Origin of the sequence: Streptomyces hygroscopicus subsp. hygroscopicus, from assembly GCF_030269125.1 — a bacterium.
In the GTDB taxonomy this organism is placed as follows: Bacteria; Actinomycetota; Actinomycetes; order Streptomycetales; family Streptomycetaceae; genus Streptomyces; species Streptomyces hygroscopicus_C.
Map to the genome: position 1 here is coordinate 112075 of NZ_BSSM01000002.1, position 113384 is coordinate 225458.

General features: G+C 71.6%; 103 protein-coding genes, 1 tRNA gene and 3 pseudogenes (2 of these 107 only partly in view). 46 read left to right on the top strand and 61 right to left on the bottom strand.

Going from position 1 to position 113384, the window contains the following annotated elements; translation table 11 throughout:
* The 3 genes in view from QSK45_RS04960 to QSK45_RS04970 are tightly spaced (at most 59 nt apart) and all read right to left on the bottom strand, a layout consistent with a single transcriptional unit that may run on beyond the window.
* On the bottom strand, positions 1–103 hold the start of the coding sequence (locus QSK45_RS04960) for a phage holin family protein (protein ID WP_285554617.1). Its footprint begins 323 nt before the window's first position; the window shows 103 of its 426 coding nt (coding positions 1–103); its start codon is at positions 101–103; its stop codon lies off the left edge, out of view.
* A 59-nt stretch (positions 104–162) separates the two neighbouring features.
* Positions 163–855: a hypothetical protein gene (locus QSK45_RS04965; RefSeq protein ID WP_285553604.1), complete on the bottom strand. Its 693-nt coding sequence runs from the start codon at positions 853–855 to the stop codon at positions 163–165.
* The gene (locus QSK45_RS04970; RefSeq protein ID WP_285553606.1) at positions 852–992 is read right to left on the bottom strand and encodes a hypothetical protein; all 141 of its coding nucleotides are present in this window, start codon (positions 990–992) and stop codon (positions 852–854) included. Before QSK45_RS04970 ends, QSK45_RS04965 begins: the two co-directional genes overlap by 4 nt.
* A gap of 168 nt (positions 993–1160) precedes the next feature.
* On the opposite strand from QSK45_RS04970, the gene dapA reads away from it, so the two are divergent.
* Positions 1161–2060 carry a 4-hydroxy-tetrahydrodipicolinate synthase gene (gene dapA / locus QSK45_RS04975; protein ID WP_285553608.1) on the top strand — a complete coding sequence of 300 codons (900 nt, stop codon included), beginning with the start codon at positions 1161–1163 and terminating at the stop codon, positions 2058–2060.
* A 33-nt stretch (positions 2061–2093) separates the two neighbouring features.
* Complete coding sequence (locus tag QSK45_RS04980) at positions 2094–2603, top strand: HAD domain-containing protein (RefSeq protein ID WP_285553610.1); 510 nt, start codon at positions 2094–2096, stop codon at positions 2601–2603.
* A 49-nt stretch (positions 2604–2652) separates the two neighbouring features.
* Here QSK45_RS04980 and dapD read toward each other — a convergent pair whose 3' ends face one another.
* The 11 genes from dapD to QSK45_RS05035 form a co-directional block, all read right to left on the bottom strand.
* Positions 2653–3639 (bottom strand): 2,3,4,5-tetrahydropyridine-2,6-dicarboxylate N-succinyltransferase, encoded by a 987-nt coding sequence (dapD, locus tag QSK45_RS04985; RefSeq protein WP_285553611.1) that lies wholly within the window; start codon positions 3637–3639, stop codon positions 2653–2655.
* A 69-nt stretch (positions 3640–3708) separates the two neighbouring features.
* Positions 3709–4239 (bottom strand): TetR/AcrR family transcriptional regulator, encoded by a 531-nt coding sequence (locus tag QSK45_RS04990; RefSeq protein WP_285553612.1) that lies wholly within the window; start codon positions 4237–4239, stop codon positions 3709–3711.
* Positions 4239–4562 (bottom strand): DMT family transporter, encoded by a 324-nt coding sequence (locus tag QSK45_RS04995; RefSeq protein ID WP_285553613.1) that lies wholly within the window; start codon positions 4560–4562, stop codon positions 4239–4241. The genes QSK45_RS04990 and QSK45_RS04995 overlap by 1 nt, the downstream gene beginning before the upstream one ends.
* Before the next feature lie 151 nt (positions 4563–4713).
* Positions 4714–5046: a metal-sulfur cluster assembly factor gene (locus tag QSK45_RS05000; protein ID WP_037656710.1), complete on the bottom strand. Its 333-nt coding sequence runs from the start codon at positions 5044–5046 to the stop codon at positions 4714–4716.
* Positions 5043–5510 (bottom strand): Fe-S cluster assembly sulfur transfer protein SufU, encoded by a 468-nt coding sequence (gene sufU, locus QSK45_RS05005; protein ID WP_161182275.1) that lies wholly within the window; start codon positions 5508–5510, stop codon positions 5043–5045. Before sufU ends, QSK45_RS05000 begins: the two co-directional genes overlap by 4 nt.
* Positions 5511–5527: 17 nt before the next feature.
* Positions 5528–6784, bottom strand: a complete 1257-nt coding sequence (locus QSK45_RS05010; RefSeq protein ID WP_285553614.1) for a cysteine desulfurase — start codon at positions 6782–6784, stop codon at positions 5528–5530.
* Positions 6781–7545, bottom strand: coding sequence for a Fe-S cluster assembly ATPase SufC (sufC, locus tag QSK45_RS05015; RefSeq protein WP_285553615.1), 765 nt, complete (start codon positions 7543–7545; stop codon positions 6781–6783). Before sufC ends, QSK45_RS05010 begins: the two co-directional genes overlap by 4 nt.
* Positions 7546–7552: 7 nt before the next feature.
* Positions 7553–7870 carry a non-heme iron oxygenase ferredoxin subunit gene (locus QSK45_RS05020; RefSeq protein ID WP_285553616.1) on the bottom strand — a complete coding sequence of 106 codons (318 nt, stop codon included), beginning with the start codon at positions 7868–7870 and terminating at the stop codon, positions 7553–7555.
* Positions 7867–9051 (bottom strand): Fe-S cluster assembly protein SufD, encoded by a 1185-nt coding sequence (gene sufD / locus QSK45_RS05025; RefSeq protein ID WP_285553617.1) that lies wholly within the window; start codon positions 9049–9051, stop codon positions 7867–7869. The genes QSK45_RS05020 and sufD overlap by 4 nt, the downstream gene beginning before the upstream one ends.
* Positions 9052–9108: 57 nt before the next feature.
* Entirely contained in the window at positions 9109–10530 is a 1422-nt protein-coding gene (gene sufB / locus QSK45_RS05030; protein ID WP_285553618.1) for a Fe-S cluster assembly protein SufB, read from the bottom strand.
* Positions 10527–11261: a helix-turn-helix transcriptional regulator gene (locus tag QSK45_RS05035; RefSeq protein WP_285553619.1), complete on the bottom strand. Its 735-nt coding sequence runs from the start codon at positions 11259–11261 to the stop codon at positions 10527–10529. The genes sufB and QSK45_RS05035 overlap by 4 nt, the downstream gene beginning before the upstream one ends.
* A gap of 182 nt (positions 11262–11443) precedes the next feature.
* On the opposite strand from QSK45_RS05035, the gene QSK45_RS05040 reads away from it, so the two are divergent.
* From QSK45_RS05040 to QSK45_RS05055, 4 genes are read left to right on the top strand one after another with little or no spacing between them, the layout of a single operon-like run.
* Positions 11444–12256 (top strand): AAC(3) family N-acetyltransferase, encoded by an 813-nt coding sequence (locus tag QSK45_RS05040; RefSeq protein ID WP_285553620.1) that lies wholly within the window; start codon positions 11444–11446, stop codon positions 12254–12256.
* 31 nt (positions 12257–12287) lie between these two features.
* Positions 12288–13265, top strand: a complete 978-nt coding sequence (locus tag QSK45_RS05045) for an ABC transporter ATP-binding protein (protein ID WP_490993509.1) — start codon at positions 12288–12290, stop codon at positions 13263–13265.
* Positions 13262–14035: an ABC transporter permease gene (locus QSK45_RS05050; protein WP_285553621.1), complete on the top strand. Its 774-nt coding sequence runs from the start codon at positions 13262–13264 to the stop codon at positions 14033–14035. Before QSK45_RS05045 ends, QSK45_RS05050 begins: the two co-directional genes overlap by 4 nt.
* 59 nt (positions 14036–14094) lie before the next feature.
* On the top strand, positions 14095–15105 hold the full coding sequence (locus QSK45_RS05055; RefSeq protein WP_285553622.1) for a COX15/CtaA family protein: 1011 nt from the start codon (positions 14095–14097) through the stop codon (positions 15103–15105).
* Between the two features lies 1 nt (position 15106).
* Here the strand turns inward: QSK45_RS05055 and QSK45_RS05060 are convergent, their stop codons facing one another.
* The 3 genes from QSK45_RS05060 to QSK45_RS05070 all read right to left on the bottom strand — a co-directional run bounded on the left by QSK45_RS05060 (position 15107) and on the right by QSK45_RS05070 (position 17331).
* Positions 15107–15847: a nucleotidyltransferase domain-containing protein gene (locus QSK45_RS05060; protein ID WP_285553623.1), complete on the bottom strand. Its 741-nt coding sequence runs from the start codon at positions 15845–15847 to the stop codon at positions 15107–15109.
* A 93-nt stretch (positions 15848–15940) separates the two neighbouring features.
* Positions 15941–16261 (bottom strand): hypothetical protein, encoded by a 321-nt coding sequence (locus QSK45_RS05065; RefSeq protein ID WP_285553624.1) that lies wholly within the window; start codon positions 16259–16261, stop codon positions 15941–15943.
* Between the two features lie 113 nt (positions 16262–16374).
* Positions 16375–17331 (bottom strand): heme o synthase, encoded by a 957-nt coding sequence (locus QSK45_RS05070; protein WP_285554622.1) that lies wholly within the window; start codon positions 17329–17331, stop codon positions 16375–16377.
* A 450-nt stretch (positions 17332–17781) separates the two neighbouring features.
* On the opposite strand from QSK45_RS05070, the gene tkt reads away from it, so the two are divergent.
* The 5 genes from tkt to pgl are packed head-to-tail and all read left to right on the top strand — an operon-like array spanning position 17782 to position 24479.
* Positions 17782–19869, top strand: a complete 2088-nt coding sequence (gene tkt, locus QSK45_RS05075) for a transketolase (RefSeq protein WP_285553625.1) — start codon at positions 17782–17784, stop codon at positions 19867–19869.
* 33 nt (positions 19870–19902) lie between these two features.
* Entirely contained in the window at positions 19903–21021 is a 1119-nt protein-coding gene (gene tal, locus QSK45_RS05080; protein WP_285553626.1) for a transaldolase, read from the top strand.
* A 1-nt stretch (position 21022) separates the two neighbouring features.
* Positions 21023–22561, top strand: coding sequence for a glucose-6-phosphate dehydrogenase (zwf, locus tag QSK45_RS05085; RefSeq protein ID WP_285553627.1), 1539 nt, complete (start codon positions 21023–21025; stop codon positions 22559–22561).
* Positions 22558–23700 carry a glucose-6-phosphate dehydrogenase assembly protein OpcA gene (gene opcA, locus QSK45_RS05090; RefSeq protein WP_285553628.1) on the top strand — a complete coding sequence of 381 codons (1143 nt, stop codon included), beginning with the start codon at positions 22558–22560 and terminating at the stop codon, positions 23698–23700. Before zwf ends, opcA begins: the two co-directional genes overlap by 4 nt.
* The gene (gene pgl / locus QSK45_RS05095; protein ID WP_285553629.1) at positions 23697–24479 is read left to right on the top strand and encodes a 6-phosphogluconolactonase; all 783 of its coding nucleotides are present in this window, start codon (positions 23697–23699) and stop codon (positions 24477–24479) included. The genes opcA and pgl overlap by 4 nt, the downstream gene beginning before the upstream one ends.
* 67 nt (positions 24480–24546) lie before the next feature.
* Here the strand turns inward: pgl and QSK45_RS05100 are convergent, their stop codons facing one another.
* The 12 genes from QSK45_RS05100 to uvrC all read right to left on the bottom strand — a co-directional run bounded on the left by QSK45_RS05100 (position 24547) and on the right by uvrC (position 38471).
* Complete coding sequence (locus tag QSK45_RS05100; RefSeq protein WP_285553630.1) at positions 24547–25326, bottom strand: hypothetical protein; 780 nt, start codon at positions 25324–25326, stop codon at positions 24547–24549.
* Positions 25327–25424: 98 nt separating this feature from the next.
* Positions 25425–27077 (bottom strand): glucose-6-phosphate isomerase, encoded by a 1653-nt coding sequence (gene pgi, locus QSK45_RS05105; RefSeq protein ID WP_285553631.1) that lies wholly within the window; start codon positions 27075–27077, stop codon positions 25425–25427.
* Positions 27078–27129: 52 nt separating this feature from the next.
* Positions 27130–28398 (bottom strand): MFS transporter, encoded by a 1269-nt coding sequence (locus QSK45_RS05110; protein WP_285553632.1) that lies wholly within the window; start codon positions 28396–28398, stop codon positions 27130–27132.
* 123 nt (positions 28399–28521) lie between these two features.
* Positions 28522–28857: an RNA polymerase-binding protein RbpA gene (locus QSK45_RS05115; protein ID WP_003957010.1), complete on the bottom strand. Its 336-nt coding sequence runs from the start codon at positions 28855–28857 to the stop codon at positions 28522–28524.
* Positions 28858–29067: 210 nt separating this feature from the next.
* Positions 29068–29304 (bottom strand): preprotein translocase subunit SecG, encoded by a 237-nt coding sequence (gene secG, locus QSK45_RS05120; protein WP_285553660.1) that lies wholly within the window; start codon positions 29302–29304, stop codon positions 29068–29070.
* Positions 29305–29424: 120 nt separating this feature from the next.
* Positions 29425–30201 carry a triose-phosphate isomerase gene (gene tpiA / locus QSK45_RS05125; RefSeq protein WP_285553662.1) on the bottom strand — a complete coding sequence of 259 codons (777 nt, stop codon included), beginning with the start codon at positions 30199–30201 and terminating at the stop codon, positions 29425–29427.
* Positions 30202–30207: 6 nt separating this feature from the next.
* Positions 30208–31419, bottom strand: coding sequence for a phosphoglycerate kinase (locus QSK45_RS05130; RefSeq protein ID WP_285553663.1), 1212 nt, complete (start codon positions 31417–31419; stop codon positions 30208–30210).
* A 145-nt stretch (positions 31420–31564) separates the two neighbouring features.
* Positions 31565–32572 carry a type I glyceraldehyde-3-phosphate dehydrogenase gene (gap, locus tag QSK45_RS05135; protein WP_145491580.1) on the bottom strand — a complete coding sequence of 336 codons (1008 nt, stop codon included), beginning with the start codon at positions 32570–32572 and terminating at the stop codon, positions 31565–31567.
* Positions 32573–33089: 517 nt separating this feature from the next.
* Positions 33090–34079 (bottom strand): DNA-binding protein WhiA, encoded by a 990-nt coding sequence (whiA, locus tag QSK45_RS05140; protein WP_285553668.1) that lies wholly within the window; start codon positions 34077–34079, stop codon positions 33090–33092.
* Complete coding sequence (locus QSK45_RS05145; protein ID WP_285553671.1) at positions 34070–35161, bottom strand: gluconeogenesis factor YvcK family protein; 1092 nt, start codon at positions 35159–35161, stop codon at positions 34070–34072. The genes whiA and QSK45_RS05145 overlap by 10 nt, the downstream gene beginning before the upstream one ends.
* Positions 35158–36171 carry an RNase adapter RapZ gene (gene rapZ / locus QSK45_RS05150; protein WP_285553673.1) on the bottom strand — a complete coding sequence of 338 codons (1014 nt, stop codon included), beginning with the start codon at positions 36169–36171 and terminating at the stop codon, positions 35158–35160. The genes QSK45_RS05145 and rapZ overlap by 4 nt, the downstream gene beginning before the upstream one ends.
* Positions 36168–38471: an excinuclease ABC subunit UvrC gene (gene uvrC / locus QSK45_RS05155; protein WP_285553674.1), complete on the bottom strand. Its 2304-nt coding sequence runs from the start codon at positions 38469–38471 to the stop codon at positions 36168–36170. The genes rapZ and uvrC overlap by 4 nt, the downstream gene beginning before the upstream one ends.
* Positions 38472–38595: 124 nt before the next feature.
* Between uvrC and QSK45_RS05160 the strand changes: the two are divergent.
* Positions 38596–39423 (top strand): annotated as a pseudogene (locus QSK45_RS05160) (hypothetical protein).
* 60 nt (positions 39424–39483) lie between these two features.
* On the opposite strand, the gene QSK45_RS05165 reads toward QSK45_RS05160, so the two are convergent.
* On the bottom strand, positions 39484–39909 hold the full coding sequence (locus QSK45_RS05165; protein WP_285553676.1) for a Rieske (2Fe-2S) protein: 426 nt from the start codon (positions 39907–39909) through the stop codon (positions 39484–39486).
* A 287-nt stretch (positions 39910–40196) separates the two neighbouring features.
* On the opposite strand from QSK45_RS05165, the gene QSK45_RS05170 reads away from it, so the two are divergent.
* Complete coding sequence (locus tag QSK45_RS05170; RefSeq protein WP_285553677.1) at positions 40197–41327, top strand: LacI family DNA-binding transcriptional regulator; 1131 nt, start codon at positions 40197–40199, stop codon at positions 41325–41327.
* A complete protein-coding gene (locus tag QSK45_RS05175; protein ID WP_285553678.1) occupies positions 41324–42235 on the top strand; it encodes a carbohydrate kinase family protein in 912 nt (303 codons plus the stop codon). Before QSK45_RS05170 ends, QSK45_RS05175 begins: the two co-directional genes overlap by 4 nt.
* Positions 42236–42381: 146 nt before the next feature.
* Here QSK45_RS05175 and uvrA read toward each other — a convergent pair whose 3' ends face one another.
* The gene (gene uvrA / locus QSK45_RS05180; RefSeq protein WP_285553680.1) at positions 42382–45411 is read right to left on the bottom strand and encodes an excinuclease ABC subunit UvrA; all 3030 of its coding nucleotides are present in this window, start codon (positions 45409–45411) and stop codon (positions 42382–42384) included.
* 224 nt (positions 45412–45635) lie between these two features.
* On the opposite strand from uvrA, the gene QSK45_RS05185 reads away from it, so the two are divergent.
* The 6 genes from QSK45_RS05185 (at position 45636) to QSK45_RS05210 (ending at position 52937) form a co-directional block, all read left to right on the top strand.
* Positions 45636–46322, top strand: a complete 687-nt coding sequence (locus QSK45_RS05185) for a maleylpyruvate isomerase family mycothiol-dependent enzyme (protein ID WP_285553682.1) — start codon at positions 45636–45638, stop codon at positions 46320–46322.
* Positions 46323–46572: 250 nt separating this feature from the next.
* Positions 46573–47226 (top strand): MBL fold metallo-hydrolase, encoded by a 654-nt coding sequence (locus QSK45_RS05190; RefSeq protein ID WP_285553684.1) that lies wholly within the window; start codon positions 46573–46575, stop codon positions 47224–47226.
* A 447-nt stretch (positions 47227–47673) separates the two neighbouring features.
* Positions 47674–49749 (top strand): fibronectin type III domain-containing protein, encoded by a 2076-nt coding sequence (locus QSK45_RS05195; RefSeq protein ID WP_285553685.1) that lies wholly within the window; start codon positions 47674–47676, stop codon positions 49747–49749.
* 646 nt (positions 49750–50395) lie between these two features.
* The gene (locus QSK45_RS05200; protein WP_285553687.1) at positions 50396–51280 is read left to right on the top strand and encodes an ABC transporter substrate-binding protein; all 885 of its coding nucleotides are present in this window, start codon (positions 50396–50398) and stop codon (positions 51278–51280) included.
* Entirely contained in the window at positions 51277–52188 is a 912-nt protein-coding gene (locus QSK45_RS05205; RefSeq protein WP_285553689.1) for an amino acid ABC transporter permease, read from the top strand. The genes QSK45_RS05200 and QSK45_RS05205 overlap by 4 nt, the downstream gene beginning before the upstream one ends.
* Entirely contained in the window at positions 52185–52937 is a 753-nt protein-coding gene (locus tag QSK45_RS05210) for an amino acid ABC transporter ATP-binding protein (RefSeq protein ID WP_285553690.1), read from the top strand. The genes QSK45_RS05205 and QSK45_RS05210 overlap by 4 nt, the downstream gene beginning before the upstream one ends.
* A gap of 43 nt (positions 52938–52980) precedes the next feature.
* Here the strand turns inward: QSK45_RS05210 and aroQ are convergent, their stop codons facing one another.
* Positions 52981–53454 (bottom strand): type II 3-dehydroquinate dehydratase, encoded by a 474-nt coding sequence (aroQ, locus tag QSK45_RS05215; protein WP_285553691.1) that lies wholly within the window; start codon positions 53452–53454, stop codon positions 52981–52983.
* A 173-nt stretch (positions 53455–53627) separates the two neighbouring features.
* On the opposite strand from aroQ, the gene QSK45_RS05220 reads away from it, so the two are divergent.
* On the top strand, positions 53628–54932 hold the full coding sequence (locus QSK45_RS05220; protein ID WP_285553692.1) for an MFS transporter: 1305 nt from the start codon (positions 53628–53630) through the stop codon (positions 54930–54932).
* A 1-nt stretch (position 54933) separates the two neighbouring features.
* On the opposite strand, the gene QSK45_RS05225 is transcribed toward QSK45_RS05220, so the two are convergent.
* The 6 genes from QSK45_RS05225 to QSK45_RS05250 form a co-directional block, all read right to left on the bottom strand.
* On the bottom strand, positions 54934–56034 hold the full coding sequence (locus QSK45_RS05225) for a calcium:cation antiporter (protein ID WP_285553694.1): 1101 nt from the start codon (positions 56032–56034) through the stop codon (positions 54934–54936).
* Positions 56035–56215: 181 nt separating this feature from the next.
* Positions 56216–57217 carry a TerC family protein gene (locus QSK45_RS05230; RefSeq protein ID WP_285554624.1) on the bottom strand — a complete coding sequence of 334 codons (1002 nt, stop codon included), beginning with the start codon at positions 57215–57217 and terminating at the stop codon, positions 56216–56218.
* Positions 57218–57438: 221 nt separating this feature from the next.
* The gene (locus tag QSK45_RS05235) at positions 57439–59328 is read right to left on the bottom strand and encodes a TerD family protein (RefSeq protein ID WP_285553696.1); all 1890 of its coding nucleotides are present in this window, start codon (positions 59326–59328) and stop codon (positions 57439–57441) included.
* Positions 59329–59383: 55 nt separating this feature from the next.
* Positions 59384–59962 carry a TerD family protein gene (locus QSK45_RS05240; RefSeq protein WP_285553698.1) on the bottom strand — a complete coding sequence of 193 codons (579 nt, stop codon included), beginning with the start codon at positions 59960–59962 and terminating at the stop codon, positions 59384–59386.
* Positions 59963–60118: 156 nt separating this feature from the next.
* Complete coding sequence (gene uvrB / locus QSK45_RS05245) at positions 60119–62275, bottom strand: excinuclease ABC subunit UvrB (RefSeq protein ID WP_285553700.1); 2157 nt, start codon at positions 62273–62275, stop codon at positions 60119–60121.
* A gap of 39 nt (positions 62276–62314) precedes the next feature.
* Complete coding sequence (locus QSK45_RS05250) at positions 62315–63190, bottom strand: MHYT domain-containing protein (protein ID WP_285553702.1); 876 nt, start codon at positions 63188–63190, stop codon at positions 62315–62317.
* Between the two features lie 279 nt (positions 63191–63469).
* Here QSK45_RS05250 and QSK45_RS05255 point away from each other — a divergent pair, with 279 nt between their 5' ends.
* The 4 genes from QSK45_RS05255 to QSK45_RS05270 all read left to right on the top strand — a co-directional run bounded on the left by QSK45_RS05255 (position 63470) and on the right by QSK45_RS05270 (position 66985).
* Positions 63470–64345, top strand: coding sequence for a glycerophosphodiester phosphodiesterase (locus QSK45_RS05255; protein WP_285553703.1), 876 nt, complete (start codon positions 63470–63472; stop codon positions 64343–64345).
* An 87-nt stretch (positions 64346–64432) separates the two neighbouring features.
* Positions 64433–64987 carry a methylated-DNA--[protein]-cysteine S-methyltransferase gene (locus QSK45_RS05260; protein ID WP_285553706.1) on the top strand — a complete coding sequence of 185 codons (555 nt, stop codon included), beginning with the start codon at positions 64433–64435 and terminating at the stop codon, positions 64985–64987.
* Positions 64988–65132: 145 nt separating this feature from the next.
* Positions 65133–66041, top strand: coding sequence for a pseudouridine-5'-phosphate glycosidase (locus tag QSK45_RS05265; RefSeq protein WP_285553708.1), 909 nt, complete (start codon positions 65133–65135; stop codon positions 66039–66041).
* A complete protein-coding gene (locus QSK45_RS05270) occupies positions 66026–66985 on the top strand; it encodes a carbohydrate kinase family protein (RefSeq protein WP_285553710.1) in 960 nt (319 codons plus the stop codon). The genes QSK45_RS05265 and QSK45_RS05270 overlap by 16 nt, the downstream gene beginning before the upstream one ends.
* Before the next feature lie 114 nt (positions 66986–67099).
* Here QSK45_RS05270 and QSK45_RS05275 read toward each other — a convergent pair whose 3' ends face one another.
* Positions 67100–67894, bottom strand: a complete 795-nt coding sequence (locus QSK45_RS05275) for a methyltransferase domain-containing protein (protein WP_285553712.1) — start codon at positions 67892–67894, stop codon at positions 67100–67102.
* A 201-nt stretch (positions 67895–68095) separates the two neighbouring features.
* Here QSK45_RS05275 and corA point away from each other — a divergent pair, with 201 nt between their 5' ends.
* Entirely contained in the window at positions 68096–69226 is a 1131-nt protein-coding gene (gene corA, locus QSK45_RS05280) for a magnesium/cobalt transporter CorA (protein WP_285553714.1), read from the top strand.
* 79 nt (positions 69227–69305) lie between these two features.
* Here corA and QSK45_RS05285 read toward each other — a convergent pair whose 3' ends face one another.
* Both QSK45_RS05285 and QSK45_RS05290 read right to left on the bottom strand, forming a co-directional pair.
* A complete protein-coding gene (locus QSK45_RS05285) occupies positions 69306–69938 on the bottom strand; it encodes a nucleoside/nucleotide kinase family protein (RefSeq protein WP_285553715.1) in 633 nt (210 codons plus the stop codon).
* Between the two features lie 352 nt (positions 69939–70290).
* Positions 70291–70668: a hypothetical protein gene (locus QSK45_RS05290; RefSeq protein WP_285553716.1), complete on the bottom strand. Its 378-nt coding sequence runs from the start codon at positions 70666–70668 to the stop codon at positions 70291–70293.
* A gap of 199 nt (positions 70669–70867) precedes the next feature.
* Between QSK45_RS05290 and QSK45_RS05295 the strand changes: the two genes are divergently transcribed.
* Together QSK45_RS05295 and QSK45_RS05300 are read left to right on the top strand one after the other, a co-directional pair.
* Positions 70868–71563, top strand: a complete 696-nt coding sequence (locus QSK45_RS05295) for a DUF2293 domain-containing protein (protein WP_285553718.1) — start codon at positions 70868–70870, stop codon at positions 71561–71563.
* A 379-nt stretch (positions 71564–71942) separates the two neighbouring features.
* On the top strand, positions 71943–73430 hold the full coding sequence (locus QSK45_RS05300) for a glutamate synthase subunit beta (RefSeq protein ID WP_285553720.1): 1488 nt from the start codon (positions 71943–71945) through the stop codon (positions 73428–73430).
* A gap of 51 nt (positions 73431–73481) precedes the next feature.
* Here QSK45_RS05300 and QSK45_RS05305 read toward each other — a convergent pair whose 3' ends face one another.
* From QSK45_RS05305 to QSK45_RS05315, 3 genes are all read right to left on the bottom strand, one after another.
* Complete coding sequence (locus tag QSK45_RS05305) at positions 73482–74291, bottom strand: SAM-dependent methyltransferase (RefSeq protein WP_285553722.1); 810 nt, start codon at positions 74289–74291, stop codon at positions 73482–73484.
* An 89-nt stretch (positions 74292–74380) separates the two neighbouring features.
* On the bottom strand, positions 74381–74635 hold the full coding sequence (locus tag QSK45_RS05310) for a DUF397 domain-containing protein (protein ID WP_285553724.1): 255 nt from the start codon (positions 74633–74635) through the stop codon (positions 74381–74383).
* A complete protein-coding gene (locus tag QSK45_RS05315) occupies positions 74636–75496 on the bottom strand; it encodes a Sco1979 family transcriptional regulator (protein WP_285553727.1) in 861 nt (286 codons plus the stop codon).
* Between the two features lie 217 nt (positions 75497–75713).
* On the opposite strand from QSK45_RS05315, the pseudogene QSK45_RS05320 reads away from it, so the two are divergent.
* Positions 75714–76313, top strand: a pseudogene (locus QSK45_RS05320) (ATP-binding protein); the annotation flags it as partial.
* Between the two features lie 323 nt (positions 76314–76636).
* Positions 76637–77029: a hypothetical protein gene (locus QSK45_RS05325; protein ID WP_285554626.1), complete on the top strand. Its 393-nt coding sequence runs from the start codon at positions 76637–76639 to the stop codon at positions 77027–77029.
* Between the two features lie 23 nt (positions 77030–77052).
* On the opposite strand, the gene QSK45_RS05330 is transcribed toward QSK45_RS05325, so the two are convergent.
* From QSK45_RS05330 to QSK45_RS05340, 3 genes and pseudogenes are all read right to left on the bottom strand, one after another.
* Positions 77053–77229, bottom strand: coding sequence for a DUF8839 family protein (locus QSK45_RS05330; protein ID WP_285553730.1), 177 nt, complete (start codon positions 77227–77229; stop codon positions 77053–77055).
* Positions 77230–77380: 151 nt separating this feature from the next.
* Positions 77381–77570: pseudogene (locus QSK45_RS05335) on the bottom strand (DUF899 family protein); the annotation flags it as partial.
* Positions 77571–77688: 118 nt separating this feature from the next.
* Positions 77689–78462 carry a nucleotidyltransferase domain-containing protein gene (locus QSK45_RS05340; RefSeq protein ID WP_285553732.1) on the bottom strand — a complete coding sequence of 258 codons (774 nt, stop codon included), beginning with the start codon at positions 78460–78462 and terminating at the stop codon, positions 77689–77691.
* Positions 78463–78602: 140 nt separating this feature from the next.
* Here QSK45_RS05340 and QSK45_RS05345 point away from each other — a divergent pair, with 140 nt between their 5' ends.
* Both QSK45_RS05345 and QSK45_RS05350 read left to right on the top strand, forming a co-directional pair.
* Positions 78603–79112, top strand: a complete 510-nt coding sequence (locus tag QSK45_RS05345; protein ID WP_285553733.1) for a RidA family protein — start codon at positions 78603–78605, stop codon at positions 79110–79112.
* Entirely contained in the window at positions 79109–79561 is a 453-nt protein-coding gene (locus QSK45_RS05350; protein WP_285553735.1) for a GNAT family N-acetyltransferase, read from the top strand. The genes QSK45_RS05345 and QSK45_RS05350 overlap by 4 nt, the downstream gene beginning before the upstream one ends.
* 78 nt (positions 79562–79639) lie before the next feature.
* Here QSK45_RS05350 and QSK45_RS05355 read toward each other — a convergent pair whose 3' ends face one another.
* Positions 79640–80341, bottom strand: coding sequence for a uracil-DNA glycosylase (locus QSK45_RS05355; protein ID WP_285553737.1), 702 nt, complete (start codon positions 80339–80341; stop codon positions 79640–79642).
* A 177-nt stretch (positions 80342–80518) separates the two neighbouring features.
* On the opposite strand from QSK45_RS05355, the gene QSK45_RS05360 reads away from it, so the two are divergent.
* Positions 80519–81091 (top strand): RNA-binding S4 domain-containing protein, encoded by a 573-nt coding sequence (locus tag QSK45_RS05360; protein WP_285553739.1) that lies wholly within the window; start codon positions 80519–80521, stop codon positions 81089–81091.
* A 125-nt stretch (positions 81092–81216) separates the two neighbouring features.
* Here QSK45_RS05360 and QSK45_RS05365 read toward each other — a convergent pair whose 3' ends face one another.
* The gene (locus QSK45_RS05365; RefSeq protein WP_285553741.1) at positions 81217–81912 is read right to left on the bottom strand and encodes a class I SAM-dependent methyltransferase; all 696 of its coding nucleotides are present in this window, start codon (positions 81910–81912) and stop codon (positions 81217–81219) included.
* 211 nt (positions 81913–82123) lie between these two features.
* Between QSK45_RS05365 and QSK45_RS05370 the strand changes: the two genes are divergently transcribed.
* Entirely contained in the window at positions 82124–82462 is a 339-nt protein-coding gene (locus QSK45_RS05370) for a DUF6343 family protein (protein ID WP_285553743.1), read from the top strand.
* A 17-nt stretch (positions 82463–82479) separates the two neighbouring features.
* Here QSK45_RS05370 and QSK45_RS05375 read toward each other — a convergent pair whose 3' ends face one another.
* The 3 genes from QSK45_RS05375 to QSK45_RS05385 form a co-directional block, all read right to left on the bottom strand.
* On the bottom strand, positions 82480–82860 hold the full coding sequence (locus QSK45_RS05375) for a tetratricopeptide repeat protein (protein WP_285553745.1): 381 nt from the start codon (positions 82858–82860) through the stop codon (positions 82480–82482).
* Positions 82861–82909: 49 nt separating this feature from the next.
* A complete protein-coding gene (coaE, locus tag QSK45_RS05380; RefSeq protein ID WP_285553746.1) occupies positions 82910–83536 on the bottom strand; it encodes a dephospho-CoA kinase in 627 nt (208 codons plus the stop codon).
* A gap of 95 nt (positions 83537–83631) precedes the next feature.
* On the bottom strand, positions 83632–84570 hold the full coding sequence (locus tag QSK45_RS05385; protein ID WP_285553748.1) for a PAC2 family protein: 939 nt from the start codon (positions 84568–84570) through the stop codon (positions 83632–83634).
* A 195-nt stretch (positions 84571–84765) separates the two neighbouring features.
* Here QSK45_RS05385 and QSK45_RS05390 point away from each other — a divergent pair, with 195 nt between their 5' ends.
* Positions 84766–85728, top strand: coding sequence for a right-handed parallel beta-helix repeat-containing protein (locus QSK45_RS05390; RefSeq protein WP_285553750.1), 963 nt, complete (start codon positions 84766–84768; stop codon positions 85726–85728).
* A gap of 150 nt (positions 85729–85878) precedes the next feature.
* Here the strand turns inward: QSK45_RS05390 and rpsA are convergent, their stop codons facing one another.
* Complete coding sequence (gene rpsA, locus QSK45_RS05395; RefSeq protein WP_180331553.1) at positions 85879–87369, bottom strand: 30S ribosomal protein S1; 1491 nt, start codon at positions 87367–87369, stop codon at positions 85879–85881.
* 361 nt (positions 87370–87730) lie between these two features.
* Here rpsA and QSK45_RS05400 point away from each other — a divergent pair, with 361 nt between their 5' ends.
* Together QSK45_RS05400 and QSK45_RS05405 are read left to right on the top strand one after the other, a co-directional pair.
* Entirely contained in the window at positions 87731–88576 is an 846-nt protein-coding gene (locus QSK45_RS05400) for a class I SAM-dependent methyltransferase (protein WP_285554627.1), read from the top strand.
* Between the two features lie 85 nt (positions 88577–88661).
* Complete coding sequence (locus tag QSK45_RS05405; protein ID WP_285553754.1) at positions 88662–91358, top strand: ATP-dependent RNA helicase; 2697 nt, start codon at positions 88662–88664, stop codon at positions 91356–91358.
* Positions 91359–91546: 188 nt separating this feature from the next.
* On the opposite strand, the gene QSK45_RS05410 is transcribed toward QSK45_RS05405, so the two are convergent.
* The 4 genes from QSK45_RS05410 to polA form a co-directional block, all read right to left on the bottom strand.
* Entirely contained in the window at positions 91547–91681 is a 135-nt protein-coding gene (locus tag QSK45_RS05410; protein WP_285553755.1) for an SPW_0924 family protein, read from the bottom strand.
* Positions 91682–91839: 158 nt separating this feature from the next.
* Positions 91840–93603, bottom strand: a complete 1764-nt coding sequence (locus QSK45_RS05415; RefSeq protein ID WP_285553757.1) for a lytic transglycosylase domain-containing protein — start codon at positions 93601–93603, stop codon at positions 91840–91842.
* A 295-nt stretch (positions 93604–93898) separates the two neighbouring features.
* Entirely contained in the window at positions 93899–94309 is a 411-nt protein-coding gene (locus tag QSK45_RS05420) for a hypothetical protein (RefSeq protein WP_285553759.1), read from the bottom strand.
* Between the two features lie 256 nt (positions 94310–94565).
* Positions 94566–97292 (bottom strand): DNA polymerase I, encoded by a 2727-nt coding sequence (polA, locus tag QSK45_RS05425; RefSeq protein ID WP_285553760.1) that lies wholly within the window; start codon positions 97290–97292, stop codon positions 94566–94568.
* Positions 97293–98264: 972 nt separating this feature from the next.
* On the opposite strand from polA, the gene QSK45_RS05430 reads away from it, so the two are divergent.
* From QSK45_RS05430 to QSK45_RS05460, 7 genes are all read left to right on the top strand, one after another.
* Positions 98265–100568 carry an FdhF/YdeP family oxidoreductase gene (locus QSK45_RS05430; protein ID WP_285553762.1) on the top strand — a complete coding sequence of 768 codons (2304 nt, stop codon included), beginning with the start codon at positions 98265–98267 and terminating at the stop codon, positions 100566–100568.
* 59 nt (positions 100569–100627) lie between these two features.
* The gene (locus QSK45_RS05435; RefSeq protein WP_285553764.1) at positions 100628–101116 is read left to right on the top strand and encodes a hotdog fold thioesterase; all 489 of its coding nucleotides are present in this window, start codon (positions 100628–100630) and stop codon (positions 101114–101116) included.
* 574 nt (positions 101117–101690) lie between these two features.
* Positions 101691–102914 (top strand): branched-chain amino acid ABC transporter substrate-binding protein, encoded by a 1224-nt coding sequence (locus QSK45_RS05440; RefSeq protein ID WP_285553766.1) that lies wholly within the window; start codon positions 101691–101693, stop codon positions 102912–102914.
* Positions 102915–103022: 108 nt separating this feature from the next.
* The gene (locus QSK45_RS05445) at positions 103023–103952 is read left to right on the top strand and encodes a branched-chain amino acid ABC transporter permease (RefSeq protein ID WP_285553768.1); all 930 of its coding nucleotides are present in this window, start codon (positions 103023–103025) and stop codon (positions 103950–103952) included.
* A gap of 5 nt (positions 103953–103957) precedes the next feature.
* Positions 103958–105730 carry a branched-chain amino acid ABC transporter permease gene (locus tag QSK45_RS05450; RefSeq protein ID WP_285554629.1) on the top strand — a complete coding sequence of 591 codons (1773 nt, stop codon included), beginning with the start codon at positions 103958–103960 and terminating at the stop codon, positions 105728–105730.
* Between the two features lie 6 nt (positions 105731–105736).
* Positions 105737–106663 carry an ABC transporter ATP-binding protein gene (locus QSK45_RS05455; RefSeq protein WP_285553770.1) on the top strand — a complete coding sequence of 309 codons (927 nt, stop codon included), beginning with the start codon at positions 105737–105739 and terminating at the stop codon, positions 106661–106663.
* The gene (locus QSK45_RS05460; RefSeq protein ID WP_285553772.1) at positions 106660–107376 is read left to right on the top strand and encodes an ABC transporter ATP-binding protein; all 717 of its coding nucleotides are present in this window, start codon (positions 106660–106662) and stop codon (positions 107374–107376) included. The genes QSK45_RS05455 and QSK45_RS05460 overlap by 4 nt, the downstream gene beginning before the upstream one ends.
* A gap of 67 nt (positions 107377–107443) precedes the next feature.
* Here the strand turns inward: QSK45_RS05460 and QSK45_RS05465 are convergent, their stop codons facing one another.
* Positions 107444–108097, bottom strand: a complete 654-nt coding sequence (locus tag QSK45_RS05465; RefSeq protein ID WP_285553774.1) for an ANTAR domain-containing response regulator — start codon at positions 108095–108097, stop codon at positions 107444–107446.
* 100 nt (positions 108098–108197) lie between these two features.
* Here QSK45_RS05465 and QSK45_RS05470 point away from each other — a divergent pair.
* Positions 108198–108272, top strand: a tRNA-Leu gene (locus QSK45_RS05470).
* 96 nt (positions 108273–108368) lie between these two features.
* On the opposite strand, the gene pyk is transcribed toward QSK45_RS05470, so the two are convergent.
* The 3 genes from pyk to QSK45_RS05485 all read right to left on the bottom strand — a co-directional run bounded on the left by pyk (position 108369) and on the right by QSK45_RS05485 (position 112756).
* Positions 108369–109808, bottom strand: coding sequence for a pyruvate kinase (gene pyk / locus QSK45_RS05475; RefSeq protein ID WP_285553776.1), 1440 nt, complete (start codon positions 109806–109808; stop codon positions 108369–108371).
* 141 nt (positions 109809–109949) lie between these two features.
* Positions 109950–111401 (bottom strand): lysine N(6)-hydroxylase/L-ornithine N(5)-oxygenase family protein, encoded by a 1452-nt coding sequence (locus tag QSK45_RS05480; RefSeq protein ID WP_285553777.1) that lies wholly within the window; start codon positions 111399–111401, stop codon positions 109950–109952.
* Positions 111398–112756, bottom strand: coding sequence for a pyridoxal phosphate-dependent decarboxylase family protein (locus QSK45_RS05485; RefSeq protein ID WP_285553778.1), 1359 nt, complete (start codon positions 112754–112756; stop codon positions 111398–111400). Before QSK45_RS05485 ends, QSK45_RS05480 begins: the two co-directional genes overlap by 4 nt.
* 165 nt (positions 112757–112921) lie before the next feature.
* Between QSK45_RS05485 and QSK45_RS05490 the strand changes: the two genes are divergently transcribed.
* Positions 112922–113384: the 5' portion of a GNAT family N-acetyltransferase gene (locus tag QSK45_RS05490; RefSeq protein WP_285553779.1), read on the top strand. The gene runs 95 nt beyond the window's last position; 463 of the gene's 558 nt are visible here — the first part of the coding sequence; it begins with the start codon at positions 112922–112924; its stop codon lies off the right edge, out of view.

The following is a 113384-nucleotide window of genomic DNA, read 5'->3' on the forward strand; positions in this document are numbered from 1 at the left end:
GCAGCAGCAAGGAGAGCTGCTCGGTGGCGCGATTGACGAGTTCCCCCGTGGTGGGGTGCCCGTCGAGTGCGGGGCGCGTGTGCGGTCGCGTGTGCGAGGTCATGGTCACGGTGTCCCGCCTCCTCTCTGTACGGAACATCCGGGTACCCGGGCCGGGGAGCGTCAGCCCTTGTCCGCGCTCCCGGTCCCGCGGTCGCCGAGACGCGCGAGCTGCGACTGGAACCAGTCGAGCCGCGCCTGCAACAGGGCGGCCTCGGCGACCAGTTCGGGCACACCCAGCTCCGCGCCCGCCGGTCCGAGGGCCGCCGCGGCCGGGACGCCGCCGTCCGCCCGCACCCGCAGGCCCTCCCCGGCGAGCCGGGCGAACTCGGCGAGGGTGACGGACGTACGGCCGCGCGCGCAGCCCGCGCAGCCGGGGGCGAGGGCACGCCAGCCGGGGCGGCCCCAGCCGGCGTCGGCCAGCAGGGCCGCGGTGGCACCGCAGGCGCAGGGGCCCGCGGTGGCGGTGCGCACCCGCTGCCGGGCGTAGCGGAATCCGCGCTCGAAGCGGATGTAGGTACCGAGCACGGAGACTTCGAGCAGCAGCGCGGTGCGGTGCTCCGCGGTGCAGCGCAGGGCGTCGGCGGCGGCCCGGTCGTGGACGCAGTGGAAACCGCAGTCGCACAGCCGCGCCGGCGGGCGGTGCCTGCGGCCGTAGACGCAGGACGCCTCGGCGAGAACGCCGTACGGAAGCGCGCCGCCGAGCGACACTCCGGTGAACCCCGCCCGGGTGCCGTCCACGGACAGCACCGGGTGGGCGATCTTGTAGCCGGTCGGCGGCTCCGTGGGGCGTTCCGCCGGGAGCCGCAGTCTCATCGGGCGGCCGGGACCTCTTCGCGGGCCGGCTCGGCCGGTGCGGTGCGGGCGGCCTCCACGGGCTGCCGGGTCTCTTCCTCGTGGACCTGCGGCCGCTCCTCGGCGACCCCGGTGGCCAGTGCCTTGCCGAGCTTCATGGTGCCTCCATGGCTGACGTCGGTGATGACCCTTCGCCCATAGTGACCCATGAGGGGCCGAGTTGGACACACGACCTTGCGCCACATCCAAACAGGTAAGCAAACTTACCGATACTCTGAAGAAGAATTAAGTAGAGCTACACCGAAGACCTGCCGACACTTACGGGCATGACGATCACACACAGGTCCTCGCCGTTCGGCCGCACCCTCTGCGCGATGATCACCCCGTTCACCGAGGAGGGGGCGCTGGACCGGGCGGGCGCCCAGGAGCTGGCCGCCCACCTGGTGGCGGAGGGCTGCGACGGCCTGGTCCTCAACGGCACCACGGGCGAGTCGCCGACCACCACGGACACCGAGAAGGCGGAACTGATCACGGCCGTACGGGAGGCGGTCGGCGACCGGGTCCCCCTGATCGCGGGGGTCGGTACCGCCGACACCCGGCACACCACCGAACTGGCCCTCGCGGCGGAGAAGGCGGGCGCCGACGCCGTCCTGGTCGTGGCGCCGTACTACAGCAGGCCGCCCCAGGACGCCCTGGCCGCCCACTTCCACGCCGTCGCCGACGCCGGCGGGCTGCCGGTCCTCCTCTACGACATCCCCGGCCGCACCGGCACCCGCATCGACCCGGAGACGATCCTCCGCCTCGCGGAGCATCCCCGGATCGTGGGGGTCAAGGACTGCTCCTACGACCTCCTGGGCACTCAGAAGGTCCTGGCCCGGACGGACTTGGCCTACTACGCGGGCTGCGACGAACACAACCTCGCCCTCTACGCCGTCGGCGCGGCCGGCTGCATCAGCACCGTCGCCAACGCGGCCCCCCGCCACATCGCCGCCGTCCTCGACGCCTTCGACGCCGCCGACACCGTCCGGGCGGCACGGCTCCAGCTCCGCGCGATCCCCTTGATCGACTCCATGATGTCCGCGGGCCTCCCGGGGACGGTCACCGCGAAGGCCCTCCTGTCCCGACTCGGCCTCCCCGCGGGCCCGGTCCGCGCCCCGCTGCTCCCCGCCTCCCCCGAGGTGACGGCCGGACTGCGGGCGCGGTACGAGGAGCTGACCGGATCCTGATCCCGGCCGGACCGCCTGCCGTACGGTGTCCTCGTGAGCCGCCCCCTGCTGTTCCTGGACGTCGACGGTCCCCTGAACCCGTACGCGGCCCAGCCGGAGCGCCGGCCCGAGGGGTACACCACGGTCCGGGTGCCCCTGCGCTCCCGCCGCCCGCTGCGGGTCTGGCTGAATCCGGCCCACGGCCGCGAACTGTCCTCCCTCGGCTACGAGCTGTGCTGGGCGACGACCTGGATGGCCGAGGCCAACCGCTGGATCGCCCCCGTCCTCGGCCCGCCGGAGTTGCCGTACGTCGACTTCGGCGCGGGCCTGTTCGCCCACCGGCCCGACGGGGTGCACTGGAAGACGGAGGCGATCGTGGCGTACGCCGGGGGCCGGCCGTTCGCCTGGGTGGACGACGAACAGAGCCCGGCGGACGCCGTGTTCGTCGCCGACCGCCACCCCGCCCCGGCCCTCCTCCACCACGTGGACCCCCGCATCGGCCTGCGCGAGGGCGACTTCGGCACACTGGCGCGGTTCGCGGCCGGACTCCCGGCCACGGGATGACGCAGCGCCCCTCGCCGCGGGACGAGGGGCGCTGCGGGCGTACGGCGGGTCAGTTGTGGCTGTGCAAAATGTCGTTCAGGCCGCCCCAGACCGCGTTGTTCGGGCGGGCCTCGACGGCGCCGGTGACCGAGTTGCGGCGGAAGAGGATGTTGGAGGCGCCGTTGAGGTCGCGGGCCTTGACGATCTGTCCGTCGGGCATGGTGACACGGGTGCCGGCGGTGACGTAGAGGCCGGCCTCGACCACGCACTCGTCGCCGAGGGCGATGCCGACGCCCGCCTCGGCGCCGATCAGGCAGCGCTCGCCGACGGAGATGATCACGTTGCCGCCGCCGGACAGGGTGCCCATGGTGGAGGCGCCGCCGCCGATGTCCGAGCCGTCGCCGATGACGACACCGGCGGAGATGCGGCCCTCGACCATCGAGGTGCCGAGCGTACCGGCGTTGAAGTTGACGAAGCCCTCGTGCATCACGGTGGTGCCCGCGGCGAGGTGCGCGCCCAGACGGACCCGGTCGGCGTCGGCGATGCGGACGCCCCTGGGAACGACGTAGTCCGTCATGCGGGGGAACTTGTCGATCGAGGTGACCTGGAGGTGCAGGCCCTCGGCGCGGGCGTTCAGCCGCACCTTCTCGATGTCGTCCACGGCGACCGGGCCGAGCGAGGTCCAGGCGACGTTGGCGAGGTGGCCGAAGATGCCGTCCAGGCTCAGGCCGTGCGGCTTGACCAGGCGGTGCGAGAGGAGGTGCAGGCGCAGGTAGGCGTCGTGCGCGTCCAGCGGCTTCTCGTCCAGCGAGGCGATGACCGTACGGACCGCGACCACCTCGACGCCCCTGCGGGCGTCCGGGCCGGTCGCCGCGGTCGCGCCGCCGCCCAGCAGCTCCGCCGCGCGCTCGGCGGACAGCCGCTCGGTGCCGGCCGGGCCCGGCTCCGCCACCAGCTCGGGCGCGGGGAACCAGGTGTCGAGAACGGTGCCGTCGGAGGCGATCGTGGCGAGGCCGGCGGCGACGGCGCCGGTGGTACGGGAAGCAGTGTCGGTCATGGGAAAAACCTAACGTGGCACGGGGTGCGGGAGCGAACCGTGTCTCATGTGCCGGTCGGGGGAACGCCCTCAGCCGATCACCCGCCCGAGCGCCTCCCGCGCGTACCCCTCGTCGTACGCCCCACCCGTCAGCAGCACCTGAAGGCAGACGCCGTCCATCAGCGCGACCAGCACCCGTGCCGTCACCGGGTCGACACGGGCGGACAGGCGCGCGGCCGTCTCCTCCATCCACCGGGCGGCGACGGGCCGCAGGGCCGGGCGGCGCAGCGCGGCGAGGTACAGCTCGTACTCCAGCTCCGCCCCGGGGCGGTCGGCGTTCAGCCACTCGCCGAGGACCCGGGCGAGCCCGGCCGCGAGGTCGCCGTCGTCCAGTGCCCCGCTGTCGTCGAGCACCGCGGCGAACCCCTCGTTCGCCTGGCACAGGGCGGCCACCAGCAGGTCGTCCAGGGTGGCGAAGTGGTACGTGGTGGAGCCGAGCGGCACATCCGCCTCCGCGGCGACCGTGCGGTGGCTGAGCCCGACGAGGCCGTCGCGCCCGGCCACCCGGATCGCCGCGTCGATGATCCGCTGCCGCCGGTCGGGGTCGTAGCGCCGGGCCATCAGTGACTCGTTCCGCCGAGGTTCAGCACCACCACTCCCCCGATGATCAGCAGGATCCCCGCGACCTTCACCGCGCTGAGCCCCTCCCCGAACAGCAGCAGCCCGAGCACGGCGATGGCCGCGGTGCCCACCCCGGACCAGATCGCGTACGCCGTGCCGATCTGCACGGTCTTCAGCGTCTGCGCCAGGAGGAGGAAGGACACCAGATATCCCAGCGCCGTCACCAACGAGGGCCCGAGCCTGCTGAACCCGTGGCTGTACTTCATCGCCGTCGTGGCGGTCACCTCGGCGGCTATGGCGCCGGCGAGCGTCAGGTATCCCATGTGTACGAGCGTACACACGATGTGTACGACCGTACATAACGGGTCGCGACGAGGCGCGTCCAGGCGGACGACCCGTGCGTCCGGGCATGCGAAAGGGGCCACGGCATCGCTGCCCTGGCCCCTCGCTCGCGCCGGACGCGCCGGTCGGACGTCAGACGTTGAAGCCCAGCGCCCGCAGCTGCTCGCGGCCCTCGTCCGTGATCTTGTCCGGGCCCCACGGCGGCATCCAGACCCAGTTGATCCGGAGCTCGTTGACGATGCCGTCCGTGGCCGACTTGGCCTGGTCCTCGATGACGTCCGTCAACGGGCAGGCCGCCGAGGTCAGGGTCATGTCCACGGTGGCCACGTTGGAGTCGTCCACGTGGATGCCGTAGATCAGGCCGAGGTTGACGACGTCGATGCCCAGCTCGGGGTCGACCACGTCCATCAGGGCCTCGCGGAGTTCCTCCTCCGAGGCCGGCTTCATCTCGACGGTGTCGCTCATGCGGTCTTCCTTTCGGCTTCGGCGCCACCCAGCGCCTGGGCCGTCGCGTCCTTCCACGCCATCCAGCTCAGGAGGGCGCACTTGACCCGCGCGGGGTACTTGGAGACACCGGCGAACGCCACCGCGTCCTCCAGCACCTCCTCCATCGCGTCGTCCGGTTCGATCCTGCCCTTGGACTGCATCAGCTCCAGGAAGGTCTCCTGGATCTTCTGCGCCTCGGGCAGGTCCTTGCCGACGAGGAGTTCGTTCAGTACGGAGGCCGAGGCCTGGCTGATGGAGCAGCCCTGGCCCTCGTACGAGACGTCCGCGATCCTCGTGCCGTCGTACTTCACGCGGAGGGTGATCTCGTCGCCGCACGTCGGGTTCACATGGTGCACCTCGGCGTCGCCATCCCGAAGACCACGCCCGTGCGGGTTCTTGTAGTGGTCCAGGATGACTTCCTGGTACATCGAGTCCAGCTTCACGGTTTTCGACACGCCTCTCAGCCGAAGAAGTTCCGTACGTGCTCCAGTCCGTCGACCAGAGCGTCGATCTCGGCCGGCGTGGAGTACAGATAGAACGACGCTCGCGTGGTCGCGGGAATTCCGTAGCGCAGGCAGACCGGACGGGCACAGTGGTGGCCGACGCGGACCGCGATGCCCTGCTCGTCCAGGACCTGGCCCACGTCGTGCGGGTGGATGTCGCCCAGGGTGAAGGAGATCGCGGCGCCCCGGTCCTCGGCCGTGGTGGGGCCGATGATCCGCAGGTCGGGGACCTGGGCCAGGCGCTCCACCGCGTACTGGGTGAGCGCGTGCTCGTGGGCGAGGATCTTCTCCATGCCGAGGGACGACAGGTAGTCGATCGCCGCGCCCAGGCCGACCGCCTGCGCGATCGGGGGCGTGCCCGCCTCGAACTTGTGCGGCGCCGGGGCGTACGTCGAGGAGTGCATCGAGACGGTCTCGATCATCTCGCCGCCGCCCAGGAACGGCGGCAGGTCCTCCAGCAGCTCCTGGCGGCCCCACAGGACACCGATGCCGGTCGGGCCGCACATCTTGTGACCGGTGAAGGCCACGAAGTCGGCCTGGAGGGCCTGCACGTCCAGCGGCATGTGCGGCGCGGCCTGGGAGGCGTCGACGCACACCAGCGCGCCGACCTCCTGGGCGCGGCGGACTATCGCCTCGACCGGGTTGAGCGTGCCCAGGATGTTGGAGACCAGCACGAAGGAGACGATCTTCGTCTTCTCGGTGATGATCTCGTCGATGTTCGACAGGTCCAGGCGGCCGTCGTCGGTGAGGCCGAACCACTTCAGCTTCGCGCCGGTGCGCTGCGCCAGCAGCTGCCACGGCACGATGTTGGAGTGGTGCTCCATCTCCGTGATGACGATCTCGGTCTCGTGGTCCACCCGGTAGGGCTCGTCGGCCCAGCCCAGCATGTTGGCCACGAGGTTGAGGGACTCGGAGGCGTTCTTGGTGAAGATCACCTCGTCGCGGCTCGGCGCGTTGATGAACTCCGCCACCTTGTCGCGCGCGCCCTCGTAGAGTGCCGTGGCCTCCTCGGCGAGGACGTGCACGCCGCGGTGGACGTTGGCGTTGTACCGCTCGTAGTACTCGTTCAGGGCGTCCAGTACCTGGCGCGGCTTCTGGCTGGTCGCCGCGTTGTCCAGGTACACGAGCTTCCTGCCGTCGTGGACCACGCGGTCCAGTACGGGGAAGTCCTTGCGGATCGCCTCGGTGTCGAGGAGGCCCGACAGATGCGTCACGCGGATGCGCCACCCTTCACGTATGCCTCGTAGCCCTCGTTCTCCAGCTTGTCCGCGAGCTCCGGGCCGCCGGACTCGACGATGCGGCCGCCGGCGAACACGTGCACGTGGTCGGGCTTGATGTAGCGCAGGATGCGCGTGTAGTGCGTGATCAGCAGGGTGCCGACCTCGCCGGTCTCGCGGACGCGGTTGACGCCCTCGGAGACGATGCGCAGCGCGTCGACGTCCAGGCCCGAGTCGGTCTCGTCCAGGATCGCCATCCTCGGCTTGAGCAGTTCGAGCTGGAGGATCTCGTGGCGCTTCTTCTCACCGCCGGAGAAGCCCTCGTTGACGTTGCGCTCGGCGAAGGCGGGGTCCATGTGGAGACGCTCCATGGCCTCCTTGACCTCCTTCACCCAGGTGCGCAGCTTCGGGGCCTCGCCGCGCACGGCGGTGGCGGAGGTGCGCAGGAAGTTGGAGACCGAGACGCCGGGAACCTCGACCGGGTACTGCATCGCCAGGAACAGGCCCGCGCGGGCGCGCTCGTCGACGGACATCTCCAGGACGTCCTCGCCGTCGAGGGTGACGGTGCCACTGGTGACGGTGTACTTCGGGTGACCCGCGAGCGAGTAGGCGAGGGTCGACTTGCCGGAGCCGTTGGGGCCCATGATGGCGTGCGTCTCGCCCTGCTTCACGGTGAGGTCGACGCCCTTGAGGATCTCCTTCGTGGCGTTGTCGGCCTCGACGGTGACGTGCAGGTCTCGGATTTCAAGCGTTGCCATGGATGCCTCAGGACTCCTGGGTGAGGGAGACGAGCACGTCGTCCCCTTCGATCTTTACGGGGTAAACGGGGACGGGGCGCGTCGCGGGGAGGCCGGACGGCTTGCCGGTGCGCAGGTCGAAGGCGGAGCCGTGCAGCCAGCACTCGATCTGGCAGTCCTCCACCTCGCCCTCGGAGAGCGAGACGTTCGCGTGCGAGCAGATGTCGTAGATCGCGAACACCTCCCCCTCGGTCAGGACGACCGAGACCGGCGTGCCGTCGAGCTCCACCCGCTTGGGCGTGCCCTCCGCCAGCTCGCTCAGCCCACAGACGCGTACGAAACTCATGCGACCGAGGCCTCCAGCTCCTGCTCGATCTTGGCGAGCAGACGCTCCTCGATGTCGGCGACGCCGATCTGCTGGACCAGTTCGGCGAAGAAGCCGCGCACCACCAGACGGCGGGCGTCCTGCTCCGGGATGCCGCGGGCCATCAGGTAGAAGAGCTGCTCGTCGTCGAAGCGGCCGGTGGCGGAGGCGTGGCCGGCGCCGACGATCTCGCCGGTCTCGATCTCCAGGTTCGGCACCGAGTCGACGCGGGCGCCGTCGGTGAGGACCAGGTTGCGGTTCATCTCGTAGGTGTCGGTGCCCTCGGCCCCGGCCTCGATGAGTACGTCGCCGATCCAGACCGCGTGCGCGTCGTCGCCCTGGAGCGCGCCCTTGTAGACGACGTTCGACTTGCAGTGCGGGGTGTTGTGGGTGACCAGCAGGCGGTGCTCCTGGTGCTGGCCCGCGTCGGTGAAGTACAGGCCGTACAGCTCGGCCTCGCCGCCGGTGCCCGCGTAGGTGACGCGCGGGTGCAGCCGTACGACGTCGCCGCCGAAGGTGACGACGACCGACTTGAAGGAGGCGTCCCGGCCGATCAGCGTGTTGTGCTGGGCGACGTGGACGGCCTTGTCGTCCCAGTCCTGGACGCAGACGACGGTGAGCTTGGCGCCGTCGCCCAGCACGTAGTCGACGTTGGCGGCGAGCACCGCGTCGCCGGTGTGGTCGATGACGACCACGGCCTCGGCGAAGGCGCCCAGCTCGATCACCTGGTGGGCGAAGGCGGTGCCGCCCTGGCCGTGCACGGTGATGCGGACCGGCTCGGTGAGGACGGTGTCCTTGGCGACGGTCACGACCGAGGCCTGCTCGAAGGCGGAGTACGCCTGGGCGGCGATCCGGTCCACCGGGGTGCCCGCCCGGCCGAGGCGCGCGTCGTCGCGGCCGACGGTCTCGACGGTGACACCCTCGGGGGCCTGCACGTCGACCTTCACGCCGTCACCGGTGGCGGCGGCGGTGCCGTCGTGCAGCCCGCGCAGGCGCTCCAGCGGGGTGAACCGCCACTCCTCCTCGCGGCCGTGGGGGACGGGGAAGTCCGCCACGTCGAAGGACGGGGGCACGCTCATGCGCGTGGCGACGGTCGACTCCGCGGCCACCGCGATCTGGCCGGCGGTGGTGGAGCCGACCGGGATGTTCTGAGCCTCAGCCATGGCTGTCGTATTGCTCGCTTTCTCAGGTCAGTGGCTTGATGGTGGGGCGGCGGGCGATCAGCCGACCGCGCCTTCCATCTGCAGCTCGATCAGCCGGTTGAGCTCCAGGGCGTACTCCATGGGCAGTTCCTTGGCGATCGGCTCGACGAAGCCGCGCACGATCATCGCCATCGCCTCGAACTCGGAGAGGCCGCGGCTCATCAGGTAGAAGAGCTGGTCCTCGGAGACCTTCGAGACGGTCGCCTCGTGGCCCATGGACACATCGTCCTCGCGGACGTCGACGTACGGGTACGTGTCGGAGCGGGAGATGGTGTCGACGAGCAGCGCGTCGCACAGCACGTTCGACTTGGAGCCGTGGGCGCCCTCGCCGATCTCGACCAGACCGCGGTAGGACGTACGGCCGCCGCCGCGCGCCACGGACTTCGAGACGATGTTGGACGACGTGTTCGGCGCCATGTGGACCATCTTGGAGCCGGCGTCCTGGTGCTGGCCCTCGCCCGCGAAGGCGATGGACAGGGTCTCGCCCTTGGCGTGCTCGCCCATCAGGTACACGGCCGGGTACTTCATCGTGACCTTGGAGCCGATGTTGCCGTCGATCCACTCCATGGTCGCGCCCTCGTACGCCACGGCGCGCTTGGTGACCAGGTTGTAGACGTTGTTCGACCAGTTCTGGATGGTCGTGTAGCGGCAGCGGGCGTTCTTCTTGACGATGATCTCGACCACGGCGCTGTGCAGCGAGTCCGACTTGTAGATCGGCGCGGTGCAGCCCTCGACGTAGTGCACGTAGGCGCCCTCGTCGACGATGATCAGGGTCCGCTCGAACTGGCCCATGTTCTCCGTGTTGATCCGGAAGTAGGCCTGGAGCGGGATCTCCACGTGCACGCCCTTCGGCACGTAGATGAAGGAGCCGCCGGACCACACGGCCGTGTTCAGCGCGGCGAACTTGTTGTCACCGGCCGGGATGACGGTGCCGAAGTACTCCTTGAAGAGCTCCGGGTGCTCCTTGAGGGCGGTGTCGGTGTCCAGGAAGATGACGCCCTGCTCCTCCAGGTCCTCGCGGATCTGGTGGTAGACGACCTCCGACTCGTACTGGGCGGCCACGCCGGCGACCAGGCGCTGCTTCTCGGCCTCGGGGATGCCCAGCTTGTCGTAGGTGTTCTTGATGTCCTCGGGCAGGTCCTCCCAGGACTCCGCCTGCTTCTCCGTGGAGCGCACGAAGTACTTGATGTTGTCGAAGTCGATGCCCGACAGGTCCGAGCCCCAGTTCGGCATGGGCTTCTTCTCGAAGAGCCTGAGGCCCTTCAGGCGCAGCTTGGTCATCCACTCGGGCTCCGACTTCTTGTCGGAGATGTCGCGGACGACGTCCTCGTTCAGACCGCGCCGGGCGGAGGCACCGGCAACGTCGGAGTCGGCCCAGCCGTATTCGTACTTGCCCAGGCCCTCCAGCTCAGGGTGGGCAGTCTCCGTGGGGAGAGTCATGCGGGGTTCCTCCCGGCCGTGCTTGCAGGTGCGTCAGTGGAAATCTTGGGAATGAACGTCGTGCAGACGCCGTCGCCGTGCGCGATGGTCGCCAGTCGCTGGACGTGGGTACCCAGCAGGTCGGCGAAGATCTCCGTCTCCGCCTCGCACAGCTGCGGGTACTGCTCCGCGACGTGCGCGACCGGGCAGTGGTGCTGGCAGAGCTGCTCGCCGACCGGTGCGCTGCGCGCCGTAGCAGCGTACCCGTCCGCGCTCAGGGCCTTGGCCAGCGCTTCCGCGCGTTTCTCGGGGCTCACGCTCTCGATCGCCCTGCGGTACGCGCTCGCCTGGGAGGCGATCCGGGCGCGGGCGAACGCGGAGACCGCGTCGGCCCCGCCCTCGTGCTCGGCGATCCAGCGCAGCGCGTCCGCGGCCAGCTTGTCGTACGACTGGTAGAAGGCGTCGCGTCCGCAGTCGGTGAGCGCGAAGACCTTCGCGGGGCGCCCGCGCGTGCGCGCGCCGTAGACACGCTGTTCACGCGCCTCCACGACGTCGTCCGCGACCAGCGCGTCCAGGTGGCGCCGGACGGCCGCCTGGGTGAGTCCCAGCCGGCCCGCGAGTTCGGCGACGGTCGACGGCCCGTGGTCCAGGATGGATCGCGCGACACGGTTGCGCGTGGAGCGCTCACCGGTCGCGAGTTCCTCCTGCGGGGCCCCCGTGAGGGCCTCCCGAGCCTCGCCGACGTTTTTCACAACGCCATTGTTGCGTAATTCCTCCGGGCCTGACAAGCGCCGCCCGGATCACGACCGGTGCCCTGCATCACTTAGGTCTACCTAATCTGACCTGCGGAAACGATCTCTGATCGATCATCCCGCGCCCGCTCGGAGGGGAAACCGGTGGCGCCCCGAGCGCCCGTCCGGAAGACTCCCGGAGCATGGCGACACCCCCTCCGACCGGGCCTCTTGTCACACGGGACGGCATCGCCGCCCAGTTGCGGCTGCTCGGCGTCGAAAGCGGCGAGACACTGCTCGTACATACGGCGCTGAGTTCCCTCGGATGGGTGAACGGCGGGGCCGTGGCGGTCGTCCAGGGGCTCCTCGACGTCCTCGGCCCGGCCGGCACCTTGGTCGTCCCCGCCCAGTCCTCCGACCTCTCCGACCCCGCCCTGTGGGGGAACCCGCCGGTGCCCGAGGAGTGGTGGGACCGGATCCGGGCCACGATGCCGCCGTACGACCCCGACATCACCCCCACCCGCGGCGTCGGGGTGGTCCCGGAGACGGTGCGCACCTGGCCGGGCGCCCGGCGCAGCGCGCACCCGCAGACCTCCTTCGACGCCGTCGGCGCCCGAGCGGCGCAGATCACCGAGGGCCACGCCCCCGACTGCCGGCTCGGCGAGCGGAGCCCCCTGGCCCGCCTGGAGGAAGCGGGCGCCCGCGTGCTGCTGCTCGGCGCGGGGTACGACGCCTGCACCGCCTTCCACCTGGCCGAGTACCGCGTCCCCGCGCCGCTGGTAGAGGTGGGCCGGCCGGCGCCCGGCGGCTGGGAGACGGTGACCGAGGTGTCGATCACCTCCGATCGGTTCGAGGAGCTGGGGCGCGACTTCGAGCGGGAGCGTCCCGTCGTCCGCGGGAAGGTGGGCGCGGCGGACACCCGGCTGTTCCCGGTGGCGGACGCCGTGGCCTACGCCCAGGGGTGGCTGTCGGCGCGGCGGCCTCGTGCGAGGGAGTTCCCGCACCCCGGCGACTGATCGGCGGGCGGTCTCCCTAGACTCTGGACCCATGCGAAGTGAGCCCGCCCGCCCGTCTCCCGATCACCAAGCCTCCGGGAGACGCTTCGCGTCGGCCCCGCTGATCCAGATCGCGGCCCTGGTGAAGCGGTACGGCACGAAGACCGCGGTGAACGGCCTCGACCTGGAGGCACGGGCGGGCGTGACCGCCGTCCTCGGCCCCAACGGCGCCGGCAAGACGACGACGGTCGAGACCTGCGAGGGGTACCGGAAGCCGGATTCCGGCACGGTGCGCGTCCTGGGTCTCGACCCCGTGCGGCAGTCGGCCGAGCTGCGGCCGCGGATCGGCGTGATGCTCCAGTCCGGCGGCGTGTACTCCGGCGCCCGCGCGGACGAGATGCTGCGCCACGTCGCCAAGCTGCACGCCCACCCGCTGGACGTGGACGCCCTGATCGAACGGCTCGGGCTCGGCAGCTGCGGCCGCACCCCCTACCGCCGGCTCTCCGGCGGCCAGCAGCAGCGCCTCGCGCTCGCCATGGCCGTCGTCGGCCGCCCGGAACTGGTCTTCCTGGACGAGCCGACCGCGGGCCTCGACCCGCAGGCCCGCCGCGCCACCTGGGACCTGGTGCGGGACCTGCGCGCCGACGGCGTCTCGGTGATCCTCACCACGCACCACATGGACGAGGCCGAGCAGCTCGCCGACGACGTCGCGATCATCGACGGCGGCAAGGTCATCGCCCAGGGCTCCCCCGAGGAGCTGTGCAAGGGCGGCGCCGAGAACACCCTGCGCTTCACCGGCCGCCCCGGCCTCGACGTCGGCTCCCTGCTCAAGGCGCTCCCGGACGGATGCACGGCCGCCGAGTTGACCCCGGGCGCCTACCGCGTCGTCGGCAGGATCGACCCGCAGCTGCTGGCCACCGTGACCTCCTGGTGCGCCCAGCACGGGGTGATGCCCGACCGCATCTCGGTCGAACGGCACACGCTGGAAGACGTTTTCCTCGAGCTCACGGGCAAGGAGCTGCGCTCATGACCACCGCGCCGGGTACGTACGCGCCCAAGCCGGGGGCCGCGCCCCTGCCCCGCATGATCACGGCGCAGGCGGCCCTGGAGACGAAGATGCTGCTGCGCAACGGCGAGCAGCTGCTGCTGACGGTGATCATCCCGACCCTGCTGCTGGTGCTCTTCAGCTCCGTGGACATCGTGGACACCGGCAAGGGCAAGGCCGTCGACTTCCTCACACCGGGCATCCTCGCCCTCGCGGTGATGTCGACCGCGTTCACCGGGCAGGCCATCGCCACCGGCTTCGAACGCCGCTACGGCGTGCTCAAGCGGCTCGCCGCCTCGCCGCTGCCCCGCTGGGCCCTGATGACCGCCAAGACGGCGTCCGTGCTGGTCACCGAGGTGCTCCAGGTGATCCTGCTGACGGTGATCGCCCTCGCGCTCGGCTGGTCCCCGCACGGCGACCCGGCCGCCGTGCTCCTCCTGCTGGTCCTCGGCACCGCCGCCTTCTCCGGACTCGGCCTGCTGATGGCCGGCACCCTGAAGGCGGAGGCGACGCTGGCGGCCGCCAACCTGGTCTTCCTGCTGCTGCTCGTCGGCGGCGGGGTCGTCGTGCCGCTGGACAAGTTCGGCTCGGCCGGACAGCACGTCCTCGGCCTGCTGCCCATCTCCGCCCTCTCCGACGGCCTGCGGGACGTGCTCCAGCACGGCGCCGGGATGCCCTGGGGCGACCTGGGGATCCTCGCGGTGTGGGCGGTCGTGGGGCTCGCGGCGGCGGGGAAGTTCTTCCGCTGGGAGTGAGCGGCGACACGGCGCCGGGACGGGACCCTCGTGAAAGCGTGCACAAGCGGCGGCCTACCATGGTGGACGTGCCCAAGCTGAACCGCGCCGACGCCGTAGCGGCCCTGCGTAATCCGCTCGCCTTCATCGCCGACCGCTGGACCCCGGAGCCCCGGACCGTGCAGCGGGCGGCCCTCGCCGCGCTCGTGATGTCGGTGGTCATCGTCGTCACCGGCGGTGCCGTACGGCTGACCAGTTCGGGCCTCGGCTGCCCGACCTGGCCCGAGTGCACCGACGGCTCCCTGACGCCGACGCAGGCGCTGAGCTATCACAGCGCGATCGAGTTCGGCAATCGCATGCTGACCTACGTGCTGTGCGCCGCGGTCGGCTGGGCGATCATCGCCGCCCGCTCCGAGAAGCCGCACCGGCGCAGCCTGACCCGGCTCGGCTGGGCGCAGTTCTGGCTGGTGATGGGCAACGCGGTGCTCGGCGGGATCGTGGTCCTGGTCGGCCTGAACCCGTACACCGTCGCGGCGCACTTCCTGCTGGCGACCGCGCTGACCACGGTCGCCGCGGTGATGTGGCAGCGCACCCGCGAGGGCGACGCCGCGCCCCGGCCGCTGGTCGGCAAGGCCGTGGTGCAGCTCGTGTGGTTCCTGGTGCTCGCGGCCGTGCTCCTCATCGCGGTCGGCACGGTGGTGACCGGCGCCGGCCCGCACGCGGGCGACTCCAGCGACGTCAAGCGCATCCCGATCGACTGGGAGACCGTGGCCAAGCTGCACGCCGTGCTCGCCTGGATCGTGGTGACGCTGACGTTCGCGCTCTGGTTCATCCTCAAGGCCGTCGACGCGCCGAGCGGCCCGCTGGCCCGCACCCGGGAGCTGTTCCTGATCCTGCTGGCGCAGGGCGTCATCGGCTACGTCCAGTACTTCACACACCTGCCCGAGGTCCTGGTGGGCGTGCACATGCTCGGCTCGTGCCTGGTGTGGATCGGCGTGCTGCGGATCCTCCTGGCGCTGCGCGAGCGTCCGGGGACGGAGCCGGCGGTGCCCGGACCCTCGGCCGAGGCCACGGTCCCCACGAACGCCTGAATCACCCGTACGCGGCAACCAGCGCGTCGATCGCCGGGCCCAGGTAGGCGCGGGTCAGTGCGGCGCGCCGGGTGAGCCGGCCGTCGTCGTCCGGCGGGACGGGGTCCCGGTAGCGCCTGCGGGCGATGTCGTCGACGACCTCCGCCGGCGCGCCGAGCGCCGGCAGTTCGGCCAGGGCCTCCCGCTTGGAGATCAGCCGTCCCTCGCGCAGGGTCACGGTGGCCCTGGCGAAGGTCAGCAGCCCGAGGTCGACCCAGACGTCCTGCCGCCACAGCCGCGCCTTGTCCACGGCGGGCCGCCAGAAGTCCCGCTGGTCCTGGACGACGAACCCGCGCAGGGTCTCGTCCGGCACCGGCGGCAGAAGGCGCGTCGGGGGCTCCCCGTGCAGCACCCGCCCGAAGGCGTGCAGCTCGCGCCGGGCGACGGGCGTGACCGGGCGGCGCAGCACATGGCCGTGCGCCCAGGTCAGATGCGCCCGGCCCGGATCGTCCAGGGTGGCCGGGGCGAGATAGCCGCAGTGCAGCCGCGCGGCGAGCGGCTCGTGGGCAAGGCGCCGGTGCAGCGCCACGACCTGCCGTACGGTCCCGGGATCCGGCGGCCGCGCGAGCACCGCGACCAGATCGAGATCGCTGCGGCCTTCCTGGTAGTCGCCGCCGGCGAGCGAGCCGTGGGCCCAGACGGCGCGGGGGCGTAACGGCGTGAGGGCGTCGAGAAAGCGCCCGAGCAAGGCTTCCGTTCGCATACCGCCCAGTGTGACGCCGCCGAAGGGGCACGGGGCCGTGGCGATCCGGCCACGCCGGCGCGCCCGGCCGAGGCCGGACCCGCGGCCGACGGACTAACCCCCGAGCTGGATCCCCGCCATCCGCTTCCACTCGTACGGCCCGGTCGTCACCTTCGCGGCGAACTCCCCGTCGAACGCCTCGTGCGCGGTGATCCCGGCCTTCGCCACCGCCTGCTCGGCGATGGCGTACGACGGGGCCACCACGTCGCCCCAGTTCCCGTCCTCGCCGACGAGCACGATGCGCGCCCCGCGCTCGCCGATGTACGCCACCTGCCCCTCCGCACCGCCGTGGGCCTTGGAGAAGGCGCTGATCCTCTGGGCGAGCCGGGCCACCGTGCGCTCGGCCTTCGCGTCAACCTGCTGCGTGTCTGCCATGCCTGGATGCTACCGACGGGTAGATCAAACGGCGACGGGAGGGGTGCGTGGCCTTGACCACGCACCCCTCCCGTCGGAGGGCCTTCGGCGGTACTTCGCGGAGAAAAGCGGCGTCAGCGCAGGAACGGATCGACCGCGACGGCGACGAAGAGGATCGACACATAGGTGATCGACCAGTGGAACAGCCGCATCTCCTTGAGCTTCGCGCCGGTGATCTCGGCCTTCGCCCGGTTCTGCAACCCGTGCGCCTCCCACAGCCAGAAGCCGCCGGCGGCGAGGGCCACGACCGTGTAGAACCAGCCCGTGTACCCCAGCGGGGTGAGCAGCAGCGACACGGCGACCATCACCCAGCTGTAGATGACGATCTGCCGGGCCACGACCTTGTTGGAGGCGATCACCGGGAGCATGGGCACCCCGGCGCGCGCGTAGTCGTCCTTGACCTTCATGGACAGCGGCCAGTAGTGCGGCGGCGTCCAGAAGAACATCACCAGGAAGAGGATGACCGGCGCCCAGGACATCGAGTTCGTGACCGAGGACCAGCCGATCAGCACCGGAAGACAGCCGGCGATACCGCCCCACACGATGTTCTGCGCGGTGCGGCGCTTGAGGATCATCGTGTAGACGACGACGTAGAAGAGCAGCGCGCCGAGCGACAGCCAGGCGCTGAGCCAGTTGACGGTCAGCCCGAACAGCAGGGTGGAGACGACCCCGAGGCCGATGCCGAAGGCCAGGCACTCGCGCGGGCTGACCATGCCGGTCACCAGCGGCCGCTGCGAGGTGCGGTCCATGACGGCGTCGATGTCGCGGTCGATGTACATGTTCAGCGCGTTGGCGCCGCCCGCGGAGAGGTAGCCGCCGAGACAGGTCAGCAGCACCAGCTTCAGGGACGGCACGCCCCGCTGCGCCAGGAACATCACCGGCACGGTGGTGATGAGCAGCAGTTCGATGATCCGCGGCTTGGTCAGCGCCACGAACGCCTTGGCACGGGCCCCGAACGGCCGGTGGACCGGGCTCGGGCTCGTACCACCGAGCACACCCGCTGGACGGGATTCGACGGCCGTCACGCACACCCCTGACAGAGACATCCCAGCGAGCCTCCCCCGGATGAGGTCTTCATGAAGGGCTCGCGCGTACCACGCCACTTTAGACGTTGCCGGTACCCCGGCCTTCGCGGGGGTGGGGTCGTGTTGGCTGACGTACCCGCGGGCGCCCCGGCGGAGCCCCGCGGGGCGCCTTGACGGGCTCGCGGAACACCCCTTTATCAGGGGTCCCAAAAGAGGGCCCCCACCACTCTTTTGAGCGGTCAGATGAGCGCCTTCTTATTCAGGTGCCAAATGGCGTCTCGGCCAGTCGGGAGGCGGATGGCGTCGATGCCCGGCAGTCTGGAATCACCCGCGAAAACGCACGTCCTTACGAGGGTAGGCTCGTCAGCGGCCGGCGGGCAGAAGCACGCCGGCGGCCGGGTGGGCGCGTGCCCCGAAGACCGGCGACCGACATGTGGAGAGGAGCCCTGACCCAGGGTGAGCACCAAGCCGACCACCACAGACCTTGAGTGGACCGACCTGGACCAGCGGGCCGTGGACACCGCCCGAGTCCTGGCCGCCGACGCCGTACAGAAGGTCGGCAACGGCCATCCCGGTACGGCGATGAGCCTGGCCCCCGCCGCCTACACCCTCTTCCAGAAGGTGATGCGGCACGACCCGGCCGACCCGGAGTGGGTGGGGCGCGACCGCTTCGTGCTGTCCGCCGGCCACTCCTCCCTGACCCTCTACACCCAGCTCTACCTGGCCGGCTTCGGTCTGGAGCTGGCGGACCTGGAATCCTTCCGCACCTGGGGTTCGAAGACCCCGGGCCACCCGGAGTACGGGCACACCAAGGGCGTCGAGACCACGACCGGCCCGCTGGGCCAGGGTGTGGCCAACGCGGTGGGCATGGCGATGGCCGCCCGCTACGAGCGCGGTCTGTTCGACCCGCAGGCCCCGCAGGGCGAGTCGCCCTTCGACCACTTCATCTACTGCATCGCCGGTGACGGCTGCCTCCAGGAGGGCATCTCGGCCGAGGCGTCCTCGCTGGCCGGCCACCAGAAGCTCGGCAACCTGATCCTGCTGTGGGACGACAACCACATCTCGATCGAGGGCGACACCGAGACGGCCGTCTCCGAGGACACCGTCAAGCGGTACGAGGCCTACGGCTGGCACGTGCAGCGCGTGGAACCGAAGGAGGACGGCGACCTGGACCCGGCGGCCATCTACGCCGCGATCCAGGCGGCCAAGGAGGTCACCGACCGCCCGTCCTTCATCGCGATGCGCTCGATCATCGCCTGGCCGGCCCCGAACGCCCAGAACACCGAGGCCGCGCACGGCTCGGCGCTCGGCGCGGACGAGGTCGCGGCCACCAAGCGTGTCCTCGGCTTCGACCCGGAGCAGTCCTTCGCCGTCGAGGACGAGGTCATCACGCACACCCGCAAGGCCCTGGAGCGCGGCGCCCGCGCGAAGGCCGAGTGGGAGAAGACGTTCCAGGTGTGGCGGGACGACAACCCCGAGCGCGCCGCCGAGTTCGACCGCATCGCCAAGGGCGAGCTGCCCACCGGCTGGGAGGAGAAGATCCCGGTCTTCGAGCCGGGCAAGTCGGTCGCCACCCGTGCCGCCTCCGGCAAGGTGCTCCAGGCGCTCGGCCCGGTGATCCCCGAGCTGTGGGGCGGCTCCGCCGACCTCGCCGGCTCGAACAACACCACGATCGACAAGAGCAGCTCCTTCCTCCCCGAGGGCAACCCGCTGCCGGAGGCCGACCCGTACGGCCGTACGGTCCACTTCGGCATCCGCGAGCACTCCATGGGCGCGGAGCTCAACGGCATCACGCTGCACGGCAACACCCGCGCCTACGGCGGTACGTTCCTCGTCTTCTCCGATTACATGCGCAACGCGGTGCGCCTGTCGGCCCTGATGCACCTGCCGGTGACGTACGTCTGGACGCACGACTCCATCGGTCTCGGCGAGGACGGCCCGACCCACCAGCCGGTCGAGCACCTGGCCTCGCTGCGCGCCATCCCGGGCCTGAACGTCGTCCGCCCGGCCGACGCCAACGAGACCGCCATCGCCTGGCGCGAGGTCCTCAAGCGCTACACCAAGGAGTTCGGCAAGGGCCAGCCGCACGGCTTCGCGCTGACCCGCCAGGGCGTGCCGACGTACGAGCCCAACGAGGATGCCGCGCGCGGCGGTTACGTCCTGTTCGAGGCCGAGGGCGGCGAGCCGCAGGTGATCCTGATCGCCACCGGTTCCGAGGTGCACGTGGCCGTCGAGGCGCGTGAGCGGCTCCAGGCCGACGGCGTTGCGACGCGGGTCGTGTCCATGCCGTCGGTCGAGTGGTTCGAGCAGCAGGACCAGGGGTACCGGGACTCCGTGCTGCCGCCGTCCGTGAAGGCCCGAGTCGCCGTGGAGGCCGGCATCGGCCTGACCTGGCACAAGTACGTCGGGGACGCCGGCCGCATCGTCTCCCTGGAGCACTTCGGCGCGTCCGCCGACGGAAAGGTGCTCTTCCAGGAGTTCGGCTTCACCGCGGAGAACGTGGCCGCCAAGGCCCGGGAATCCATCGCCGCCGCCCAGCGCTGACGCTCATATACGACACGTAGGAGATGTAATTCCATGACAGACGCACTCAAGCGCCTTTCCGACGAAGGCGTCGCGATCTGGCTGGACGACCTGTCGCGCAAGCGGATCACGTCCGGCAACCTCGCCGAGCTGATCGACCAGCAGCACGTCGTGGGCGTCACCACCAACCCGACGATCTTCCAGAAGGCGATCTCGGAGGGCGACGGCTACGACCAGCAGCTCTCGGACCTCGCCGCCCGCAAGGTCACCGTCGAAGAGGCCATCCGCATGATCACCACGGCGGACGTCCGCGACGCCGCCGACATCCTGCGCCCGGTCTTCGACGCCACGGAGGGCCAGGACGGCCGGGTCTCCATCGAGGTCGACCCGCGTCTCGCACACGACACCAAGGCGACCGTCGCCGAGGCCAAGCAGCTGGCCTGGCTGGTGGACCGCCCCAACACCCTGATCAAGATCCCGGCCACCCAGGCGGGTCTGCCGGCGATCACCGAGGTCATCGGCCTGGGCATCAGCGTCAACGTCACGCTGATCTTCTCCCTGGAGCGCTACCGCGCGGTCATGGACGCCTACCTCTCCGGTCTGGAGAAGGCCAAGGAGCGCGGCCTGGACCTGTCGGAGATCCGCTCGGTGGCGTCCTTCTTCGTGTCCCGCGTGGACACCGAGATCGACCGCCGCATCGACGAGATGGGCACCGACGAGGCCAGGGCGCTGCGCGGCAAGGCCGGCGTGGCCAACGCGCGCCTCGCCTACCAGGCGTACGAGGAGGTGTTCTCCTCCGACCGCTGGGACGCGCTGGAGAACGCGGGCGCGCACAAGCAGCGTCCGCTGTGGGCCTCCACCGGTGTGAAGGACCCGGCGTACAAGGACACCATGTACGTCGAGGAACTGGTCGCGCCGAACACCGTCAACACCATGCCGGAGGCCACCCTGGAGGCCTCCGACGACCACGGCGAGATCCGCGGCGACGCGGTCACGGGCACCTACGCGGCGGCCCGCGCCGACCTGGACGCGCTGGAGAAGATCGGCATCTCGTACGACGAGGTCGTCCAGGTGCTGGAGGACGAGGGCGTGGAGAAGTTCGAGACGTCCTGGAACGACCTCCTGAAGTCCACCCAGGCGGAGCTCGAGCGCCTCGCCCCTTCGGAGGGCTGACTTGTCACCCGTTTCCGGTTCCGGAGCGAACCCGCTCCGTGACCCGGCCGACCGACGGCTCCCGCGTATCGCGGGGCCGTCGGGTCTGGTCATCTTCGGGGTCACGGGCGACCTGTCGCGCAAGAAGCTGATGCCCGCGGTCTACGACCTCGCCAACCGGGGTCTGCTGCCGCCGGGCTTCTCGCTGGTGGGCTTCGCCCGCCGCGAGTGGGCGAACGAGGACTTCGCGCAGGAGGTCCACGACGCCGTCAAGGCGCACGCCCGTACACCGTTCCGCGAGGAGGTCTGGCAGCAGCTCATCCAGGGGATGCGCTTCGTGCAGGGCACCTTCGACGACGACGAGGCGTTCGAGCGGCTGCGCTCCACCATCGACGAGCTGGACAAGGCGCAGGGTACGGGCGGCAACTTCGCCTTCTACCTGTCGGTGCCCCCGCGCTCGTTCCCGGTGGTCATCCAGCAGCTGAAGAAGCACGGGCTCGCCGACCAGTCCGGCGGTTCCTGGCGGCGCGCGGTCATCGAGAAGCCGTTCGGACACGATCTGAAGTCGGCCGAGGAACTGAACGCCATCGTGCACGAGGTGTTCACCCCGGACCAGGTCTTCCGGATCGACCACTACCTCGGCAAGGAGACCGTCCAGAACATCCTGGCGCTGCGCTTCGCCAACACGATGTTCGAACCGATCTGGAACCGGTCCTTCGTGGACCACGTGCAGATCACCATGGCCGAGGACATCGGCATCGGGGGCCGGGCCGGCTACTACGACGGCATCGGCGCCGCCCGTGACGTCATCCAGAACCACCTGCTCCAGCTGCTCGCGCTGACCGCGATGGAGGAGCCCTCCTCCTTCGGCGCACAGGCGCTGGCCGCGGAGAAGACCAAGGTGCTCGGCGCCGTGCGGCTGCCGAAGGACCTCGGCGAGAGCACCGTGCGCGGACAGTACGCGGCGGGCTGGCAGGGCGGCGAGAAGGTCATCGGCTACCTCGAAGAGGACGGCATCGACCCGAGGTCGAAGACCGACACGTACGCGGCGATCAAGGTGGGCATCGACAACCGCCGCTGGGCGGGCGTCCCGTTCTACCTGCGCACCGGCAAGCGGCTCGGCCGCCGGGTGACCGAGATCGCCGTCGTCTTCCAGCGGGCCCCGCACTCCCCCTTCGACCACACGGCGACGGAGGAGCTGGGCCAGAACGCGATCGTGATCCGCGTCCAGCCGGACGAGGGCATCACGGTCCGCTTCGGCTCCAAGGTGCCGGGCACCTCGATGGAGATCCGGGACGTCTCCATGGACTTCGCCTACGGCGAGTCGTTCACCGAGTCCAGCCCGGAGGCGTACGAGCGGCTGATCCTGGACGTGCTGCTCGGCGACGCCAACCTCTTCCCGCGCACGGAGGAGGTCGAGCTGTCCTGGAAGATCCTCGACCCGATCGAGCAGTACTGGGACAAGCACGGCAGGCCCGCGCAGTACCAGTCGGGCACCTGGGGCCCCGCCGAGGCGGACGAGATGCTCGCACGAGACGGACGGAGCTGGCGCAGGCCATGAAGATAGACCTGACCGACACCACCGCCGGCGAGATCAACAAGGCGCTCGTGCAGGGGCGTCGGGCCATCGGCACTCCCGCCGTCGGCATGGTCCTGACCCTCGTCATCGTCACCGACGAGGAGAACGCGTACGACGCCCTGAAGGCCGCCAACGACGCCTCGCGCGAGCACCCCTCGCGGACGCTGGTGGTCATCAAGCGGATCTCCCGCACCCCGCGCGACCGCACCTCCTCGCGCCTCGACGCCGAGGTACGGGTGGGCGCGGAGGCGGGCACCGGCGAGACGGTCGTGCTGCGGCTGTACGGCGAGGTCGTCGGCCACGCCGACTCGGTCGTGCTGCCGCTGCTGCTGCCGGACGCCCCGGTGGTCGTGTGGTGGCCGGTGAACGCCCCGCTGGAACCGGCCAAGGACCCGCTGGGCGCGCTGGCCCAGCGCCGGGTCACCGACACCTACGCGTCCGAGGAGCCGGTGCGGGAACTCACGGCCCGCGCCGAGGCTTACACCCCCGGCGACACCGATCTGTCCTGGACCCGGATCACGCCCTGGCGCTCGATGCTGGCGGCCGCCCTGGACCAGGTGACCTGCCAGGTGCAGGCGGTCGAGGTGGAGGGCGAGGAGTTCAACCCGAGCTGCGAGCTGCTGGCGATGTGGCTCGCGGACCGGCTGGACGTGCCGGTACGGCGCTCCCCGTCCGCGGGACCGGGGCTGACCGGCGTCCGGATGGACACCACGTGCGGTCCGATCACCCTGGACCGCGCGGACGGCTCGCTGGCCACGCTGTCCATCGAGGGCCAGCCGGCCCGCGCGGTGGCGCTCAAGCGGCGGGACACCGCGGAGCTGATCGCGGAGGAGCTGCGCCGACTGGACCCGGACGACACCTACGCGTCGGCACTGCGGTACGGGGTGGACCGGCTGAACACGGTTCCGGACCGGGGCGCCTCTTTCTCGGAGGAGAGCGAGGCCCCGACCTCGGCCTCGACCTCGGCTTCGGCTTCGGCCGGGGCCGGGGAGCCGTCCCCCGCCGAGGACGCGCCCGTCGCCGAGCCGGAACCCGTTCAGGAGGCGGCCAAGGCGCCCGCGAAGAAGGCGACGGCCAGGGCCGCGAAGAAGACACCCTCCAGGAAGGCGTCGGCGAAGTGAGCACCCCTCAGCTGGTCGTCCACCGCGACAAGGAACTGATGGCCCAGGCCGCCGCGGCCCGCCTGATCACGAAGATCGTGGACGCGCAGGCCTCCCGGGGCGCCGCGTCCGTGGTCCTCACCGGCGGCCGCAACGGCAACGGTCTGCTGGCCGCGCTGGCGGAGGCACCGGCCCGGGACGCCATCGACTGGACCCGCCTGGACCTGTGGTGGGGCGACGAGCGCTATCTGCCCGAGGGCGACCCCGAGCGCAATGTCACCCAGGCCCGCGCGGCCCTGCTGGACTCCGTCCCGCTGGACCCCGCGCGTGTGCACGCCATGCCGGCCTCCGACGGGCCGTACGGCACGGACGTCGAGGCGGCGGCGGAGGCGTACGCGGCGGAGCTGGCGAAGGCGGCCGGGCCGGAGAACCACGGCTCGGTGCCCACCTTCGACGTGCTGATGCTGGGCGTCGGCCCGGACACCCATGTGGCCTCGCTCTTCCCCGAGCTGCCGGCCGTACGGGAGACCGAGCGCACGGTGGTGGGCGTGCACGGCGCGCCCAAGCCGCCACCGACCCGGATCTCGCTGACACTGCCCGCGATCCGCTCGGCCCGTGAGGTCTGGCTGCTCGCGGCGGGCGAGGACAAGGCGGAGGCGGCGGCCATCGCCCTGTCCGGCGCGGGCGAGATCCAGGCCCCGGCGGCGGGCGCCCGCGGTCGCAGTCGCACCCTGTGGCTGCTGGACGCGGCCGCGGCCTCCCAGCTGCCGCGCTCGCTGTATCCGCCGGCGTCCCCCTGACGCCCGGCGGCATGTGGTCCGTGGAGACGGCGGGGGCCGGCGCCCCCGCCGTCTCTCGTGTCCGGGCTCAACGGCCGTACGTGTACCAGGGGTCGTGCGGTATCCGACCCGCGTGCAGCGCCGGATGGTCCGCCAGCCGTATGCCGAACCGCCGCTTGAGTACGGCCAGTTCGTACAGCGCGATGCCGGTGACCGTCACCGGGGCGCCGAGGATGAACACGATGCCGAGGGTGAGGCCGAGGCCGTGCAGATCGCCGGTGAACAGGTCGGGCAGGGCCATCAGCCAGGTGGTGACGATGGCGAGCAGGGGCGGCAGACCGCGGTGCACGGCCGCCGTGCCGAAGAAGTTGCCGGTGACCCGCAGGGCACCGGCGCCGACGAACCAGACCAGCCACAGCGTCAGCAGGCCCACCGGCAGGATCATCAGTCCCGCGCCCAGTCGGCTGCTGTTCTGGAGCAGGAACAGGGTCACCGCGGCCGACGCCACGAAGGTGAGCAGCAGCCCGAGGGCTCGCAGCAGCGGCGGACGCAGGGAGCGCAGGCTGCCGCCGCGCCGCCAGATCCACAGCATCACGCCGACCGTCAGCGGGGCGATCACCAGCAGCACCCCACAGGCGACCAGCAGGTTCTCCATCATCTCCGTGACGGCGAAGCCGCCCTCCACGAAGGTGTAGACACCGATCGCGGCGACCGAGCCCGCCGCCACCCGGATCCGCTTGAGCTGTTCGACGGCCGGGTCGAGCGGTTCCGGTATCCAGGTGGGGTGGAACACCGCCCAAGCCGCGTGATGGGCCTTCAGATAGTTGCGGTCGCGCTGGTCGTCCGGCGCCCGGTTCCCCCGTGCCACGGTCCACTCCCCCGAGTAGCGTCGTTCGTGATCACCGGGAGTGTACGGGACACCGGTCGGCGGACCCCGCCCGGTGTCCCGGCACCCCCGGCCGCCGGTCAGCTACGGCCGCGCAGTTCCCGGTACTTGGCGACCAATGCCTTGGTCGAGGCGTCGAGGCCGGGTACCTCGACACCCTCGATGAGCGCGGGTTCGACGCGTTTGGCGAGGACCTTGCCCAGCTCCACGCCCCACTGGTCGAAGGAGTCGATGTTCCACACCGCGCCCTGCACGAACACCTTGTGCTCGTAGAGGGCGATCAGCTGGCCGAGGACGGACGGGGTGAGTTCCCGCGCCAGGACGGTGGTCGTGGGCCGGTTGCCCTGGAAGGTCTTGTGCGGGACCAGTTCCTCGGGCACGCCCTCCGCGCGAACCTCCTCGGCCGTCTTACCGAAGGCAAGGGCCTGGGTCTGGGCGAAGAAGTTGGCCATCAGCAGGTCGTGCTGCGCCTTCAGCTCACCACTGAGTTCGGCGACCGGCTCGGCGAAGCCGATGAAGTCGGCGGGGATCAGCTTGGTGCCCTGGTGGATCAACTGGTAGTAGGCGTGCTGCCCGTTGGTCCCCGGGGTGCCCCACACGACGGGTCCGGTCTGCCAGTCGACCCGCTTGCCGTCCCGCGCCACGTACTTGCCGTTGGACTCCATGTCCAGCTGCTGGAGGTAGGCGGTGAACTTGGAGAGGTAGTGGCTGTACGGCAGTACGGCGTGCGACTGGGCGTCGTGGAAGTTGCCGTACCAGATGCCCAAAAGGCCGAGGATCAACGGGGCGTTGGCCTCGGCGGGCGCGGTGCGGAAGTGCTCGTCCATCAGCCGGAAGCCGTCCAGCATCTCCCGGAAGCGGTCGGGCCCGATGGCGATCATCAAGGAGAGGCCGATCGCGGAGTCGTACGAGTACCGGCCGCCGACCCAGTCCCAGAACTCGAACATGTTGGCCGTGTCGATGCCGAACTCGGCGACCTTGCCCGCGTTGGTGGACAGCGCCACGAAGTGCTTGGCCACCGCGGCGGAATCGCCGAGCGCGTCCAGCAGCCAGGTGCGCGCGGAGGTGGCGTTGGTGATCGTCTCGATGGTGGTGAAGGTCTTGGAGGCGATGATGAACAGCGTCTCGGCCAGGTCCAGGTCGCGGGTGGCCTCGTGCAGGTCGGCGCCGTCCACGTTCGACACGAAGCGGACGGTCAGCTCCCGGTCGGTGAAGCTGCGCAACACCTCGTAGGCCATCGCCGGGCCCAGGTCGGAGCCGCCGATGCCGATGTTGACGACATTGCGGATCCGCTTGCCGGTGTGGCCCGTCCAGGCGCCGGAGCGGACCCGCTCGGCGAAGTCGCTCATCCGGTCGAGGACGGCGTGCACCTTGGGCACCACGTTCTCGCCGTCGACCTCGACCACCGCGTCCCGCGGCGCGCGCAGCGCGGTGTGCAGCACCGCCCGGTCCTCGGTGACGTTGATCTTCTCACCGCGGAACATGGCGTCCCGCAGCCCGAACACGTCCGTCGCCGCAGCCAGTTCGCGCAGCAGCCGCAGTGTCTCGCCGGTGACCAGGTGCTTCGAATAGTCGATATGGAGATCGCCGACGCCCAGTGTGTACCCGGCGCCGCGCCCGGGATCGGCGGCGAACAGATCCCTGAGACGGGTGTCGGCCAACTCCTCCCGGTGTTCGGCGAGAGCGGTCCACTCGGGCGTCTGGTCGAGCCTGGTACGGCCGTCCGTGTTCATTTCCGACTTCCGCCTTCTTTCGTGCCTGTTCCAGCGGTTCCAACCTAATTGATCACCGGGGGACACGGGCCGACGTCGCGCCTTCGCCCGGCGCGGCACCGGATGCGTCCGTCCTCGCGACCGGTATCAGCGCGATGACGGACACAACGAAGAAGGCGGCCGCCAGGAGGGCCGGGGTGCCCCGGCCCCAGGCGGTGGCCACGGCGCCGCCGAGCAAGGCGCCCAGCGGGGTCCCCGCGACGCCCAGGGTGCGGAAGGCGGAGCTGACCCGGCCGAGGGTGCCGGCGGGGCTGCGTTGCTGCATCAGGGTGGTGCTGTTGACGTTCCACAGCATCCCCATGAACCCGAGGACGGCCATGGCGGCCACCAGGACGGGCAGGCTGCGCACCGAGCCCATGACGAGGAGCGCCGCGGTCTGCGTCGTACCGGCGAGCAGGACGGTGCGCAGCGGGCCGAGCGCGGCCGTGATCCGCCGGTTCACCGTGCCCCCGGCCAGGCCGCCGACGGTGTAGGCGGTGGCGGCCGCCGCATAGCCGGCGGTGCCCGCGTGCAGCCAGCCGGTCACGATCACGACCAGGGTGGCGATCAGGCCGCCCATGCCGATGTTGCACAGGGCCGTGGCGGCACACAGCCCGCGCAGGGGCCGGTCGTGCCACAGGATGCGCAGTCCGGCGGCGATCTCCCGGCGCAGGGTGCTGCCCGCCGGCCTCGGGGCGCGCTCGGGCGTGTCGGTACGCAGGGAGGCGACCAGGGCCGCGGCCGCGACGAAGGTGGCCGCGTCGGTCAGGAAGGGCGTGGCGGCCCCCGCGGCGAGCAGCACCGGCACGGCGGGCGCCCCCAACAGCCCGCCCGCGATCATCTGCCCGGTCATCAGCCGGGCGTTGGCGCTGCCGAGGACCTCGCGACCCACGAGGGCGGGCAACAGGGCGGTGGAGGCGTTGTCGAAGAGGGTCTGGAGGGTGGTCAGGGTGAAGGCCAGTGCGATCAGCAGGGCGATCGAGGCGTGGCCGAGGGCGACGACCACCGCGAAGGAGGCGACCAGTACTCCTCGTACCGTGTCCACGGTCCACATCGCGCGGCGCTGGTCGACCCGGTCGGCGACGGCCCCGCCGGTCAGTCCGAAGAGGATCCAGGGCAGACAGCCGCAGGCGGTCACGGTGGCGATGAGCAGCGGCCGGTCGGTGAGCGAGGCGGCGAGCAGCGGCAGCGCGGCATTGCGCAGCGCGTCCCCGAACCGGGACAGCACGGCGGCGCTCCACAGCCGCCCGAAGCCCCCGCGCCATGCGGGCGCGCACGTCTCCCCCGCCGCCACCGTCGTCACAAGTCCCCCTCACGGTCGTCGCCTTCACGAGAACCGTAGGGGGTGCCACTGACAATCGGCCGGACCGAGCGGCGGATACGGCTCCGGCCGGGCACCCGAGGGTGCCCGGCCGGGCCTCAACGTCTAGATCTCGCCGCGCAGTTTGGCGAGCGCCTCGGCGAGGATCGCCTCGCCGTCCGCGTCGCTGCGCCGCTCCCGCACATAGGCGAGGTGCGTCTTGTACGGCTCGGTGCGGGGCGGGTCCGGCGGGTTGTCCCGGTCCTGGCCGGCCGGAAAGCCGCAGCGCGGGCAGTCCCAGGTGTCGGGGACCTGTGCGTCGCTGGCGAAGCTCGGCTGTGTCTCGTGCCCGTTGGAGCACCAGAAGGAGATGCGCAGCCGCGGTGCGGACTCGCCGCGCTCGGCCTCGCCCATCGGCCCCGCCCCGACCCGGCTTCCTCGGATCGCGTTGCCACTTGCCACGGTCGTAACTCCCTGCGTGATGGTGCCGCGAAGCGAGTCGGCGTACCGCTTCGCTGCGAGCGCCTCAGTCTACGTAAGGCCCAACGCGCGTCCAGTGATGGGAGTTACCGTCCCCGCACCCAGACGCAAGCCCCATGATAGGCCGCGCTCGGGAGCGCGCACCGAACATGGGGCTCAACGTACGGAATGTATATGCCTGGAAGGCCGGGATCAGCCGTTCGTCTTCATCAGGATGCCGAGGACCACGATGCACACGAGCCACAGCACACCGATCACGACGGTGATCCGGTCGAGGTTGCGCTCGGCGACCGAGGAGCCGCCGACGGAGGACTGCATGCCGCCACCGAACATGTCGGAGAGGCCGCCGCCCTTTCCCTTGTGCATCAGCACCAGCAGCATCAGCAGCAGGCTGAAGACGATCAGGGCGATCGAGAACCCCAAAACCACGGCTGGACCAACTTCCTCGGATTCGGATGGACGACGGGGGCACGGCACCTGGGCCATGCCCCCGCAAGAGTACGACGTATCGCGGCTACCGCCTACTCATGGACGGGCGTCGCCGCTCCGTCACTGATCGCGGAAGCGCACGATCTTGACGAACTCGTCGGTGTCCAGCGAGGCGCCGCCGACCAGGGCGCCGTCGATGTCGGCCTTGGCCATGATCTCGGCGACATTGCCCGACTTCACGGAGCCGCCGTACTGGATGCGGACCTTGTCGGCCACGTCCTGGGAGTACAGCTCGGCGACCTTGGCGCGGATGGCGGCGCAGACCTCCTGGGCGTCGTCGGCGCCGCAGACCTTGCCGGTGCCGATGGCCCACACCGGCTCGTAGGCGATCACGAGGGTCTCGGCCTGCTCGGCCGGAAGGTCCTTGAGGCCGCCCTCGACCTGGGTGAGGGTGTGGCTGACGTGGTTGCCCGCCTCGCGGACGTCCAGTTCCTCGCCGACGCACAGGATCGGGGTCAGGCCGTGCTTGTAGGCCGCCTTCACCTTGGCGTTGACGATGTCGTCGGTCTCCCGGTGGTACTGACGGCGCTCGGAGTGGCCGATGACCACGTAGGCGCACTTCAGCTTGGCCAGCATCGGGCCGGAGATCTCGCCGGTGTAGGCACCGGAGTCGTGCTGGGAGATGTCCTGGGCGCCGTACTTGATCTTGAGCTTGTCGCCGTCGACCAGGGTCTGGACGGAGCGCAGGTCGGTGAAGGGCGGCAGGACGGCGACCTCGACGGCCTCGTAGTCCTTGTCGGCCAGGGCGAAGGCGAGCTTCTGGACGTGCGCGATGGCCTCGAGGTGGTTGAGGTTCATCTTCCAGTTGCCCGCCATCAGCGGCGTGCGGGTGGTCATACGGGGTCAGTCCTCCAGTGCGGCGAGACCGGGAAGCGTCTTGCCCTCGAGGTATTCGAGGGAGGCGCCGCCGCCGGTCGAGATGTGGCCGAATGCGTTCTCGTCGAAGCCGAGCGTGCGCACGGCCGCGGCGGAGTCACCGCCGCCGACGACGGTGAAACCGTTCGAGTCTACGAGCGCCTGGGCAACCGCCTTGGTGCCCTCGGCGAAGTCGGGGTGCTCGAAGACGCCCATGGGACCGTTCCAGAACACGGTCTCGGCGTCGGCGAGCTTCGAGGCGTACAGCTCCCGGGTCTTCGGACCGATGTCCAGGCCCTCCTGGTCCGCGGGGATCTTGTCCGCGTCGACGGTGTCGTACTGGCTCGGCGCCTTGGTCTTCAGGTCCGGGAACTGCCGGGAGACCAGGACGTCGACGGGGAGGAGCAGTTCCACGCCCAGCTTCTCGGCGCGCTCCATGTACTCGGTGACGGCCGGGATCTGGTCCTCCTGGAGGAGGGAGATGCCGACCTCGTAGCCCTTGGCCCTGAGGAAGGTGTAGGCCATGCCGCCGCCGATGAGCAGCCGGTCGGCCTTGCCGAGCAGCTGGTCGATGACGGCGAGCTTGTCGGAGACCTTGGCACCGCCGAGCGCGACGACGTAGGGGCGCTTGACGTCCTCGGTGAGCTTCTTCAGGACGCCGACCTCGGTGGCGATGAGGTAGCCGGCGTAGTGCGGCAGCCGGGCCGGAAGGTCGTACACGGAGGCGTGCCGCCGGTGCACGGCGCCGAAGCCGTCGCCGACGTACACATCGGCGAGAGCGGCCAGCCGGTCGGCGAACTCGCCGCGCTCGGCGTCGTCCTTGGACGTCTCACCGGGGTTGAAACGCAGGTTCTCGATGACGGCGACCTGGCCGGGCTGAAGGCCGTCGACGGCCTCGTGGGCGGCGGGGCCGACCGTGTCCTGGGCGAAGGCGACCGGGGCGCCGAGCAGTTCACCGAGGCGCTCGGCGGCGGGCAGGAGCGAGAAGGCGGGGTCCGGGGCGCCCTTGGGGCGGCCCAGGTGCGAGGCGACGATCACCTTGGCGCCCGCGTCGGCGAGTGCCTTGACGGTGGGCAGCACGGCGCGGATGCGGCCGTCGTCGGTGATCGTCCCGTCGGCCAGCGGCACATTGAGGTCGGCGCGGACGAAGACCCGCTTGCCGCTTACGCCGTCGGCGAGAAGTTCGTCGATCGTCTTCATTGAGTGGACTCCTGAGGAGGGCTCGTGGTGCACCTTGATCGTATGAGGACGTGGCCCGTGCGCGAGACAGGGCCCGGCCAGCGCTCCGGTGCGCCGGCCGAGCCCTGCTCTCATGTCACGGTCGTGCTGCTGCGGTCTTCGGCGATCAGAGCTGGTTGCCGACGAAGACCGTGAGGTCCACGAGACGGTTGGAGTAGCCCCACTCGTTGTCGTACCAGCCGATGACCTTCACGTTCTTGCCCTCCTGGACCATGGTCAGGGAGGAGTCGAAGGTGCAGGACGCCGGGGCGTTGACGATGTCCGAGGAGACGATCGGGTCCTCGGTGTAGTCGAGGAGACCCTTGAGCTCGCCCTCGGCGGCCTTCTGGAAGGCGGCGTTGACCTCTTCCTTGGTGACCTCGCGGCTGAGTTCGACCACCAGGTCGGTGACGGAGCCGGTCGGGACCGGGACGCGCATGGCGAGGCCGTCCAGCTTGCCCTTGAGCTGCGGCAGGACCAGGGCGGTGGCCTTGGCGGCACCGGTGGTGGTCGGGATGATGTTCTCGGCGGCGGCGCGGGCGCGGCGCAGGTCCTTGTGCGGGAAGTCCAGGATGCGCTGGTCGTTGGTGTACGCGTGCACCGTGGTCATCAGACCCTTGACGATGCCGAAGTTCTCGTCCAGGACCTTCGCCATCGGGGCCACGCAGTTGGTGGTGCAGGACGCGTTCGAGATGACGTGGTGGTTCGCCGCGTCGTACTTGTCCTGGTTGACACCCATCACGATGGTGATGTCCTCGTCCTTGGCCGGAGCCGAGATGAGGACCTTCTTGGCGCCGCCGGCCAGGTGCTTGGCGGCGTCCTCGCGCTTGGTGAAGATGCCCGTCGACTCGATGACGATGTCGACGCCCAGCTCGCCCCAGGGGATGTCGGCCGGGTTGCGCTCGGACAGCACCTTGATGGTGTGGCCGTCGACGGTGATCGTGTCGGCGGTGTGGGAGACCTCCTGCTTGAGGCGACCCAGGATCGTGTCGTACTTGAGCAGGTGGGCCGTCGTGGCCGTGTCACCCAGGTCGTTGACAGCCACAACCTCGATGTCCGCACCCTGCTCCAGCAATGCGCGGAAATAGTTACGACCGATGCGGCCGAAGCCGTTGATGCCTACGCGGATCGTCACGAACCGATCTCCTCGTTGGTACGCCGGCCACGCGAGCCGGCGAGCTCTGTTTGGGATGTCCCCGACCACCACCGACCCTACCTCTCTGAGGGCCCCTCGGTGACATCGAGATGGCGCATACATGGGCAGGCGTTCCGTACCTGTCAGTAGAGGTACGGACCGTCTCGGATCGGCAATGGGTTCACCCGGTTTTGCTATCGAATGTCGCCCCTTATTGACGTCGATGTCACTCGTTCGTGAGCGGGTCGGCTCACCTGTTGCCTACCCCGATTCCGCACCGTTGATAGGCGCTCCGCTCACCTGTGATATGGGGGCCGTGAATCGACGGTTTTGGGCAGGACGGTGTTTCGGTCATGCGTCACCGATCGCTGTCTTTTTTTCTGCGAGTGGCTCGATTTTTTTTGCCGGCTCGGCTTTATCCGGGGTCGCGACAGCGGTTCGCCGGACGCGGGTATACGAAAACCGGTGCCGACCCCCTCAGGTGGGGGCCGGCACCGGCGTGTCGGCGTGGGACCGGTCAGCCGGCCAGGTTGTCCGCCAGTTCCTCCGTCAGGTTGGCCTCCGTGCCCGGGATGCCCAGATCGGAGGCGCGCTTGTCGGCCATGGCCAGCAAGCGGCGGATCCGGCCCGCGACCGCGTCCTTCGTCAGCGGCGGGTCGGCGAGGGCGCCCAGCTCCTCCAGCGAGGCCTGCTTGTGCTCCATGCGCAGCCGCCCGGCCGCGGCGAGGTGCTCGGGCACCTCCTCACCGAGGATCTCCAGCGCGCGCTGCACCCGCGCCCCGGCGGCCACCGCCGCGCGGGCCGAGCGCCGCAGGTTGGCGTCGTCGAAGTTGGCGAGCCGGTTGGCCGTGGCCCGCACCTCGCGGCGCATCCGGCGTTCCTCCCAGGCCAGCACCGACTCGTGCGCACCGAGCCGGGTCAGCAGCGCGCCGATCGCGTCGCCGTCCCGGACGACCACACGGTCCACGCCGCGCACCTCGCGGGCCTTGGCGGCGATCGACAGCCTGCGGGCGGCGCCGACCAGCGCCAGCGCGGCCTCCGGACCCGGGCAGGTCACCTCCAGCGAGGAGGAACGGCCGGGCTCGGTCAGCGAGCCGTGCGCGAGGAACGCCCCGCGCCAGGCCGCCTCCGCGTCGCACGTCGCCCCGGAGACCACCTGCGGGGGCAGCCCCCGGATCGGCCGGCCCCGGCCGTCGACCAGGCCCGTCTGCCGGGCGAGCTGGTCCCCGCCCGCGACGACCCGGACGACGTAGCGCGAGCCCCGGCGCAGTCCGCCGGGCGCCATCACGATCAGCTCGGAACTGTGTCCGAAGATCTCCAGGATGTCCCGCTTGAGGCGGCGGGCCGCCATCGCCGTGTCCAGCTCCGCCTCGATCACGATGCGCCCGCTCACCAGGTGCAGGCCGCCGGCGAACCGCAGAACGGCGGAGACCTCCGCCTTCCTGCAGCAGGTCCGGGTGACGGGGAGCCGGGAGATCTCGTCCTTCACCGCTGCCGTCATCGCCATGGGCCGATCCTTCCATGCATCCGAAAAATACGGTCGTACGCGGCGGCCAACAGCTCCGGGTCGTGCCGGGGTGTTCCGTCGGTCCGGGCCACCGGGGCCAGCTCGACCGCGGCTCCCAGCCGCTTGGCGGCCTCGGTGAGCGAGTCGCGGTCGGGCACGGCGGCCTCGTCGGCCAGCACCACGTCCAGGGCGAGTTTAGGGGCGTGTCGCCCCAAAACCTCCAAATGACGCTGCGGGGAGAAGCCGTCGGTTTCCCCCGGCTGCGGGGCGAGGTTCAGGGACAGGACCTTGCGCGCCTTGGTCTCGGTGAGGGCGTCCAGCAGTTCGGGCACCAGCAGGTGCGGGATCACCGAGGAGAACCAGGAGCCCGGACCGAGCACCACCCAGTCCGCGTCGAGCACCGCCGCGAGGGCCTCCGGCACGGCCGGCGGGTCGTTCGGCACCAGGTGCACGGACTGGACCTCGCCCGGCGTCAGCGCCACGGTCGCCTGCCCGCGCACCGTGTCCACGTCCTCCGGGTGCTCCGGATCGTGGCCCTTGACGAGGGCCTGGAGCTCCAGCGGCACGGCGGACATGGGCAGCACCCGCCCGTGCGCGCCGAGCAGCTTGCCGACCAGGTCCAGGGCCTGGACATGGTCGCCGAGCTGCTCCCACAGGGCGACGATCAGAAGATTGCCCACCGCGTGGTCGTGCAGGTCGCCCTGGGAGTGGAAGCGGTGCTGGATGACGCGGGCCCAGGTCTGGCCCCAGTCGTCGTCCCCGCACAGCGCGGCCAGCGCCTTGCGCAGATCGCCGGGCGGCAGCACGCCCAGCTCGTCGCGCAGCCGTCCGCTGGAGCCGCCGTCGTCGGCCACCGTGACGACCGCGGTGAGGTCGCCGGTGATCCGGCGCAGCGCCGCGAGCGAGGCCGACAGGCCCATGCCGCCGCCGAGCGCGACCACCTTGGGCTGCGCCCCCCGGCGGCGGGGCCGGCCCCCGCGGGCCTCGGCCGGGCGGCCGGCGCGCGTCTCGGCGGAGCGGCCGGAACGCCCCTCCGGCACCATCCGGCGCAGCCTGCCCAGCCGCGGTGTACGTTCCGTCATTCCCGTCCCATGTCCCGGTGTACGACCACCGTCTCCACGCCCTCGGCCGCGAGGCGCGCGGCGAGTTTCTCCGACATCGCGACCGAGCGGTGCTTGCCCCCGGTGCAGCCGATCGCGATGGTCACGTAGCGCTTGCCCTCGCGCCGGTAGCCGGCCGCGACGAGCCGCAGCAGCTCGGCGTAGCGGTCCAGGAACTCCTTGGCACCGGGCTGGTTGAAGACATAGGCGGCGACCTCCTCGTTCAGACCCGTGAAGGGGCGCAGCTCCGGGACCCAGTGGGGGTTGGGCAAGAACCGCATGTCCGCGACGAGATCCGCGTCGACCGGGAGGCCGTACTTGAAGCCGAAGGACATCACGGTGGCCCGCAGCTCGGGCTCCTCCTCGCCGGCGAACTGGGCGTCCATCTTGGCGCGCAGCTCGTGCACGTTCAGGCTGGAGGTGTCGATCACCAGGTCGGCGTCGCCGCGCAGTTCGCGCAGCAGTTCCCGCTCGGCGGCGATGCCGTCCACGATGCGGCCGTCGCCCTGGAGGGGGTGCGGCCGGCGCACCGACTCGAAGCGGCGCACCAGGGCCTCGTCCGAGGACTCCAGGAAGACGATCCGCCGGGTGACGTGCTTGGCCTCCAGATCCGCGAGGGACTCGCGCAGGTTGTCGAAGAAGCGCCGGCCGCGGACGTCCACGACCACCGCGATCCGCGCCACGTTCCCCTGGGAACGGGCGCCCAGCTCCACCATGGTGGGGATGAGCGCGGGCGGCAGGTTGTCCACGACGAACCAGCCGAGGTCCTCCAGACACTTCGCGGCCGTCGAGCGGCCCGCTCCGGACATGCCGGAGATGATCACCAGCTCGGGAATCGCCGTTTCCGGGACCCCGGGTGCCTCGCTGCCCGAACTCACCTGTGCTCCGCTGTCGTCGCCCGTGTCCCGGCCGGTGGTCGGCAGGGCGTGCTCGCCCGGGTCGGCGTGCGCCTGATCTCGGCGCTGTGTGGGCTGTGCGTCGTGCTCGGTCATGTCTCCTGCCCCCGTCGTTCGTCCGGGGGGCCCGCGGTCACGGGCTCCCCCGAGGAACCCGCCGTCGTCTCGGGTTCCTCGTCTTCCATGATCTCTCCGGTCGCCGTGTTCACGGCGGGTGCGGCCGGGGCCGCCTGGGCGAGGGCCGCAGCGATGGTCTCGGCCGTCTTCCGGCCTATCCCGGGCACTTCCTGGATCTGTTCGATTGTGGCGGACCGCAGCCGCTTCACCGAGCCGAAATGCTTGATGAGCGCCTGTTTCCTGGTCTCGCCGAGGCCGGGGACGTCGTCCAGGGGGCCGGCGCGGAAGCGCTTGGCGCGCTTGGCGCGCTGGTAGGTGATCGCGAACCGGTGGGCCTCGTCCCGGACGCGCTGGAGCAGATACAGGCCCTCGCTGGTACGGGGCAGCACCACGGGGTCGTCCTCGCCGGGCAGCCAGACCTCTTCGAGTCGCTTGGCCAGGCCGCACACCGCGATGTCGTCGATGCCCAGCTCGTCCAGCGCCCGCCGGGCCGCCGCGACCTGCGGCTGCCCACCGTCGACCACGACCAGCTGGGGCGGATAGGCGAACTTCCGGGGACGGCCGTCGTCGTCCTTGAGGGAGCCGTTGACGGGGGTGGCGAGGGGGTCGTCGGACGCGCTGGGGGTGAGGGGGGCGGGTTCGGCGGGGTCTACCGCGGGGAGGGGGCCGGACGCCGTGGCGGCGGAGGCGCCGGTCACCGCGCCGGCGGGAGCGGTGGGTTCGGTGGTGGTGTCCGTGGGCGCGGCCCCGGTACCGGCAGGCGTGACCGCCGTGTCCGCGCGCAGGACTCCGGCGTCGGCAGGCGCGGCCCCGGTGTCCGCCGGGACGGCCCCGCCGTCGGCGCCCGGCTCCTCGCCGTCGGCCCACTCGCCCGTCCGCTCCTTCTCCGCGAGGTACCGCTTGAAGCGGCGGCTGATGACCTCGTGCATGGAGCGGACGTCGTCCTGGCCGGCGAAACCCTTGATCTGGAAGCGGCGGTACTCGCTCTTGCGCTGGAGGCCGTCCTCGAAGACGACCATGGAGGCGACCACGTCGTCCCCCTGGAGGTGCGAGATGTCGTAGCACTCGATGCGCAGCGGGGCGCTGTCCAGATCGAGGGCGTCGGCGATCTCCTCCAGGGCGCGCGAACGGGTCGTGAGGTCGGAGGCGCGCTTGGTCTTGTGCAGGGCGAGCGCCTGCTGGGCGTTGCGCTGCACGGTCTCCATGAGCGCCTTCTTGTCGCCGCGCTGCGGGATGCGCAGGGACACGTACGACCCGCGGCGGCCGGTCAGCCACTCCTGGGCCGGCTCGACCGGCTCGGGCAGGGCCGGGACCAGGACCTCCTTGGGCACCGCGTCCCCGGTCTCCTCGCCGTACAGCTGCTGCAGGGCGTGCTCGACCAGGGCGCCGGTGGTGATCTCCTCGACCTTGTCGGTCACCCAGCCGCGCTGGCCGCGCACCCGGCCGCCGCGCACGTGGAAGATCTGCACGGCCGCCTCCAGCTCGTCCTCGGCGACGGCGATGAGGTCGGCGTCGGTCGCGTCGGCGAGCACGACCGCGCTCTTCTCCATGGCCTTCCTCAGGGCCCCTATGTCGTCGCGCAGCCGGGCGGCCCGCTCGTACTCCATCTCCTCCGCCGCCTCCGTCATCCGCTTCTCCAGGCGGCGGAGGTAGGCGCCGGTGCGGCCGGCCATGAAGTCGCAGAACTCGTCGGCCAGGTCCCGGTGGTCCTCGGGGCTGATCCGGCCGACGCAGGGGGCGGAGCACTTGCCGATGTAGCCGAGCAGGCAGGGGCGGCCGGTGCGGGCGGCGTTCTTGAACACGCCCGCCGAGCAGGTGCGCACGGGGAAGACCCGCAGCAGCAGGTCGACGGTGTCCCGGATGGCCCACGCGTGTCCGTACGGCCCGAAGTACCGCACGCCCTTCTTCTTGTGACCGCGCATCACCTGGACGCGCGGGAACTCCTCGTTCATCGTCACCGCGAGGTACGGGTAGCTCTTGTCGTCGCGGTACTTGACGTTGAACCGGGGGTCGAACTCCTTGATCCAGGAGTACTCCAGCTGCAGCGCCTCGACCTCCGTGGACACCACGGTCCACTCCACGGACGCGGCGGTGGTCACCATCGTCCGGGTGCGCGGGTGCAGGTTCGCCAGGTCCTGGAAGTAGTTCGCCAGGCGCTGGCGCAGGCTTTTCGCCTTTCCGACGTAGATCACCCGGCGGTGCTCGTCACGGAACCTGTACACCCCGGGAGTGTCCGGGATCTCACCCGGCCTGGGGCGGTAGCTGGAGGGATCGGCCATGTCTCACACCCTACTGGCGAGCACGGACACCGCGTCGGGCCTGTGGACGACGCCGGCCACGTAGATCATCGAACGGCACTCGCACGGACCGGCGCGGTTCCGGCCGGCGGGTGCGGGGCCGCCGGTGAAGGGCACGGTCCGGCCAGTCGTACGGGGCGGCCCCTTCCACGGGGGCGCCGCGCGCCGCGATCGCCGCGCGGGGCCTGCCGCTCCAGCGCGTCCAGCACCATCTGTCGCGCCACGGTGTCAAAGTCGGTGTGACCAGTGTGAGTTACTGCCAGCAGGGCGCCCGCCGCCCCCGGCGCCCGGAGTCGCTGCGCGCGGTCCGCGCCCTGGAGGAGATCCTCCAGCTGCCGTACGAGTCCCTGATCCGGCTGCTCGCCGAGTCCGGCCGGCGCGGGGAGGCGGAATTCCCGGCGGGGCGCTCGCACCCCTTCCTGGCCGAGGGGTCGGCCGCGCTGGACCGCCTCCGGGCCGGGCTGGGTCGGCCGGCCGACAGCGGGCCGCACACGCCGGGCCACCACGAGCGCGTCCGGATCGGTGCCCGACGCGAACGCACGAGACGAGGGTGCGGGCCCTGGGGAACTGCCGCACCGGCCGCGTCCGCCGGGACCAGGACACCGGGGTACTGGTGGCCGAACTGCTCTTCGACACCCGGCTGCGCGTCGGCGACACCTTCCTCTTCCGGTACGCCGTCGAGGACGGCGCGGCCGAGGCCGCCCACGAGTATCCGCACCGGTTCGAGGCGCCCGGCGGCCAGGACGCGCTCCAGGTGCGCTTCGACCCGACCGCGCTGCCCGTGCGCTGCCGGCGCTTCACCCAGCACTCCCCCGTGGCCCCGCGCGGCGCCCGGCAGGAACTGTCCGCCACCGGGCCGCACCACTGCGTCCACCTGGTCGAGCCCCGCATCCGGCCGGGCATCGTGGGCATCGCGTGGGACTGGCCCGAGTGAACCGGGCGCTGCCGCCGTCCGGTCGGCCCGGCCGGACAGGCGGGGCGTGCCGGTCAGGTATCAGGCGGCCGGGCCCGCGACGATCCTGCCGTTCTCCGCCTTCACCGACAGCCGCGTCAGCGGCACGGTGGCCGGCGACTGGACCACCTTGCCGGTCACGGCGTCGAACTCGCTGCCGTGGCAGGGACAGACCAGGGTCGTCCCCTGGAGCTTGTTGATCGGGCAGCCGGCGTGCGTGCACACCGTGCTGTACGCCTTCAGCGCGCCGCTTCGGTCCCGGCTGACCACCACGTTGTGGTCCTTGTAGAGCTTGGCACCGCCCTTGGCGATCTCGCTCTCGGCGCCGAGGTCCACCGGCGCGGTCGGGCTGGCGGCGACCGCGTTGTTCCCCGGTGCGGAGCAAGCGGCCAGGCCGAGCCCGGCGACCGGGACCACGGCGGCCCCTCGAAGGACGGTACGACGGCTCGCGGAAGGACGCTCGGGCATCTCGAACTCCACTGGTCAAGGGGTGTACGGAGCGACGATACCGGGGCAGAAAGCCCGGCCCGGGGGCGGGGTGCGGTGCTCCGAGGGGCGGGGTGCGATGCCACGAGAGGCGGGTGCCGTGCTCCGAGGGGCGGGGTGCGGCGTCTGCGCCAGCAGGCGGTCGAAGGCGACCGGCGCTGCGGAACCGAGCGCGTAAACGCTTGCGCAAGCGTTTACGCGGGGACGGCCGATGGGGTAGCTTCCCGGCCGGAGGCGCCCGTCCGGTGGGCGGCGGGGAGGGGAACACGATGGCCACCATGGCGGACGTGGCGCGGAGCGCCGGGGTCTCCGTGGCGACCGTCTCCCATGTCCTCAACGGCACCCGCCCGGTGTCCCCCGGCACCCGACAGGCCGTCCTGGACGCCGTGGACGCCCTCGGCTACACGCCCAACACGCTGGCCCGCTCCCTGGTGACCGCCCGCACCCGCTCCATCGGCCTCGCGGTGTCGGCGATCAGCAACCCGTACTTCACCGAGATCCTCCAGGGCGTCGAGGCCGCCGCGTTGGAGTCCGGCTACGGTCTGCTCCTGGCCGACCCGCACGACGACCCCGTGCACGAGCGCAAGGTCGTGCAGTTCCTCCACGAGCGCCGGGTGGACGGGATGATCGTCGCACCGTCCGCGCAGCCGGGCGAACTGGTCGGCTACCTCGCCCGTCACGCCGTACCGACCGTGTTCCTGGACCGGATGGTCGACCCGCCCGCGGCCGGTGACAGCGCTCCTGCCGCGAGCGGCCCGCGCTTCGACCAGGTCGGTGCGGAGAGTGCCGCGCCGACGGCCCGCCTCGTCGCCCACCTCGCCGGGCGGGGGCACCGCAGGATCGGTCTGGTCGCGGGTCTACCGGGACTCAGCACGACCCGTGAGCGCGTCACGGGCTATCTGGACGGCCTCGCCGCCGCGGGCTTGGCGCACGACGACCGTCTCTTGGTGTCCGGCAACTCCGAGTCCGCCTGTGCCGAGCGGGCCACCGCCGCCCTGCTCGCCCTGCCCGAGCCGCCCACCGCGCTCGTCACCGCCAACAACGCGATGACCCTGGGCGCCCTGCGCGCCCTGCGCCGACGTGGTCTGTCGGTGCCTGGCGACATCGCCCTGTGCTGTTTCGACGACTTCCCCTGGGCCGACCTCTTCTCGCCCCGGCTCACCGCCGTCGCCCAGCCCAGCAGGGAACTGGGCGCCCAGGCCGTGCGACTGCTCCTCGAACGCCTGGCCGAGCCGGACCGGCCGCCCCGGACCGTGCGCCTGCCCTGCGCGTTCGTCCACCGCACGTCCTGCGGCTGCCCGCAGCAGCCCGAGCGGCCCGGCGCAGCCGCGCACACCGTCTCGCCCGCCCTGCCCGAGTCCCCGCCCGAGCCCCTTTCCGAGATGGGAACCGCCTCGTGATCGTCGTCGCCGGTGAGGCACTGATCGACCTGGTACCGCAGGGCCCCGGCGCTCTCGCGGCCCTCAAGCCGGCGCCCGGCGGCGGTCCGTACAACACCGCCCTGGCGCTCGGCCGGCTCGGCTCCTCCACCGCCTTCATCTCCCGGACCTCGTACGACGCCTTCGGTGAGGCGCTGCTCGACGGGCTGCGGCGGGCCGGCGTCGAGGTCTCGGACGTACAGCGCGGGCCGGAACCGACGACCCTCGCGGCAGCCACGATCGACGGCGGCGGCTCGGCGTCGTACTCCTTCTACGTCGACGGCACCGCGGACCGTCTCTTCACCGCGCCCGCCTCGCTCCCCGCGGGCACCCGCGCGGTGTCCTTCGGCACCCTCTCGCTCGTCCTGGAACCGGGCGCGAGCGCCTATGAGGAGCTGCTGCGCAGGGCGGCCGCGCAGGGGTTGTTCACGGCGCTCGACCCCAATATCCGGGCAGGGCTGATCCCGGACGCGGACGCCTACCGGGCGCGTTTCGCGAGCTGGCTGCCCTCGGTGACGCTGCTGAAGGTGTCCGCGGAGGACGCGGCCTGGCTGGGCGGGACTCCGCGCGAGTGGCTGGCCGAGGGGCCGTCGGCCGTGGTGGTGACCCGGGGCGCCGAGGGCCTGACCGTGTACACCCAAGACGGCGGGGAGTGCTCCGTGCCCGGGGAGAAGGTCGATGTCGTGGACACCATCGGCGCCGGTGACACGGTGAACGCGGCACTGCTGCACGGTCTGTCCGCCATGGACGCGCTGTCGCGGCAGGCGCTGGCCTCCCTCGGGACGGAGGGCTGGGCGCGGCTGTTGCGCTTCGCGGCGCGCGCGGCGGCGATCACCTGTTCACGGGCGGGGGCGGAGCCGCCGTACGCGAACGAGCTGGGTGGGCCCTGAGCTGTCCGCGTCCTCTCTGCTCTTGTCAAGGAGCGTGTGGCTACCGGGGAAACGAGCGGCGCCCCGCGGGAAGTTCCCGCGGGGCGCCGCTTTTTGATCCGATGTCAGATCTCGTCCCGATCGCCCTGATGGGCTCCGGGCCGGTGTCAGGCCTTGTCGGCCCGCGTCGTCTTCTTCGCGGGCGTCTTCTTCACGGCCGTCTTCTTCGTGGCCGTGGCGGCCTTCGCGGTCGCCGTGTCGTCGGCCTTGGCCGTCACCGTCTTCTTCGCCGCCGTCCTGGCCGCCGCCGTCTTCCTGGCGCGCGGCGCCTTCACGGTCTCCGCGTCGCTGACGCGGTCGGCGCCGAGAATCTCTCGCAGGAACTTGCCGGTATGGCTGGCCGGGACCGCGGCGACCTCCTCGGGCGTGCCCTCGGCGACCACCAGGCCACCGCCGGCGCCGCCTTCCGGACCCATGTCGACGAGCCAGTCGGCGGTCTTGATCACGTCGAGGTTGTGCTCGATGACGATGACCGTGTTGCCCTTGTCGACCAGGCCGCCGAGCACCTTCAGCAGCTTGCTGATGTCCTCGAAGTGCAGACCGGTGGTCGGCTCGTCCAGCACGTAGACCGTGCGTCCGGTGGAGCGCTTCTGCAGTTCGCTGGCGAGCTTGACGCGCTGCGCCTCACCGCCGGAGAGGGTGGTGGCGGACTGGCCGAGGCGGACGTAGCCGAGGCCCACGTCGTGCAGGGTCTTCAGGTGGCGGGAGATCGCCGGGACCGCCTCGAAGAAGTGCATGGCCTCCTCGATCGGCATGTTCAGCACCTCGGCGATGGACTTGCCCTTGTAGTGGACCTCCAGGGTCTCCCGGTTGTACCGGGCGCCGTGGCAGACCTCGCACGGGACGTAGACGTCCGGGAGGAAGTTCATCTCGATCTTGATGGTGCCGTCGCCCGCGCAGTTCTCGCAGCGGCCGCCCTTGACGTTGAAGGAGAAGCGGCCGGGCAGGTAGCCGCGGACCTTGGCCTCCGTGGTCTCGGCGAACAGGCGGCGGACGTGGTCGAAGACGCCGGTGTAGGTCGCCGGGTTGGACCGCGGGGTGCGGCCGATGGGCGACTGGTCGACGTGTACGACCTTGTCCACCAGGTCGTCGCCCGCCACACGCGTGTGGCGGCCGGGGACGGTGCGCGCGCCGTTCAGCTCGCGTGCCAGGTGGGTGTACAGGATGTCGTTGACCAGGGTGGACTTGCCGGAGCCCGAGACGCCCGTGACGGCCGTGAACACGCCCAGCGGGAAGGACACGTCGATGTCCTGGAGGTTGTTCTCCCGGGCGCCGTGCACGGTGAGCTGGCGGGACGGGTCGCGGGGCCGCCGGACGTCGGGGAGCGGGATCGCCTTGCGCCCGGACAGGTAGGCACCGGTCTGCGACTCGGTGTTGGCGAGCAGTTCCCTCAGGGAGCCGCTGTGCACCACCTTGCCACCGTGTTCACCGGCTCCGGGGCCGATGTCCACGACCCAGTCGGCGACCTTGATCGTGTCCTCGTCGTGCTCCACGACGATGAGCGTGTTGCCCATGTCGCGCAGTCGGACCAGGGTCTCGATCAGCCGGTGGTTGTCGCGCTGGTGCAGGCCGATGGACGGCTCGTCCAGCACGTACAGAACGCCGACCAGGCCGGAGCCGATCTGGGTGGCCAGGCGGATGCGCTGGGCCTCGCCGCCGGAGAGGGTGCCGGCCGCGCGGTTGAGCGAGAGGTAGTCCAGGCCGACGTCGACCAGGAAGCGCAGTCGCTCGTTGACCTCCTTCAGCACGCGTTCGGCGATCTTCTTGTCGCGGGCGTTCAGCTTCAGCTTGCCCAGGAACTCGGCGCAGTCGCTGATGGACATCCCCGAGACCTCGGCGATCGACTTCTCCATGATGGTGACGGCGAGGACGATCGGCTTGAGGCGGGTCCCCTCGCAGGAGGGGCAGGGCACCTCGCGCATGTAGCCCTCGAAGCGCTCGCGGCTGGCGTCGCTCTCGGCCTCGCTGTGCCGGCGCTTGACGAAGGGCACCGCGCCCTCGAAGGGCGTGGTGTAAACGCGCTCGCGGCCGTACCGGTTGCGGTAGCGCACCTCGATCTGGGTCTTGTGGCCGTACAGCAGCGCCTTCCTGGCTCGCTGCGGCAGGCCGGCGAACGGGATGTCCGTACGGAAGCCGAGCGCGTCCGCGAGGGCGCTGATCAAGCGGCCGAAGTAGTCCTTGGTGTGTCCGTGCGACCAGGGGTGGATGGCGCCTTCGTCCAGGGACTTGTCGGGGTCCGGGACGATCAGCTCGGGGTCGACCTCCATGCGGGTGCCGATGCCGGTGCACTCGGGGCAGGCGCCGAAGGGCGAGTTGAAGGAGAAGGAGCGCGGCTCCAGTTCCTCGAAGGACAGGTCGTCGTACGGGCAGTACAGGTGCTCCGAGTACATGCGCTCGCGCTCGGGATCGTCCTCGGGGAGGTCCACGAAGTCGAGCACGACCATGCCGCCGGACAGGCCGAGGGCGGTCTCCACGGAGTCGGTGAGGCGGCGCTTGGCGGAGTCCTTCACGGTGAGGCGGTCCACGACCACCTCGATGGTGTGCTTCTCCTGCTTCTTCAGAGCCGGCGGCTCGGACAGCTGGACGGTCCTGCCGTCCACGCGCGCGCGGGAGTAGCCCTTGGTCTGAAGATCGGAGAAGAGGTCGACGAACTCGCCCTTGCGCTCGCGCACCAGCGGCGACAGCACCTGGAAGCGGCTCCCCTCCGGCAGCTCCAGGACCTTGTCCACGATGGCCTGCGGCGACTGGCGCGAGATCGGGCGGCCGCACTCGGGGCAGTGCGGCTTGCCGATGCGCGCGAAGAGCAGGCGCAGGTAGTCGTAGACCTCGGTGATGGTGCCGACGGTCGAGCGGGGATTGCGCGAGGTCGACTTCTGGTCGATGGAGACCGCCGGGGACAGGCCCTCGATGAAGTCGACGTCGGGCTTGTCCATCTGGCCGAGGAACTGCCGGGCGTACGACGACAGCGATTCCACGTAGCGCCGCTGGCCCTCGGCGAAGATCGTGTCGAAGGCCAGGGAGGACTTGCCCGACCCGGACAGGCCCGTGAAGACGATGAGCGAGTCACGAGGCAGGTCGAGCGAGACATTCTTCAGGTTGTGCTCGCGCGCGCCACGGACGATGAGACGGTCGGCCACGCCGGTCCGCACCTTTCTTGGGAGAAGTGACAGGGGCGGGGCCCCCGTGCTTCTTCAGACTAGGGGGAGCCACTGACAACGCCGGTCGGATTGCCCGGTTGCATAACAATCCCCGGCCTTCCAGCATGCCCGACGCCGCCTTCGACCATATAGCACGCGCATTCGATTTACGGACGAGCTTCGGCAGCTTCACCCGAACGTGTGGCACGGCTAGGGTCGGGCCCATGATTGATCACGCTCATGACCTGGCCTGTGTACATGGCGCGACCGAACGGCTGCTCCACGCGGTCGCACAACTGGACAACGCCTCACTCGCCGAGCCGTCACGGCTTCCCGGCTGGAGCCGCGGCCACGTCCTCGCCCACCTCGCCCGCAACGCGGACGCGCTCGTGAACGTCCTCGAGGGCCGTCCCATGTACGCGAGCGCCGAGGCGCGGGACGCCGACATCGAGAACGGCGCCGCACGCCCCCTGGACGTCCAGCTCGCCGACCTGCGCGAGACCGCGGACCGGTTCCGGGCGACGGGGGACGCACCCGCGGACTGGACGCGCACGGTGGAACTGCGCAACGGGGTCACCGACGAAGCGGCGCGCGTTCCGTTCCGCCGGTGGGGCGAGGTGGAGCTGCACCACGTGGACCTCGGGATCGGGTACGACCTGGAGGACATCCCGGCTGAGTTCCTGGAGCGGGAGAGCGACTTCCTGGCCCGGCGCTTCTCCGGACACCCCGACGTCCCCGCGACCCGCGTCACGGACGGCACGCACACGTGGACCACCGGAAGGCCCGCGGCCGAGCCCGAGGTCACCGTCTCCGGCGCACTCGCCGACCTGGTCGGCTGGCTCGCCGGCCGCCGCGACGGCTCCGCCCTGACGACGGACGGCGACGGCTTGCCGAAGCTGCCGCCGCTGTAGGTTTCGGGCGCCCGGCACGACGAAGCTGGTGCGGCACGGCGAAAGCTCCTGTCGGAGGCGACTCGCCGTCGACGCCGCGCCCGCGTCGAACACGGCTTCCGTCGGACGGGCGCCGGAGGACACTCCCTGCGCCCCGCCGCTCCGAGGGGACGACCCGCGACTCACCGTCGTCCGGTGAGGGCGGTCGCGGGTCGGACCGCGTGTGTCAGCGGGGCGCCGCTTCCTTCGCGGACGGAATAGGCTGATCACCATGACGTACACGGGCGAGGTCAAGGTCGGCGGACCGGCGGATGTGCATGAGCTCAAGGACCTGATGATCACGAAGATCGCGGTCGGGCCGATGGACAACAACGCCTATCTGCTGCGGTGCCGGGCCACCGACGAGCAGCTCCTGATCGATGCCGCGAACGAGCCGCGGACACTCCTGGGAATGATCGGTGACGACGGCATCGCGTCCGTCGTCACCACCCACCGGCACGGCGACCACTGGCAGGGACTCGCCGAGGTCGTGGCCGCGACCGGCGCGCGCACGTACGCCGGCCGCGAGGACGCTCCCGGCATCCCGGTCGTCACCGACGTACTCGTGGACGACGGCGACGTCATCCGGGTGGGTCAGGTGGAACTCACCGCGCGCCACCTCGTCGGGCACACCCCGGGCTCCATCGCGCTGGTCTACGACGACCCGCACGGCCATCCGCACGTCTTCACCGGCGACTGCCTCTTCCCGGGCGGTCCTGGTCGGACAACGCGTCCGGAAGAGTTCGACTCCCTGATGGACGGCCTGGAGACCAAGCTGTTCGACGTCCTGCCGGACGAGACCTGGATCTACCCCGGCCACGGCAACGACACCACCCTCGGCGAGGAGCGGCCCCACCTCGCGGAGTGGCGGGCACGGGGCTGGTAACCGTCCGACGACGACCGCCCCGTTCCGTACCGAGGCGGGGCGGGGCGGTCGCGCGCCGGAGACGGGGGAACATGCGCTCACTCACAGTCCGGTCCTGCTCGAAGCTCTCGCGCCGCTCCTCCGCCCTCCTGCACCACACGCCGCCGCGACGGCCGTCCGGCCCGCTCACCTCCGGCTCGCCATCCACCCGGCCGGCCGGGCCGCCTCGGAGCAGGCGCGCTCCGGCCCCGCACAAGATGCCGGTCCCCGTGCGGCAGCAGGCCACCGGCCTCCCCTGCCCTGGTACGGCGGCGTAGGGCGTACCCGTGCCGGCACGGCATCCGCCCCCACGCCGCGTGTGAGGGACGCCACACCCGTGGCCAGCACAACCCCCGACCCTTCCTGAAGGTCTGGTCGGCGGTGGGAGGACGGTGTCCCTCCCGCCGCCGACCCAGACCTAAGGAAGGCATGAACCGAGCCACTCGTGCGTCCGCCCTCGCCGCGACCACCGTCCTCGCGACGACCGGAGCCCTGCTCACGTGCGCGTCCGCCGCCGGTGCCGCCACGGCGACCGTGACCTGTAAGTCGCCCGTCTTCAAACGGCAGTTCTACGCGAACACGACCTTCTCCGGTACGCCGAAGAAGACCGACTGCGATTCGAAGATCGACCAGAACTGGGGCACCGGCGCCCCCGCCGCCGGACTGCCCGGCGACTACTTCGGCGTGCGCTGGACGGTCACCCGGGACTTCGGCTCCGGCGGCCCGTTCTCGATCCCCGTCGCGACCCGCGACGGCCTGCGCGTCTACCTCGACGGCACGCGCAAGGTCGACATCTGGAAGAACGTCTCGACGACCCAGACGAAGACCGTCAACATCACCGTCCCGTCCGGGACGCACACCCTCCGCTTCGACTTCGTCAACTGGACGGGCGCCGCGAACGTCAAGGCGGACTACCTGCCCCGCACGTCCGCCACCGTCGACACGGTCAAGCCCCTCGTGCCCACCGGCACCTCCCTCACGTACGACTCCTCGTACCGGGCCAACCTCGGCTGGACGGCCAACAAGGAGATGGACCTCGCGGGCTACCGCGTGTACCGCCGGCTCCAGGGCACCTCGTACGGCACCAAGCCGCTGGCCACGACGACCTCCACCTCGTACACGGACACCACGCTGCCGAAGAACGGCGCGGTCTACTACTACGAGGTCCGCGCCTACGACAAGGCGGGCAACGAGTCCGCGGGTACGGCGGACAAGTCCGTCACCACCGTCGACGAGAGCGCTCCCGCGGCGCCGCAGGGGGTCGAGTACGCCTGGAAGCCCGACTACTCCGAGAAGGTCGGACTCTCCTGGTACGGGAACACCGAGGCGGACCTCGCCGGGTACAACGTGTACCGCTCCACCACCGGCAGGCCGGTCGCGCTCACCGCGGCGAACCGGCTGAACGGCGACAAGCCGCTCAGCGGTGCCTGGTACGAGCAGCCGCTGCCGCAGACCGGGGACACGTACTACTACGTCGTCACGGCGGTCGACACGCACGGCAACGAATCGGCGGCTTCCGGCACGGCGGAGTTCTACACGCGGGACAAGACAGGGCCCGTGAACACCGCGTACAACGCGACGGCGGTCGAGGACGAGCGCGGGGTCACGCTGACCTGGGACAAGTCGGAGGCCGGCAGCCAGGACTTCGCAGGCTACACGGTCGTGCGCTACGACAAGCCGCGCACGGAGAGCGGGCGCACGGTCGTGGAGGTCGCCAAGGGCGTCCAGGGCACGTCCTTCACGGAGGCGGCCCCGCCGCCGGGCGCCACGTACTACTACACGGTCGTGGCTGTGGACGCCGCGGGGAACGGCGGCACCCCCTCCGTCGAGATGCCGGTCGCCGTCGCGGGGAACAGCACCCCGCCGCCCCCGGTGACGGGCATGACCGCCACCGCCCAGGAGAACGGCGTCTCGCTGAGCTGGGACGCCAGTGACGACCCCGGGCTCGACCACTACCGCATCCTGCGGGGCACCCTCGTCGACGGCGAGTGGGTGTACAAGCCGCTCATCGACACCTGGACCCTCAGGCCCGAGGAGTTCGCGGGAACCCACCACCTCGACCGTACGGTCGCCGACGGCGAGCAGGTCCGCTACAGCGTCGTCGCCGTCGACCAGTACGGCAACCAGCTCACCCCCGGGACCGACGCCTCCGTCCAGGACGTCACCGAACTCGACCTGCGCCCCGACGCCGACGCCGACCCGGCCGTGGGTGACAACCCTCTCGGCCACCTCAACGGCGACGTGTACGGCTCTGTCCGCTGGTGGCTGGGCAGCGACACGGGTGCCAACGGCAGCACGGTGACCGGCTTCACCGTCTACCGCTGGAACCGGGCGACCCACGTCTTCGACAAGGTCGACGTCCAGCCCCGTGGTGACAGCACCGGCTGGTCGTACGCGGACACCACCTTGCCCAAGGGCACGACCACGTACTACCGCGTGACCGCCACCCTCGCCGACGGTACCGAGACGCCCGCCCGCGAGACCGCGATCGCCTCGGTGGACTAGCTCCCGCCAGGGGAAGCGCGGAGGCGCCCGGCCGGAGTTCCCGGCCGGGCGCCTCCCTCTGTGCCGCCGCATGCGTCAGAGCGAGCCGCGGCCGCTTCCACGACGAAGGCCGAGAACGCCTTCGGCGTCACACGGACACCGGATCCGCGGGCGGCCTCGACGGCGCCCGCCGGCAGCCGGTCGTCCTTCGGGCGGTCCTCGCCCGAGCGAGCGGAAACGTCGTTCTCGACGCTCGACGCTCGGCGTCGAGCGCCCGCGTCTGACGCAGTGGCACGCCCGCGGCTGGCGAGGCCGAGGCCGGGCGCACGCAGGGAGAGTTGCCTGCGCCCGGCATGTGACCAGCACAGGCGCGCGGCGCGAATACCATCCCGCGCGCCCCGCGTGAGCGGTCCGCACGCGCCCGGCGCACGTATGTGCTCCCCGAGCCGGTGATCCGCGGCCAACTGGGGGTGCCCGCCCTGGATGACGGCTCCTGCGGGGTAGGACCGCCGGTCTGCCCGTGCCGCCCTGCGCCGGCGCCCCCGGGCAAGGGCCCGTGTACGCCCGCCGGGGCCCGCGTTCACACGGCCGCAACACCCCCTCCCACTATGCGGACACAACTGGTCGTGACCTCGACAAAGGCCGAATTCGCTGCCACTCTCCCGCCATGCCCCTCGCCCCTCGCACAGTGCGCCGCGCGGTAGCGGCCGCCACCCTCGCCCTGCTCGTCACCGCTGTCGGCTGTGCCCCGCAGCCGGAGGCGAAGTCGTCGGCCACCGCGCCCGGTTCGGCCGGCACGAGCTGCGCCGAGGGCAAGCTGGCCACCAAGACGTCCGGGAAGCTGACCATCGCGACGGACGAACCCGCCTACGAGCCGTGGTTCAAGGACGACAAGCCCGCCAACGGCAAGGGCTTCGAATCGGCCGTCGCCTACGCCGTGGCCGAGCGGCTCGGATACGGCAAGGACGCGGTGGTCTGGCAGAGCGTGCCCTTCAACAAGGCCTTCGCGCCCGGCGTGAAGACCTTCGACTTCGACATCAACCAGGTCTCGATCAGCGCCGAACGCAAAAGGGCCGTCGACTTCTCCTCCGGCTACTACGACGTGCGTCAGGCCGTCATCGCGCTCAAGGGCGGCAAGGCCGCCGAGGCGACGAGCGTCGCCGACCTGCGCGGCCTCAGACTGGGCGCCCAGGTGGGCACCACGAGCCTCGACTACATCACCGACACGGTGAAGCCGAAGCAGGACCCCGCCGTCTACGCGAAGAACGACCAGGCCAAGTCCGCCCTGAAGAACGGCCAGGTCGACGCCATCGTCACCGACCTGCCGACCGCCTTCTACATCACCTCGGCCGAGGTGACGAACGCGAAGATCGTCGGCCAGTTCGAGAACCAGGGCGGTACTCCCGAGCAGTTCGGCCTCGTGCTCGACAAGGGCAGCACGCTGACCCCGTGCGTGAGCGGTGCCGTCGACGCCCTGCGCAAGGACGGCACGCTGGCACGCCTCGACCAGCAGTGGCTGTCCGACGCCGTCGGCGCCCCGGTACTCAAGTGACCGTCACCAGGGGCGAGTCCGCCCGGGAAGGAGCCGACGACAAGGACGGCATGCCCGGCGACGGCTACGTGCCCTCCGAGCGGCGTCGTGCGCGTGAGCGCCACAAGCGGGCACGGGCCCGTCGCGCCACGGCCGTCGCGGCACTGTCCACCCTGGTCACCGCCGCCGTGCTCTACCTGGTCGTGGTCGAGGCACCGGGCTGGCCGCGCACCAAGGAGACGTTCTTCAGCGCCCGGTACGCGCGCGAGGCGCTGCCCAAGGTCCTCGAAGGACTGTGGCTGAACGTCCGCCTGCTGGTGATCTGCGGCGTCGCCGTCCTGATCCTCGGCATGCTGATCGCCGTCGCGCGGACCCTGCGCGGCCCGGTGTTCTTCCCGCTGCGTGTCCTGGCGGCGGCGTACACCGACTTCTTCCGCGGGCTGCCGCTGATCATCAATCTGATGATCGTGGTGCTGGGCGTGCCCGCGCTGCGGCTGCAGGGCGTGACGGTCGATCCGGTGCTGCTCGGCGGTACGGCGCTGACACTGACGTACTCCGCGTACGTCGCCGAGGTCTTCCGGGCGGGCATCGAGTCCATCCACCCCTCGCAGCGCGCGGCGGCCCGCTCGCTGGGCCTGACCAACCGCCAGGCCCTGCGCTACGTGGTGCTGCCCCAGGCGGTGCGCCGGCAGGTGCCGCCGCTGCTCAACGACCTGGTGTCGCTGCAGAAGGACACCGGTCTGGTGTCGATCGGCGGCGCGGTCGACGCCGTACGGGCGGCCGACATCATCGTGGGCCGCAGCCTCAACTACACGCCGTACATCGTGGCGGGCCTCGTGTTCGTGGCGCTGACCATTCCGATGACCCGCTTCACCGACTGGGTGACGGCCCGGCTGGACCGGCGGCGGGAGCAGGGGGGATCCCTATGAGCGACGCGCCTGTGCTGCGCATGGAGTCGGTGCGCAAGACCTTCGGCGGCTCGGTGGTCCTGCGGGACGTCGACCTGGAGGTCGCCCCGCACACCGTGACCGCGCTGATCGGCGCCTCCGGGTCCGGCAAGTCGACACTGCTGCGGTGCGCCAACCTCCTGGAGGAGGTCGACGACGGCGCGATCTGGCTGGACGGCGAGGAGATCACCGACCCCCGGGCCGACCAGGACGCGGTGCGGCGCCGGATCGGCGTGGTCTTCCAGGCGTACAACCTCTTCCCGCACATGACCGTGCTGGACAACATCACGCTCGCCCCGCGCCGGGTGCACGGCGTCTCCCGCGCGGAGGCCGAGGAGCGGGCCGGGGAGCTGCTGGAGCGCCTCGGACTGGCCGGCAAGGCGGACGCCTACCCGGACCGGCTCAGCGGCGGCCAGCAGCAGCGGGTGGCGATCGTACGGGCCCTCGCCGTACGGCCCCGGCTGCTGCTCCTGGACGAGATCACGGCCGCGCTCGACCCCGAACTGGTGGGCGAGGTGCTGGAGGTGGTCCGGGGTCTGAAGGACGAGGGCATGACCATGGTGCTGGCCACCCACGAGATGGGCTTCGCACGGGACGTCGCCGACCAGGTGTGCTTCCTGGACGGCGGGGTCGTCCTCGAACGCGGCACAGCCGAGCAGGTCTTCGGCGATCCGCGGCAGGAACGCACCCGGCGTTTCCTGCGGCGGATCGTCGAAGCCGGCCGTCTGTAGGGCCACTCGCAGCCGCCCTGAAGGGCGGTCCGCGCCGCGCGGGCTACGCGTCGGCCGGTACCGCGCCCAGCAGCGCCACGACACGCTCGACGCCGAACGCGTAGCCCTGCACACCGCAGCCCGCGATCACGCCGTCGGCGCGCAGGGAGACGTACGAGTGGTGCCGGAACGTCTCGCGCTGGTGGATGTTGGAGATGTGCACCTCGAGGACGGGCATGCCGTCGCAGGTGTTGAGCGCGTCCAGGATCGCCACCGACGTGTGGGAGTAGGCCCCGGGGTTGATGACGATCCCGCAGTGGTTCAGCCGTGCCTCGTGGATCCAGTCGACGAGCTCGCCCTCGTGGTTGGACTGCCGGAGGTCGACCGTGCCGCCGTGCGCGGCCGCCGTCCTGGCACACAGCGCCTCGACGTCAGCGAGGGTCTCCCTGCCGTAGATCTCGGGCTGGCGCTGGCCCAGCAGGTTCAGGTTGGGCCCGTTGAGGATCATGATCGGGGCGTTGGCCAGGGTGCGGGGCACGGTTCCTCCGGTCGTTCGGGCGGTGCGTCCACGAGCGCCGCTCGCCCCCGGTCTATCACGGCCCCGGCGCGTGCCCCGGCCCGTGTCCCGCTCGCCCCGGGCGCGCGCTGCGGCCACTCGGTCACCTCCGTACGCCCCCGTGGGCCCTGATCACGTTGGGTAGTTGACGCCTCATGCACGACGCACGCGCTGTCACCAGCGTCTCCCTGCCCCGCCTCGCCGCCGCATCCCTCGCCGGTACCGCGATCGAGTTCTACGACTTCTTCGCCTACGGGACCGCGGCGGCGCTGGTCCTGGGGCCGCTGTTCTTCCCCTCGTTCTCCCCGGTCGCCGGGACGCTGGCGGCGTTCGCGACGTTCGGCGTGGGTTTCGTGGCCCGGCCGCTGGGCTCGGTGCTGTTCGGCCACCTCGGGGACCGGCGTGGGCGACGGCCGGTGCTGGTCGCCTCGCTGCTGCTCACCGGCGCCTCGACGGTCGCGGTGGGCTGTGTGCCCTCCTACGCCTCGATCGGCGTGGCCGCGCCGGTGCTGCTGCTGGTGCTGCGGTTCCTCCAGGGCCTCGGGCTCGGCGGCGAATGGGGCGGGGCCGTACTGCTGACCGTCGAGCACGCGCCCGTCGGCCGGCGCGCCCTGTGGTCGAGCTTTCCCCAGGTGGGTCCGGCGATCGGCTTCGTGCTCGCCAACGGGGTGATGCTGGCGCTGTCGGCCGGGCTGTCCGACACGCAGTTCGCACAGTGGGGCTGGCGGGTGCCGTTCTGGGCGGCGGCGGCACCCGCGCTGGCGGGGCTGTGGCTGCGCTCCTCCCTCGCCGAGAGTCCCCGCTTCCTGGAGATCGACGACCACGCGCGCGTGCCCTTCATGGAGGTCGTCCGGCATCACGGGCGGCTGGTGCTGCTGACCGCGGGGGCGCTGTCCGTCGGGTACGCGGTGTTCTACGCGGTCACCACCTGGTCGCTGTCGTACGCGACCGACCGGCTCGGGGTGAGCCGTACGGTGATGCTGACCTGTGTCATGGCCGCGGTGGTCGTGCAGGCGCCGCTCATCCCCGCCGCGGCGCTGCTCGGCGACCGCTACGGGCGCCGGCCGCTGTGCATGGCCGGATGCGCGGCCTGCGCGCTGTGGATGCTGCCCATGGTCTCGCTGCTGGCGACCGGCGAACCGCTGCTGATGTTCCTCGGCATCCTGGGCGCGCTGCTCGCCTTCGTCACCATGTTCGCGGTGATCTCCGCCTACCTGCCGGAGCTGTTCGAGGCCCGGGTGCGCTGCACGGGCGCCGCGGTGGGATACAACCTCGGCGGGGTACTCGGCGGCGCGCTCACCCCGATCGCGGCCACGGCGCTCGCGCAGGGCGGCGGGCGCGTCCCCTGGGGCGTGGGGGGTTATCTGACGGGCATGGCGCTGCTCAGCCTGGGGTGCTTCGCGCTGCTGCCGGAGACGCGTCCGGCAGCCGTAGCCGCGGTGGAGCCGGCCACCGGCTGACCTAGGGGTTGACCGCCAGTTCCAGATACGCCGCGAACAGCACCAGATGGACACCGCCCTGCAAGGGGGTGGCCCGCCCCGGGACGACGGTCAGGGAGGCGACCACCACCGTCAGCGCGAGCAGCAGCATATGGACGGGGTCCAGGCCGAGGACGAGGGGTCCCGGCAGCCAGAGGGAGGCGAGCGCGACGGCCGGGATGGTGAGTCCGATGCTGGCCATCGCCGAGCCGAGCGCGAGGTTGAGGCTGGTCTGCACGCGGTCCCGGTGCGCGGCGCGCAGCGCGGCGATGGTCTCGGGGAGCAGCACGAGCAGGGCGATGATCACACCGACGACGGCCTGGCGCAGGCCCACCGCCGCCACGCCCGCCTCGATCGCGGGTGACACGCCCTTGGCCAGGCCGACGACGCCGACCAGCGCCAGACCGAGCATGCCGAGGCTGAGCAGCGTGGTACGCCTGGACGGGGGGCTGGCGTGGTCCTCGCTGCTGATGACCTCGCCCTGCCGGGTGATGGGCAGGAAGTAGTCCCGGTGCCGCATCGTCTGGGTGGTCACGAACAGGCCGTAGAGGATCAGCGAGGACAGCGCGGCGAACGTCAGCTGGAGCGTGGAGAACTGCGGTCCGGGCTTGCTGGTGGTGAAGGTCGGCAGCACCAGGCTCAGCGTGGCCAGGGTCGCCACCGTCGCGAGGGCGGCACCGGAGCCCTCGGGGTTGAAGACAGCGGTGCCGTGCCGCAGCGAGGCGACGAGCAGGCAGATGCCGACGATGCCGTTGCAGGTGATCATCACGGCGGCGAAGACGGTGTCCCTGGCCAGGGTGGCGCTCTTGTCTCCGCCGTCGGCCATCAGCGTGACGATCAGCGCCACCTCGATGATCGTGACGGCGATGGCCAGCACCAGGGAGCCGAAGGGTTCGCCGACGCGGTGGGCGACCACCTCGGCATGGTGCACCGCCGCGAGGACGGACCCGGCGAGCACCACCGTCACCAGGGCGATGACCGGGCCGGGCATGGCCCGGTGCCAGGTGAGAATCAGCAGGACGACCGCGAGCACCGGCACGGGGATGGTCCATCGCCGTGCGAGCGATCGCAGCCAAGTGATCATGCCGTGATCGTCGCAGAGTGTCACATGATTCGCATTCCGCTCGTTCCGGATGCTTCCGTCTTCTTGTCCGCGGGGCCCGGCACCGACCGGGCCGGGCCCCGCGTGTCCGGTCGCCTTCGCCGGAGGCTCCGCCGCGAGCAGCGGAGCCTCCGCAAACGATGGCTCTCCGGGAGGCAAGGGGTCAGGCGCCCACGGAGTCCTTCTCGGCGCCCTCCGCGGCGGCGGCCGCCGCCGCGGCCGCCTGCTTCTTGGAGGCCATGAGGCTGGTGACCGTGGTGACGACGAGGACCGCGCAAATCACACCGAGCGAGACGGGGATGCTGATCTCGGGGGCTGGGACGCCCGACTCGTGCAGCGCGTGCAGCACCAGCTTCACGCCGATGAAGCCGAGGACGACCGACAGGCCGTACGAAAGGTGGACCAGCTTCTTGAGCAACCCGCCGAGGAGGAAGTAGAGCTGACGCAGGCCCATCAGCGCGAAGGCGTTGGCGGTGAAGACGATGTACGGGTCCTGGGTCAGGCCGAAGATCGCGGGGATCGAGTCCAGGGCGAACAGGATGTCGGTGGTGCCGATGGCGAGCATCACGACCAGCATCGGGGTCATGACCCGCTTGCCGTTCTGCCGGATCCACAGCTTGGTGCCGTGGTACCGGTCGGCTACGCCGAACCTGCGTTCCGCGGCCTTCAGCAGCCTGTTCTCCTCGAACTCCTCCTCGCCCCGGTCGTCGCCTCGGGCCTCCTGGACAAGCTTCCAGGCGGTCCATATCAGGAAGGCGCCGAAGAGGTAGAACACCCAGGAGAAGCTGGTGACGATGGCGGCTCCGGCGGCGATGAACACCGCTCGCAGCACCAGTGCTATGAGGACGCCGACGAGCAGGACGCGCCGTTGGTACAGCGCGGGGACCGCGAACTTCGTCATGATCAGCACGAAGACGAAGAGGTTGTCGACGCTCAGCGACTTCTCGGTGATGTAACCCGCGAAGAACTCGCCGGCCGGCTGTCCGCCGCCGAGGACGAGGAGGCCGAGGCCGAAGAGCCCGGCCAGGACGATCCAGACGACGGTCCAGACGCCCGCCTCCCTGATCGACACCTCATGGGGCTTGCGCCCGATGAGGAAGTCGATTCCGATCAGGGCGGCCAGACCCACGACGGTCAGGACCCACAGGGTCATCGAGACTTCCACGGCAACCTCCGGCATCAAGGAACGGCAAGCACATACGCGTTGTCTGCCGGAGGTCTCTTCCACCCGCGCGGGGCCGACGCCCCGGGACCGGAACGGTCCGTACTGACGGGTGCGCCGCAGTCAGGGAGTACTCCCCTCCGCACGAAAAACGGTACCCCGATCACCAAGCATTGGTAAAGAGGAACGCAAAGAAAAGTTCAAATTCCCAGGTCAAACACACTTTACTTGTACTTGGTCCTGGCTGTGGCCACCTCCCCGAGCACCTGTTCCAGGATCCGGCTGCCGGCCGGCGGGAGCGCGGGCTCGTACGTCCAGGCATGGCCCACCCAGGGGTCGGCGACGTACGCGTCGGGAACGGGGGTGAGCCGCATCAGCGAGCGCCACAGCGGGTCCAGCAGCGGGCCGTAGCCGGCGGTGTCCGCACGATCCGCCACCAGCAGAAGGTGGACACCGACAGCCGGACCCTCGTCCGCCAGGTAGCGCAGCCGGGTGACGGCCCGGTCGTCGAAGCCGTGCGGGAAGTCGTTGACGACCAGCAGCTGCTGGGCGGCGTCCACATCGTCCGGCAGCGCCCCGGCCGCGCCACCGCGCACCGCCATCTGCGCCAGGTCGACCCGCCGGGTGAGCCGCTCCAGCACCTCCGCGACGCCCGCGGCCCCACTGGCGGGCGGCGCCGCGAGCAGTCCGGCGCCGGTCAGTGGCCGCAGCGCGCGAGCCCCCGCGCCGGCCGGGTCGATGACCCGCACGGCGAACTCCCCCGCCGGGTGGACGGCGAGCAGCCGCGCCGCGAGCGCCACCGCCGCCTCCATGGCCGACCGCCGAAGCGCGACCGAGTCCGCGAAGGCCCCCTCGGGCATGGCCGTCGCCCCGCTGTCGATCCACAGACCGTGCTCCAGCGGCAGCACGGCCAGCAGCGGGATGCGCAACGGCAGGCTCTCCGGCAGGTGCAGGTCGCCGAGGCGCAGCGCCATCGGCGGCTCGGCGGGCACGCGGTAGCCGCGCCAGACGGGATTGTCCCACCGGGCGTAGGCGGGTGGGAGCGCGGGCTCGACCACCTCGGACTCCGCGATGAGCTGGGCGAGGTCGCGGTCGAGGACGGCGCGTGCGCGGTCGGCCAGCTGTTCCCGGCGGGTCCGGGCCGCCTCGCGCACGGCCGCGTTCCCGTCGCCGAGCCGGGCGCGCGGGTCGGCGAGGGCCTGGTCGAGTTCCTTCTCCAGGCGGGCGTCGGCGAAGTCGACGGCGCTGCGATACGCGGCCGTGGTGCGCGCCAGGTCCTCGAACATGCCCCAGACCTGGTTGTACAGCCGCTCCTCCATCGACCAGCCCACGGCGTCGCCCGCGACCGGCGGGGCGGGCTGTCCGCCGGTCGCGGGCGAGGCGGCCGCCCCGCCGGTCGCGGGCGGAGAGGACGGGGGCGGTGTGAGGTGCCGTGGGCGGCGGGGGTGGGTGTGGTCGATCGTGCTGCCGCGGGCCGGCGCGTCGCCGGGGACGCGGGTGTCGTAGGGGTTCCGGCGGCCCGCTCCGTGCGCGGGGTGCGTGTCGTGGTCGTGCGAAGCCATGGGGTCGGGGCCGGGGATCGTGGCCCCCCGGACGACGGCGAGTGCGTCGGCCTCGCGCAGGCCCTGGTCGGCGAGCAGGGCCGGCAGGCCGTCGGCGTATCCCTGGCCCATCGCGCGTATCTTCCAGGCACCCTGTCTGCGGTACAGCTCCAGGGCGATCACGGCCGCCTCGGTGTCCAGACCGGTGACGGTGTAGCGGGCGAGTTCGGTGTCGTCGGGACCGTGCACCGTGGTGCACGGGGCGGGGACGGCACCGAAGCGCGACGGGCCTGCTCCAGCGGGCAGGGCGAGGAAGACGTCGACCCGGTGGACGGCCTCGGGCACGGCGGACAGGTCGACGGTCAGGCGGTGCTCGACGGCGGCCTGCCGGGCGACCTCGACACCGGGGAGCGCGGGTGCGCCGGGGTGGGCGACCCACTGGGCGCCGTGCACCGTGCCGTTCTCGTCACCGAGCGTGGCGCCGGCCAGGACCGGGACGCCGGCCGAGATCCGGATCTCCAGCCTGACCTGGGACAGCGGGTGGTTCTGCCCCCGCACCAGCTCGGCCGTCATCCCAGTCGCCCCCTGTCGTGTCGTCTGCGCCCCGCCCGCCGGACTGACCCGGGGTCTACAGGTGCGGCAGGATCGCCGGCATCAGGTCCTGGAAGGTGCGCCCGTTGGCGGGGGTGCCGAGGGCGGTCATCGTCCAGCCCGAGCCCGCGCGGTGCACCTTGGCCATGATCTGGGCGGTGTACTCGCCGCCGCCGGCGAGCGTGTAGCGGGCGAGTTCCTGGCCGTTGGTCTCGTCCACCAGGCGGCAGAACGCGTTCTCCACCTCCTGGAAGGTCTGGCCCGTGAAGGAGTTCACGGTGAAGACGATCTGGTCGATGTGGACCGGGACGCGCTGGAGGTCCACGAGGATCGCCTCGTCGTCGCCGCCCTGGCCGACGCCGCCCACCAGGTTGTCGCCGGTGTGGCGCACCGAACCGTCGTCGCTCACCAGGTGACGGAAGAAGACGACGTCGACCGGCTGCTTCTCGGCGAAGAGCACCGCGGACGCGTCCAGGTCGATCTCCCTGGTGCGCGAGCCGAACAGGCCGCGCCGCTTCGCCGCCTGCCAGCCGAGTCCCATGCGGACCGCGGTGAGGGTGCCCCCGTCGTTCTTCTCCAGGCTGATGGCCTGACCCTTGGTCAAGTTGACGGACACGGCTGAATCCCCTCTCGAAGGTCCCCTGTTGCCGCGCACCGCGCGGCTGATCAGAACCCTACGCAGGGTCGCCGATGCCGCCGCACCCCGGCCCGCGCTTTGTGTCGGTGTTGCAACACTCGGCGCGTATGCCGAGGTCCGGCGGCATGTCCCGGGTCAGGCGAGGCCCGCCTCCCGCATCTGGCGCAGCTCCTTCTTCATCTCGGAGACCTCGTCGCGCAGCCGGGCCGCGATCTCGAACTGCAGCTCCGCGGCGGCGGCGCGCATGCGCTCGGTCATCTCCTCGATCTGCTCGGCGAGTTCGGCCGCCGGGCGGTCCGTGGGCACCGTGGCCGCGGCCTTGCCCTTCGCGGACTTGGCCGCCTTGCCGGCCTTCGCGCCCTTGGCCGCCTTGTCGCTCAGCGCCGGAACGGGGGCCTTGGCACCCTTGCCGTCCTTCGACTTGCGGTAGCCGCTGCCGAGGAGCTGTTCGGTGTCGACCTCCTCGCGGGCGATCTGCGCGACGATGTCGTTGATCTTCTTGCGCAGCGGCTGCGGGTCGATGCCGTTGGCCTTGTTGTAGGCGATCTGCTTCTCCCGACGGCGGTTGGTCTCCTCGATGGCCCGCTCCATGGCCGGGGTGATCTTGTCGGCGTACATATGGACCTGTCCGGAGACATTGCGCGCCGCGCGGCCGATGGTCTGGATCAGCGAGGTGCCGGAGCGCAGGAAGCCCTCCTTGTCGGCGTCCAGGATCGCCACCAGGGAGACCTCGGGCAGGTCGAGGCCCTCACGCAGCAGGTTGATGCCGACCAGGACGTCGTACTCGCCGGCGCGCAGTTCGCGCAGCAGCTCCACCCGGCGCAGGGTGTCGACGTCGCTGTGCAGGTAGCGCACCTGGATGCCCAGCTCCAGGAAGTAGTCGGTGAGGTCCTCGGCCATCTTCTTGGTGAGCGTGGTGACCAGGACGCGTTCGTCCTTGTCGGTGCGCTTGCGGATCTCGTGCACCAGGTCGTCGATCTGGCCCTCGGTGGGCTTGACCACGACCTCGGGGTCGACGAGACCGGTCGGGCGGATGATCTGCTCCACGACACCGTCGGAGCGCGACAGCTCGTAGGCGCCCGGGGTCGCCGACAGGTAGACGGTCTGGCCGATGCGCTCCTGGAACTCCTCCCACTTCAGGGGGCGGTTGTCCAGGGCGGAGGGCAGGCGGAAGCCATGCTCGACGAGGGTGCGCTTGCGGGAGGCGTCGCCCTCGTACATCGCACCGATCTGCGGGACGGTGACGTGTGACTCGTCGATGACGAGCAGGAAGTCGTCCGGGAAGTAGTCGAGCAGGGTGTTGGGCGGCGAGCCGGGCGAGCGGCCGTCGAAGTGCATCGAGTAGTTCTCCACACCCGAGCAGGTGCCGATCTGGCGGAGCATCTCGATGTCGTACGTGGTGCGCATGCGCAGCCGCTGGGCTTCCAGGAGCTTGCCCTGCTTCTCCAGCTCGGCCAGGCGCTCGCCCAGCTCCTTCTCGATGTCGTTGACGGCCCGCTCCATGCGTTCGGGGCCGGCGACGTAGTGGGAGGCCGGGAAGACGTACAGCTGCCGGTCGTCGCTGATGATCTCGCCGGTCAGCGGGTGGAGCGTGGACAGGGCCTCGATCTCGTCACCGAACATCTCGATGCGGACGGCCAGCTCCTCGTAGACCGGGAAGATCTCGATGGTGTCGCCGCGCACGCGGAAGGTGCCGCGGGTGAAGGCCAGGTCGTTGCGCGTGTACTGGATGTCGACGAAGCGGCGCAGCAGCTCGTCCCGGTCGATCTCGTCGCCGACTCTGAGGGGGACCATGCGGTCCACGTACTCCTGCGGAGTACCGAGGCCGTAGATGCAGGACACCGAGGCGACCACGACGACGTCACGGCGGGTGAGCAGCGAGTTGGTCGCCGAGTGGCGCAGGCGCTCGACCTCCTCGTTGATCGAGGAGTCCTTCTCGATGTACGTGTCCGACTGCGGGACGTAGGCCTCGGGCTGGTAGTAGTCGTAGTACGAGACGAAGTACTCGACCGCGTTGTTCGGCAGGAGCTCGCGGAACTCGTTGGCCAGCTGGGCGGCCAGCGTCTTGTTCGGCGCCATCACGAGGGTGGGGCGCTGGAGCTTCTCGATCATCCACGCGGTGGTGGCGGACTTGCCGGTGCCGGTCGCGCCCAGCAGGACGACGTCCTTCTCGCCGGCCTTGATGCGCTTGGCCAGGTCGGCGATGGCCGTCGGCTGGTCGCCGCTGGGCTGGTAGGGACTGACGACCTCGATGGGCGCCACCGTGCGTTCGATGTGGGAAACGGGCCGCATGCCATCAACCGTACGACCCCCCACTGACAACGAGTCCCGTCAGCGGTTCTGCGGGGTGCGGCTGCCCTGTCGCACGGGCCTCCGGTCGGGGCGATGGTGCTGGTGGGGGGCGGTACGGGAGCTGGTGCGAGGGGCGAGGACAGCCGGAACGCCCGGTGCGGGGAGGGCGGCCGCCCGGCCGGGGTGGCGCAGGACCAGCATCGGGTCGAGGATCACCACGACGCCCGCGAGGACCAGGAGGACGAGCGGGCCGAGCAGCATGGGCACGAGGGCGGACGCGTCCGGCGCGTCGGCACTCGTCACGGCGGTGCCGTCGAGGTGGACGCTGAGCGCGGCCATGGCGGTGTAGTGCATACCGCTGACGGCGACGCCCATGAGGAGGCTCGCGCCCACGCTCGGCAGCAGCCCGCGGGCGCGGCCGGCGGCCCACAAGGCGCCGGTGCCGGCGGCGACCGCTATGGCGACGGAGACGACGACGGTGGGTGTGCTGTAGGCGAACTGTCCGTGGAACCGCATGCCGGCCATGCCGAGGTAGTGCATCGAGGCGACGCCCAGCCCGGTGATGGTGCCGCCGGTGAAGAGCGGCGCCCCGGTGGCGCCCCGGTAGCCGACGATGAAGACTCCGATGCCGACCATGAGGACGGCGAGCCCGAGGCTCGCGTAGGTGATCGGCTCGTCGTAGCGCACCGGTGTCCGCGCGATGCTGAAGCCCATCATGGCGACGAAGTGCATGGTCCAGGTGCCGCAGCCGAGCGCGGCGGCGCCGAGCGCCAGCCAGGCGGGCCGCCCCGAGTGCGTGACCAGCAAAGACCGGGTGATGCAGCGCAGCCCGAGGGCGCCGCCGAGGCAGGCCATCAGATAGGCCACCAACGGGGTGACGGCCCCGTAGCCGAAACCGTCGACCGTGCCCTGCATCCGCGGCTGCCCTTCGCCCTCGTACGTCCCCGAAACCTTGAAAATCCGCGCCGCCCCGGCACCGCGCGGGCGGCCGGGGGTGTCGCTGAGAGTATGACTGCCACCGGAATGGTCGAACGACTTTCCGACAAAGAAACACGGCCTTGCCCCAGTTGTGGGCCACCGGTGAGCGCCCGGAGGCGTCTTTCCGGGATATGTGGCCGTCATGCGGCCGCGTACCGTTGCCGCTCTGCTGTCAGTCTGGTGCTGTCGCTTTCCGTTCGACGCGAGGAGTTACGCATGCACGCGCGCCTGGCCGCCGCTCTGGCCGCCGTGGTCCTGGCGGTCCTGTCCGCGGTGGCCCTGGTGAGCCTCACCTCCGACGCCAAGGCGGGCGTCCGGCCGCCCCTGGTGATCGCCCACCGCGGCGCCCCCGCCCACGCCCCCGAGAACACGTTGCCCTCGATCGACGAGGCAGGGCGGCTGGGCTCCACCTGGGTCGAGAACGACGTCCAGCGCACCAAGGACGGCGAACTGGTCGTCATCCACGACGACAGTCTGAGGCGCACCACCAACGCCGAGAAGCTCTTCCCCGGCCGGGCGCCGTGGAAGGTGAAGGACTTCACCGCCGCCGAGATCGCCCGGCTGGACGCGGGCAGCTGGTTCTCCCCCCGGTTCACGGGCACGCGTGTGCCGACGCTGGAGCAGTACATGCGCCGCGTAGAGCACAACCACGAGAGCCTGCTCCTGGAGGTCAAGAACCCGGAGCTGTACCCGGGCATCGAGCAGCAGATCCTCAAGGTCCTCGGCAACGAGGGCTGGCTGGACCGCGGCCATCTGAAGCGGCTCGTCGTGCAGAGCTTCAGCGCGGACAGTGTGCGGACCGTCCACGAGCTGAAGCCCGCGCTGACCACGGCCTACCTCGGCGCGCCCCCCGTCTCGCAGCTGAAGCTGTACGCGCGGTTCGCCGACCTGATCAATCCGTCGTACGGATCGCTCTCGAAGTCGTACGTGTCGGCGGTGCACGGCGTCCGCGGTCCGCACGGCCGGCCGCTCGGGGTGGACGTCTGGACGGTGGACGACAAGGCCACCGCCCGCAAGGTCGCCGGGTACGGCGTCGACGGGATCATCAGCAGCAAGGCGGACGTGGTGCGGGCGGCGCTGGCCACGAAATGAGCCGGGCACCGGCCGGGGGTGCGGCTCGGGGTGTGCTCCGGGACCGGGTCGGCGGGCGTTGTCGGTGGCGGGTCGTACGGTGGGCGCATGGACAGCCATGGGCAGGACGAGCAGCGGGTGGTGTGGGCCGTCGTCGAGACCTGCATCGGCCCGCTGATGCTGGCGGCGACCAGGCACGGACTGGTCAACGTGGTCTTCCACGCCACCGAGGCGGTGCGCGAGCGGGCGCTGGAGCGGCTGGCGTCCCGGTTCGGCGGCGCGCCCGTGGCGGATCCGCAGGCGCCGGTGACGGCCGAGGCGATACGCCAGCTGCGGGCGTACTTCGCGGGCGAGCGGCGGGACTTCGAGCTGCCGCTGGACTGGTCGCTGATCTCCGGCTTCAACCGGCAGGTGCTGCGTGAGCTGGCCACCGGTGTGCCGTACGGCAGCGTCGTGGGGTACGGCGATCTCGCCGGCCGGGTCGGGCAGCCCGGCGGGGCCCAGGCGGTCGGCGCGGCGATGGGCGCCAACCCGCTGCCAGTGGTCGTGCCGTGCCATCGGGTGGTCGAGAGCGACGGCGGGATCGGGGGTTTCGGGGGCGGACTGGAGACCAAGCGGCAGCTGCTCGCCCTGGAGGGGGTGCTTCCCGAGCCGCTGTTCTGACGGCAGCCCGCCGTATCCGGCCAGGGCCGGTCACCGTTCGGCCAGGCACGGCCGTTTCGCACGCGCTGCCGTGGCCCCGGGCGTTTAGCCGTGGTCGGTGCCCGCCAGAGATACCGGCAGGGACCGGCGGACAGGAGGCGGGCACATGGTGCTGGTGGTGTCGGAAGAGGTCCGGGAGGCGATCGAGGCACGGCGGCCGGTGGTGGCCCTGGAATCCACGATCATCGCCCACGGTCTGCCCCGCCCACGCAATCTGCGGGTGGCCCTGGAGCTGGAGGAGGCGGTACGCGCCGAGGGCGCTGTGCCGGCGACCGTCGCGGTGCTCGACGGGTGCCCGCTGATCGGCCTGGACAAGGCACAGCTGGAGCGGGTCGCCAATGACGGCGGCATCCGCAAACTGGGCCACCGAGACCTGCCGCTCGCCATGGCGGCGCGGGCGAGCGGGGCCACCACGGTGTCGGCGACCGCGCGGCTGGCCGCGCTCGCGGGCATCCGGGTCTTCGCCACCGGCGGGCTGGGCGGAGTGCACCGGGAGTGGACGGTGACCCAGGACGAGTCGGCAGACCTGAGGCTGCTGGCACGGACCGGGATCACGGTGGTGTGCGCGGGCGTGAAGTCGATCCTGGACGTGCCCGCGACCCTCCAGCGCCTGGAGACGCTCGGTGTGGCGGTCGCCGGATACGGCACCGACCGGTTCCCCGGCTTCTACCTCTCGGACTCGGGGTGTCCGGTCGACTGGACGCTGCACGGGCCCGAGGACGTCGCGGAGGTGATGCGGGCCCAGGACGCGCTGGGCGCGGCGGACTCGGCGCTGATCGTCGCCAATCCGGTGCCGGAGGCGGAACAGCTCGACCCCGAGGTGCACGCGCGCGTGCTCGGCGAGGCGCTCGCCGCCTGTGCGGAGCGGGGTGTCACCGGTCAGGCGGTGACCCCGTTCCTGCTCGACTACCTCGTGCGGCACACGGACGGCGCGTCGCTGCGCGCCAACCTGGCGGCGGTGCGCGGCAACGTGCGGCTGGGCGCGCGGATCGCCAGGGCGTGGGCGCGGGGGTGACCGGGGGCCGCAAGGTGGCGCTGCTGGTCGTCGGGGACGTGGTCACGGACGTGGTCGCCCGGCACCGGGGGCCGCTCGCGACCGGCACCGACACCGCCGCGGTGATCCGGACGCTGCCTGGCGGCGCGGGCGCCAACGTGGCCTGCTGGGCGGCCCATTCGGGCTGTCCGGACGTACGACTGCTCGGCCGGGTGGGCACGGACGCGGCGGCCTGGCACGAGCGGGAACTGGTCGCGGCCGGGGTGCGGCCGCTGCTGGTGACCGACCCGCGGGCGGCGACCGGGACGGTGGTGTGCCTGGTCGACGCGGGCGCGGCGGCCGAACGTACGTTCCTCACGGACAGCGGGGCGTCGTTACGTCTGGAGCCCGCCGACTGGTCGGACGCGTTGCTCGACGGGGTCACCTGGCTGCATCTGTCGGGTTATCTGCTGTTCACGGAGTCGAGCCGGGCGCTCGCGGAAACCGCGCTCGAGGCCGCACACGCCCGGGGCGTACCGGTCAGCATGGACCCGGCGTCGGCCGGTTTCCTGGCGGAGCTGGGGGTCGAACGGTTCCTCGCCTTCGCCGAGGGGCTGGACGCGCTGCTGCCCAGCCGGGACGAGGCACGTCTGCTGACAGGGCTGGCGGAACCCGCGGAAGCGGCGGCCGAGTTGTGCCGTGTGGTCCCGCTGGTGGTGACCAAGGCGGGGACGGACGGGGCACTGGTGACCCGTGCCGGGGGCGCGCCGGCCAGGATCCCTTCGGTACCGGCGACCGCGCGGGACACCACGGGCGCCGGTGACGCCTTCACGGGCGCCTTCCTCGCCGCCCTCCTCGCGGGCGCGGACGCGGAGGAGGCGGCGGCGCGGGGCTGCGCGGCCGGCGCGCGGGCGGTGGGCCGGGTCGGGGGCCGACCACCGCACCGGGGCGGGGCGACGGAGGAGGGCGTCGGGCTGGGCGGGTGACAGAGCTGCCGGGCGGCACGGGGCGCCGGCGTCGGCCGCGCGCGAGAGGGTGGCACCTCGCGGCAGGGCGTTACGCCATGCCGCGCAGGGGTCACACCACGCATGCCGCAGGTGTCACGCCTTGCGGCCCCACGCCGAGATCATCGGTGCCGTGGTCAGGTCCATGTCGCCGGCCTCGACGTCGGCCAGGTGCTGGTCGATCTCCTCGTCGGTGGCCAGGCCCGCTTCGAGGAGCCGGCCGCGGATCTGGCGGACCGTCGCGGCCTCCAGGGCGGTGCAGGCGGGCGAGGTCACGGGGAAGAAGCCGTCGGCCTCGACCTCGTGCAGTCCGGCCTCCCGGAGCAGGCGCGGCAGCCGGCGGCCGTAGGCGAGGTCGGCGCCCCGTTCGGCGAGCAGTCCGCGAAAGCCCTGCCGGAGCCGGTTGGCGAGCCGCTGTTCGGGGCCGTGCTCGTCGGGGCAGGCCAGCGGTTGCAGAGCGGGGTCGGCGTCCTCGACCAGCAGCCGGCCGCCGGGCTTCAGTGCCTGGATCATGGACCTCAGCGCGCGTTCGCGGTCCGGGACGTGGACGAGGACCAGACGGGCGTGGACCAGGTCGAAGCCCTCCCCAGGCGGCTCTTGGGCGCCCACGTCGTGGGTGTGGATCTCCACCGGCGGGTGGTCCACCGGAGCCAGCCGCGAGGTGTCGATGTCGGTGGCGACGACCTTGCCGCCCGGCCCCACCCTCCGCGCGAGCCAGGACACCACGGAGGTGCCGCCGGCCCCGACCTCCCAGCAACGCCAGCCCGGCTCGATGCCGAGGGCCTCGATGTGCCGGAAGGTCGTGGGGTCGAACAGGCGGGCGAAGGCGTCGAAGCGCTCACCCGCCTCGCGCTGTCGGTTGTCCAGGAGGTACCCGTCGGATGGCGTCATACCGCGATCATCCCGGGTGAACGGCGGGTGAGGCCGGTCGGCGCCTCCTGCCGGGAAAGGGCACGGACGGAGTCCTCCACAGGCGGAAAGAAAGCGGAACCCGACATTCCCACAGGCTTGCCCGCGTTTTGCTCGGGACTGGCACACTTCGGGCCAGGACGCGAAAGCGTCGCAGGGGGAGATCCACGCGAGGAGACCCGTATGTCCATGGCAGGGAATCTGCGAAAGGTCACGGAAGAACTGGGCAGGGCCCGTGGTCTGCGCAAGGTCGCGCAACTGGCCCGGCGGCGGCCGCGCGTGGACCTGAGCCATCCCGCCCGCTCGCCCCTGGGCTCCTCGGTGGTCAACTGCGTGACGTACCGGGACGGCATACGGGTGCCGCAGTGCTCCGATCTGCTGGAAGCCGTGCGGATGGTGCGCAAGACCGGCGAGGGATTCGTCTGGCTCGGGCTGCACGAGCCGACGGACCGTGAGTTCGAGGGCGTCGCCGAGCTGTTCCACCTGCATCCCCTCGCGGTGGAGGACGCGGTCGAGGCCCATCAGCGGCCAAAGCTGGAGCACTACGGGAACACCCTGTTCGCGGTGTTCAAGACGGTCTGCTACGTCGAGCACGAACGGCTGACGGCGACCAGCGAGGTGGTGAACACGGGCGAGATCATGGCTTTCGTCGGCGAGGACTTCGTCATCACGGTGCGGCACGGCCGGCACGGCTCGCTCGGACCGTTGCGCGAAGAGCTGGAGACGCACCCGCACCAGCTTTCCAAGGGGCCCGCGGCCGTGCTCCACGCTCTGGCGGACCATGTGGTCGACGGCTATCTCAGCGTGACGGACGCGGTGCAGGCCGACATCGACCAGGTGGAGACGGAGGTGTTCTCGGAAGGGGGTGCCCGGCTCGACCCGGGGCGCATCTACCAGATGAAGCGTGAACTGCTGGAGCTGAAGCGGGCGGTGATGCCGCTCGCCCGCCCCCTGGAGGACCTGGCCACCCGGCCCCTGCGGGTCGTCGCCCCCGAGATACAGGCGTACTTCCGGGACGTGCTGGACCATCTGATCCGGGCCAAGGAGCAGATAGCCGCCTTCGACGAACTGCTCAACTCCATCCTCCAGGCGCACCTCGCGCAGGTGACGGTCGCGCAGAACGAGGACATGCGGAAGATCACGGCGTGGGCGGCCGTGATCGCCGTACCGACGATGGTGTGCGGGGTGTACGGCATGAACTTCGACCACATGCCGGAGCTGCACTGGCGGTTCGGTTATCCGCTGGCCATGGGGTTGATGGCGGCGGCGTGCGTGGCGCTGTACCGGGGCTTCCGGCGCAACGGCTGGCTCTGACCGGAGCGCAACGGGACGGCGGGGCGGTGCCGGTGGTTCGTGCGGGCGGTGCCGGTGGGTCCGGAGCGGGCGTCGGTGGTCAGCCGCGCCAGGCGGGGTGGCGCGGGTCGTCGGCGCGGACGAGGACGTCCGCCGTGCCGGCCGGGTCGGTCTCCGTCTCGTAGCGCTCGAAGGCGGGGAGCGTCCAGTGGTCGGTTTCGGGGGTACGGCGGCGCAGGGCGGCCGGGGAGAGGAGGACGTGGACGGTCAGGTCGAACGGGAACCAGTGGCGCAGCAGAAGGGGGCCGTGGAGCAACAGGACGCCACCGGGCGGGAGTCGGACGTACGGACTGCGGGTGGCGCGGTCGGTGGCCGGGTCCCACAGATCGGGCAGGACACGCCCGCTGCCGCCGGGGTCGAGCGGGCCGAACACCTCACGCCACAGGGCACCGGTGTCGAGCCAGCCGCCGTAGTACGACTCCACGTCCCGCCGTCCGTGTTCCAGGCGCAGGGAGGCGGGGCGCAGGAAACCCTCGGCGCCGACGACCAGCGAGGGCCGGCCGCGCACCCGCAGCGCCTCTCCGACGCGCTCGGCCAGGTCCCCGGGTCGGGCGGCCGGGGCCCCGTCGAAGCCGACGCGCAGCCAGGCACCACCGTCGGCCGCCTCCAGCCCGGCCACCCGGTCGGCGAGCAGTTCGGCGAGCCGTTCCCAGGTGATCGCTTCGAGTCGCACAGGGCCATGATGCCGGGTCGGGCCGGGGAGAGGCGGCGTGGGCCGGAGCTGCGGGGACCGGAGGTGCGGAGACCGGAGGTGCGGAGACCGGAGGTGCGGAGACCGGAGGTGCGGGGACCGGAGGTGCGGGGACCGGAGGTGCGGGGACCGGAGGTGTGGCAAAGGCCCGGTGACGCGTGGGCCGAGGGTCCCGGACTTCACCGCGTGATGTCGTGGGGCGGCCGAAGGGTGATCGTCACATGCGAGGGAAGCAGCGTCGGCCAAGGGCCCGGTCGCGCAGGACCGGACGGCAGGGCCGGACGGCAGGAGCGGGGTGTGTGACCGTTCCTGCCGCTCGGCCGGGCGGGGGGCGTCACGTGGTGACGCGCCGCAGCAGGTGGTCGCAGAGGACTCCGGGATCGCCGGAGAGCACGCACAGCCGGATGCCGTCGCTGTTGCGCACGACGGCCAGGGAGGGCTGCTCATCCGAACTCGCCCCAGACGGCGGGGAGTCCGGCTCCAGCGCCACGGACCGCCCGCCGTCGTCGATGCTCCAGCTGCCGCCGCCGGCGAACGTCCCGTCCGACGGGACCGTGAACACCTCCAAGGGCAGGGCGGTGGCCGTGAACCGGTCGTCGCCGGTGAACCGGATCTGCCCGGTCGTGACGTCCTCCAGCTTCCAGGTTCCGACGAGCGAGGCCGGCGAGGGGACCGCGGCGAATCGCACCTGTGCGTCGAGGCGGTCCTTCACCCACCAGGAGATCCCCCCGACCACTGCCGCCAACGCCACCGCGACCAGACGTCGCCCCCACCGCACCGGCCCGCGTGCCCCCACCCGTCTGCCCCCTCGATCCGTCCTTGGTCAGGAAGCGGCCAGTCTGGCAGGAGACGGGATCACCCGCCACGGAGGCGGAAGGGAGACGCGGACGGGGGCGGGGAAGGAAAGGAGTATGGGAATCACCTCAACTCCCCATCACCCCGGCGGGTTTGTCGTCATCCAGCCTCTCAGGCACAAGCGCTGTTCCGCCTGTCGGCGTGGGCCACTGTCGCTGCTGGTGTTCGAGGACGGCGCCCCGCGCTGCCTGGACTGCGCGGATCTCGGGCATCTGGTCCTTGTGCCGCGAGGTGACACGGCGCTGACCCGCAGGTCGCGGGAGGAGAGCGGGTTGTCGGCGGTGGTGGTGCGGTTCAACCGGCGCAAGGGCCGTTACGAGCGGCAGGGTGTGCTCGTGGAGGAGGCGGCGCTGGCCCGTGCCGAGGAGCGGTGCCTGGCGGACGCGGAGGCACGGCGTCGGCGGCGGGCACGGGACGCGCGGCGCAGGACGGTGGAGGACGAGCGGTTCGCGGCGGCGTTCGCGGCGGAGATCCTCCGGCTGTTCCCGGGCTGTCCGGCGGAGCGGGCGCGGGCGACGGCTGCGCACGCCTCCGTGCGGGGCAGCGGGCGGGTGGGGCGCAGCGCGGCGGGGCGGGCGCTGTCCGAGAGTGCGGTGATCTCGGCGGTCGTGGCGGGCGTACGGCATGCGGACACGCCGTACGACCAGCTGCTGATGAACGGGGTGCCGCGGTACGAGGCCCGGCGCCGGATCGCCCCGGCCGTGGAAGATGTGCTGCGGACGTGGCAGAGGACTGCGGAGGGTGGGGGCTGAGAGTACGGGGGCGCCACTCCCTCGGTCACCGAGCGCGAGCGGTGTCTCCCCCGCCCCGGAGGACCTCCCCCGCCCCGGAGGACCTCTCTCGGCCGGGGACTCCCTCTCGGCTGCGGCGATCCGCTCGGCCTCGGCGTCCTCCGGGGCGACCCGCTCCGCCTCGCTCCTCGGGCCCCGGGCCTCGGCCCCAGTCCCGGATCCGGCTCCGCTCCTGCCCGCGCGCCACCTCCACCACCAGGCTCACCCCGCCCCCTCCCCCGCCCACCCTGCGCCGCCCCCCACCCAGACGTATCGTGGCCGGAAGAGTGCCGATACGTGCCGCCCGGTGGTGTACGGCCTGGGCGGTCGGCCGCGGTGCCCGTAGGCGAGGAAGATGATCATGGCCGATCCCAAGGGGTTCATGACCACGCCGCGTCAGGAGTGGGCGCGGCGACCCGTCGAGGAGCGGGTGCGGGACTGGGACGAGGTGTACGAGCCGGGCGCGCTGCTGCCGATCATCAGCAAGCAGGCGGACCGGTGCATGGACTGCGGGGTCCCCTTCTGCCATGACGCCTGCCCGCTGGGCAACCTCATCCCCGAGTGGAACGATCTGGTGGCCCGGAAGGACTGGCGGTCGGCGAGCGACCGGTTGCACGCGACGAACAACTTCCCGGAGTTCACGGGCCGGTTGTGTCCGGCGCCGTGCGAGGCGGGGTGTGTGCTGGCGATCAACCAGCCGGCCGTCACCATCAAGAACGTCGAGTGCGCGATAGCCGACCGGGCGTGGGAAGAGGGGTTCGTGCCGCCGCGGGTGCCGGAGCGGCTGTCCGGGAAGACGGTCGCCGTCATCGGCTCCGGGCCCACCGGACTCGCGGCGGCACAGCAGCTGACCCGGGCCGGGCACACGGTCGCGGTGTACGAGAAGGACGACCGGATCGGGGGACTGATGCGGTACGGCATCCCCTCGTTCAAGATGGAGAAGCGGCATCTGGAGCGGCGGCTGGGGCAGATGCGGGCCGAGGGGACGAGGTTCCGTACGTCGACGGCGGTCGGGCGGGACGTCGACGCGGCGGAGTTGCGGACGCGGTACGACGCGGTCGTGCTCGCCACGGGTGCCACGGCGTGGCGCGAGCTCCAGGTGCCGGGACGGGAACTGGAGGGCATACACCAGGCGATGCGGTACCTGCCGCTGGCCAACCGGGTCGGCGAGGGGGATCTGGAGGTCTCGCCGTTGTCGGCGGCGGGGCGGCACGTGGTGATCGTCGGCGGCGGGGACACCGGGGCGGACTGTCTGGGGACGGCGGTGCGGGAGGGCGCGGCGTCCGTGACCCAACTGGACATCTACGCGCAGCCGGGAGCGGAGCGGGACGAGTACGCGGAGCCGTGGCCGACGTACCCGAAGATCTACCGGTTGTCGCCCGCGCACGAGGAGGCGGGACAACTGGGCACGGCACCGGCGGCGGACGCGGACGCGCGGCTGTTCGCGGCGTCGACGCTGCGTTTCACCGGGGACGACGGCGGGCATGTACGGGCGCTGGAGCTGGTGGAGGTGGACGAACGGCGGCGGCCGGTGCCGGGCACCGGGCGGACGATCCCCGCCGATCTGGTGCTGCTGGCGCTCGGGTTCTCCGGTCCGGACCGGGGGGACGGGCTGATCGACCAGCTGGGGCTGGTGCTCGACGCGCGCGGCACGATCGCGCGGGACGACGGTTTCGCGACCAACGTGCCCGGGGTGTTCGCCGCCGGGGACGCGGCGCGCGGGCAGTCCTTGATCGTCTGGGCGATCGCGGAGGGACGGGCCGTGGCGGCGGCCGTCGACCGGTACCTGACGGGCGGCTCGCAGCTGCCCGCGCCGGTATCGCCCGGGGACAAGCCGATGCGGGTGTGAGGGGGGCGGCGCCCACCGCGGTGGACGCCGCCCCTGGACCGCCCCGGACGGTTACGGCTTGCGAGCCACCGCGCCGTACCCCGGGATCACGCCGTCGTCCTGGCCCGGGACCGGTTCGCCCAGTTCGGGGTGCCACTTGTGGACGATCTCCACGCCGGGCTCGACCAGTTCGAGGCCGTCGAAGAAGCGGGTGAACTCCGTGCGGGAGCGCAGGGAGATGGTGATGCCGGCGCCCTTGAGCTTGTCGGTGGCGGTGGCGGACTCCTCGGGGGTGAAGTCGGACGTGGCGTGGGTCATCATCAGGTAGCTGCCGGAGGGCAGTTCCGACAGCAGCCGCCCGACGAGCTCGTGGGCGCCGTCCGCGTCCGTGATGAAGTGCAGCAGGGCGATCATGGAGAGGGCGACCGGCTGCTTGAGGTCGAGGACCTCCCGGGCGCCGGCGATGATCGCGTCCGGGTCGCGCACATCGGCCTGGAGGTACTCGGTGGCGCCCTGGGGCGTGCTGCGCAGCAGGGCCGCCGCGTGGGCCAGCACGATCGGGTCGTTGTCGCAGTAGACGACCCGCGCGTCGGGCGCGATCTCCTGGGCGACCTGGTGCAGGTTCGGCTCGGTCGGTATGCCGGTGCCGATGTCCAGGAACTGCCGTACGCCCTGCTGGGCCAGCCACCTGGTGGCGCGGTGCATGAAGGCGCGGTTGACCCGGGCCATGACCGGCACCCGGGGTTCGAGGGCCAGCATCTGGCGGCCCATCTCCTCGTCGACGGGGTAGTTGTCCTTGCCCCCGAGGTACCAGTCGTACATCCGAGCGGGATGCGGTTTGCTGGTGTCGATCTCTACGGCCGTCGGGTCCTGCCCGCTCATGCGGCACTCCGTAAACGTCTGCGGTGATGGATTGTCAAGTCTGGTTTCAAGCTGAGAAGTCGAGCAAGTAACAACACAGGCGACACGTGTCAGGAAAGCAGGAAGTCGGCCTCCCCCGCCTTGGCGCCTTCTATGAAGGCGGTCATCTCGTCCGTGGTGTAGATCAGGGCGGGCCCGTCGGGATCGGTGGACTGACGTACGGCGATGCGGCCGTCGGCCAGTTTCATGGCCTCCAGGCAGTTGCCGCCGTTGCCGCCGCTCCAGGGCTTGTGCCAGCCCTCGCTGCCCAGCTCCCTCGCGGGCATGCCGTTGTAGACGCGGGCACGCGACTTGATGTGTTTCATTCACAGCTCCTTGCAAAGATCCCGGAGGATCTCTTTGGTGCGTTGCGCCGTGGCGGCCTGCGCCGCCATGCGGTCCATGACCTCGAGGTGGGTCGCCACCTCGGCGCGCGCGTCGAGATAGACGGCGCCGGTCAGGTACTCGCTGTAGACCATGTCCGGCAGTTCTGACATGGCGAATCGGAACAGCACGAAGGGCCCGTACGTCCCCGGGTGCGGGCCGTTCTCGAACGGAGCGATCTGGAGCGTCACGTTCGGCAGGCTCGCGGCCTCGATGAGCCGCTGGAGCTGGGCGCGCATCACCTCGGGGCCGCCGACGGGGCGGCGCAGGGCGGTCTCGTCCATCACGACCCAGAACCGGGGCGCGTCAGGGCGGGTGAGCAGCTGCTGGCGCTGCATGCGCAGCGCGACATGGCGCTCGATGTCGTCCGGGCTGGTCTGGCCGATCGCCCCGGACCGGAGCACCCCGCGCGCGTAGTCCTCGGTCTGGAGCAGTCCGGGGACGAAGTGCGGCTCGTAGGAGCGGATGAGGCTCGCGGCGCCCTCCAGGCTGACGTACATGGAGAACCAGCCCGGCAGGATGTCGTGGAAACGCTGCCACCAGCCGGGGCGGTTGGCCTCCTCGGCCAGCTGGACGAAGGCCTCGGCCTCGTCCTCCGGGACGCCGTACGCCTTCAGCAGCAGCTGGAGGTAGGGGATCTTGAACCCGACCTCGGCCATCTCCATACGGCGGACGGTCGCGGGGGCGACGCGCAGTATCCGGGCGGCGTCCTCGCGCTTCAGTCCGGCGCGCTCCCGCAGGTCCAGCAGGCGTCGTCCGAGGACCACCTGACCCACCGTCGGCGCGGACCGCGGCTCGCTCACGCTCCCACCTCCACCGAAAGCCTTCACCGAAAGGAACCCTGACAGCCCTGCGGCGCCGTTCGAAGGCTCATCGGAAGACCGGGTCGGACCTCCGATGGACCCAATTGGCGCCGCTCGACGTGCTGTTGCGAGCAGTGTGCCACGGCGTCTGACCGAGTCACACCGCACTCTGCAATTTTCAGAGTGACCCTTGCCAAGTGTCCACGGCGGGGCGATAGTGGCAGGCGTGATTCCGTCCGCGCCCTTAGGAACAGACGCCGCCGCAGACCGCCCCGGTCGCGGCGCCACCGCGACGGTGCCCCCCATGGGCGGTGCCGCCGTCGAGCGCCGGTTCCGCTTCGAGCTGGCCGCACATCCGGGTTCCGTCTCCCGGGCGCGGCGCCTGGCACATGCCCGGCTGACCGGCTGGTCGGTGTGCGCGGACACCTGTGACAGCGCGGCCCTGGTCGTGTCGGAGCTGGTCACCAACGCGATCGTGCACACCGCGAGCACGCGGGTCGTGTGCGAGTTGCACGACCACGACGACCTGGTGCGCATCGCCGTGCGCGACGAGGGCTGCGCCCCCGGCGAACCCCACCCGTCCCCGCAGCGCCCCGACGAGGAGCACGGGAGGGGGTTGCTCCTCGTCGAGGCGCTGTGCCGGTCCTGGGGCGCGCAGGAGTACGGCTCCGGGCTGCTGGTCTGGGCCGAGCTGGCCCGCCGCGGCGAGGCGGCCCCCGGGTGCGCCGAGCCGCGCGACGACCTCGGCTGGGGTGCCGCCCGCCCCAAGCCGGACCAGCCGGACGGCACGGGCGACGGCGAACCCGTCGAGGACCACGACATGGACCACGGCGCGGACCGCGGCACGGGCGCCGGCCGGCTCTGGAACACGCTGGAGCAGCCCGCGCACCGGGTACCGGCGCAACACCCTTCGTACGAGGCGTCCGGCCGGCCCCCGCTGCGGGGTCCTGACCACCGGCACTCCGGAACGCAGGAGCGGTACGGCGTCCCGGAGTGCCGGCCGCACCGGGCCCCCGAGCAGCGCCTCGGCCGGGAGCGGCCGTGACCGGCGCGACGGGCCGGGGGCGGCACGACGCCCGGGGTTCCGGCAGGCGCCTCGACGTCCGTTCGGAGACCGCCGGGTCCGAACGGGCGCTGGGGATGGACACCCTGGTGCGGTTGCAGCGCCGGCGACCGGCCGCGGCCCCGCTGCACCGCCTCCAGGTGCCGGACGGCATGACGGTGCCGCTCGGCTGTGACGCCGTGGGCGTGCCCGACCGGCTCGGGCCGCTCGTCGTGTCGCGGCTGCCGCGGCTGGGATGCGTGTACGCCGACGACGCGCACTGGTGGTGGATCGTCCCGTCGGACTCCGACTACGCGCTCCCCTGGCCGGCGCCCGCGCAGTACGCGCCGGGTGCCCTCATCAAGGGTGCCGCCCGGCTGGTCCACCGCCCCGGGGGCACGGTGCCGTACACCCCGCCGATCCCCCTCTACCTGGCGCTGTGCCGGGCGACGGGCACGACCCCGGACTGGTCGCGCACCATCACGGCGTAGAACCCGCCGTCACCGGGCCGGGGTCACTCGGCCGCCTCGCTCCCCCGCACGATCACCAGGAACGTGTCCGTCGCGAGGTCCATGACGACCTCGGCGGGCAGGCCCTCCAGACGGCGCGCGTGCGCGAACTCCTCCGCGGGCCACGATCCGCGCGGGCCCCCGGCGGGAAAGCGCTCGAGCACCGTTCGCCCGTTCACCATCGCGCACCTCCAGAAAGCGTCGTCCTGCTAGGAGTCAACGCTCCGGAGGGGCCGAACGCCTCGTCCAGTGACCCGACTGAGACACACCCGACGCAGACTTGGCACATACCGTGACGACTCGGTCACGCAGTGACAGGAGTCGCACCGTCCAGAAAAGATCGAGGAGTGCGGCCCTGCCGTCGCCGCCCTCGAAGAGGCACTCGGGGTCGATTTCGGCCATGGGCAGCCGCCACCGCTCGGCGCCGAGGGCCGCGCGCCCGTCCGACCGGCTCCTCCCGGCACCGCAAGTCCTCGCGCGCGGCGCGCCACTGCTCGCGCGAGACGGTCTCCGGTAGCGACATGGGCCCTCCTGTCCGACGGTCGGTTCGGGGTGGTGACCCGTGTCGGACGCCGAACTCATCACCGTGGGCGGGGATTTCTCCACGGGGTTTACGACGGCGGCGTTCACCAAGGCGGTGTTCACGAAGGCGGGGGCAGCGCGCCGGCGACGATCTCCTCGGCCCTGGTGACGGCCGCGACCAGGGCGTCGGGCGTGGCCCGCAGGCCGGCCGTCAGCGTGTCGAACTCCCGCAGTGCGGCCCGCTCCAGCAGCCGTTTCTCGTTGGTGACCCACTCACCGCGGGCCGCGAGTACCGCGTGGGCCGCCTGCGTCGCGGCGGTGGCGAGGGCACCCGCGGTCTCCGTGAGGCGGCCCTGGGGCGCGTGGTTGGCCTTGGCGTAGCCGAGGGTGGCGCGGGCGGTGCCGCCCCAGCGCTCGGCGGCGGTACGGCGCAGCCGCTCGGGATAGCCGGCCGGGCGGGGCGGTTCGCCGCGGAGCACCTGGTTGAGGGCGAGTTCGGCGACGACCAGGTAGGTGGGTATGCCGGCGAGATGGAACAGCAGCGGCTCCACCCGGAACCGTCCCTGCTCCGCCTCGGCCAACTCGTGTTCCACGACGTCCAGATCGCGGTAGTGCACATCGACGCGCCGCCCCTCGACGGTCAGCCAGGCACCGCCGTTGAAGACGCCGCCGCCCCAGCCGCCGATCTCTGAGACCTCGCCGGGCCAGCCGAGGGCGCGCAGGTCGGCCGGGTCGAAGGGGCCGCGGTAGTAGACGGCGAGGTCCCAGTCGCTGTCCGGGCGGTGGGTGCCCTGCGCCCGGGAGCCGCCGAGGGCCACCGCGCGGACGGTGGGGAGCGCGGCGAGCCGGTCGGCGGTGGCGGAGAGGAAGTCCGGGTCGGAGAGGTGAGGCATGGGACCAGCCTGCGTCATGGGCGGGGGTCGGCTCCCGGTTTCGTCCGTGTCCCTGGGGGGCCGGGAAATCGGGGTGCGCGCGCGCCGGGCGGGGGCGGATGATCGGGAGGTTGTCCGCTGACCGTCGTAGGAGCAGGTCCATGATCCAGCGTGTCACCGTCCCCGCCCTTTTCCCGCCGCCCGCCTACTCCCACGCCTCCGTCGTCGAGGCGGGCACGAAGCTCGCGTTCCTCGCCGGGGCCGTGCCGCTCGACGAACGCGGCGAGATCGTCGGTCCGGGCGACCCGGTGCGCCAGGCCGAGCGGGTGATCGCCAATCTGCGCGCCCAGCTCCAGGCCGTGGGAAGCGATCTGGCGCATGTGCTCACCACGGAGGTGTACGTGGTGAGCACCGAGCCGGCGACGCTGTCCGCGGTCTGGGAGGTCGTGGAGAACTCGGGCCTGAGCGAGGGGCCGCACTCCTCCACCCTGCTCGGGGTCGCCTGCCTCGGATACACCGGGCAGCTGGTGGAGATCACCGCGACGGCGGTGGTACCGGACGACCGGGAGGACGCGGGGAGCACAGGGGACGCCAGGGACGGCGGGGACGGCGGGGACGGCGGGGACACAAGGAATGCAGGGGGCGCAGCGGACGCAGGGGTACGACGGTGACCGGCGTCGTCCTCCGGCGGGCGCGGGCGGCCGACGCGCGGGCCGCCGCCGATGTCTGGCTGCGCTCCTTCGCCGCCGCGCTGCCCACGGTGGTCCGGCCGCGCACCGACGGCGACGTGCGCGACTACTTCCGGGACGTCGTCGTGCCGCTGCGGGAGACCTGGGTGGCGGAGACGGACGAGGGGCGGGTCGTCGGGGTGATGGTGCTCGACGGGAAACTGCTGTCCCAGCTGTACCTGGAGCCGCGGTGGCGGGGGCGGGGGCTCGGGGACCGGTTCGTCGCGCTGGCCAAGGAGCGCAGTCCCGAGGGTCTGACCCTGTGGACCTTCCAGGTCAACAGACCAGCGCACCGCTTCTACGAACGGCACGGTTTCACCGTCGCCGAGTCCACGGACGGCAGCGGCAACGAGGAACGGGAGCCGGATGTGCGGTACGTCTGGCGGCCCTGATCCGGCGCGCTCCGGCACACCAGGCGCCCGAGCCGGGAACCCGAGCCACGAACGGGTGGCAGGGCCGCCCGGGGCGGCTCAGGAGGCCGGTAGCCCGGCGGTGCGTGCCGCCGCGCGCAGCACCTCGCGCAGCATCTCGGGGGTGAGCCGGCCGGTGAAGGTGTTGCGCTGGCTGACGTGGAAGCAGCCGAAGAGTTCCAGGCCGTCGAGCGCGACGCGGGTGCCGTGGGCGAAGGCCGGACGGGGGCGCGGCACGGTCCAGCCGGCCTCGGCGAACGCGGGCAGTGCCGCCTGCCAGCCGAAGGCGCCGAGGACCACGACGGCCCGCAGCGTCGGACGCAGCAGCCTCAGCTCCTGGACCAGCCAGGGGCGGCAGGTGTCGCGCTCGCCGGGTGTCGGCTTGTTGGCGGGCGGCGCGCAGTGCACGGGGGCGGTGACCCGGACCCCGTACAGCTCCAGGCCGTCGTCGACGCGGACCGAGGTGGGCCGGTCGGCGAGCCCCACGTCGTACAGCGCCTGGTACAGCACATCGCCCGAACGGTCGCCGGTGAACATGCGTCCGGTGCGGTTGCCGCCGTGCGCGGCCGGGGCCAGGCCGATGATCAGCAGCCGGGCGTCGGCGGGGCCGAAGCCGGGTACCGGGCGGCCCCAGTACGTCCAGTCCGCGAACGCGGCCCTCTTGGTCCGCGCCACCTCCTCGCGCCACTCCACCAGCCGGGGGCAGGCCCGGCAGCCCGTGACCCGCCGGTCCAGCCGGGCAAGGGGGCTGCTCTCGTCCATGGGGCCACCGTATGCCCAGGGCGGGGCCGCTCATGCCCATGGCCGGCCGCCGCGTGGCCGGCCTCCGGGACGACAGCCCCTCCCCGTCCCCGGGGACGGGGCCTCCCTTCCCCGGGTCCCCGCCCGTCCCCGGAAAACGGCTCCGGCTCACCCGGCCCGGGGAGTTAGGGTCGGGACATGGCTTCCGAGGATGCGGACGAGAACGTGAACCGTGGCACCGGCGGGACGGGCGGGACGGATCCCACCGGGAGCGCCGACGACGCCGTGGCCCCGGCCGACGGGCCGGTCGATCCCGGGGTGGCCGCCGCCGAGGCCGCTGGGCCGGGCAACGGCGAGACGGTCCGGGTCGACAGCTGGATCTGGGCCGTACGACTGATCAAGACGCGTTCCCTCGGTGCCGCCGCCTGCCGTGGAGGTCATGTGCATGTGAACGGTGAGCGGGTGAAGCCGGCGTACTCGGTGCGGGTGGGCGACGAGGTGCGGCTGCGGCACGAGGGCCGGGAGCGGGTGGTGATCGTCAAGCGCCTCATCCGCAAGCGGGTCGGCGCGCCCGTGGCCGTGCAGTGCTACATCGACAACTCCCCTCCGCCGCCGCCCCGCGAGGCGATCGCCCCCGCCGGTCTCCGCGACCGCGGCACCGGCCGCCCCACCAAGCGCGACCGCCGAGACATGGAACGCCTGCGCGGCCTCAAGCCGCCGGGGTTCAGCAGCGGCATGAGCGGGCAGGAGGGGCGGCCCCGGGGACGCTGACGGGCGCGGACGCGGCCTCCTGAGCGGTCTCACGCTCCCTCCGGCCAGGGCGACCGGGCCGTCTTCGGTGGCCCGGCCCCCGGCCGGCACCTCGCCGCTCCCCGCCCGCCACGCCCGCACGGCGTCTACCGCACCCGCACCGCCCGCACCCAGACCCCGTCCGGCGTCAGGTACTCGTCCACCTCCAGGCCGGCCTCCTCCAGCGCGGATTCGAACTGCTCCTTCGTCAGGGGCCGGGCGAGGAAGGTCTGCGTCCAGGTGCCGTCCGGGAAGTCGTACTCCACGTGGACCGAGTCCACTCCGTCCGCGACCGGGGTCACCGAGGCGATGCGTACCGTGAAGCCGGCCGGGTCGACCCGTTCTCTCGGTACGTCGGTGTGGTAGTCCGCGCCCTCCCGCTGGATGAGTACGCAGCCGTTCTCGGCCACGTGGCGGGCGCAGGTGCGCAGCAGGCCCCGGCGCACCTCCTCGTCCCCGGCGTGGACGAGGAACGACGCGAGCATCACCACGTCGAACTTCTCGTCACCCAGGTCCAGTTGCTCGATCGGGCCGCATATGGTGCGCGCCCCCCGGACCCGGGCCAGCATGTCCGCGGACTCGTCCACCGCGGTGACCGTGAAGCCGCGCTCCAGCAGAGGGTGGGTCATACGGCCCGCCCCGCTGCCCAGTTCCAGGATGTGCGCCCCGGCCGGTACCGCCGCGGCGATGATGTCCGGCTCAGGCCCGATCGGCAGGCGCGTGTAGACCTCCACCGCGCAGCCGTCCGGGGTGATCGCGCCCGTGCCCGTGCCCTCGTATCCCTCACGCATCTCGACCGTCATGCCCGGAGAACGGATCGCTCGCGCCCTCCCGTTCCCGTTCGACGCCAGTTCACCCGTTCGAGCGATGCGCCCCCGCACAGGAGCCTGCCGAGGCGGTCAGCCGCCGGACGGGACCCCGCCGAGACGGCCCCCCGCCGCCCCACGCGGGGCGCTCGTCCTTGGTGCGCGCCGTCGGCCAGGAGAGTACGTTGCTGGGAGGAGTGGTGATCCGATGCGTACGGGCAGTGAACCGGCGACCGCGCGCAGTGCTCTGCGGGCGCGGTTGTGGCTGAGTGTGTGGGGACTGGTCTGGACGGTCTTCGGCACGGCGGTGTTCGCGCTCGTCGGACGCCCCGGCTGGGCGATCGCCTGCGGGGTGCTGCTGCTGATCGTCACCGTCGACCTCGCCATGATCGTCCGACACCTCCGGCAGGGCCCGCACTACCAGCCGGGCCGCGACGTGCCGCCGTACCAACCGCCCGGCGACTACGGTACGGGCGGCCCCCGCCACCCCCGGTGGTCGCGGCGCGGGCCGTCCTACTCCCGGCCGCCGCGCCACCGGCACCCCTGACGGAGCCCGTCGGGCGTTCACCCGTCGAACCGCGCCGCCTTCAGATACTCCGGGTTGGGGTCCAGCGCCGCCGCCAGCCGGTAGTGGCGCTTGGCCTGGTCGGCGCGGCCCTGGCGCTCGTACGTGCGGGCGAGGGCGAAGTGTGCGAACGCGTTGTCCGGCTCCCGCTCCAGGACGATGGTGAACTCCAGTTCGGCGGGTCGCAGTTGCGCGGCGGCGAAGAAGGCACGCGCACGCAGCAGGCGGGCCGCGGTGTTCTCGGGATGCGCGGCGATGACTCCGTCGAGCAGCTTCACCGCGCCCCGCGGATCCCGCGCCTGGAGCAGCCGCTCGGCGGCGCGGAAGTCGATGACATGCGTCTCCGGAGTGGGTCCGGGGGAACCGCTGGTCTCGGGCACGGCAGAGTCCTTCCCTCGTTCCCGAGTTCCAACGCCCCCGCGGGGGTCGCTATTCCGCGGACCGGTCCTCGGCGGACGCGCCGTGGGCCCGTCGCACCAGGTCGTCCCAGACCGCGTCGACCCGCTTGCGCAGCGCGTCCAGGGGCACGTCGTTGTCGATCACGATGTCCGCGATCGCGTGCCGCTGCTCGCGGGTGGCCTGGGCGGCCATCCGGGCACGGGCGTCCTCCTCGGTCATCCCGCGCAGCCGTGTCAGCCGGTCGAGCTGGGTCTCGGGACTCGCGTCCACGAGGACCACGAGGTCGTAGAGCGGTGCCAGGGCGTTCTCGGTGAGCAGGGGTACGTCGTGGATCACCACGGCGTCGGGTGCCGCGGCCTCCTCCAGCTCGCGGGAGCGGGCGCCGACCAGGGGGTGCACGATCGAGTTGAGGACGGCGAGCCTGTCGGGGTCGGCGAAGACGATCGAGCCGAGTCGGGGCCGGTCGAGGCTGCCGTCCTCGGCGAGGACGTCCGCGCCGAAGGCCTCGACCACGGCGGCCAGGCCGGGCGTACCGGGCGCCACGACCTCGCGCGCGATGCGGTCCGCGTCGATCAGCACGGCCCCGTGCTCCACGAGCAGCCGCGACACCTCGCTCTTGCCGGCGCCGATGCCGCCGGTCAGGCCAACTTTCAGCATGAGCGGAAGCTTAGGCCCTGCCACCGACAACGGCAGGACCCGAGGCTCCGCGACGGCAGGCCCCGAAACCGGGACCGCGCTGACGGCCCCCGACGTCAGGCCTCCCCCTCACGCTCGGCCAGGAATCGCTCGAACTCGCGTCCGATCTCGTCGGCGGACGGGATCTCCACCGGTTCGGCGAGCATGTTGCCCCGGGTCTCGGCCCCGGCCGCCGCGTCGTACTGGTGCTCCAGGCCCTGCACGAGGGCGGTCAGCTCCTCGTCACCCTCCTGGACCTGCCGGTCGATCTCGGTCTGGGTGCGGCGCGCCTCCGTGCGCAGGGAGTGCGCGATGCCGGGCAGGACCAGGCCGGTGGCGGCGGTGATGGCCTCCAGGACGGTCAGCGCGGCGTCCGGGTAAGGGGAGCGGGCGACGTAGTGCGGGACGTGTGCGGCGACGCCCAGGACGTCGTGGCCCGCCTGCATGAGGCGGTACTCGACCAGCTGCTCCACGCTGCCGGGCACCTGGGCCTCCTCGAAGGGGCTGGTGCGGCCGGGGATCAGGTCGACGCGGTTGCCGTGCGGGGTGAGGCCCACGGGGCGGGTGTGCGGGACGCCCATGGGCAGGCCGCTGAAGTTCACGGCGAGACGGACGCCGAGACGGTCGGCGATCTGCCGTACCGCCGTCGAGAAGCGCTCCCACTCCACGTCCGGCTCGGGCCCGGACAGCAGCAGGAAGGGCGCTCCGGTGGCGTCCTGGACGATGTGGACCTCGATGGCCGGGGTCTCGTAGTCGGTCCAGCGGTCGCGCTTGAAGGTGAGCAGAGGCCGGCGGGCCCGGTAGTCCACGAGCCGGTCGTGGTCGAACCGGACGACGACCTGGTGGGGCAGTGAATCGAGCAGCCGGTCGACGATGAGGTCACCGGTGTCGCCCGCGTCGATGTATCCGTCGAAGTGGTAGAGCATGACAAGGCCGGCCGATTCCTGGGCGAGCGCCATGTCGACCACGGCGAGGCCCTTCGGCTCCCATGCGTACAAACCCTGCGGATCAAGCACTGTGACCGCTCCTCCTCCTGATCTCTCTCTACAACACGGTCCGGAACGGGGGCATTCCCGTGACACGCCGGTGATCAGCGATCCCTCGGGGCCGTCTTGACGCTCCGTCAGCTGGTCCGTACCTTCACGGTGCGCCGTTCACCATCGCGGCCGTGATTCATGTATGAGATCGCCCCGGAACAGGAAGGCACCCCCATGCGCATATCCATGCCGCTCACCTCCCTGCTCGCCGCGGCCACCGCCACCGGTGGTCTGCTTCTCGCCGCACCGGGCCCGGCCGCCGCCGCCTCGACCGTCGAGGTGACGACCGCGGCCCAGTTGAAGACCGCCCTCGCGAACGCGCAGCCAGGCGCCACGATCCATCTCGCGGACGGCACCTACACGGGCAACTTCGACGCGACCACGCCGGCCACGGCGTCCGCCCGCATCACCCTCACCGGCTCCGCCAGGGCCGTACTCACCGCCGGCGGCGGCTACGGGCTGCATCTGGACGGCGCCTCCTACTGGACGGTCAGCGGACTGACCGTGACCGGCGGCCAGAAGGGCATCGTGATCGACGCGGCCAAGGGCGTGATCGTGGACGGCGTCACGGTGCACGGCCTCGCCATGGAGGGCGTGCACTTCCGGCACTCCAGCACGGACGGCGTGATCAGGAACTCGAGGATCTACGACACCGGGAACGACGGCGGCGGCATGGGCGAGGGCGTGTACGTCGGCACCGCCGGCACGCTGTCCGACAGGAGCGACCGCGTGCAGATCCTCGGCAACACGATCGGCCCGGACGTGGGCGGTGAGAACGTGGACGTCAAGGAGGGCACGACCGGGACGCGGATCATCGGCAACACCTTCGACGGCAGCGGCCTGACCGGCACCAACTACGACGACTCCTGGGTCGACGTGAAGGGCAACGACGTCCTGGTCCAGGACAACACCGGCGCCCGCACCAGCAACGACGGCTACCAGACCCACACCCAGCAGCCGGGATGGGGCTGCGGCACGGTCTTCAAGGGCAACACGTCGACCCTGACGGGAGCCACGGGACCCACCCGGCTGGCCATCGATGTCACCAACTACGGCACCGACTGCGAGACGACGGTCTACAGCTCGAACACGGTGACGGACGGCAAGGGCCTGACCAACGTCCAGGTGACCGGCTGAGGGGGTGCGGGGAACCGCGCGACAGGCCGCGTCGAACCCGCGGCGCCCGAGCGGCTGCGCCCACCCCGAAAAACCCTGAGGGGCCGCACCCAGAAGGTGCGGCCCCTCAGCGGCTGTGTCAGCTGACTGCCGAGCCTCAGCGGCCGGAGATCAGCTCTGGCCACCCGCGAGCTTCTCGCGGAGCGCGGCCAGCGCCTCGTCCGACGCCAGGGCGCCGGAGTTGTCCGCACCCTCGGAGGAGTACGAACCGCCGGTCGCGGCCGGAGCCGCAGCCTCGCCGCCCTCGGCCGCGGCAGCGGCGTCGGCCTCGCGGGACTTGATGACCTGCTGCTGGTGCTGCTCGAAGCGGGACTGCGCCTCGGCGTACTGGCGCTCCCACTCCTCGCGCTGCTTCTCGTAGCCCTCGAGCCAGTCGTTGGTCTCGGGGTCGAAGCCCTCGGGGTAGATGTAGTTGCCCTGGTCGTCGTAGGACGCGGCCATGCCGTACAGGGTCGGGTCGAACTCGACGGCCGACGGGTCGGCGCCGAAGGACTCGTTGGCCTGCTTCAGCGAGAGGCTGATGCGACGACGCTCGAGGTCGATGTCGATGACCTTGACGAAGATCTCGTCGTTGACCTGGACGACCTGCTCCGGGATCTCCACGTGGCGCTCGGCCAGCTCGGAGATGTGGACCAGACCCTCGATGCCCTCGTCCACGCGGACGAACGCGCCGAACGGAACCAGCTTCGTGACCTTACCGGGCACGACCTGGCCGATCTGGTGGGTACGGGCGAACTGCTGCCACGGGTCTTCCTGGGTCGCCTTCAGCGACAGGGAGACGCGCTCGCGGTCCATGTCCACGTCGAGGACCTCGACGGTGACCTCCTGGCCGACCTCGACAACCTCGGACGGGTGGTCGATGTGCTTCCAGGACAGCTCGGAGACGTGGACCAGACCGTCGACGCCACCCAGGTCCACGAAGGCACCGAAGTTGACGATCGAGGAGACCACGCCGGAGCGGACCTGACCCTTCTGGAGGGTCGTGAGGAAGGTCTGGCGGACCTCGGACTGGGTCTGCTCCAGCCAGGCACGGCGGGACAGGACCACGTTGTTGCGGTTCTTGTCCAGCTCGATGATCTTGGCCTCGAGCTCCTTGCCGACGTACGGCTGGAGGTCGCGGACGCGGCGCATCTCGACCAGGGAGGCCGGAAGGAAGCCACGGAGGCCGATGTCGAGGATGAGACCACCCTTGACGACCTCGATGACGGTACCGGTGACGATGCCGTCCTCTTCCTTGATCTTCTCGATGGTGCCCCAGGCACGCTCGTACTGGGCGCGCTTCTTCGAGAGGATCAGGCGGCCTTCCTTGTCCTCCTTCTGGAGGACCAGGGCCTCGATCTCGTCGCCGACGGCCACGACCTCGTTCGGGTCGACGTCGTGCTTGATCGAGAGCTCGCGGCTCGGGATGACACCTTCGGTCTTGTAACCGATGTCGAGCAGGACCTCGTCCCGGTCGACCTTCACGATGACGCCGTCGACGATGTCGCCGTCGTTGAAGTACTTGATCGTCTCGTCGATCGCGGCGAGGAAAGCTTCCTCGTTACCGATGTCGTTGACCGCTACCTGCGGGGTGGTGGCGGTGGTCTCGGTGCTGCTCGTCATGTGGGAAAGGGCTCCGGTACGGACATTGAAGTCGTAGGTACTGCTTACGCCGGGAGCCCGTTTCGCTCTGCAGAAGCCGGACAGCCAAAGAAACGCCACCTTGAACACCGGGTGCCCGGTGGCGCCTCGACAACCGAGGGGACATACATACAGATGCGAGCGCAGCCTGCTACGTCTGAGGTGCGCAGGCCCGCAGCGCAACTTGTAGCATACGGGGGCAGCCGGACAGGGTCAATGCGCGAAGGCGGACACCCGGCGCGGATCGCCGCATACCCGGCGCAAGAAAGTGCCCACGAGGCCGCGCGGCAGGGCCGCGTGACCCCTTCCATGACGTACCGCCATCCGGTGGGTCGGACGGAAGATTACGACGAGGGAGCCGATCATCCAAGAGTCCGAACGGCCCGAGCCCGAGGGGTTCGAGCCCGAAGCCACCCGTCGTGACGCCGGTGTCGCGGAGAGCAGCCGGGCCAACCGGGGCTGGTGGGACCGCAACGCGGACGAGTACCAGGTCGAGCACGGCACGTTCCTCGGCGACGACCGCTTCGTGTGGGGCCCGGAGGGCCTAGACGAGGTGGAGGCCGAGCTGCTCGGACCGCCGGAGGAGCTGAAGGGCAAGGACGTCCTGGAGATCGGCGCGGGCGCGGCGCAGTGCGCGCGCTGGCTGGCCGCCCAGGGGGCCCACCCCGTGGCCCTGGATCTCTCGCACCGGCAGCTCCAGCACGCGCTGCGCATCGGCGGATCGTTTCCGCTGGTGTGCGCGGACGCGGGCGCGCTGCCCTTCGCGGACGGCTCCTTCGACCTGGCGTGCTCGGCGTACGGCGCGCTGCCGTTCGTCGCCGATCCGCGCCTGGTGCTGCGCGAGGTGCGCCGGGTGCTGCGGCCCGGCGGCCGGTTCGTCTTCTCGGTGACCCACCCGATCCGCTGGGCGTTCCCGGACGAGCCGGGCCCCGAGGGCCTATCGGTGGCCGCCTCCTACTTCGACCGCACGCCCTACGTGGAACAGGACGAGGAGGGCCGGGCCGTCTACGTGGAGCACCACAGGACGCTCGGCGACCGGGTCCGGGACATCGTGGCCTCCGGTTTCCGGCTGGTGGACCTCGTGGAGCCGGAGTGGCCGGCCTGGAACAGCTCCGAGTGGGGCGGCTGGTCCCCGCTGCGGGGCGCCCTGATCCCGGGAACGGCCGTCTTCGTCTGCGAGCGGGACTGAAACGCCCCCCTCCGGGGGACGCGGGGACGGGTTCGCCCGACCGGGGCCACCGGGCGGGTCCGGGGGTCGTACGACACTGGGGACCGTGATCCGCTACGACGCCTTGGACGCGCTGCCCGTGCGCTCCGCCCTGCCCGCCCTGACCGACGCGCTCGCGGCCGACGGCACCGCCGTCCTGGTGGCACCCCCCGGCACCGGCAAGACGACGCTGGTGCCGCTGGTGCTGGCGGGACTGGTGGGGGACGGGCCCGCGCGGCGGGTCGTGGTGGCCGAGCCGCGGCGGATCGCGGCGCGGGCGGCGGCGCGGCGGATGGCGTGGCTGCTGGGCGAGCGGCCCGGCGGGAGTGTGGGCTTCACGGTGCGCGGTGAGCGTTCCGTGGGGCCGCGCACCCGGGTGGAGGTCGTGACCACGGGGGTGCTGCTGCAACGGCTCCAGCGCGATCAGGAACTGGCCGGGGTCGATGTCGTCGTGCTCGACGAGTGCCATGAGCGGCATCTGGACGCCGACACGGTGGCGGCCTTCCTGTGGGACGTGCGGCAGACGCTGCGGCCCGATCTGCGGCTGGTGGCGGCCTCGGCGACCACGGACGCCGGGGGGTGGGCGCGGCTGCTGGGCGGGGCGCCGGTGGTGGAGGCGGCGGGGACCGCTCATCCCGTTGACGTGGTGTGGGCGCCGCCCGTCCGTCCGGTGCGGCCGCCGCACGGGATGCGGGTGGATCCTGCGCTGCTGGCGCACGTGGCGTCGGTGGTGCGGCGGGCGCTGGCCGAGCGGGACGGCGACGTGCTGTGCTTCCTGCCCGGGGTCGGGGAGATCGCGCGGGTGGCCGGGCAGCTGGGCGAGCCCGCCGGGATCGATGTGCTCCAGGTGCACGGACGGGCGCCGGCGGCCGTCCAGGAGGCGGTGCTGTCGCCTGGTGAACGGCGCCGGGTGGTGCTGGCCACGGCGGTCGCGGAGTCCTCGCTGACGGTGCCCGGGGTGCGGGTGGTGGTGGATTCGGGGCTGGCCCGGGAGCCCCGGGTGGACCATGCCCGCGGCCTCAGCGGGCTGACGACGGTACGGGCGTCGCGCGCGGCCGGGCGGCAACGGGCGGGACGGGCCGGGCGTGAGGCGCCGGGTGCGGTGTACCGGTGCTGGGCGGAGGCCGAGGACGGTCGTCTGCCGGCGTTCCCGGCGCCGGAGATCAAGGTGGCCGACCTGACGTCGTTCGCGCTCCAGGCGGCCTGCTGGGGCGATCCGGACGCCTCGGGTCTCGCGCTGCTGGACCCGCCGCCGGGCGGGGCGATGGCGGCGGCGCGGTCCGCGCTGGCGGCCATCGGCGCGGTGGACTCCGCCGGCCGGGCGACGGAACGCGGGGTACGGCTCTCCCGCCTCGGTCTGCACCCCCGGCTCGGCCGGGCCCTCCTCGACACGTCCGGGGCGGGGGCCGAGGTCGTCGCGCTGCTCTCGGAGGAGGTGCCGCGGGAGTACGGCGACGACCTCGCCGGGGCGCTGCGGCGTGCGCGGCGCGGGGGCGACGCGTACGCGGGGCGCTGGGCCGCGGAGGTACGGCGCCTGCGCTCGGCCTCCGCCGGGTTCTCCCACCGGCCCGCCCGTGGCGTCCGCCCGCGGGCGGACGCCGAGGCCGTACCGCTCCCTGGGCCCGACGGCCGCGACCGCCCGTCTCCGCCCACCGCCCCCGCCCCGTCGCCCGCCCACGGCAGCCGGCCGGAGGGCGCCCCCGCCCGCCGGCCGCGTACGGGCACCCCGGACCGCCGAACCGCCCGCTCCGCCGACGGTCCGGTGACGGCGGGCGGGTGGGCCGGTCCCGGGGAGGAGGGGCTGGTCGGGCTGGTCGCCGCGCTCGCGTTTCCGGAGAGGGTGGCCCGGTCGGACGGGGGGTCGTACCTCATGGCCGGCGAAGGACGGGTCGAGCTCGCCGAGGGGTCGGGGCTCAGGGGGGTGCCGTGGATCGTGGTGGCCGTCGGCGGGGTGGCGGGGAAGGAGGGGCGCGGGCTGGTGCGGCTCGGGGCCGCGGTGCCGGAGGACGTGGCGCGCGAGGCGGCCGGGGCGATGCTCGTCGAGGAGGACGAGGTGGGCTGGGCGGGCGGGGACGTCGTGGCGCGGAGGGTCGAGCGGCTCGGGGCCGTTCGGTTGGCGGTGCGGCCGTTGAAGGACCCGGCGCCGGAGCTGGTGCGGGCGGCGCTGCTCGAAGGTCTGCGGCAGGAGGGGCCGGGGCTGCTGCGATGGACGCCGGACGCGGAGGTCCTGCGGCAGCGGCTGGCGTTCCTGTACGCCCGCCTCGGGGAGCCGTGGCCGGACGTGTCGGACGAGGCGCTGCACGCGCGCGCCGCGCAGTGGCTGGAGCCGGAGCTGAGCCGGGCCCGGCGGCGAGCCGACCTCGCGCGGATCGACGCCGGGCAGGCGCTGACGCGGCTGCTCCCGTGGTCGAGCGGGGAGGCCGTACGACTGGACGAGCTGGCGCCCGAGCGGATCACCGTACCGAGTGGGTCCCGGATCCGGATCGACTACCGGGATCCGGAGCGGCCGGTGCTCGCGGTCAAGCTCCAGGAGATGTTCGGGCTGCGCGAGACGCCGTCCGTGGCGGGCGTACCCCTGCTGGTGCACCTGCTCTCCCCCGCCGGGCGGCCCGCCGCCGTGACGGCCGATCTGGCGTCGTTCTGGCAGGGCGGCTACCAGGCGGTGCGGGCCGAGCTGCGCGGCCGCTATCCGAAGCACCCGTGGCCGCAGGACCCGGCGGCCGCCGAGCCCACCCGGCACACCAACGCCCGGCTCGGGCGCTGACCGGCTCCGGCCCCGCCGTCACGGGTGCGTGCCGGGTCCGCGGGGCGGCTCCAGGACGATGTCCCGGTACCGGCACGGGGACGCGGGCCGGGCGCGGTGGGGCGGACCAGCGCGTCAGCGGCGACAGGGGCGCGCAGGACACGGCGCAGGCGAGCCTCGCGGCGCAGGCGGCCTCCCTTCCGGCAGGGCTACGGGTGCGCGGGGGCCGTGGTGGGCCGCGGGCTGGGTGAGGTCCGCCCCGACGGCGCGCAGAGCCCGCTGGTCGTGAGGACGACGGCGAAGGCGAGGACGGGACCGGTCGCGGCGGCGACCAGGGCGCGCACGCGGGCCTCCCGACGGACACTCGGCGCCCCGAGGGCTCCTGATGGTGCGTCAGTTCGGTGCACAGCAGCGGGCGGGCGGGATGAGAACAGCGGTGCGCCCACGAAGGACGGCGCCCTCCCCGCCGGAAGCGGGAAGGGCGCCGCGCAGTCCCGTCGGTTCAGGAGGAGGCCGACGCGCTCGGGGACGGGGACGGGCTCGCGGAGGCGGTGCCGTCGGCGGCCACCGTCAGCTGGACGGTGAGGGTGCCGCCGCCGGGGGTGGTGACGCGCAGCAGGAACGTGCCGGTGGTGTCGTCCGCGTACAGCTTCGGCAGCGTCAACAGGCCCTTGCTGTCGGTCTTCAGGCCGGTGAGGGTGCGTACGGCCTTGCCGTCCGCGTCCTTGAAGTAGGGGCCCTTGTCGTTCTCGGTGGAGTCGAGGGCGGACTTGATCAGGGTGGCGGTGGCCGCGACCCCGTCGGCGACGGCGCCCTTGTACGTCGCCTTCACCTGGACCTGGTCGGCGAACTCGCCGCCCGGGGTGCAGGTCATCGGGGTGTCGCTGCCGGTGGCGGCGGTCAGCGAGTCGGCGGTGCGCTCGGTGACGGTCGCCTGGTAGTCCACGCCCTTGACCGAGCGGCCCACGACGGTGGCGGTCACCTTGAAGTCGCCGGTCTTCTCGCCCGCCTGGAGCACGGGGGCCTTCGCGACGCCCTTGGCGTCGGTGGCGACCGTGGCCACGTCCTCGCCGCCGGTGAAGGTGGCGTCGGTGTCCCCGGAGATCGTGAACCGGATCCTGACCTTGGCCACCGAGGTGCCCGCCTTGGTCTCGGCGCGGGTGCTGATCGTCCCCGTGAAGGCGTCGCCGGTCTTCGCGGTGAGTTCGGTCGTGCCCGTGCCCGCGTCCGCCAGGTGGTCCACCGTGTCGGTGGGGGTGGACGGCGTGGGCGACGGCGGGGCGGGCGTCCCGGGCGGCTTCGGGGCCGGGCTGCCGCCGTCCTGGCCGCCGGGGTTCGTGGGCGAGGGCGAGTGCCCCGCCTGGCCGCCCTGGTCCTTCGAACCGGGCTTGCCCTTGTGCGGGCCGGAGGGCGTGGTGCCCGGGGTGCCGTCGTCGCTGCGGTGGGCGGGCAGACCGCCGGTGCCGTCGGGCACGGAGTAGGTGCCCTTGCGGTAGTACTCCATCCACGACAGGACGGTGTTCAGGTACTCCTGCGAGTCGTTGTAGCCGAGGATCGCGCTGTGCAGGTCGGCCTCGCGGGACAGGTCCCGGTCGCCGCGGCACAGGTAGTGGCCGGCGGCGAGGGCGGCGTCGTAGATGTTGTTGGGGTCCTTCTTGCCGTCGCCGTTGCCGTCGCGGCCGGCCCAGGCCCAGGTGGACGGGATGAACTGCATGGGCCCGACGGCCTGGTCGTACTGGGCGTTGCCGTCGTAGGCGCCGTGGTCGGTGTCCTTGATGAGCGCGAAGCCGTTGCCGTCGAGGACCGGGCCGAGGATCGGGCGCAGCGTGGTGCCCTGGGCGTCCACCTGGCCGCCGCGGGCCTGGCCGGACTCCACCTTGCCGATGGCGGCGAGGAGTTGCCAGGGCAGGTTGCAGCCGGGCTTGGAGGCGCGCAGCTCCGCCTCGGCCTTCTTGTACGCGTCGAGGACCGTGGCCGGTATGCCGGCCTCGCCGGCGCCCTGGGCGACCGGGGTGCCGGCGCTCGGCGAGGGGCTGGGCGCGGGGCTGTTCAGGGGCGGCAGGTCGGTGTAGTACGGCGAGTCGCCCGTGGCACCGCCGCCGGCGGGATCCGGTACGGGGGCGGAGGCGCCGGCCGCCGTCTGTCTGCCGTGGTCCTCGCCAGTCGCTCCCGGAGCCTGGGACGCGGAGAGTGCCGCGACCGCCGCCGCGGCCACGGCGGTGGTCGCCGCCCCCTTGCGCAGCCGCCTGCCGAAATGCGCCGCCATAGAGTGAACCCCTCCCATGGACGTCGTGCGTCCGTTTCCGCCTTGTGTCTCGCCCTGGTGTGACGAACGACCCGGTGTTCCGGTTGCCCCCTGTGCCGCCCTTTCACCTGTGCGACGGATGCCCGCCCCGTGTGGGGCCGCAGGCGACCCTACGGCAACTTGCTTTGCGAGGGCACCTGTTCGCGCCCGATTTTCACCGGTTGGCCACCTGTCGTTGGGGGGGGGCGCGCCCGACGGTCCGCCAGGACGGTGACAACGGCCCGCTCTTGAGTTGGGGAGGAGGGGAGGCGGCCCCTCAGCCGGCGACGCTCGGTCCGGGGTCGCGGGGCTCACGGTGGGCCGGGCGTCCGGCGAGGGGGGCGACGAAGACCGTGAGCGTGGGACGGGGGCGGGACCTCGGGACCAGCGCGAGCGCGAGCGCGAGATAGCCGCGGGCCAGATCGGACCACTGGCGCCAGTCGGGGGCGCGCCCGGCGCCGGCGGCGGCCGTGGTCCGGTCGGCGCGGTCCTTGAGCGCGCGCCGGATGTTCCCGGCGGCCCTGCGGACGGTCGTGGCCGGGTCGGCGGGGATGCGGGCGGTGCTTGCGTCGGCCGCGAGGGCCGGTACCGGCGAGGCGGGCAGTGCCTGATCCTGCGCCGAGGCGGTGTCCGCCCAGACCCGGGTGACTGCCTCGGGCGTCCGGCGGTGAAGCATGCGTATACCCATGCCCGCAGTGTTGCGGCTGCGGGGGGCAGGGGGCGTTTTGGCGGGGGCCACGTGAGTGACGGTCCCGCCGGGGGTTGAGCCGTCTTTGTGGCGCGGGTGCGGAATGGGGGATTCCGGGTTGCGGCGGGTACGCCGCCGTGGGGCTGATCGCCGTACGGCGGACAGGGCGCCGGACTGGCCGGGGCGCCGTACTCCGTGGGAGCACGGCGCCCCTCGCCGGAATGCGGCGCGGTCGCCGCGGCGGTGAGGCCGCCCGCTAGTGCGCCGCGGACTCCCAGTCCGGGCCCACGCCGACGGAGACGTCCAGAGGCGCCCGGAGGGTCACGGCGTTGGACATCTCGTGGCGGACGAGTTCCTCGACGCGGGCGCGCTCGCCGGGGGCGATCTCCAGGACGATCTCGTCGTGGACCTGGAGGAGCATCCGGGACTTCAGGTCCGCGGCCCGCAGGGCGGTGTCCACCTTGAGCATGGCGATCTTGACGATGTCCGCCGCGGTGCCCTGGATGGGCGCGTTGAGGGCCATCCGCTCGGCGGCCTCGCGACGCTGGCGGTTGTCGCTGTTGAGGTCGGGCAGGTAGCGGCGGCGCCCGAAGAGGGTCGCCGTGTAGCCCGTGGCCCGAGCCTCGTCCACCGCGCGGCGCAGATAGTCGCGGACCCCGCCGAAGCGCTCGAAGTAGGCGTCCATCAGGGCACGGGCCTCCGCCGCCTCGATGTTCAGCTGCTGGGAGAGACCGAAAGCGGAGAGGCCGTACGCCAGTCCGTACGACATCGCCTTGATCTTGCGGCGCATCTCCGCGTCCACCGCGGCCTGCTCCACGCCGAAGACCTGGGAGGCGGCCGTCGTGTGCAGGTCCTCGCCGGAGGTGAAGGCCCTGATCAGACCCTCGTCCTCGGAGAGGTGGGCCATCACGCGCAGCTCGATCTGGCTGTAGTCGGCGGTCATCAGGGACTCGAAGCCCTCGCCGACGACGAAGCCGCGGCGGATCGCCCGGCCCTCGTCCGTGCGGACCGGGATGTTCTGCAGGTTCGGGTCCGTGGAGGACAGCCGGCCGGTCGCTGCCACCGTCTGGTTGAAGGTGGTGTGGATGCGGCCGTCGCCCGCGATGGTCTTGATCAGGCCCTCGACGGTGACGCGGAGCTTGGCCTGCTCGCGGTGGCGGAGCATGATCACCGGCAGCTCGTTGTCCGTCTGGGTGGCGAGCCAGGCGAGGGCGTCGGCGTCCGTGGTGTAGCCGGTCTTGGTCTTCTTGGTCCTGGGCAGTGCCAGCTCGCCGAAGAGGACCTCCTGGAGCTGCTTGGGCGAGCCCAGGTTGAACTCGTGGCCCGCGGCCGCGTGCGCCTCCTTCACGGCCTGCTGGACCGCGCCCGCGAACATCTGCTCCATGGCTTCGAGGTGCGCGCGGTCCGCGGCGATGCCGTACCGCTCCATGCGGGCGAGCAGGGCGGAGGTGGGCAGCTCCATGTCGCGCAGCAGGTCGGCGGCGCCGACCTCCTCCAGGCGGCCGCCGAACGCGTCGCCGAGGTCCAGGACGGCGCGGGCCTGGATCATCAGGGCCTCGGCCTCGGCGGCCTCGTCCGTGCCGAAGGCCAGCTGGCCGTCCGCCGCGGCGGCGGGGGCCAGCTCGCGGTGCAGGTACTCCAGGGAGAGGGCGTCCAGGTCGAAGGAGCGGCGGCCGGGCTTGACCAGGTAGGCGGCGAGCGCGGTGTCCATGCGCACGCCCTCGATGCTCCAGCCGTGCTCGGCGAAGACGCGCATGGCGCCCTTGGCGTTGTGGAACACCTTGGGGCGCTCGGCGTCGGCCAGCCAGGCCGCGAACGCGTTCTCGTCCGCCTCGTCCAGCTCGGCGGGGTCGAACCAGGCGGCCGCTCCCCCGCCGGCCGCGAGGGCGACCTCGGCGACGGAACCGGTGCCCAGGCCCCAGGTGTCGACGGTGGCGACGCCCAGGGACTGCGCGGCGTGCTCGGCGAGCCAGGGGGCCAGCTCGCCGGTGCGCAGGACGGTGCCGTCGATCTCGACGCCCTCGGCGGTGACCGGGGTGGTGTCGGCCTCCTCCGCGCCGGGGTCGACGGCGAAGAGGCGCTCGCGCAGGGAGGGGTTGCGGATCTCCAGGGTGTCCAGGATCATCGCGACGCCCTTGCGGTCGTACGGCGCGCGCTCCAGGTCGGCGACCGACCTCGACAGCTCGACCTGGCGCTCCAGCTCGGTGAGGACGCGGTTGAGCTTGACCGACTCCAGGTGGTCGCGGAGGTTCTGGCCGGCCTTGCCCTTGACCTCCTCGGCGCGCTCGACCAGCTCGGCGAAGGAGCCGAACTGGTTGATCCACTTCGCGGCGGTCTTCTCTCCGACGCCGGGGATGCCGGGGAGGTTGTCGGACGGGTCGCCCCGCAGGGCGGCGAAGTCGGGGTACTGGGCGGGCGTCAAGCCGTACTTCTCGAAGACCTTCTCCGGGGTGAACCGGGTCAGCTCGGAGACGCCCTTGGTCGGGTACAGCACGGTGGTGTGCTCGCTGACCAGCTGGAAGGAGTCGCGGTCGCCGGTGACGATCAGGACCTCGAAACCCTCGGCCTCGGCCTGGGTGGCGAGGGTGGCGATGATGTCGTCGGCCTCGAAGCCGTCGACGGCGAAGCGCGGGGCGTTCATGGCGTCCAGGAGCTCGCCGATCAGCTCGACCTGGCCCTTGAACTCGTCGGGGCTCTTGGAGCGGTTCGCCTTGTACTCGGTGAAGCGCTCGGAGCGCCAGGTCTTGCGGGAGACGTCGAAGGCCACGGCGAAGTGGGTGGGCTCCTCGTCACGCAGGGTGTTGGCCAGCATCGACGCGAAACCGTAGATCGCGTTCGTCGGCTGGCCCGTCGCGGTGGTGAAGTTCTCCGCGGGCAGCGCGAAGAACGCGCGGTAGGCCAGCGAGTGCCCGTCCATGAGCATCAGCCGGGGACGGGTGCCGCCGGGGGTCTTGTCGGTCTTCTTCGATGCTGTCTCTGCCACGCCACCGATCCTGCCACGCCCCACTGACACTCAGGACCGCGCGCGCCTCCGGTGAGGAGGCCGTCGGGGGCGCGGCCGGGGCGGCGCCGCCGGTCGGGCGGCCGGGCCCCGGGATGCGGTCCACGATGCGGCGCGTGCGGCCGGGACCGGTGCGGCACCGGTGGTCACCGCCGGCGCGACCGACGCCGTCGCGGCAGGGGAAGGCGGGCGTGCCGGCGTGGGCGAGACCACAGCGGGCGGGCCCTCGCCGGGCCTCGTGAGGCGCCTCACGGGAGATCGCGGGCTGTCGGGACGGTCGCATCGGCCCGCCGGCCTCCGCCGTGTCCGGTCGCGGGTCACGGCGGAGCGAACCGGAGGCCGGTCGGGACCGGCCACCGCCAGACGGAGGCAGCACACCATGACCCCGGACCGATCGCCGACACCGCGGATACGGACCGGTCGCCCGCCGCGGAAACGGGCCGGTCAGCGTCATCGTCATCGTCATCGTCATCGTCATCGTCATCGTCAAGAACGGTGCACCCGGCCGCGCCGACCGGTCACCGCCATCGCGCAGGGCAGCACCCCTCACCGCACACCGGCCCCCGGCACCGCGCGGGACAGAGCACCCCGCCGCGCGGAACCGCCTGCCCCGCCCCGCGGTCGAACCAGAGCCCACCGGCCCCGCACACCGGTCACCATCGGCCGCGGCAACCCGGTCACCGCCTCCGCGCAGGACGAGCCACCAGCCGCACGTCTCAGCCGTCCCTCCGTCGCGAACCCACCGGAACCTCTCAGCCGTCCCTCCGTCGCGAACCCACCGGAGGTCCCAGCCGTCCCTCCCGTCGCGAACCCACCGCACACCAGCCGCCCCGGCGGGAGCCCCGAGCGAACAGGGCGGGGCGCGAGGGTGACCGGGACGGCCATACCCCCTGTCACCGCCCCGTGGGAGGATCGGCGTCGTACGTGGTACACGCAGTCGAAGGAGAGCGTGCGATGGCGACGAAGCCGCCCAAGGGTGATCCGGTGCAGGACGCGCCGCAGGTCGCGGAGCCGAAGCACGCGGCGGCGGGGCTGCCGGCCGTCGGGCACACCCTGCGGATCGCGCAGCGGCAGATGGGTGTGCGGCGCACCGCGCTGACGCTGCTGCGGGTGAACCAGAAGGACGGCTTCGACTGCCCGGGTTGCGCCTGGCCGGAGCCGGAGCACCGGCACACCGCGGAGTTCTGCGAGAACGGCGCGAAGGCGGTGGCCGAGGAGGCGACCCTGCGCCGGGTCACCCCGGAGTTCTTCGCCGCGCACCCGGTCGCGGACCTGGCGAACCGGAGCGGGTACTGGCTGGGCCAGCAGGGGCGGCTCACCCACCCGATGTACCTCCCCGAAGGGGCGGCGCACTACGAGCCGGTCACCTGGGAGCGCGCCTTCGGCATCATCGCCGAGGAGATCACCGCCCTCGCCTCCCCGGACGAGGCCGTGTTCTACACCTCGGGCCGTACCAGCAACGAGGCGGCGTTCCTGTACCAGCTCTTCGCGCGCGAGCTGGGCACGAACAACCTGCCGGACTGCTCGAACATGTGCCACGAGTCGTCGGGTTCGGCGCTCTCCGAGACCATCGGGATCGGCAAGGGCAGCGTTCTCCTGGAGGACCTGTACAAGGCCGACCTGATCATCGTGGCGGGCCAGAACCCGGGCACGAACCACCCCCGGATGCTGTCCGCGCTGGAGAAGGCCAAGGCCAACGGCGCGAAGGTGGTCAGCGTCAACCCGCTGCCCGAGGCGGGCCTGGAGCGGTTCAAGAACCCGCAGACCCCGCAGGGCATGCTCAGGGGTGCCGCGCTCACCGATCTGTTCCTGCAGATCCGCATCGGCGGCGACCAGGCGCTCTTCCGGCTCCTCAACAAGCTGATCCTGGAGGCGGACGGCGCGGTCGACGAGGAGTTCGTGCGCGAACACACGCACGGATTCGAGGAGTTCGCCGAGGCCGCCCGGTCCGCCGACTGGGCGGAGACGCTGGCCGCGACCGGTCTGACCCGCGCGGAGATCGAGCAGGCGCTGGAGATGGTGCTCGCCTCGGAGCGGACCATCGTGTGCTGGGCCATGGGTCTGACCCAGCACAAGCACTCCGTGCCGACCATCCGCGAGGTCGTCAACTTCCTGCTGCTGCGCGGCAACATCGGCCGGCCGGGCGCGGGCGTGTGCCCGGTGCGCGGTCACTCGAACGTGCAGGGCGACCGCACCATGGGCATCTTCGAGCGGCCCGCCCCCGCCTTCCTGGACGCCCTGGAGCGGGAGTTCGGGTTCGCGCCGCCCCGGGAGCACGGCTTCGACGTCGTACGGGCGATCCGCGCGCTGCGTGACGGGAAGGCGAAGATGTTCTTCGCCATGGGCGGCAACTTCGTCTCCGCGTCCCCGGACACCGAGGTGACCGAGGCGGCGATGCGGCGGGCGCGACTGACGGTGCACGTGTCGACCAAGCTGAACCGCTCCCACGTGGTCACCGGCGCGCGGGCGCTGATCCTGCCCACCCTGGGCCGTACCGAGCGCGATGTCCAGGAGGGCGGCGAGCAGTTCGTGACCGTCGAGGACTCCATGGGCATGGTGCACGCCTCGCGCGGCCGGCTGGCGCCCGCGAGCACCCATCTGCTGTCCGAGCCGGCGATCGTGTGCCGGATGGCGCGCGCGGCGCTCGGCGACAGGAGCGTCGTGCCGTGGGCGGAGTTCGAGAAGGACTACGGAGCCGTCCGTGACCGCATCGCGCGGGTGATCCCCGGGTTCGCGGACTTCAACGCGCGGGTGGCCCGGCCCGGCGGTTTCGCGCTGCCGCACGCGCCGCGCGACGAGCGCCGCTTCCCGACCGCCACCGGCAAGGCGAACTTCACCGCGGCGCCGGTGGAGTACCCCGAATTCCCGGAGGGCCGGCTGCTGCTCCAGACGCTGCGCTCGCACGACCAGTACAACACCACGATCTACGGGCTGGACGACCGCTACCGGGGCATCACGGGCGGCCGCCGGGTGGTGCTGGTGAACCCGGAGGACGCGCGCTCGCTCGGGTTCACCGAGGGGGCGTACGTGGATCTGGTGAGCGAGTGGCGGGACGGCGTGGAACGGCGGGCACCCGGTTTCCGGGTGGTGCTCTACCCGACGGCCCGGGGCTGCGCGGCGGCGTACTACCCGGAGACCAACGTCCTGGTGCCGCTGGACGCGACCGCCGACACCAGCAACACCCCGGCCAGCAAGTCGGTGATCGTACGCCTGGAGGAGCACGCGGAAGGCCGTCTGGAACAATCGGCGACCGACTGAGCGTTCGCTCAGCACTCAGACAGGTGCCTTGACAGGTGTACGACGAACGGAGCCGGCCCATGGGCGAGCAGCAGCAGGTGAAATTCCCGCAGGAGGTCATCGAGGAGTACGCGGCGCTCGGTGTGGACCTGCCCGCCCTGTTCTCGGCCGGCGACCTCGGCACGCGGATGGGCGTGCAGATCCTGGAGGCCTCCGCGGACAAGGTCGTCGGGACGATGCCGGTGGAGGGCAACACCCAGCCGTACGGCCTGCTGCACGGCGGTGCCTCCGCGGTGCTGGCGGAGACCCTGGGCTCGGTCGGCGCGATGCTGCACGGCGGCAGCACCAAGGTCGCGGTCGGCGTGGACCTCAACTGCACGCATCACCGCGGGCTCCGCTCGGGTCTGGTGACCGGTGTGGCCACGCCCGTGCACCGGGGCCGGTCGACGGCGACGTACGAGGTCGTGATCAGCGACGAGCAGGGCCGCAGGGTGTGCAGCGCCCGGCTGACCTGCCTGCTGCGTGACCTCGGGGCGCCGAACGGCGAGCAGGCACCCGCCGTTTCCTGACGATCCGAACCGTCCGAGGCCCGGTCCGCTCCCCAAATGGGGCGCGACCGGGCCTTTTCGTATCCGACACGGCGCCATCCGCCCACGAAAAAGCGGAATTCCGTCGTCCAGGCAGGAACAGGCCATGGACCAAGGTGAAGATATCGCCACCCGGCCGCCCGAAAATGCTGTATAGCACACCTTTCTTTTACTGGTGTAACGCTGCGTTACAAGCATGCAATAAGCGGCCCCCGCCTCCCCCTCGGGGCCGCGCCCGCGGGCGACCTTCCCGAGCCACCCCCGGGTCGCGGCGCCCGCCCGGCCGCCGCCTCGGGCCGATGGCCAACCGGAAGTGCGCATTCTCAAAATGTGGACCGAGGGGAAATTCCGCCAAACCGGCCGAGAGTGTCCCGGGCGGAACTTTCCCGTCCACGTCGTCATAACAAGAAAGTCACAAGGACGCCTACGGCGCTGCCAGGTCTCCATAGCGGGCTTAGAGTCACGGCCAGTCACCGCTCCAACGGGAGTTCGGTACCAACGCGGCTCTCCGCCGTCCCGTTCCAGGGACCGCCCATGCCTGCGGAAAGGATCGATTGTGCGACAGCGTTCTCTGGTGATTCTTACCTCCGTTCTGACGACCGGGGCTCTGACTCTCACCGCCTGCGGCTCCCGCAACAATGACAGCAAGGGCGGCGACAGCGGCGACATCACGGTCACCATCGGCGTGGACGCCCCGCTGACCGGCCAGAACTCCGCGACCGGCCTCGGCATCCAGTACGGCGCGCAGATAGCGGTCGACGACGCGAACAAGAACAAGACGGTCCCGGGCGTGACCTTCAAGGTCAAGGCGCTGGACGACAAGGCGATCCCGGCCACCGGCCAGCAGAACGCCTCCCAGCTGGTCGCCGAGAAGGACGTCCTCGGTGTGGTCGGCCCGCTCAACTCCGGTGTGGCCACGCAGATGCAGCAGGTCCTCGACACCGCGAACCTGGTGGAGATCTCCCCGTCCAACACCGCCCCGGAGCTGACGCAGGGCAAGAACTGGCAGACCACGAAGGTCCGTCCGTTCAAGACCTACTTCCGCACCGCGACCACCGACGCGCTCCAGGGCGCGTTCGCCGCCGACTACGCCTACAACGGTCTGCACAAGAAGAAGGCGTTCGTCGTCGACGACAAGCAGACCTACGGCGCCGGCCTCTCCAAGATCTTCAAGGAGCAGTTCGCCAAGCAGGGCGGCAAGGTCATCGGCACCGACCACGTCAGCGTGGGCGACCGCGACTTCTCCACCCTCGTCACCAAGATCAAGAACTCGGGCGCCGACATCCTCTACTACGGCGGCCAGTACGACGAGTCCCAGGTGCTGACCAAGCAGCTCAAGGACGCCGGCGCCAAGATCCCGCTGTTCGGCGGCGACGGCATGTTCACCCCGACCTACATCAAGACCGCCGGCAAGGCCTCCGAGGGCGACCTCGCGACCTCCATCGGCGTCCCGGTCGACACCCTGCCCGCCGCCAAGGACTTCGTGGCCACCTACAAGGCCAAGAAGTACCCCGGTGACTACGGCACCTACGGCTCCTACTCGTACGACGCCACCACCGCGATCATCAAGGCCGTCGGCCAGGTCATCAAGGACGGCAAGCTCCCGGACGACGCCCGCGCCAAGGTCGTCGACGCGGTCCAGCACAACTCCTTCGACGGCATCTCCGGCAAGATCTCGTTCGACGAGTTCGGTGACACCACCAACAAGCAGCTGACCGTCTACCAGGTCGTCAACGGTGCGTGGAAGTCCGTCAAGAGCGGCGTCGCCAACCCGAAGTAGCCCGCGGCACACCTCGCGACACCAGGGCCGCGCGGCACTGACCACCGTCACCGCGCGGCCCGCCCTCTACCGCCCCCTTGACTCTCCCCACCACATGGAGGCCATGCGGTGAACACCCTGCCGCAGCAGCTGGCCAACGGGCTGTTCCTCGGCTCGATGTACGGCCTGATCGCCATCGGATACACGATGGTGTACGGCATCGTCCAGCTCATCAACTTCGCACACGGCGAGATCTTCATGACGGGAGGCTTCGGCGCCCTCACGGTGTACCTCGCCCTGCCGGACGGCATATCCATGTGGATAGCCCTGCCGGCGATGCTCGTCGGCGGCGCCCTGGTCGCCGTCCTCATCGCCGTCGGCGCCGAACGCTTCGCCTACCGGCCGCTGCGCGGCGCGCCACGCCTGGCGCCGCTGATCACGGCCATCGGTCTCTCGCTCGCGCTCCAGCAGCTCGTCTTCAACCTGTACCCGAACGCCAAGGCCGCCCGGGTCTTCCCGCAGCTCCCCTTCGGGCCCTACCACCTGGGCTCGGTCACCATCCAGAGCGGCGACATCTTCCTGATCATCGCCGCCCCGCTGTGCATGGCGGTCCTCGCCTTCTTCGTGCGGCTCTCGCGCACCGGCCGCGCCATGCAGGCCACCGCGCAGGACCCGGACACCGCCCAGCTGATGGGCATCGACACCAACCGCATCATCGTGATCGCGTTCGCCATCGGCGGCCTGTTCGCGGCGGTCGCGGGCACGGCGTACGGCCTCAAGTACGGTTCGGTCTCCTACGACATGGGCTTCGTCGCCGGTCTGAAGGCGTTCACCGCGGCCGTCCTCGGCGGCATCGGCAACATCTACGGCGCGATGCTCGGCGGCCTCGTCCTGGGCCTGGCCGAGGCCATGGCCACCGCCTACATCGCGGACATCCCCGGCATGCAGCAGCTCGGCGGCCAGGGCTGGGCGGCGGTGTGGGCCTTCGTCCTCCTCATCCTCGTACTCCTCTTCAGGCCACAGGGCCTGCTCGGCGAACGCGTCGCGGACAGGGCGTGAGCAGCATGACCGACACCACCCTCCAGACCCCGGCGGAGCGCGGTCTGCTGCCGCTCCCGGCCGCCGTGGCCCGGCCGCTCATCGCCGTCGGCGCCGTCGGCACCATCGCCAGCGCCTTCATGAGCTGGACCTGGACGCCCGACTTCCCCGGCAACCTGACCATCTACGGCTACCCGGCCGGGCTCCAGATCCTGGCCCTGGTCGCCGGCGCGCTCACCCTGCTGTACGTGCTCGCCCTGTGGCGGGTGAAGGGCCTCGGCTGGCTGAACCCGTCGGGCGCCACCAGCCCGGTGCTGCTGACCGGCCTCTCGGCGTTCGCCGTCTGCTGGTTCACCGGCATCGCCATCGCCGTCGACCTCGGCGGTCTGGTCAACCTCGACCCCGGCGCGTACGTCGCGATGGTGGCCTCCGCGCTGCCCGTCATCGGCGCCCTCGCCCTGCCCCACCCCGCCCCGGGCACCGGCCTCAAGGGCTACCTCACCAAGCCCGAACAGCCCCGCCCCGGCACCCTGTCGCCGCTCGCGGAGCGCGCGGTCGTCACCGTCGGCACCGCCCTCGGCCTGGTGGTCTTCACCTACGGCATCGGCATCAACGACGACGACAGCGAGACCTTCATCGGCTTCCTGCTCGTGGTGATCTTCGCCGCCTGGGGTCTGCTGCACTCCGGACTCCTCGACCGGTACTCGGTCATGTCCACCCGCCACAAGGGCTTCGCGGCCGCCCTGGCGTTCGTGGCCGCCGTGATCTTCCCGTTCACCCAGAGCGACGACCACAACGCCAACATCGGCGTGAACATCCTCATCTTCGCCACCGTCGCCCTCGGTCTGAACATCGTCGTCGGCCTCACCGGCCTGCTCGACCTCGGCTACGTCGCCTTCCTCGGCGTCGGCGCCTACGCGGCCGCCCTGGTCTCCGGCTCCGAGTACTCGCCCCTCCAAGTCCAGTTCCCCTTCTGGGCCGCCGCCCTCACCGGCATGGCCGCCTCCCTGGTCTTCGGCGTCCTGATCGGCGGTCCGACGCTGCGGCTGCGCGGCGACTACCTGGCCATCGTGACGCTCGGCTTCGGAGAGATCTTCCGCATCACCGTCAACAACCTGGACGGCGACTCCGGTCCGAACGTCACCCGCGGCCCCAACGGCATCACCCAGATCCCCGACATCAAGCTCTTCGGGTTCAACCTGGGCGACGCCCACACCTTCGGCTCGTTCACGCTGGGCCGGTTCGCCAACTACCTGTTCCTGATGCTGATCGTGACGGCGATCGTCGTCCTGGTCTTCACCCGCGCCGCCGACTCCCGTATCGGCCGCTCCTGGATCGCGATCCGCGAGGACGAGACCGCCGCGACCGCCATGGGCATCAACGGCTTCCGGGTCAAGCTGATCGCGTTCGCGCTCGGCGCCTCCCTCGCGGGCCTGGCCGGCACGGTGATGGCGCACGTGAACTACAGCGTCAACCCGCAGCCGTACCAGTTCGCCGGCGCCGCCCCGCCCAACTCGGCCTTCCTGCTGGCCGCCGTCGTCCTCGGCGGCATGGGCACCGTCAGCGGCCCGCTGCTCGGCGCCAGCCTGCTCTACCTCATCCCGGAGAAGCTCCAGTTCATGCAGAACTACGAGCTGCTCGCCTTCGGTGTCGCGCTGATCCTGCTCATGCGGTTCCGGCCGGAGGGCATCATCGCCAACCGGCGCCGCAAGCTGGAGTTCCACGAGACCGGCCAGCTCGACGTACCGGCACAGACGACGCTGTCCGACGACGCGGCCGTCACCAAGGCAGGGGCGTAAGGAACCATGACGACACCTGTACTCGAAGCCCGTGACGTCACCATGCGGTTCGGCGGTCTGACCGCCGTACGGTCCGTGGACTTCACGGTGAACAGCGGCGAGATCGTCGGCCTGATCGGGCCGAACGGCGCCGGCAAGACCACCTTCTTCAACTGCCTCACCGGGCTGTACGTCCCCACCGAGGGCACCGTCGCCTACCAGGGCAAGGTGCTGCCGCCCAAGCCGCACCTGGTGACGCAGGCGGGCATCGCCCGTACCTTCCAGAACATCCGGCTCTTCGCCAACATGACCGTGCTGGAGAACGTCCTCGTGGGCCGCCACACGCGGACCAAGGAGGGCCTGTGGTCGGCGCTGCTGCGCGGGCCCGGCTTCCGCAAGGCCGAACGCGACTCCGAGGCGCGGGCGATGGAACTCCTGGAGTTCGTCGGCCTCGCGGGCAAGCGCGAGCACCTGGCGCGCAACCTGCCCTACGGCGAGCAGCGCAAGCTGGAGATCGCGCGGGCGCTGGCCAGCGAGCCCGGCCTGCTGCTCCTGGACGAGCCGACGGCGGGCATGAACCCGCAGGAGACCCGGGCCACCGAGGAACTGGTCTTCGCCATCCGGGACAAGGGCATCGCCGTCCTCGTCATCGAGCACGACATGCGGTTCATCTTCAACCTGTGCGACCGCGTCGCGGTTCTCGTCCAGGGCGAGAAGCTGATCGAGGGCACCTCCGAGGTCGTCCAGGCCGACGAGCGGGTCGTCGCCGCCTACCTGGGCGAACCCTTCGAGGGCGAGCCGGGCGCGGCGGAGGCCGCGGAGGTCGAGGCGGCGGAGGCCGGGGCGACCCGGGCCGAGGGGCGGGAAACGGCGGAGGCCGAGGCCGAGAGGCCGGAAACGGCGGAGGCCGAGGCGGCCGGGTCCGCCGACAGCACGGAGGGAGAGGCCCAGTGACCGCACTGCTGGAGGTCGAGGACCTCAGGGTCGCCTACGGCAAGATCGAGGCCGTCAAGGGCATCTCGTTCAGCGTCGAGGCCGGCCAGGTCGTGACCCTCATCGGCACCAACGGCGCCGGCAAGACGACCACGCTGCGCACCCTGTCCGGGCTGCTCAAGCCGGTCGGCGGCAAGATCCTGTTCGACGGCAAGCCGCTCAGCGGGGTACCGGCGCACAAGATCGTCGCGCTGGGGCTCGCCCACTCCCCCGAGGGCCGGCACATCTTCCCGCGCCTGAGCATCGCGGAGAACCTCCAGCTCGGTGCCTTCCTGCGCAAGGACAAGGACGGCATCGAGCAGGACATCCAGCGCGCCTACGACCTCTTCCCCATCCTGGGCGAGCGGCGCAAGCAGGCCGCGGGCACCCTCTCGGGCGGCGAGCAGCAGATGCTGGCCATGGGCAGGGCGCTGATGTCCCGGCCCAAGCTGCTGATGCTGGACGAGCCGTCCATGGGTCTGTCGCCGATCATGATGCAGAAGATCATGGCGACGATCGCCGAGCTGAAGTCCCAGGGCACCACCATCCTGCTGGTCGAGCAGAACGCCCAGGCGGCGCTCTCGCTCGCCGACCAGGGGCACGTGATGGAGGTCGGCTCGATCGTGCTGTCCGGCAGCGGACAGGACCTGCTGCACGACGAGTCGGTGCGCAAGGCGTACCTGGGCGAGGACTGACACCCGTACGGCACAGGCCCGCGCCCTCCTCGACGGAGGGCGCGGGCCTGTGCCGTGGGCGGGGTGCTCAGCCGTTCCTGGCGGCCTTCTTCTCCTCGTTGTCCGCGATCACGGCCTCGGCGACCTGCTGCATCGACATGCGGCGGTCCATGGAGGTCTTCTGGATCCAGCGGAAGGCGGCCGGCTCGGTCAGGCCGTACTCGGTCTGCAGGATGGACTTGGCGCGGTCGACCAGCTTGCGGGTCTCCAGGCGCTGGGTGAGGTCGGCGACCTCCTGCTCCAGCTGCCTCAACTCGGTGAAGCGGGAGACGGCCATCTCGATCGCCGGCACCACGTCGCTCTTGCTGAACGGCTTGACCAGGTACGCCATCGCGCCGGCGTCCCGGGCGCGCTCCACCAGGTCGCGCTGGGAGAAGGCGGTGAGCATCAGGACCGGGGCGATGGACTCCTCGGCGATCTTCTCGGCCGCGGAGATGCCGTCCAGCTTGGGCATCTTCACGTCCAGGATGACCAGGTCCGGCCGGTGCTCGCGGGCCAGCTCGATCGCCTGCTCGCCGTCGCCGGCCTCGCCGACGACGGTGTAGCCCTCCTCCTCCAGCATCTCCTTGAGGTCGAGGCGGATCAGGGCCTCGTCCTCGGCGATGACGACGCGGGTCGTCAGGGGAGGCACGTGCGACTTCTCCTCGTCGGCGTCTACGGGCTGGGGCGACTCGGCGGTCACGGGGGCTCCTCGTTCGATGCAGGGGTACTGCTGACAAGAGCCTACCTAGCTACGGTATGGTGGACGCGCGGAGGGTCGGGGGAAACCTTGGATTCTGCGAGCCCCGGTAGCCCAATTGGCAGCAGGCAACGGATTCAAAACCCGTACAGTGTCGGTTCGAGTCCGACCCGGGGCACCTTTTCCTTGTTTTCCATGGTCACCGGGTTTCCTTGATCACCGGTTTGTGCGGGCCCCTTCGCGAAGGGGCCCTTTTCTCGTACTCGGCCCCGGTTCAGCCCTCCGGGTCGTCGTTCTCGCCGATGCGGTGGACGCGGACCATGTTGGTGGAGCCGGAGACCCCGGGCGGGGAGCCGGCCGTGATCACCACGACATCGCCCTTCTGGCAGCGGCCGTAACGCAGCAGCAGCTCGTCCACCTGGTCGACCATGGCGTCGGTGGAGTCGACGTGCGGGCCGAGGAAGGTCTCGGTGCCCCAGGTGAGGCTGAGCTGGGAGCGGGTGGCCGGCTCGGGGGTGAAGGCGAGCAGCGGGATCGGCGGACGGTAGCGGGACAGCCGGCGGGCGGTGTCGCCGGACTGGGTGAAGGCCACGAGGAACCTGGCGCCGAGGAAGTCGCCCATCTCGGCGGCGGCCCGCGCGACCGCGCCGCCCTGGGTGCGCGGCTTGTTCCGCTCGGTCAGCGGCGGCAGCCCCTTGGCCAGCATGTCCTCCTCAGCCGCCGCGACGATCTTCGCCATGGTGCGCACGGTCTCGACCGGGTACTTGCCGACGCTGGTCTCGCCGGAGAGCATCACCGCGTCGGTGCCGTCGAGGACGGCGTTGGCCACGTCGGAGGCCTCGGCCCGGGTGGGGCGGGCGTTGTCGATCATGGAGTCGAGCATCTGGGTGGCGACGATGACCGGCTTGGCGTTGCGCCGGGCGAGCTTGATGGCACGCTTCTGGACGATCGGCACCTGCTCCAGCGGCATCTCCACGCCGAGGTCGCCGCGCGCGACCATCAGCCCGTCGAAGGCGGCCACGATGTCGTCCAGGTTCGCGACCGCCTGCGGCTTCTCGATCTTGGCGATCACCGGGAGGCGGCGGCCCTCCTCGGCCATGATGCGGTGCACCACGCGGGCGTCGTCGCCGCTGCGCACGAAGGAGAGGGCGACGATGTCGAACCCGGTGTGCAGCGCCCAGCGCAGGTCCTCCTCGTCCTTCTCGGACAGGGCGGGCACGGAGACGGCGACGCCGGGCAGGTTGAGGCCCTTGTGGTCGGAGACCATGCCGCCCTCGACCACCCGGGTGCGCACCCGGGGGCCGTCGACGGCGGTGACCTCCAGGCAGACCCGGCCGTCGTCCACCAGGACGCGTTCGCCGGGGGTGACGTCCTCGGCGAGCCCCGCGTAGGTGGTGCCGCACCGGTGGCGGTCGCCCGCGACGCCGTCCTCGACGGTGATGGTGAACTCGTCGCCGCGTTCAAGCAGTACGGGTCCTTCGGCGAAACGGCCGAGGCGGATCTTCGGACCTTGAAGGTCGGCGAGGATTCCGACGCTGCGGCCGGATTCGTCGGCAGCCTTGCGCACGCGCTGGTAACGCTCCTCGTGTTCGGCGCGGGTGCCGTGGCTGAGGTTGAACCGGGCGATGTCCATTCCCGCCTCGACCAGTGCCTTGATCTGGTCGTACGAGTCGGTGGCGGGCCCCAATGTACAAACGATCTTTGCTCGGCGCATGGTTCGAGCCTAGGGCTTACCCGCCGGTAGAGATTCCGGGCCGCATGACCACTCAACAACCTTTGTGTGAAGCCTTATTGACAAGTGTTGAATTGTGCGGATGGCCGCTCCTATGAGCGAATGCGGCGGCACGAAAGGCCCTCACCTTTCGTCGACGAGAGGGGTGAGCTGTTTGGTGGCGTGCCGGGCCCCCGGGACGGCGGATCGGGGTTCGCGCAGTCCGAAGGTGGTGAAGGCCGTACGGGTCGGCAGGGGGTACGACTCCTTTCCGGTCAGCGAGTTGAGAATGGCGGCGCCGCGCCAGGCGGCGAGGCCGAGGTCGGGGGCGCCGACGCCGTGGGTGTGCAGTTCGGCGTTCTGGACGTAGACCGAGCCCTTGACCGACGGGTCGAGGACCAGCCGGAAGTCCGCGTCGACGCGCGGGCGGTCGCCCGCGTCGCGGCGCACATGGGGGTCGAGCCCGGCGAGCAGCCGGCCGAGGGGGCGCTGGTGGTAGCCGGTGGCGAGCACGACGGCGTCGGTGGCGAGCCGGGAGCGGCTGTTCTCCTCCAGGTGCTCCAGATGGAGTTCGATCTTGCTGTTGGCGATCCGGCCGGCGGTGCGGACCCGCACGCCCGGCGTGAGGACGGCGTCGGGCCAACCGCCGTTCACGGTCCGCCGGTAGAGCTCGTCGTGGATGGCGGCGAGGGTGTCGGCGTCGACGGCCTTGTGCAGCTGCCACTGGGCGCCGACCAGCCGGTCGCGGACGGGTTCGGCGAGGGCGTGGAAGTAGCGCGTGTAGTCGGGGGTGAAGTGCTCCAGGCCGAGCTTGGAGTACTCCATCGGCGAGAACGCGGGGCTGCGGCCGATCCAGTGCAGCCGCTCCTCGCCGACCGGGCGGCGGCGCAGCAGGTCGAGGAAGATCTCGGCGCCGGACTGTCCGGAGCCGACGACGGTGATGTGCCCGGCGGCGAGGAGGGTGTCGCGGTGCGCGAGGTAGTCGGCGGCGTGCACGACGGGCAGGCCCTCGGCGTCGACCATGGGCTTGAGCGGGTCCGGCACATGGGGGACGGTGCCGACGCCGAGGACGACGTTGCGGGTGTAGGCGCGGCCGAGGGCGTCGGCCTCGCCGTCGGCGTCGAGCTGGGTGAAGTCGACCTCGAACAGCTCGCGTTCGGGGTTCCAGCGGACGGCGTCGACCTGGTGGCCGAAGCGCAGTCCGGGCAGGCTGCGGGCGACCCAGCGGCAGTAGGCGTCGTACTCGGCGCGCTCGATGTGGAAGCGCTCGGCGAAGTAGAAGGGGAACAGTCGTTCGCGGGTTCTGAGGTAGTTGAGGAAGCTCCAGGGGCTGGTGGGGTCGGCGAGGGTCACCAGGTCGGCGAGGAAGGGCACCTGGATGGTGGAGCCCTCGATGAGCAGGCCGGGGTGCCAGCTGAAGCCGGGCCGCTGTTCGTAGAAGACGGCGTCGAGTCCGGGCAGCGGCTGGGCGAGGGCGGCGAGGGAGAGGTTGCAGGGGCCGATGCCGATGCCGACCAGGTCGCGGGGGGCGTCGGGGTCGCGGCGCGGGAGGAGCGTGGTGCGGGGGGCCGTCTGCGGAGCCGGGTGGGGGGTCATCGGGGGGTGCTTCCTTCGACGAGTTTCAACAGGTGGGCCAGGTCGTCCGGCCGGGTGTGGGGGTTGAGGAGGGTGGCCTTGAGCCAGAGGCGGCCGTCGAGCCGGGCGCGGCCGAGGACGGCCCGGCCCTCGCGCAGCAGTTCCCGGCGGACGCCGGCCACGGCGGCGTCGGTCGCCTCGGCGGGGCGGAACAGGACCGTGCTGATGACGGGGGCGTCGTACAGCTCGAAGCCGGGGTGCGCCTCGACGCGGGCGGCGAACTCGCGGGCCAGGTCGCAGACCTGGTCGACCAGGGCGCCGAGGCCGCGGCGGCCGAGGGTCTTCAGGGTGACCGCGGTCTTGAGGATGTCGGGGCGGCGGGTGGTGCGCGGGGAACGGGCGAGCAGGTCGGGGTAGCCGGCCTCGGTGTCGTCGTCGGCGTTCAGATAGTCGGCGCGGTGGTGGAGTGCGGCGAGTTCGCCCGGGTCCGCCACGGCGAGCAGGCCGGCGGCGACCGGTTGCCAGCCGAGTTTGTGCAGGTCGAGGGTGACCGTGTGGGCGGCGTCGAGTCCGGCGAGCCTGCCGCGGTGCCGGTCGCTGAAGAGCAGCCCGCCCCCGTAGGCGGCGTCGATGTGCAGCCGGGCGCCATGGGCTTCGCACAGGGCGGCGATCTCGGGCAGCGGGTCGATGAGTCCGGCGTCGGTGGTGCCGGCGGTGGCGGCGACCAGCAGGGGACCGGAAAGGGTGGTGAGGGCGTCGTCGAGGGCGGCCGGGTCGAGGGTGCCGCGGGGGGCCGGGACGAGCACCGGGTCGGGCAGTCCCAGCAGCCAGGCGGCGCGGGCGAGCGAGTGGTGGGCGGCCGCGCCGCAGACCAGCCGGACGTTGCCGCCCCGTGCCTCGCGGGCGAGCAGCAGGGCGAGTTGGTTGGACTCGGTGCCGCCGGTGGTGACCAGGGCGTCGGCCAGTCCGGCCGCCCGCGCGAGCGCCCGCGTGACGACGGCCTCCAGGGCGGTGGCGCCGGGGGCCTGGTCCCAGGAGTCGAGGGAGGGGTTGAGGGCGCTGACCGCGAGGTCGGCGGCGGTGGCCACGGCGAGGGGCGGGCAGTGCAGATGGCCCGCGCACAGCGGGTCGGCGGGGTCGGCGGCGCCCTCGGCGAGGAGCCGTACGAGAAGGCGCAGGGCGTCCGGGTCGCCCTCGTCCGGCAGTACGTCCCCGAGCGCGTCGGTGACCTGCCGGGCGGTGGCCTCGGGTCCGCCGGCGGGCAGCGGGCCGCCGCGCGCCTTCCGGCCTTCCGCCAGCGCGTCCAGCACCGTGTCGAGGAGCGGGCGGAGGGCGTCGGGGCCGTGCGGGCCCGAGGCGAGGGACTGGGTGGGCATGGGCTGGCCTCCGCTCTCGGGGCTGCTCGGGAGCGCGCCGCGTGGGCTCCGGACGGGAAGAGGGGCGTGTGTCCCTCACCTCCAACGAGCAAAGCCCGGACGCGGGTACTGCCGTGCGGGGAAAACTTGTTGGAGCGGGAGGTGGCCGCCGCTAACGTCGGCCGGATGGTGGACGCGTGGACGATCGAGGTGCCCGGCGAACGGGTGCTGGTGCGTGAGCCGGCCCCGGCGGACGAGGCGCCGCTGATCCGGCTGTTCGAGGAGAGCGAGGACTGGTTCGTGGCGGCCACGGGGCTGCCGTCGGCGCCGGGCGACGTGCAGAGCCTGTGGTACGCCCTGCCCGAGGGCGCGCACCCCGACGACAAGGTGCTGCTGGTGCTGGAGCGGGACGGGGTGGTCGCGGGCGTGGTGGACGCGGTGCGCAACCATCCGGAGCCGGGCGCGGTGGCCGTCGGCCTGTTCCTGCTGGCTCCCTGGGCCCGGGGCCGGGGCCTCGGCCGCGCCCTGGCCGAGACCCTGCTGGCGCGGGCCGGGGACCCGCCCCTGGTGACGGCGACGGTCCCGCCCGGCTGGCGGCCCGGCGAGCGCTTCCTGGAACGGCTCGGCTTCACCCTTTCCCCGGAGCCCC

What these genes read in the sequence shown, in the direction of transcription:
- QSK45_RS04965 (WP_285553604.1), bottom strand. Translation starts at nt 855, where the DNA reads ATGAGACTGCGGCTCCCGGCGGAACGCCCCACGGAGCCGCCGACCGGC.
- QSK45_RS04970 (WP_285553606.1), bottom strand. Translation starts at nt 992, where the DNA reads ATGAAGCTCGGCAAGGCACTGGCCACCGGGGTCGCCGAGGAGCGGCCG.
- dapA (WP_285553608.1), top strand. Translation starts at nt 1,161, where the DNA reads ATGACGATCACACACAGGTCCTCGCCGTTCGGCCGCACCCTCTGCGCG.
- dapD (WP_285553611.1), bottom strand. Translation starts at nt 3,639, where the DNA reads ATGACCGACACTGCTTCCCGTACCACCGGCGCCGTCGCCGCCGGCCTC.
- QSK45_RS04990 (WP_285553612.1), bottom strand. Translation starts at nt 4,239, where the DNA reads ATGGCCCGGCGCTACGACCCCGACCGGCGGCAGCGGATCATCGACGCG.
- QSK45_RS04995 (WP_285553613.1), bottom strand. Translation starts at nt 4,562, where the DNA reads ATGGGATACCTGACGCTCGCCGGCGCCATAGCCGCCGAGGTGACCGCC.
- QSK45_RS05000 (WP_037656710.1), bottom strand. Translation starts at nt 5,046, where the DNA reads ATGAGCGACACCGTCGAGATGAAGCCGGCCTCGGAGGAGGAACTCCGC.
- sufC (WP_285553615.1), bottom strand. Translation starts at nt 7,545, where the DNA reads ATGGCAACGCTTGAAATCCGAGACCTGCACGTCACCGTCGAGGCCGAC.
- QSK45_RS05020 (WP_285553616.1), bottom strand. Translation starts at nt 7,870, where the DNA reads ATGAGTTTCGTACGCGTCTGTGGGCTGAGCGAGCTGGCGGAGGGCACG.
- sufD (WP_285553617.1), bottom strand. Translation starts at nt 9,051, where the DNA reads ATGGCTGAGGCTCAGAACATCCCGGTCGGCTCCACCACCGCCGGCCAG.
- sufB (WP_285553618.1), bottom strand. Translation starts at nt 10,530, where the DNA reads ATGACTCTCCCCACGGAGACTGCCCACCCTGAGCTGGAGGGCCTGGGC.
- QSK45_RS05040 (WP_285553620.1), top strand. Translation starts at nt 11,444, where the DNA reads ATGGCGACACCCCCTCCGACCGGGCCTCTTGTCACACGGGACGGCATC.
- QSK45_RS05045 (WP_490993509.1), top strand. Translation starts at nt 12,288, where the DNA reads ATGCGAAGTGAGCCCGCCCGCCCGTCTCCCGATCACCAAGCCTCCGGG.
- QSK45_RS05050 (WP_285553621.1), top strand. Translation starts at nt 13,262, where the DNA reads ATGACCACCGCGCCGGGTACGTACGCGCCCAAGCCGGGGGCCGCGCCC.
- QSK45_RS05055 (WP_285553622.1), top strand. Translation starts at nt 14,095, where the DNA reads ATGGTGGACGTGCCCAAGCTGAACCGCGCCGACGCCGTAGCGGCCCTG.
- QSK45_RS05060 (WP_285553623.1), bottom strand. Translation starts at nt 15,847, where the DNA reads ATGCGAACGGAAGCCTTGCTCGGGCGCTTTCTCGACGCCCTCACGCCG.
- QSK45_RS05065 (WP_285553624.1), bottom strand. Translation starts at nt 16,261, where the DNA reads ATGGCAGACACGCAGCAGGTTGACGCGAAGGCCGAGCGCACGGTGGCC.
- tal (WP_285553626.1), top strand. Translation starts at nt 19,903, where the DNA reads ATGACAGACGCACTCAAGCGCCTTTCCGACGAAGGCGTCGCGATCTGG.
- opcA (WP_285553628.1), top strand. Translation starts at nt 22,558, where the DNA reads ATGAAGATAGACCTGACCGACACCACCGCCGGCGAGATCAACAAGGCG.
- pgi (WP_285553631.1), bottom strand. Translation starts at nt 27,077, where the DNA reads ATGAACACGGACGGCCGTACCAGGCTCGACCAGACGCCCGAGTGGACC.
- tpiA (WP_285553662.1), bottom strand. Translation starts at nt 30,201, where the DNA reads ATGACCACCCGCACGCCGCTGATGGCGGGCAACTGGAAGATGAACCTC.
- QSK45_RS05130 (WP_285553663.1), bottom strand. Translation starts at nt 31,419, where the DNA reads ATGAAGACGATCGACGAACTTCTCGCCGACGGCGTAAGCGGCAAGCGG.
- whiA (WP_285553668.1), bottom strand. Translation starts at nt 34,079, where the DNA reads ATGGCGATGACGGCAGCGGTGAAGGACGAGATCTCCCGGCTCCCCGTC.
- QSK45_RS05145 (WP_285553671.1), bottom strand. Translation starts at nt 35,161, where the DNA reads ATGACGGAACGTACACCGCGGCTGGGCAGGCTGCGCCGGATGGTGCCG.
- rapZ (WP_285553673.1), bottom strand. Translation starts at nt 36,171, where the DNA reads ATGACCGAGCACGACGCACAGCCCACACAGCGCCGAGATCAGGCGCAC.
- uvrC (WP_285553674.1), bottom strand. Translation starts at nt 38,471, where the DNA reads ATGGCCGATCCCTCCAGCTACCGCCCCAGGCCGGGTGAGATCCCGGAC.
- QSK45_RS05165 (WP_285553676.1), bottom strand. Translation starts at nt 39,909, where the DNA reads ATGCCCGAGCGTCCTTCCGCGAGCCGTCGTACCGTCCTTCGAGGGGCC.
- QSK45_RS05170 (WP_285553677.1), top strand. Translation starts at nt 40,197, where the DNA reads ATGGCCACCATGGCGGACGTGGCGCGGAGCGCCGGGGTCTCCGTGGCG.
- QSK45_RS05185 (WP_285553682.1), top strand. Translation starts at nt 45,636, where the DNA reads ATGATTGATCACGCTCATGACCTGGCCTGTGTACATGGCGCGACCGAA.
- QSK45_RS05190 (WP_285553684.1), top strand. Translation starts at nt 46,573, where the DNA reads ATGACGTACACGGGCGAGGTCAAGGTCGGCGGACCGGCGGATGTGCAT.
- QSK45_RS05195 (WP_285553685.1), top strand. Translation starts at nt 47,674, where the DNA reads ATGAACCGAGCCACTCGTGCGTCCGCCCTCGCCGCGACCACCGTCCTC.
- QSK45_RS05200 (WP_285553687.1), top strand. Translation starts at nt 50,396, where the DNA reads ATGCCCCTCGCCCCTCGCACAGTGCGCCGCGCGGTAGCGGCCGCCACC.
- QSK45_RS05210 (WP_285553690.1), top strand. Translation starts at nt 52,185, where the DNA reads ATGAGCGACGCGCCTGTGCTGCGCATGGAGTCGGTGCGCAAGACCTTC.
- QSK45_RS05220 (WP_285553692.1), top strand. Translation starts at nt 53,628, where the DNA reads ATGCACGACGCACGCGCTGTCACCAGCGTCTCCCTGCCCCGCCTCGCC.
- QSK45_RS05225 (WP_285553694.1), bottom strand. Translation starts at nt 56,034, where the DNA reads ATGATCACTTGGCTGCGATCGCTCGCACGGCGATGGACCATCCCCGTG.
- QSK45_RS05235 (WP_285553696.1), bottom strand. Translation starts at nt 59,328, where the DNA reads ATGACGGCCGAGCTGGTGCGGGGGCAGAACCACCCGCTGTCCCAGGTC.
- uvrB (WP_285553700.1), bottom strand. Translation starts at nt 62,275, where the DNA reads ATGCGGCCCGTTTCCCACATCGAACGCACGGTGGCGCCCATCGAGGTC.
- QSK45_RS05250 (WP_285553702.1), bottom strand. Translation starts at nt 63,190, where the DNA reads ATGCAGGGCACGGTCGACGGTTTCGGCTACGGGGCCGTCACCCCGTTG.
- QSK45_RS05255 (WP_285553703.1), top strand. Translation starts at nt 63,470, where the DNA reads ATGCACGCGCGCCTGGCCGCCGCTCTGGCCGCCGTGGTCCTGGCGGTC.
- QSK45_RS05260 (WP_285553706.1), top strand. Translation starts at nt 64,433, where the DNA reads ATGGACAGCCATGGGCAGGACGAGCAGCGGGTGGTGTGGGCCGTCGTC.
- QSK45_RS05265 (WP_285553708.1), top strand. Translation starts at nt 65,133, where the DNA reads ATGGTGCTGGTGGTGTCGGAAGAGGTCCGGGAGGCGATCGAGGCACGG.
- QSK45_RS05275 (WP_285553712.1), bottom strand. Translation starts at nt 67,894, where the DNA reads ATGACGCCATCCGACGGGTACCTCCTGGACAACCGACAGCGCGAGGCG.
- corA (WP_285553714.1), top strand. Translation starts at nt 68,096, where the DNA reads ATGTCCATGGCAGGGAATCTGCGAAAGGTCACGGAAGAACTGGGCAGG.
- QSK45_RS05295 (WP_285553718.1), top strand. Translation starts at nt 70,868, where the DNA reads ATGGGAATCACCTCAACTCCCCATCACCCCGGCGGGTTTGTCGTCATC.
- QSK45_RS05300 (WP_285553720.1), top strand. Translation starts at nt 71,943, where the DNA reads ATGGCCGATCCCAAGGGGTTCATGACCACGCCGCGTCAGGAGTGGGCG.
- QSK45_RS05305 (WP_285553722.1), bottom strand. Translation starts at nt 74,291, where the DNA reads ATGAGCGGGCAGGACCCGACGGCCGTAGAGATCGACACCAGCAAACCG.
- QSK45_RS05310 (WP_285553724.1), bottom strand. Translation starts at nt 74,635, where the DNA reads ATGAAACACATCAAGTCGCGTGCCCGCGTCTACAACGGCATGCCCGCG.
- QSK45_RS05325 (WP_285554626.1), top strand. Translation starts at nt 76,637, where the DNA reads ATGGACACCCTGGTGCGGTTGCAGCGCCGGCGACCGGCCGCGGCCCCG.
- QSK45_RS05330 (WP_285553730.1), bottom strand. Translation starts at nt 77,229, where the DNA reads ATGGTGAACGGGCGAACGGTGCTCGAGCGCTTTCCCGCCGGGGGCCCG.
- QSK45_RS05340 (WP_285553732.1), bottom strand. Translation starts at nt 78,462, where the DNA reads ATGCCTCACCTCTCCGACCCGGACTTCCTCTCCGCCACCGCCGACCGG.
- QSK45_RS05345 (WP_285553733.1), top strand. Translation starts at nt 78,603, where the DNA reads ATGATCCAGCGTGTCACCGTCCCCGCCCTTTTCCCGCCGCCCGCCTAC.
- QSK45_RS05355 (WP_285553737.1), bottom strand. Translation starts at nt 80,341, where the DNA reads ATGGACGAGAGCAGCCCCCTTGCCCGGCTGGACCGGCGGGTCACGGGC.
- QSK45_RS05360 (WP_285553739.1), top strand. Translation starts at nt 80,519, where the DNA reads ATGGCTTCCGAGGATGCGGACGAGAACGTGAACCGTGGCACCGGCGGG.
- QSK45_RS05365 (WP_285553741.1), bottom strand. Translation starts at nt 81,912, where the DNA reads ATGACGGTCGAGATGCGTGAGGGATACGAGGGCACGGGCACGGGCGCG.
- QSK45_RS05370 (WP_285553743.1), top strand. Translation starts at nt 82,124, where the DNA reads ATGCGTACGGGCAGTGAACCGGCGACCGCGCGCAGTGCTCTGCGGGCG.
- coaE (WP_285553746.1), bottom strand. Translation starts at nt 83,536, where the DNA reads ATGCTGAAAGTTGGCCTGACCGGCGGCATCGGCGCCGGCAAGAGCGAG.
- QSK45_RS05390 (WP_285553750.1), top strand. Translation starts at nt 84,766, where the DNA reads ATGCGCATATCCATGCCGCTCACCTCCCTGCTCGCCGCGGCCACCGCC.
- rpsA (WP_180331553.1), bottom strand. Translation starts at nt 87,369, where the DNA reads ATGACGAGCAGCACCGAGACCACCGCCACCACCCCGCAGGTAGCGGTC.
- QSK45_RS05415 (WP_285553757.1), bottom strand. Translation starts at nt 93,603, where the DNA reads ATGGCGGCGCATTTCGGCAGGCGGCTGCGCAAGGGGGCGGCGACCACC.
- QSK45_RS05420 (WP_285553759.1), bottom strand. Translation starts at nt 94,309, where the DNA reads ATGGGTATACGCATGCTTCACCGCCGGACGCCCGAGGCAGTCACCCGG.
- QSK45_RS05430 (WP_285553762.1), top strand. Translation starts at nt 98,265, where the DNA reads ATGGCGACGAAGCCGCCCAAGGGTGATCCGGTGCAGGACGCGCCGCAG.
- QSK45_RS05435 (WP_285553764.1), top strand. Translation starts at nt 100,628, where the DNA reads ATGGGCGAGCAGCAGCAGGTGAAATTCCCGCAGGAGGTCATCGAGGAG.
- QSK45_RS05450 (WP_285554629.1), top strand. Translation starts at nt 103,958, where the DNA reads ATGACCGACACCACCCTCCAGACCCCGGCGGAGCGCGGTCTGCTGCCG.
- QSK45_RS05455 (WP_285553770.1), top strand. Translation starts at nt 105,737, where the DNA reads ATGACGACACCTGTACTCGAAGCCCGTGACGTCACCATGCGGTTCGGC.
- pyk (WP_285553776.1), bottom strand. Translation starts at nt 109,808, where the DNA reads ATGCGCCGAGCAAAGATCGTTTGTACATTGGGGCCCGCCACCGACTCG.
- QSK45_RS05480 (WP_285553777.1), bottom strand. Translation starts at nt 111,401, where the DNA reads ATGACCCCCCACCCGGCTCCGCAGACGGCCCCCCGCACCACGCTCCTC.
- QSK45_RS05485 (WP_285553778.1), bottom strand. Translation starts at nt 112,756, where the DNA reads ATGCCCACCCAGTCCCTCGCCTCGGGCCCGCACGGCCCCGACGCCCTC.